Source organism: Roseiconus nitratireducens, from assembly GCF_008629675.1.
Classification (GTDB): domain Bacteria; phylum Planctomycetota; class Planctomycetia; order Pirellulales; family Pirellulaceae; genus Stieleria; species Stieleria nitratireducens.
In genome coordinates, this window is record NZ_VWOX01000003.1 from 115,344 (window position 1) to 230,686 (window position 115,343).

General features: G+C 61.1%; 87 protein-coding genes (2 of these 87 cut by a window edge). 50 read left to right on the top strand and 37 right to left on the bottom strand.

Annotated features, from left to right (window positions below; translation table 11 throughout):
* The 3 genes from FYK55_RS05850 to FYK55_RS05860 form a co-directional block, all read right to left on the bottom strand.
* Window positions 1-210: the start of an acetylxylan esterase gene (locus tag FYK55_RS05850; protein WP_161604329.1), read on the bottom strand. The gene continues 1,992 nt to the left of window position 1, outside the view; only the first 210 of its 2,202 coding nucleotides appear in the window; the start codon lies at window positions 208-210; its stop codon lies off the left edge, out of view.
* Between the two features lie 453 nt (window positions 211-663).
* Window positions 664-1,443 (bottom strand): ThuA domain-containing protein, encoded by a 780-nt coding sequence (locus FYK55_RS05855; RefSeq protein ID WP_150075461.1) that lies wholly within the window; start codon window positions 1,441-1,443, stop codon window positions 664-666.
* A 136-nt stretch (window positions 1,444-1,579) separates the two neighbouring features.
* A complete protein-coding gene (locus FYK55_RS05860; RefSeq protein WP_150075462.1) occupies window positions 1,580-2,977 on the bottom strand; it encodes a DUF4912 domain-containing protein in 1,398 nt (465 codons plus the stop codon).
* 1,031 nt (window positions 2,978-4,008) lie between these two features.
* Here FYK55_RS05860 and FYK55_RS05865 point away from each other — a divergent pair.
* From FYK55_RS05865 to FYK55_RS29605, 14 genes are all read left to right on the top strand, one after another.
* Window positions 4,009-4,350: an AtpZ/AtpI family protein gene (locus FYK55_RS05865; protein WP_150075463.1), complete on the top strand. Its 342-nt coding sequence runs from the start codon at window positions 4,009-4,011 to the stop codon at window positions 4,348-4,350.
* Window positions 4,295-4,831 (top strand): hypothetical protein, encoded by a 537-nt coding sequence (locus FYK55_RS05870; protein WP_150075464.1) that lies wholly within the window; start codon window positions 4,295-4,297, stop codon window positions 4,829-4,831. The genes FYK55_RS05865 and FYK55_RS05870 overlap by 56 nt, the downstream gene beginning before the upstream one ends.
* Window positions 4,832-4,842: 11 nt before the next feature.
* The gene (gene atpB / locus FYK55_RS05875) at window positions 4,843-5,874 is read left to right on the top strand and encodes a F0F1 ATP synthase subunit A (protein ID WP_150075465.1); all 1,032 of its coding nucleotides are present in this window, start codon (window positions 4,843-4,845) and stop codon (window positions 5,872-5,874) included.
* Between the two features lie 93 nt (window positions 5,875-5,967).
* A complete protein-coding gene (gene atpE, locus FYK55_RS05880; RefSeq protein ID WP_150075466.1) occupies window positions 5,968-6,213 on the top strand; it encodes an ATP synthase F0 subunit C in 246 nt (81 codons plus the stop codon).
* A gap of 94 nt (window positions 6,214-6,307) precedes the next feature.
* Window positions 6,308-6,967: a F0F1 ATP synthase subunit B gene (gene atpF / locus FYK55_RS05885; protein ID WP_150075467.1), complete on the top strand. Its 660-nt coding sequence runs from the start codon at window positions 6,308-6,310 to the stop codon at window positions 6,965-6,967.
* A gap of 43 nt (window positions 6,968-7,010) precedes the next feature.
* Window positions 7,011-7,637, top strand: coding sequence for an ATP synthase F1 subunit delta (gene atpH / locus FYK55_RS05890; RefSeq protein WP_150075468.1), 627 nt, complete (start codon window positions 7,011-7,013; stop codon window positions 7,635-7,637).
* 75 nt (window positions 7,638-7,712) lie between these two features.
* The gene (gene atpA, locus FYK55_RS05895) at window positions 7,713-9,236 is read left to right on the top strand and encodes a F0F1 ATP synthase subunit alpha (protein ID WP_150075469.1); all 1,524 of its coding nucleotides are present in this window, start codon (window positions 7,713-7,715) and stop codon (window positions 9,234-9,236) included.
* 135 nt (window positions 9,237-9,371) lie between these two features.
* The gene (gene atpG / locus FYK55_RS05900) at window positions 9,372-10,256 is read left to right on the top strand and encodes an ATP synthase F1 subunit gamma (protein WP_150075470.1); all 885 of its coding nucleotides are present in this window, start codon (window positions 9,372-9,374) and stop codon (window positions 10,254-10,256) included.
* A 70-nt stretch (window positions 10,257-10,326) separates the two neighbouring features.
* Entirely contained in the window at window positions 10,327-11,775 is a 1,449-nt protein-coding gene (gene atpD / locus FYK55_RS05905) for a F0F1 ATP synthase subunit beta (RefSeq protein ID WP_150075471.1), read from the top strand.
* Window positions 11,776-11,778: 3 nt separating this feature from the next.
* The gene (locus FYK55_RS05910) at window positions 11,779-12,165 is read left to right on the top strand and encodes a F0F1 ATP synthase subunit epsilon (RefSeq protein ID WP_150075472.1); all 387 of its coding nucleotides are present in this window, start codon (window positions 11,779-11,781) and stop codon (window positions 12,163-12,165) included.
* 434 nt (window positions 12,166-12,599) lie between these two features.
* Window positions 12,600-16,439, top strand: a complete 3,840-nt coding sequence (locus tag FYK55_RS05915; protein WP_150075473.1) for a dockerin type I domain-containing protein — start codon at window positions 12,600-12,602, stop codon at window positions 16,437-16,439.
* Between the two features lie 286 nt (window positions 16,440-16,725).
* On the top strand, window positions 16,726-18,045 hold the full coding sequence (locus FYK55_RS05920; protein ID WP_201743633.1) for a hypothetical protein: 1,320 nt from the start codon (window positions 16,726-16,728) through the stop codon (window positions 18,043-18,045).
* A 202-nt stretch (window positions 18,046-18,247) separates the two neighbouring features.
* Window positions 18,248-19,111 carry a hypothetical protein gene (locus tag FYK55_RS29600; protein WP_235908456.1) on the top strand — a complete coding sequence of 288 codons (864 nt, stop codon included), beginning with the start codon at window positions 18,248-18,250 and terminating at the stop codon, window positions 19,109-19,111.
* A 42-nt stretch (window positions 19,112-19,153) separates the two neighbouring features.
* Window positions 19,154-19,345 (top strand): hypothetical protein, encoded by a 192-nt coding sequence (locus FYK55_RS29605; protein ID WP_235908457.1) that lies wholly within the window; start codon window positions 19,154-19,156, stop codon window positions 19,343-19,345.
* Window positions 19,346-19,642: 297 nt separating this feature from the next.
* Here the strand turns inward: FYK55_RS29605 and ccoS are convergent, their stop codons facing one another.
* The 8 genes from ccoS to ccoN form a co-directional block, all read right to left on the bottom strand.
* The gene (gene ccoS / locus FYK55_RS05930) at window positions 19,643-19,801 is read right to left on the bottom strand and encodes a cbb3-type cytochrome oxidase assembly protein CcoS (protein ID WP_150075474.1); all 159 of its coding nucleotides are present in this window, start codon (window positions 19,799-19,801) and stop codon (window positions 19,643-19,645) included.
* Entirely contained in the window at window positions 19,798-22,356 is a 2,559-nt protein-coding gene (locus tag FYK55_RS05935) for a heavy metal translocating P-type ATPase (RefSeq protein ID WP_150075475.1), read from the bottom strand. Before FYK55_RS05935 ends, ccoS begins: the two co-directional genes overlap by 4 nt.
* Entirely contained in the window at window positions 22,356-23,138 is a 783-nt protein-coding gene (locus FYK55_RS05940; protein WP_150075476.1) for a sulfite exporter TauE/SafE family protein, read from the bottom strand. The genes FYK55_RS05935 and FYK55_RS05940 overlap by 1 nt, the downstream gene beginning before the upstream one ends.
* Window positions 23,138-23,791 (bottom strand): FixH family protein, encoded by a 654-nt coding sequence (locus FYK55_RS05945; protein WP_150075477.1) that lies wholly within the window; start codon window positions 23,789-23,791, stop codon window positions 23,138-23,140. The genes FYK55_RS05940 and FYK55_RS05945 overlap by 1 nt, the downstream gene beginning before the upstream one ends.
* A complete protein-coding gene (ccoG, locus tag FYK55_RS05950; RefSeq protein ID WP_235908458.1) occupies window positions 23,788-25,359 on the bottom strand; it encodes a cytochrome c oxidase accessory protein CcoG in 1,572 nt (523 codons plus the stop codon). Before ccoG ends, FYK55_RS05945 begins: the two co-directional genes overlap by 4 nt.
* Window positions 25,360-25,368: 9 nt before the next feature.
* The gene (locus tag FYK55_RS05955; RefSeq protein ID WP_150075478.1) at window positions 25,369-26,163 is read right to left on the bottom strand and encodes a cbb3-type cytochrome c oxidase N-terminal domain-containing protein; all 795 of its coding nucleotides are present in this window, start codon (window positions 26,161-26,163) and stop codon (window positions 25,369-25,371) included.
* A complete protein-coding gene (locus FYK55_RS05960) occupies window positions 26,156-26,335 on the bottom strand; it encodes a hypothetical protein (protein WP_150075479.1) in 180 nt (59 codons plus the stop codon). The genes FYK55_RS05955 and FYK55_RS05960 overlap by 8 nt, the downstream gene beginning before the upstream one ends.
* Before the next feature lie 66 nt (window positions 26,336-26,401).
* The gene (gene ccoN, locus FYK55_RS05965; protein ID WP_150075480.1) at window positions 26,402-28,816 is read right to left on the bottom strand and encodes a cytochrome-c oxidase, cbb3-type subunit I; all 2,415 of its coding nucleotides are present in this window, start codon (window positions 28,814-28,816) and stop codon (window positions 26,402-26,404) included.
* A gap of 575 nt (window positions 28,817-29,391) precedes the next feature.
* Here ccoN and FYK55_RS05970 point away from each other — a divergent pair.
* The 3 genes from FYK55_RS05970 to FYK55_RS05980 all read left to right on the top strand — a co-directional run bounded on the left by FYK55_RS05970 (window position 29,392) and on the right by FYK55_RS05980 (window position 35,087).
* Window positions 29,392-30,327 (top strand): hypothetical protein, encoded by a 936-nt coding sequence (locus tag FYK55_RS05970; RefSeq protein WP_235908459.1) that lies wholly within the window; start codon window positions 29,392-29,394, stop codon window positions 30,325-30,327.
* Window positions 30,328-30,474: 147 nt separating this feature from the next.
* Complete coding sequence (locus FYK55_RS05975) at window positions 30,475-33,639, top strand: DUF1553 domain-containing protein (protein ID WP_150075481.1); 3,165 nt, start codon at window positions 30,475-30,477, stop codon at window positions 33,637-33,639.
* Complete coding sequence (locus FYK55_RS05980) at window positions 33,621-35,087, top strand: DUF1501 domain-containing protein (protein WP_390621709.1); 1,467 nt, start codon at window positions 33,621-33,623, stop codon at window positions 35,085-35,087. The genes FYK55_RS05975 and FYK55_RS05980 overlap by 19 nt, the downstream gene beginning before the upstream one ends.
* A 146-nt stretch (window positions 35,088-35,233) precedes the next feature.
* On the opposite strand, the gene FYK55_RS05985 is transcribed toward FYK55_RS05980, so the two are convergent.
* The 8 genes from FYK55_RS05985 to hisE all read right to left on the bottom strand — a co-directional run bounded on the left by FYK55_RS05985 (window position 35,234) and on the right by hisE (window position 43,400).
* A complete protein-coding gene (locus FYK55_RS05985; protein WP_235908460.1) occupies window positions 35,234-35,743 on the bottom strand; it encodes a hypothetical protein in 510 nt (169 codons plus the stop codon).
* 270 nt (window positions 35,744-36,013) lie between these two features.
* The gene (locus FYK55_RS05990) at window positions 36,014-36,310 is read right to left on the bottom strand and encodes a DUF167 domain-containing protein (RefSeq protein WP_150075482.1); all 297 of its coding nucleotides are present in this window, start codon (window positions 36,308-36,310) and stop codon (window positions 36,014-36,016) included.
* A gap of 64 nt (window positions 36,311-36,374) precedes the next feature.
* Entirely contained in the window at window positions 36,375-38,732 is a 2,358-nt protein-coding gene (locus FYK55_RS05995) for a transglutaminase-like domain-containing protein (protein ID WP_150075483.1), read from the bottom strand.
* Complete coding sequence (locus tag FYK55_RS06000; RefSeq protein WP_150075484.1) at window positions 38,729-40,099, bottom strand: DUF58 domain-containing protein; 1,371 nt, start codon at window positions 40,097-40,099, stop codon at window positions 38,729-38,731. Before FYK55_RS06000 ends, FYK55_RS05995 begins: the two co-directional genes overlap by 4 nt.
* Window positions 40,096-41,172, bottom strand: coding sequence for an AAA family ATPase (locus tag FYK55_RS06005; RefSeq protein ID WP_150075485.1), 1,077 nt, complete (start codon window positions 41,170-41,172; stop codon window positions 40,096-40,098). Before FYK55_RS06005 ends, FYK55_RS06000 begins: the two co-directional genes overlap by 4 nt.
* 535 nt (window positions 41,173-41,707) lie before the next feature.
* Window positions 41,708-42,046 (bottom strand): rhodanese-like domain-containing protein, encoded by a 339-nt coding sequence (locus FYK55_RS06010; RefSeq protein ID WP_150075486.1) that lies wholly within the window; start codon window positions 42,044-42,046, stop codon window positions 41,708-41,710.
* 117 nt (window positions 42,047-42,163) lie between these two features.
* Complete coding sequence (gene hisG / locus FYK55_RS06015) at window positions 42,164-43,027, bottom strand: ATP phosphoribosyltransferase (RefSeq protein ID WP_201743634.1); 864 nt, start codon at window positions 43,025-43,027, stop codon at window positions 42,164-42,166.
* Window positions 43,028-43,052: 25 nt separating this feature from the next.
* Window positions 43,053-43,400: a phosphoribosyl-ATP diphosphatase gene (gene hisE, locus FYK55_RS06020; RefSeq protein WP_150075487.1), complete on the bottom strand. Its 348-nt coding sequence runs from the start codon at window positions 43,398-43,400 to the stop codon at window positions 43,053-43,055.
* Between the two features lie 607 nt (window positions 43,401-44,007).
* Here hisE and hisH point away from each other — a divergent pair.
* The 4 genes from hisH (at window position 44,008) to FYK55_RS06040 (ending at window position 47,486) form a co-directional block, all read left to right on the top strand.
* Window positions 44,008-44,646 carry an imidazole glycerol phosphate synthase subunit HisH gene (gene hisH, locus FYK55_RS06025; RefSeq protein ID WP_150075488.1) on the top strand — a complete coding sequence of 213 codons (639 nt, stop codon included), beginning with the start codon at window positions 44,008-44,010 and terminating at the stop codon, window positions 44,644-44,646.
* Between the two features lie 241 nt (window positions 44,647-44,887).
* Entirely contained in the window at window positions 44,888-45,367 is a 480-nt protein-coding gene (locus FYK55_RS06030; RefSeq protein WP_150075489.1) for a hypothetical protein, read from the top strand.
* Between the two features lie 311 nt (window positions 45,368-45,678).
* The gene (locus FYK55_RS06035; RefSeq protein WP_235908461.1) at window positions 45,679-46,461 is read left to right on the top strand and encodes a CAP domain-containing protein; all 783 of its coding nucleotides are present in this window, start codon (window positions 45,679-45,681) and stop codon (window positions 46,459-46,461) included.
* 53 nt (window positions 46,462-46,514) lie between these two features.
* Complete coding sequence (locus tag FYK55_RS06040) at window positions 46,515-47,486, top strand: hypothetical protein (RefSeq protein ID WP_150075490.1); 972 nt, start codon at window positions 46,515-46,517, stop codon at window positions 47,484-47,486.
* Window positions 47,487-47,566: 80 nt separating this feature from the next.
* On the opposite strand, the gene clpB is transcribed toward FYK55_RS06040, so the two are convergent.
* Entirely contained in the window at window positions 47,567-50,239 is a 2,673-nt protein-coding gene (clpB, locus tag FYK55_RS06045) for an ATP-dependent chaperone ClpB (protein WP_150075491.1), read from the bottom strand.
* 231 nt (window positions 50,240-50,470) lie between these two features.
* Window positions 50,471-52,420 carry a molecular chaperone DnaK gene (gene dnaK / locus FYK55_RS06050; RefSeq protein WP_150075492.1) on the bottom strand — a complete coding sequence of 650 codons (1,950 nt, stop codon included), beginning with the start codon at window positions 52,418-52,420 and terminating at the stop codon, window positions 50,471-50,473.
* Window positions 52,421-53,040: 620 nt separating this feature from the next.
* Between dnaK and FYK55_RS06055 the strand changes: the two genes are divergently transcribed.
* Genes FYK55_RS06055 through FYK55_RS06065 form a run of 3 tightly spaced genes read left to right on the top strand, consistent with a single transcriptional unit; the run spans window position 53,041 to window position 57,208 of the window.
* A complete protein-coding gene (locus FYK55_RS06055; RefSeq protein ID WP_150075493.1) occupies window positions 53,041-53,727 on the top strand; it encodes an RNA polymerase sigma factor in 687 nt (228 codons plus the stop codon).
* The gene (locus FYK55_RS06060) at window positions 53,724-55,349 is read left to right on the top strand and encodes a serine/threonine protein kinase (RefSeq protein ID WP_150075494.1); all 1,626 of its coding nucleotides are present in this window, start codon (window positions 53,724-53,726) and stop codon (window positions 55,347-55,349) included. The genes FYK55_RS06055 and FYK55_RS06060 overlap by 4 nt, the downstream gene beginning before the upstream one ends.
* Window positions 55,349-57,208 (top strand): hypothetical protein, encoded by a 1,860-nt coding sequence (locus FYK55_RS06065; RefSeq protein WP_161604330.1) that lies wholly within the window; start codon window positions 55,349-55,351, stop codon window positions 57,206-57,208. Before FYK55_RS06060 ends, FYK55_RS06065 begins: the two co-directional genes overlap by 1 nt.
* A 48-nt stretch (window positions 57,209-57,256) precedes the next feature.
* Here the strand turns inward: FYK55_RS06065 and FYK55_RS06070 are convergent, their stop codons facing one another.
* Window positions 57,257-58,708, bottom strand: a complete 1,452-nt coding sequence (locus tag FYK55_RS06070) for a sulfatase family protein (RefSeq protein WP_150075496.1) — start codon at window positions 58,706-58,708, stop codon at window positions 57,257-57,259.
* Between the two features lie 100 nt (window positions 58,709-58,808).
* The gene (locus FYK55_RS06075) at window positions 58,809-59,051 is read right to left on the bottom strand and encodes a SlyX family protein (RefSeq protein ID WP_150075497.1); all 243 of its coding nucleotides are present in this window, start codon (window positions 59,049-59,051) and stop codon (window positions 58,809-58,811) included.
* A gap of 531 nt (window positions 59,052-59,582) precedes the next feature.
* Here FYK55_RS06075 and FYK55_RS06080 point away from each other — a divergent pair.
* Genes FYK55_RS06080 through FYK55_RS06095 form a run of 4 tightly spaced genes read left to right on the top strand, consistent with a single transcriptional unit; the run spans window position 59,583 to window position 64,565 of the window.
* Complete coding sequence (locus tag FYK55_RS06080; RefSeq protein ID WP_150075498.1) at window positions 59,583-60,695, top strand: pyridoxal-phosphate-dependent aminotransferase family protein; 1,113 nt, start codon at window positions 59,583-59,585, stop codon at window positions 60,693-60,695.
* Between the two features lie 2 nt (window positions 60,696-60,697).
* Window positions 60,698-62,143 carry an FAD-binding oxidoreductase gene (locus FYK55_RS06085; RefSeq protein ID WP_150075499.1) on the top strand — a complete coding sequence of 482 codons (1,446 nt, stop codon included), beginning with the start codon at window positions 60,698-60,700 and terminating at the stop codon, window positions 62,141-62,143.
* Window positions 62,136-63,281: an FAD-binding protein gene (locus FYK55_RS06090; RefSeq protein WP_201743635.1), complete on the top strand. Its 1,146-nt coding sequence runs from the start codon at window positions 62,136-62,138 to the stop codon at window positions 63,279-63,281. The genes FYK55_RS06085 and FYK55_RS06090 overlap by 8 nt, the downstream gene beginning before the upstream one ends.
* A 3-nt stretch (window positions 63,282-63,284) precedes the next feature.
* Window positions 63,285-64,565 (top strand): (Fe-S)-binding protein, encoded by a 1,281-nt coding sequence (locus tag FYK55_RS06095; RefSeq protein ID WP_150075500.1) that lies wholly within the window; start codon window positions 63,285-63,287, stop codon window positions 64,563-64,565.
* A gap of 114 nt (window positions 64,566-64,679) precedes the next feature.
* On the opposite strand, the gene ppk2 is transcribed toward FYK55_RS06095, so the two are convergent.
* A complete protein-coding gene (gene ppk2 / locus FYK55_RS06100) occupies window positions 64,680-65,534 on the bottom strand; it encodes a polyphosphate kinase 2 (protein ID WP_150075501.1) in 855 nt (284 codons plus the stop codon).
* 188 nt (window positions 65,535-65,722) lie between these two features.
* On the opposite strand from ppk2, the gene FYK55_RS06105 reads away from it, so the two are divergent.
* Window positions 65,723-66,640 (top strand): beta-propeller domain-containing protein, encoded by a 918-nt coding sequence (locus FYK55_RS06105; RefSeq protein ID WP_150075502.1) that lies wholly within the window; start codon window positions 65,723-65,725, stop codon window positions 66,638-66,640.
* Between the two features lie 130 nt (window positions 66,641-66,770).
* Here the strand turns inward: FYK55_RS06105 and FYK55_RS06110 are convergent, their stop codons facing one another.
* Window positions 66,771-67,679, bottom strand: a complete 909-nt coding sequence (locus FYK55_RS06110) for a sigma-70 family RNA polymerase sigma factor (protein WP_150075503.1) — start codon at window positions 67,677-67,679, stop codon at window positions 66,771-66,773.
* A 397-nt stretch (window positions 67,680-68,076) separates the two neighbouring features.
* On the opposite strand from FYK55_RS06110, the gene FYK55_RS06115 reads away from it, so the two are divergent.
* The 6 genes from FYK55_RS06115 to FYK55_RS06140 all read left to right on the top strand — a co-directional run bounded on the left by FYK55_RS06115 (window position 68,077) and on the right by FYK55_RS06140 (window position 75,359).
* Entirely contained in the window at window positions 68,077-68,910 is an 834-nt protein-coding gene (locus FYK55_RS06115) for an amidohydrolase family protein (RefSeq protein WP_150075504.1), read from the top strand.
* A 5-nt stretch (window positions 68,911-68,915) separates the two neighbouring features.
* Window positions 68,916-69,944: a zinc-binding alcohol dehydrogenase family protein gene (locus FYK55_RS06120; RefSeq protein ID WP_150075505.1), complete on the top strand. Its 1,029-nt coding sequence runs from the start codon at window positions 68,916-68,918 to the stop codon at window positions 69,942-69,944.
* A gap of 280 nt (window positions 69,945-70,224) precedes the next feature.
* Window positions 70,225-71,637, top strand: coding sequence for a vWA domain-containing protein (locus FYK55_RS06125; protein WP_150075506.1), 1,413 nt, complete (start codon window positions 70,225-70,227; stop codon window positions 71,635-71,637).
* 6 nt (window positions 71,638-71,643) lie between these two features.
* Entirely contained in the window at window positions 71,644-73,416 is a 1,773-nt protein-coding gene (locus FYK55_RS06130; protein WP_150075507.1) for a sensor histidine kinase, read from the top strand.
* 93 nt (window positions 73,417-73,509) lie between these two features.
* Window positions 73,510-74,256: a response regulator transcription factor gene (locus FYK55_RS06135; protein ID WP_150075508.1), complete on the top strand. Its 747-nt coding sequence runs from the start codon at window positions 73,510-73,512 to the stop codon at window positions 74,254-74,256.
* 167 nt (window positions 74,257-74,423) lie between these two features.
* Window positions 74,424-75,359 (top strand): sugar phosphate isomerase/epimerase family protein, encoded by a 936-nt coding sequence (locus FYK55_RS06140; protein WP_150075509.1) that lies wholly within the window; start codon window positions 74,424-74,426, stop codon window positions 75,357-75,359.
* 68 nt (window positions 75,360-75,427) lie between these two features.
* On the opposite strand, the gene FYK55_RS06145 is transcribed toward FYK55_RS06140, so the two are convergent.
* A complete protein-coding gene (locus tag FYK55_RS06145) occupies window positions 75,428-76,372 on the bottom strand; it encodes a cytochrome c (RefSeq protein WP_235908462.1) in 945 nt (314 codons plus the stop codon).
* A gap of 294 nt (window positions 76,373-76,666) precedes the next feature.
* Here FYK55_RS06145 and FYK55_RS06150 point away from each other — a divergent pair, with 294 nt between their 5' ends.
* Both FYK55_RS06150 and FYK55_RS06155 read left to right on the top strand, forming a co-directional pair.
* Window positions 76,667-77,029 carry a hypothetical protein gene (locus FYK55_RS06150; RefSeq protein ID WP_150075511.1) on the top strand — a complete coding sequence of 121 codons (363 nt, stop codon included), beginning with the start codon at window positions 76,667-76,669 and terminating at the stop codon, window positions 77,027-77,029.
* A gap of 26 nt (window positions 77,030-77,055) precedes the next feature.
* A complete protein-coding gene (locus tag FYK55_RS06155) occupies window positions 77,056-77,454 on the top strand; it encodes a DUF4430 domain-containing protein (protein ID WP_161604331.1) in 399 nt (132 codons plus the stop codon).
* Between the two features lie 69 nt (window positions 77,455-77,523).
* On the opposite strand, the gene FYK55_RS06160 is transcribed toward FYK55_RS06155, so the two are convergent.
* On the bottom strand, window positions 77,524-78,561 hold the full coding sequence (locus FYK55_RS06160) for an aldo/keto reductase (protein ID WP_150075513.1): 1,038 nt from the start codon (window positions 78,559-78,561) through the stop codon (window positions 77,524-77,526).
* A 346-nt stretch (window positions 78,562-78,907) separates the two neighbouring features.
* Between FYK55_RS06160 and FYK55_RS06165 the strand changes: the two genes are divergently transcribed.
* A complete protein-coding gene (locus FYK55_RS06165) occupies window positions 78,908-79,696 on the top strand; it encodes a hypothetical protein (RefSeq protein WP_150075514.1) in 789 nt (262 codons plus the stop codon).
* A gap of 54 nt (window positions 79,697-79,750) precedes the next feature.
* On the opposite strand, the gene FYK55_RS06170 is transcribed toward FYK55_RS06165, so the two are convergent.
* From FYK55_RS06170 to tpx, 3 genes are all read right to left on the bottom strand, one after another.
* Window positions 79,751-81,286, bottom strand: coding sequence for an AAA family ATPase (locus FYK55_RS06170; protein ID WP_150075515.1), 1,536 nt, complete (start codon window positions 81,284-81,286; stop codon window positions 79,751-79,753).
* Between the two features lie 292 nt (window positions 81,287-81,578).
* Window positions 81,579-82,541 (bottom strand): oxygen-dependent tRNA uridine(34) hydroxylase TrhO, encoded by a 963-nt coding sequence (gene trhO / locus FYK55_RS06175; RefSeq protein WP_150075516.1) that lies wholly within the window; start codon window positions 82,539-82,541, stop codon window positions 81,579-81,581.
* Between the two features lie 33 nt (window positions 82,542-82,574).
* Window positions 82,575-83,090 carry a thiol peroxidase gene (tpx, locus tag FYK55_RS06180; protein ID WP_150075517.1) on the bottom strand — a complete coding sequence of 172 codons (516 nt, stop codon included), beginning with the start codon at window positions 83,088-83,090 and terminating at the stop codon, window positions 82,575-82,577.
* Window positions 83,091-83,394: 304 nt separating this feature from the next.
* Here tpx and FYK55_RS06185 point away from each other — a divergent pair, with 304 nt between their 5' ends.
* The 6 genes from FYK55_RS06185 to FYK55_RS06210 all read left to right on the top strand — a co-directional run bounded on the left by FYK55_RS06185 (window position 83,395) and on the right by FYK55_RS06210 (window position 95,040).
* Window positions 83,395-85,668: a multiheme c-type cytochrome gene (locus FYK55_RS06185; RefSeq protein WP_150075518.1), complete on the top strand. Its 2,274-nt coding sequence runs from the start codon at window positions 83,395-83,397 to the stop codon at window positions 85,666-85,668.
* 221 nt (window positions 85,669-85,889) lie between these two features.
* Window positions 85,890-88,010 (top strand): serine/threonine protein kinase, encoded by a 2,121-nt coding sequence (locus tag FYK55_RS06190; RefSeq protein ID WP_161604332.1) that lies wholly within the window; start codon window positions 85,890-85,892, stop codon window positions 88,008-88,010.
* A gap of 9 nt (window positions 88,011-88,019) precedes the next feature.
* Window positions 88,020-90,140, top strand: coding sequence for a hypothetical protein (locus tag FYK55_RS06195; RefSeq protein WP_150075520.1), 2,121 nt, complete (start codon window positions 88,020-88,022; stop codon window positions 90,138-90,140).
* A 15-nt stretch (window positions 90,141-90,155) separates the two neighbouring features.
* Window positions 90,156-92,036 (top strand): GTPase domain-containing protein, encoded by a 1,881-nt coding sequence (locus FYK55_RS06200; protein WP_150075521.1) that lies wholly within the window; start codon window positions 90,156-90,158, stop codon window positions 92,034-92,036.
* A 162-nt stretch (window positions 92,037-92,198) separates the two neighbouring features.
* Window positions 92,199-92,909 carry a MotA/TolQ/ExbB proton channel family protein gene (locus tag FYK55_RS06205; protein ID WP_235908463.1) on the top strand — a complete coding sequence of 237 codons (711 nt, stop codon included), beginning with the start codon at window positions 92,199-92,201 and terminating at the stop codon, window positions 92,907-92,909.
* Window positions 92,910-93,258: 349 nt separating this feature from the next.
* A complete protein-coding gene (locus FYK55_RS06210) occupies window positions 93,259-95,040 on the top strand; it encodes an ABC-F family ATP-binding cassette domain-containing protein (RefSeq protein WP_150075523.1) in 1,782 nt (593 codons plus the stop codon).
* Window positions 95,041-95,245: 205 nt separating this feature from the next.
* Here FYK55_RS06210 and FYK55_RS06215 read toward each other — a convergent pair whose 3' ends face one another.
* The 3 genes from FYK55_RS06215 to FYK55_RS06225 all read right to left on the bottom strand — a co-directional run bounded on the left by FYK55_RS06215 (window position 95,246) and on the right by FYK55_RS06225 (window position 100,437).
* On the bottom strand, window positions 95,246-97,741 hold the full coding sequence (locus FYK55_RS06215) for a DUF1592 domain-containing protein (RefSeq protein ID WP_150075524.1): 2,496 nt from the start codon (window positions 97,739-97,741) through the stop codon (window positions 95,246-95,248).
* Window positions 97,738-99,072, bottom strand: a complete 1,335-nt coding sequence (locus FYK55_RS06220) for a DUF1552 domain-containing protein (protein ID WP_150075525.1) — start codon at window positions 99,070-99,072, stop codon at window positions 97,738-97,740. The genes FYK55_RS06215 and FYK55_RS06220 overlap by 4 nt, the downstream gene beginning before the upstream one ends.
* 165 nt (window positions 99,073-99,237) lie before the next feature.
* A complete protein-coding gene (locus tag FYK55_RS06225; RefSeq protein WP_161604333.1) occupies window positions 99,238-100,437 on the bottom strand; it encodes an SGNH/GDSL hydrolase family protein in 1,200 nt (399 codons plus the stop codon).
* Window positions 100,438-100,695: 258 nt separating this feature from the next.
* On the opposite strand from FYK55_RS06225, the gene FYK55_RS06230 reads away from it, so the two are divergent.
* Window positions 100,696-100,932 (top strand): hypothetical protein, encoded by a 237-nt coding sequence (locus FYK55_RS06230; protein ID WP_150075527.1) that lies wholly within the window; start codon window positions 100,696-100,698, stop codon window positions 100,930-100,932.
* A gap of 107 nt (window positions 100,933-101,039) precedes the next feature.
* Window positions 101,040-101,885 (top strand): histidinol-phosphatase HisJ family protein, encoded by an 846-nt coding sequence (locus tag FYK55_RS06235; protein WP_150075528.1) that lies wholly within the window; start codon window positions 101,040-101,042, stop codon window positions 101,883-101,885.
* A 107-nt stretch (window positions 101,886-101,992) separates the two neighbouring features.
* On the opposite strand, the gene FYK55_RS06240 is transcribed toward FYK55_RS06235, so the two are convergent.
* Entirely contained in the window at window positions 101,993-105,031 is a 3,039-nt protein-coding gene (locus FYK55_RS06240) for a hypothetical protein (RefSeq protein ID WP_150075529.1), read from the bottom strand.
* A 420-nt stretch (window positions 105,032-105,451) separates the two neighbouring features.
* Between FYK55_RS06240 and FYK55_RS06245 the strand changes: the two genes are divergently transcribed.
* The gene (locus tag FYK55_RS06245; protein WP_150075530.1) at window positions 105,452-106,756 is read left to right on the top strand and encodes an outer membrane protein assembly factor BamB family protein; all 1,305 of its coding nucleotides are present in this window, start codon (window positions 105,452-105,454) and stop codon (window positions 106,754-106,756) included.
* Between the two features lie 70 nt (window positions 106,757-106,826).
* On the opposite strand, the gene FYK55_RS06250 is transcribed toward FYK55_RS06245, so the two are convergent.
* Entirely contained in the window at window positions 106,827-107,651 is an 825-nt protein-coding gene (locus FYK55_RS06250; protein WP_235908465.1) for a TrmH family RNA methyltransferase, read from the bottom strand.
* A gap of 169 nt (window positions 107,652-107,820) precedes the next feature.
* On the opposite strand from FYK55_RS06250, the gene FYK55_RS06255 reads away from it, so the two are divergent.
* Entirely contained in the window at window positions 107,821-108,945 is a 1,125-nt protein-coding gene (locus FYK55_RS06255; RefSeq protein ID WP_150075531.1) for an N-acetyltransferase, read from the top strand.
* A 114-nt stretch (window positions 108,946-109,059) separates the two neighbouring features.
* Window positions 109,060-110,403, top strand: a complete 1,344-nt coding sequence (locus FYK55_RS06260; RefSeq protein ID WP_150075532.1) for a beta-ketoacyl-[acyl-carrier-protein] synthase family protein — start codon at window positions 109,060-109,062, stop codon at window positions 110,401-110,403.
* Window positions 110,404-110,427: 24 nt separating this feature from the next.
* Here FYK55_RS06260 and FYK55_RS06265 read toward each other — a convergent pair whose 3' ends face one another.
* Both FYK55_RS06265 and FYK55_RS06270 read right to left on the bottom strand, forming a co-directional pair.
* Complete coding sequence (locus FYK55_RS06265) at window positions 110,428-111,636, bottom strand: 3-dehydroquinate synthase (RefSeq protein WP_150075533.1); 1,209 nt, start codon at window positions 111,634-111,636, stop codon at window positions 110,428-110,430.
* Window positions 111,637-111,685: 49 nt separating this feature from the next.
* A complete protein-coding gene (locus FYK55_RS06270) occupies window positions 111,686-112,597 on the bottom strand; it encodes an alpha/beta hydrolase (protein ID WP_150075534.1) in 912 nt (303 codons plus the stop codon).
* A gap of 410 nt (window positions 112,598-113,007) precedes the next feature.
* Here FYK55_RS06270 and FYK55_RS06275 point away from each other — a divergent pair, with 410 nt between their 5' ends.
* Window positions 113,008-115,343 carry the 5' portion of a hypothetical protein gene (locus tag FYK55_RS06275; protein ID WP_235908466.1) on the top strand. The gene runs 607 nt beyond the window's last position, so the window shows 2,336 of its 2,943 coding nt (coding positions 1-2,336); it begins with the start codon at window positions 113,008-113,010; its stop codon lies off the right edge, out of view.

Here is a 115,343-nt window from a genome sequence, read left to right on the forward strand (position 1 = left end):
TTGCTCTGCCCGACGCTGCCAGGCATCGACCGAGTCGGGAACGTGAAACGGAAAATGCCCGTTCAACGTCTTCAGCTTCGAGACGTCTTGCTGGCCGGGTGACTCCGACAAGACAAAGCTCGGCTGGGCCAGCCCGAAAACCAGCGCGAGCAAACCGCAGCTTGCCGAACGATGGACCAGTCCGGTGGATACGAAATCGCGAAGCGGCATCAACATTCGATACATGGGTGGGCGAGCACAAGGCAGGAAAGGGGAGGGCGATCTGTCCGACCGGAAAGCGTGTTGGCAGTGCCCCCTGCCAGTGTCGGTCCGACCGCGCGATTGTACCCGAATTCTGCAACAAGCCGCTGGCTGCCACCGGTTTCAACTGCCGCACTGGTTTCAAACCCAGTCTGCCGCTGCAAACGGCAAGAATTGAAGGGGCGCAAAGCCGAGCTTTGGCCGGAGATTGCAGGCTGCGGGCCACCGTGTGGCGAGGGGCGCCACAGAGGCCCTTTCGAAATCGACGTGCTCGTAGGACGACGGAACATCGTGAGACGATGGAACCTTCTCTGGGTCCACCGTCTGGCGACGGTGGCTACGATGGGCTGGTCCACCGTCTGGTGACGGTGGCTACGATGGGCTGGTCTACGGTCTGGCGACGGTGGCTACGATAGGTTGGGTCTAGCGGTCGCCGCGGGCTGCCCAGACGGTGCCTCGGACCAGCAGCTTCAAGAACTCTTGATCTTCAAACGTCTCATTGGAATGCCCGTAGGTGGTTCCAAAGACACGCGCCTTGCCAAACTGATTGGTCCAAATCACCGGGTGCGACTGACCCGTCTTTTCGCTCTTGCTGGTTGCCAACACGGTCGCGTTGGGCCAGACCTTTTCGATCACGTAAAGCTCGTCCAACTGGATCGTGTGACCGTCCGGAAACGATTCCATGATCGGATGCTGTTCGGCCACCACCTCGACCGGATACGCACTTTTGTGTTCGTGTCTTCGACTGGTGACCCCCAGCAGTTGACGCCAATCATCGATCGACGCACCGCGGTAGGTGTGCATCGCGCAGTGAATCACGACCGCCGGAAGGCCCTCCCGGTGAGGCCCGGTGATGCTGCGGATGTAATCCGCGTCGGTGGTGTTCGCGAAGCACTCGTTATGAATGCAGACATCGAACCCTTTGGCCCAGTCCGATTCGCCGTAGAAATCGATTTGCGCTTCGGTCCCGGTCCCGCCTTCGTTGACCACCGTCCAATTTGCATCGACCCCGGCCCGCTTGAACGCCAGCTGCATCGACTTGGTTTGAAAGTCATAGTCGTGGCAACAACCGCTGGTGATCAGCAAGATATTTAGCGGCTTGCTACCACTTTCGACTTCTTCCGCAACGGCATGGCCGACGGGATTCGCGGTGAGAACCAAGCACAACAGGCCGGCAAGGACAGGGAAAGTTCGAGACATCATCGGCAGAGGACTCCGACCGGATGGGGGTTGAAAAAGGAACAGCCCGGCGGATCAAACCGGACCGGGCTGGGGAGGAACGCAACGGGGCGTGTTCGTTTGGATTGTTGATCACGTTGGCATCGTGATCCTTGGTCGCTCAGAAGGAATCCTTGACGTCAACAGCTTCCATGACCTTGGTATTGCGTTCGACCGCGATGACGGTCGTGCGTTGCCGCATTCCGTCACGACTTTCCGCGGTGACCGGCAGCACTTGCCGCTTATCGGGCAGCTTCATTCGCACGGTGAACGTCCCATCGGCCTGCAACTTCACGGGACGACCGCCCAGCGAAACGGACGACCCTGAGTCTGTTTTGCCGAACACGATCAACTCCGCATCGACTTCAAAGGGCAACTTCGACTGACGCAATAGCGTCGGATCGGCAACGGTCTGGCCTTGCGAGCCGCGAGAGGGCATCGAGCGCTGCAACCGCTCCTCAAACACCTCTTTCAGATCACCGCCGTCGGTGTCGTACCCTCCGCTGAGCGAATAGATCCGTTCGTAGTCATCGGCGATGTCGTGCCAGTGCTCGTCCAGCCGCTCGCATTCCCCGGGGCTTGGCGTTTGCACGATGTTGCTGCGGCAGATCGCGTGGAATTCGTCATCGGCGGTCAGATAACCAATCGCCACCCGGAAACGCGTCGGCGGATCTTGAACGTCGATGTACCACGTGTCGACGCCACCGTGAATCGGAATGTCGCGCTGAACGGTTTCGGCAATGTTGTTGGCGACGTCTTCGACTTCCATCAGCCGCAAGACCGGGGCGGCCGTGTGCCAACGTTCAGCCAGCGAGCTTTCCGCTCGCGACACGCTGGATCGCGTGATTTCCCAATTCGCTTGCAGCCAGTAGGAATCCCGGACCATCAACACGATCCGATCCTTATGAGGCTCTCCCGAACTGGTGCGATTGCCACCGCTCTTGTTTTTCACCGCCGACCCTCCGACCAACGTCCCGGTCGAAAGATCTCGGAGCCGTTCGGCCTGTTCTTTTTGTCGCCGAAACTGTGCGCGAATGCGGGCCGTCTTGGCGGACACTTTGGGTGCCCGCATCTCCGGCAGGGGACGGTCGTTCAGCGACACGTTGCCACGAGATTTCGAGCGACCGGTTCGCCCCGACCTGGACGCTTTGGCACTGCGGGCCCCTTTCTGCGATCCGGAGGGAGATTTCGATTTGGACGACTTGTCCGTCGGCGACGACTGGAAATCGCTTCCCCGCTGACGGGAGCCCTCGCGGGATTTCCCGCTGACCGACCCACCGGGCTTGCTCTGCGACGATTTGGACTGCGACGACTTGGACTGGGAACCGGCCGACGATTTGGATTTGCTGCCCGATCCCGATGAACCGCCTGATTTCCGCCGCAGCCGACGTTGAAGCTTGGAAATGGCGTCGACCAGCTCTTCCTTCCGCATGCCATGCCAACCGGCGATCCCGTAGTTCTTCGCGAGCGTGGCGAGCTCTCGCCGGGTTTGCGACTTGAGGTCTGCAGTCTTGATCAAGGTTTTGTCTCCAGATGTTCTAGTCATGCGGCCAAGCGGAGCGATCGAAGTGGGAGAATTTCAGTGCAAACGCCGCCAGATACCGCCTGCGGCTCGAAAGCCGGCGTGATCCGACATCCCTGTCCAGGCAGCAGCTCGCACCCCAGCAGGCGCCAAAACCACCGCGGGAGGGGTCTGCGATGTCATTTAAAACAGCCCAATAACGCTTCGATACGGCGGGTGGCCGGCACGGTCTGGTCGGTTGTGGTGTCAATCACTCGCTTGGCACGCCTGAAATCGCCGAGGGAATCCCCCAGAATGGGGAAAAGGCGGGGTCACCTCGCCGCTCAGCTGCCAATAATGGAGCAATCACCACCCCTGGCATTATGCCAAATGATCTCAAAACTTCTAGAGTCGGCGTCGCGGATTCGCCAATTGAAGTCACAAAATGACGACAATCTGGTAAGCGGCAACGGTCACCGACCCACCGCGGCCCGGAAAATAGCCACAGCGGGCCGTTTGCAACCACCCCCAAGTCCTGAATCGTCACCGGATTGCCCCCGACAGCCCCAGGCTTTCCACGCCAGAAGATGACGTGCTTTTCTGAAATCCACTCTCGCCACGTGAGCGTGACAGGCGAGGCACAAGCCTTCGCGGAGGGTGCCTGAAGGAACCGGCTGGAACCCCTGGCGACGGACAGCCCTCCCCGCGCTGTCGCATACCCCTCCGCGACCCTCCCGGAGGAAGGGGGAAGCAAAACTGCACGACCTCCAAGCTGGAAGGTGCAAGTTGTTTTGGACGGTTGGCACTCGTGTCGATGCGAACGCACGGAACCGACAGGCACCGACGGCAACGCAGGGATAGCGAGCCACTCATTTTGACGCCCGCCGGTGCGGCGATCGGTCGCCCCCGGTAGCCGCCGGGCCGAAGGTGATCACACTATCGCCCGGAGCTTAACAATTCCAGTGTCGCTGGAAGCATCGTCGCCGAGGAGGAGCGTCTCGGCGTCGGGAACTTTTCTTCCGCTGGCAAGCGGTCGGACGAACAAGCACATGTCGCAAGACGATCCCTTGGCGTCCGATACGAAGTCGAGCGACGAACACGTCGATCACCGGCCTTCAACGGCGGGACGGCCCAAGTGGATTCGGCTGAGCGGAGCGGGGATGGAGCTGGCGGCGGTGACGTTGCTGTTCGGCGGCATCGGCCTGCTGCTGGACAGAAAGTTTCAGGTCCAACGCCCCGTCTGGTCCGCCGCCTTCGGATTGATCGGTTTCGTCCTGGGCTTGATCCGTTTCATCCGGCTGGCACTTTCGGTGTCGGAGTCGGAACGGATGACCGATGGAAGAAGGACCGATTCCGCGGACACGGATTCGACCGACCAACCACAAGAGTGATGAAGCATTGTCGCCCGACCGAACCCCACTCCGAATCCCGCGTCCCTGGTCATCGCGCGCCTCCACGTGGTGCCTGCTGATCCTGGCGGCCGCGTGGGCGCTGGGGATGCTGGCGATGGGCTTGGCGTTGCGGAGCGGACTTTTGCCGCTGGAACCGAGGGCAGCTGTCTGGGCCGGAACGGGCTGCGGGCTGGTCGGGTTGCTGGCCGGTCTTTCGATGGCGGCCGTTGAGTTGCGTGTCGGCCGCAAGAGCGACGCGGTGGAACCGGCAAAGTTGACGGTCGGATTTTCGATTGCCAGCGTGATTCGCCTGGTTGGCACTGTTGCATTGGTTGCATTGGGTAGTTATCAAATGCCCGCCGCGAAGCACGTTGTCGCCGGAACGATTCTCGCTTGGTATGTCTACCTGACGACGGTCGAAGTCACCGTCTGGGCGCTGCAATTGCCTCGTCTCGATCAGCGGACCATTTCCAGAAGCTAAGAAAAAAATCAATGAACCTGATTTTTGCATCCGCCGATGACCCGCTTTCGCACGTCGTGCCGCACGCGCTGCACGAGGAGCCGCTGTTCACGATCCCGGTGGGCGGAGGCGACATTCCGGCGTTGTTCATCAAGGACGGCCAGTACAGCTTCTACATCACCAATCATTTGGCGATGACCTTCTTTGCGGCGTTGGCCGTGATCTTGGTCTTCGCGTACGTGGCGATGAAGGTTCGCGTGAAGGGGGAAGGCCTGGAGGCCTATCAGACCAAAGGCCGTCTGGCGCAGCTGTTTGAGACGGTGTGCTGGTTCATCCGCGACGAGGTCGCCCGCCCGAACCTGCACGGGCTGACCGACAAGTACATCCCGTACATCTGGACGGTGTTCTTCTTCATCCTGTTCGCCAACGTGTTGGGACTGGTCCCGTTCGGTTATGCCTTTCAGCTGGCCGGATCGATATGGACCGATCACGCGGACCATTACAGCCACTGGGGCGGGACCGCCACCAGCAACTTGTCGCTGAACGTGATGCTGGCGCTGTGCAGTTTCATCGCGGTGGTGTTCATCGGGATTCGCGAAACCAGTGCCAAGGCGTTCTTCTCGCACTTCAACCCGGTCGGCTGGGACGGACCGCCGGCAATGTCCCTGGGGCTGGGCATTCCGCTTTACATCCTGGAATGGGTCGGGTTGATCATCAAGTGCGTCGTGTTGGCGATGCGACTTTTCGGCACCATGATGGCGGGCCACCTGGTGGTCGCGGCGATCGTGGGGCTGGTCTTCACGGCCGCCTCGGTTTCTCACCTGCTCGGCTACGGAGTCGAACTGGCGGTGATCGTGGGCTGCATCGCCCTGATGATGTTGGAACTGTTTATCTGCTTGCTGCAGGCATTCATTTTCACCTTCCTGACTGTTCTATTCATCTCGACCACGGCCGCCGATCACGGCGACCACGGAGATCACCACGATCCGATGAGCGACGAGTCGCAAATGGATCTGGATAAGTTGACCGACCCATCGCGTTTGGCCGGGTTGGCCAGCTCGTGACGAACCCACTGACCTTTAACCTTTCCCCCTTTTTTTCTGTGTCCGTTCTTCGATAGCGACGGGCGACGAGAGACTTCTAGGAGCGAACCGAAGATGTTTGAATTCGCAATGATGCTGGCTCAAGAAGCTGCAGAGTTTGGCAAGATGGGTGTCGGCATCGGCATCGGCCTCGTGATTTTTGGTGCCGCCCTCGGCATCGGTCGAATCGGTGGCGGTGCAGTCGATGCGATCGCTCGTCAACCTGAGGCGAGCGGAACGATCAGCACGCAAATGCTGATTTCGGCCGCACTGATCGAAGGTGTGACCGTGATCGCGTTGATCCTGATGTACCTGCTGTAGGTCCACGGCCGACAGCGCTCGGTGGGGCGTGGCCGCCAGGGGCCGCCCACCGAACTCGTTCATTCAGATCCGCTCGGTTTGCCAGGGTGATTCCATGTCGTATTTGCGTACTGTTGTAATGGCTGTCGCGGTCGTCGCTTTGTCGATGACCCCGTCGGTGGGTGTGACGGCGGCTTTCGCCGCGGAAACCACACCGGCTGCCGCCAACCACGAAGTCGGAGAGGGTGGAGAGGTTTCCGCAGCGGAGCACTCCGCGACGCCGCCGATCCTGTCCTTCGATCCCGGGGCGGCGATCGTCAACCTGGCGATTTTCTTGGGACTGCTGTTCATCCTTTCCAAGTTCGTCTGGCCGGTCATTCTGGGCGGGCTGAAGGCGCGGGAGGAAAAGATCGCCAGCGATCTGGCCGGCGCCCAGGCGGCCAACCAGGAAGCCAAGTCGATCCTGGCGGAGTACGAGCACAAGATGTCCGAGGCCAACACGCAGGCCCAGGAGATCCTGGCCGACGCCCGCCGGACCGCGGAATCCAACGCGGCCAAGATCGTCGACGAAGCCAAGGCCGACGCGCGTCGTCAAAGTGAACGAGCCCTGGCGGATATCGAAAATGCCAAGAAAGTCGCTCTGTCGGAGATCGCCGATCAGACGTCCGCCCTGGCCATGGGTGTCGCCAAGCAGGTCGTCGGACGCGAACTGCGTCCGGAAGATCACGCCGAACTGATCCGCAAAGCGTTGGAGCAAGTGCCCAGCAACAACTGATCGCCCGCGATCGGACGTTGTGATCCACTCGATTGGAAATTCCATGGAAAACCCCGACGCCCTGAAACACGAAACGGTGCTGGACACCGGAGCCGAGCAGCTGGGCAAAACCTATGCCCAGGCCTTGCTGGCTGCGTCGCAAAAGCAGGGTAAAACCGACCTGATCGTGCAGCAACTCTCCGAGTTGGTGGACGATTATTTAGCCAACAATCCCAAGCTGGCCGCCGCGTTCGCCTCGCCCCGTATCGACGTGGAAGAGAAAAACCGTGTCATCGATCGCCTGTTCGGCGAGACGTTCGATCCGATGTTGGTGACGTTCTTGAAGGTGATGGCGTCACGGGATCGGTTGGGGCAGCTCGCCGCGGTCCGACAGGGCCTGGTCGAGAAGTACGACGAAATGTCCGGACGGGTGCTGGCCAAAGTCCGCACGGCGGTCCCCTTGGACGACAACTTGCGGTCCCAGATCACCGAACGCTTGGGCGGTGTGCTGAACAAAGAAGTCCGTTTGCAGGAAGTCGTCGATGCGGACCTGATCGGCGGCATGGTGATTCGCATCGGCGACACGGTGTTCGACAGCAGTGTCGCCACGCGTCTGGAAGGGATCGCCAAGCGAGCCCGTGAAGGTTTTTCCAGCCGGCTGATGGAAAACTTTGATCAGTTGACTCAATAGTCGGCCGGCCCGCCCGCCGCGGCAGCCCGCGTTTCCCCACCCCTTACATTTGCATTCTTCAACGCACCAATCGCCATGAAATTTAGCAGCGACGAAATCGCCTCGGTCTTGCAGCAGGAGATCGAAAACTTCGACAGCAAGATCGACGTCCGCGAAGTCGGGACCGTCCTGGAAGTCGGGGACGGGATCGCTCGCGTTTACGGGCTCTCCGGCGTGATGGCCGGGGAAATGGTGGAATTCCCCAACGGCGCGATCGGGCTGGCCTTCAACCTGGAAGAAAACAGCGTCGGCGTGATCATCCTGGGCGAGTACCTGACGATCCAGGAAGGCGACGAAGTCAAAGCCCTGGGAACGCTGTTGAGCGTCCCGGCCGGTGACGCCGTGGTCGGTCGCGTGCTGGACCCATTGGGAAATCCGCTGGACGGCAAAGGCCCGGTGCAATCAGACATCACGCGTCCCGTCGAGCTGATTGCGACCGGAGTCGCCGAACGCCAGCCGGTGACCGAGCCGATGCAGACCGGGATCAAGGCCATCGACGCGATGACGCCCATCGGTCGTGGCCAGCGGGAATTGATCATCGGTGACCGGAAGACCGGCAAAACGGCCATCGCGATCGACGCCATCCTGAACCAGAAGGGCCAGGACGTGAAGTGCTTCTACGTCGCCATCGGCCAGAAGGACTCCGCGGTCGCCGGCGTCGTCGACGTGCTGGAAAAGTACGGCGCGATGGAATACACCACCGTGATCAACGCCGGAGCCAGCGCACCGGCTCCGCTGCAATACATCGCACCGTACGCCGGAACGGCGATGGCCGAACACTTCATGTTCAACGGCGGTCACGCCCTGATCGTCTACGACGATTTGAGCAAACAGGCCGTCGCGTACCGGCAGATGAGCCTGCTGATGCGTCGCCCGCCGGGACGCGAAGCATTCCCCGGCGACGTGTTCTATTGCCACAGCCGGTTGCTGGAACGGTCCTCGAAACTGTCCGACGAACTCGGCGGCGGCTCACTGACCAGCCTGCCGATCATCGAAACGCTCGAAGGGGAGGTGTCGGCCTACATCCCGACCAACGTGATTTCGATCACCGACGGCCAGATCTATGTCCAGCCCGACTTGTTCTTCGCTGGCGTTCGCCCGGCAATGAACCCGGGGATTTCGGTCTCACGCGTGGGCGGAGCGGCCCAGATCAAAGCGATGAAGAAGGTCGCCGGTGGCCTGCGTCTGGACCTGGCCGCGTTCCGGGCCCTGGAGGCTTTCGCCCAATTGGGTACCGACCTGGATCCCGCCACCCAGGCACAATTGGATCGCGGCTATCGGATGGTCGAACTGCTCAAGCAACCCCAGTACCATCCGCTGTCGGTCGCCGAACAAGTCGTGATCCTGTACGCCGGTACCAAGGGCTTCCTGGACGACGTGGAGATCAAGGCCGTCAGCCAATGGGAGAAGGACTTCCTGCAGTTCGTCAACGACAAACACTCCGGCCTGTTGGAAACCCTGACCACCGAAGGCGCCCTGACCGACGAAGTGGTCGAAAAGCTGGAAGGTGCCATCAAGGATTTCAAAGCCGGATACAAACCCGTCGCCACCGCCGTGTGACCCGATCGGAACGGAACAGCCGGCACCGACCCGCCGGCGCCGACGGGCCCGAGTCATCGGTTCGGGCCCCGGCATCCGCAACTCCCTTCCGACAATCGTCAACGCAGTTGAACAAACCCGCCCACAAAATGATTCATGGCTAACGCAAGAGCGCTCGACAAACGACGCAAGTCGATCAAGAACATCCGCAAGATCACGCGGACCATGGAACTGATCGCGACGGCGCGCTACAAGAAAGCGATGGACCGGGCGCAGGCCGCGACCGCCTACACCGAACAGATCACCAAGATCGTCGCGCGGTTGGCCGCTTCGGGAATGGACGTCAAACACCCGCTGCTGGAACAACGTGATAACGTCAAAAGTGCTCGCGTTCTGGTGTTGACCAGCAACCGCGGTTTGTGCGGCGGCTACAACGCCTCGATCCTCCGGGAAGCGGTTCCACGGATCCGTCAGCTGCGAGAAACCCTGCCCCTGGTGAAGGTCGATGTCAGCGGCAAACGCGGCATCAACGGCCTGAAGTTCCGCAAGATCGACATCGCCGAACAGCACACCCAGTTCGAAGATCAGCCCGGCTACGACGACGTCGAAAAGATCGCCGACAGCTACCTGGCCCGGTACATCACCGGCGAGATCGATCGGCTGGACGTGGTCTACACGAAGTTCATCAGCACTTCCAAACAGGTCCCCACGGTCGAAACCCTGCTGCCACTGGGCTCCCTCGGTGAAGACCAGGACTTGGACGAGCCCCGCGGGGCCAACGTCGACTTCGAGTTCCTGCCGTCGGCCGAGAGCATTCTGGAAGAGGTCGTTCCGACCAGTTTCAAGGTCCGGCTGTTCAAATGCTTCCTGGACGCCGCGGTCAGTGAACAAGTCGCACGGATGATCGCCATGAAGGGCGCGACCGAGAACGCCGGCGAAATGATCAAACAACTTTCAATGACCTACAACCGGGCCAGACAGGGCCAGATCACCGGCGAGATCATGGAGATCATCGGCGGCGTCGAAGCCCTGGAAAACTGACCACTTCTCCCACACTTGGTGACGGGCCGCTGCGGCCTCCCACACCCCACGATCGAGCGAAGAAAAAAGCATGTCCACCGCAACGGAAACACGCGTCGTCGGCAAAGTCACACAGGTCATCGGGTCGACGTTCGACGCCGAATTCCCCGAAGGCCAGATGCCGGAAATCTACAACGCCCTGGAAATCAAAAGCCAGCACAAGGGCGTCACGATCGACCTGGTCGGCGAAGTGCAGCAGCACCTCGGCGGCGGACGCGTTCGCGCCATCGCACTCGGCAGCACCGAGGGCATGATGCGTGGAATGGACGTCGTCGACACCGGTAAACCTGTTTCGGTCCCCGTCGGAAAGGAAACCCTCGGCCGAGTCTTCAACGTTCTCGGTGAGCCGATCGACAAACGCGGCCCGGTCAATGCCGAAGATCACTGGCCGATCCACCGCACCGCGCCGCCGGTCAACGAACTGTCGACCAACACCGAACTGTTCGAAACCGGGATCAAGGTCGTCGACTTGCTGACCCCGTTCGTCCGCGGTGGTAAGGCCGGACTGTTTGGCGGTGCCGGTCTGGGAAAAACCGTGATTCTGACCGAACTGATCGCTCGGATCGCCAGCAGCCACGGCGGCTACTCCGTCTTCGCCGGGGTCGGTGAACGGACGCGTGAAGGCACCGACCTGTGGCTGGAAATGCAGGAAACCGAAATCGGCACGACCGGCCGCAAAGTGATCGAGCAGACCTGCATGGTCTTTGGCCAGATGAACGAGCCGCCGGGATCGCGGCTCCGCGTCGCGCTTTCCGCCCTGACAATGGCCGAGTACTTCCGCGATACCACCGGCGCCGACACGCTGCTGTTCGTCGACAACATCTTCCGATTCTCCCAGGCCGGTTCGGAGGTCTCCGCGCTGCTGGGCCGGATGCCGTCGGCGGTGGGTTATCAGCCCACGTTGGCGACCGAAATGGGTGCCCTGCAGGAACGGATTACGTCAACCAAGAAGGGAGCGATCACCTCGGTTCAGGCCGTCTATGTTCCCGCCGACGACCCGACCGACCCCGCGCCGGCAACCGCCTTCGGGCAGCTCGATGCGTTCATCTACCTGGATCGTTCGATCTCCGAAAAAGGGATCTACCCGGCCATCGATCCGCTCGCTTCCAACTCGCGTATTCTGGACCCGCAATACGTCGGCGATCGCCATTACGCCATCGCCCGTCGCGTCCAAACCATCCTGCAACGCTACCGCGAACTGCAGGACATCATCGCGATCCTGGGTGTGGACGAATTGAGCGAGGAAGACAAGACGATCGTGCACCGCGCCCGTCGTATCGAACGGTTCCTGTCCCAACCCTTCCTCGTGGCGGAAGTCTTCATCGGCAAGCCCGGTGAAATCACCCCGCTGGAAGACACCATTCGCAGCTTCGAAGAACTCTGCGATGGCAAGTGGGATCACCTGCCCGAACAAGCCTTCATGTACGTCGGTTCGATCGAACAGGCTGAAGCGCAGGCTAAAAAGATGGAGAAGAAATAAGCCATGGCGATTCGCTGCATCGTCGTCACCCCCGAGCGGACCGAACTGGATTGCGAAGCGAACTCGGTCACCCTGCCGATGTTCGACGGCTCGCTGGGAATCCTGCCCGGTCGCGCCCCGATGATCGGACGGCTCGGCTTCGGAACCCTTCAGTTGGACACCGCCTCCGGGACGAAGCATTACTTCGTCGACGGCGGGTTTGCCCAGGTGGAGGACAATGTCGTCAGCCTGTTGACCTCACGATCGATTCCGATCGACAAGCTCGAATCGGACAGCGCCGAAACGGCGTTGGACGAAGCGCTGGCAATGCCCTCCAAAACTCCCGAGCAAATGCAGCTGAAGGACACCGCCGTCCGCCGCGCCCGCGGCATGCTGCGCTCCGCTCGATAGTCGTCGGGTCACGTTTTCGAAGCGAATCGGATGACGCAAAATTCGCCTTGATTGGCTATTCGCGCCGCTCTACCGATCTTCCGGCAAGTCAGGCAGCGCCGCGGCTGCTTCCGGACAGCTTCGGACCGGTCTTGGTCCAAGACGCCAGTTCTCAAGGCGATTCCCCGCACCGTGGCCCGTTTATCGCGGTCGGTCCCTCGTCTGTACACGCCAGGATTCAATCCGGGGGTCTGCACGACGCGGGGCTTCCTCGTCCCGTCCGTGGGGAATCCTTAGCTGGTAACCGCGTTCTATCTTTCCGATAGTGGCGGCCAATGAGTAGCAGAGCTTCAGGAACCGCCTGCCAAAGCGCTCCGATTGGTGCGGCGCGAGATTAAGATCGTGGATTGATCCAATTGGATAGCTGAACGCGTGTCGTAGACGGGGCAAGATTGATGAGGGGCAAAAAATTCGAATTTATCTCCGGCGGGAAGCATCGCGATCGGACGCATCGGCCGGCGAGTTTCGAAACGCTGGAACCACGCGTCGCACTATCCGGTCCCGATCCGGCGATCGCCGAATCGCTGCTGCTCAGTAGCGGACAGTCGGATGAACTGCACGCGCAACTGGCCTCGCAGCACTATTTCGTTCACTACGATCTGCGTTACGGCCAGGAACTCTGGGTCAGCAACGATGAAGACCAACCGGCTCGCATGGTGACCGATCTCAATCCGGGCCCAGCGGATTCGAGAATCAAATCGATTGTCGCGGCCGGCGATTTTGTCTTCTTCACCGCTTTCATGCCTGACGATTCGGGAGACGTGCAGCGACGATTGTTCCGCACCGACGGAACGCCGGAGGGGACGGTGCAGATAACCGACCGCATCGTGGCCCTGGGCGAACTAACGGTTTTCCAGGATCGCGTGCTCTTTTATTCACCCTACTCGTTTTTGCGGTCGCATCCGGGCGAGGTCTGGATCACCGATGGGACCGATGAAGGGACTCAACGTCTCTATGCGGCTGAAAGGGAAATCGCCGGGGAGGGTCCGTACTTTGCGGTGCTCGATGACCGCTTTTACTTTCGATTCGGTTCCATTCAGAAGCGCTATTACGTTTCCGATGGCTCGGTGGCCGGAACACGGCCGTTGTCATTAAGCGTGAGCTCGCGCTCGGACGGAGTGATGTCCGCGTTTCAGTTGGGCTCGGAGCACTTGCTGATCACCGAAAGAAACCAAGACGTGCGGATTGATCAGGTCAAGCCGGACGGTTCAACGGTTTCTTTGACTGAGGAATTACGCATTCAATTGGCATCCTATTCTCCGCTCGAACAAGTCGGAGCCCAACTGTTCTTTGCCGATACGGATTGGAAGTTGTGGCACAGTGATGGAACACTTGCGGGCACGCGACCACTCGACATGAGCGGTTTTCTTCCAGACCAGAATGTACGTGTCACTCACCTTTCGGCGGTCGGCTCGCGGCTGGTCTTTCAATTCAGTTTTGATTCCCATTTGGCCTCCTACGACACCGTTACTGGCGAGTTTCGCGTTTTCCCGGATTCGACACCGAGCGAAAGCCTGCACCTCGCTTCAGGAAATCACTATTACTTCGTCTCCCACGGCCGGTTGATGCGGCTGGACGTTGTCAGTGGTCAATTAAGTGAGATCGCAGCGTTCGATTCGTCCGCCACGTTGAACGATCTGATCGCGTTTCGCGGTCAGGTTCTCGTCCGCTACACGGTTTTGTCTCAGGGCGGCAAAACAGTCGTCATTCGGCTCCTCAGCGAGAAGGGTCTCGGCGATGTCTTGGCGGAAATCCCGCAAGCGGGTGACGACGTGATCCGGACATGGGTCGGCAAACCTTCCGATCCTTTGATTGTCACGCACGGCAGTTCCAATGAGGCCCGGGTCTACCGATCGGACTCGCCGGAATCGCGTCTGTCTCTCCTCGCGTCGACGAGCAACCCTTTCCATTACGCCGGCGCACCGTCTCGACGCGACAACCACACGATCTTGGATCAGACAAGATTTGTGTTTACCGGAGAGGATTCCAGGATCATCTGGATATCCGACGGAACGCAGTTGGGAACTCGGATTCTGTTCTCTCTCGATGCCATGCCGGACGGAACGATCGCGGAAGCGGGGGCAAGGATCCGTGATCTCTACGCGATCGACGGGAAACTCGTTTTTTCCGTGTATGCACTCGAATCCGCGAACGGAAATCGCAGTCGGACACTCTGGGCCGTCGACCAGGACGGAGATTCGCGATCGCTCTACCGGCCAGGTGACGGCTGGGGCTACGTCTTCGACATTCTGGGCAGCGTGAATGATCACTTGATGTTTGTCACGCAAGGGACCACGGGAGAGAAACTCCAGACGGTCTGGCGAACCTCGTCGGGGTTGAGAACGATCGAACCGGTTTTGACAGACGTCGGTGCCGCATCTCGCATCGGCGAATTTGACCGCTTTGACGAACCGCCTCGCATCACTGCCGACGAACGCTTGTTCTTTCGCGTCGATCCAGATTATCGCATCCACCCCGCCATACTACACGAGCGATTGACAGCCGATGCCGTTTTCGAGAATCAAGAACTGTGGAGTAAAGCCGAAGACGCATCACTCTATCTGACCGATGGGAGCATCGAAGGAACCCAATTGCTGCTCGAACCGTCCGATCTTTGCCTGCGTGATGCCTGCTGGTACACCCGCGTCGCGGTTGCATCGGAGTTAGCCTGGATTCGCGCCGACGAACAACTCGCCCAAATGCCAGATTCCGGCGAATTATTCCCGCTTCCCGAATCGTTGACGACATCGTTTGAGCCGCTGGGCGTGCTTTCTGGAAACTGGATTGCGACCGACGGAACGCGAGTTGTTCGTTGGGACGTCGAGACCGGCGATGTCGAACAAGTTTTCGAAGCGAGTGCTCCGAACTCCATCAGCGTCAACACCATCTTCGCTGGAGACAAGCTGTTCCTTACGACTTATCCGGCGGACAAGGTGTTTGTATTGGATGGGACAGTGGGAGGGACCCATGAACTAGAGTTTGGACCGCAATACCATCAGAAGAGCATCTACCCGGCCGGTGGCCCTGAACCGGGCGTGATCGTTCAAAGTCGCCGCACCGATGGAGGTTGGATTGATCATTTCTGGCTCGTCGAGGCGGCCACGGAAACCGTCGTCGACTTGGGCGCTTCAAATCTGCGGACATTCACATCGCTCCCACGCCCGATCGGAATGCATTCGGACATTCTCCACGGCGGAGCCGTATTTGCGAAGAAATCGGTTGACGTCTTTGTTGACTCGCCGGGCACGACGATAGCGATCGAAGCTGACGATTCGACGGTCAAGCTTGTGGCGGGCGATGAGGTTGTTCAACAATTCAGCGGCTCCGTCGCTGTCGTTCGCATTGATCCGCGCGTCGAGCAGGTGACGATTGATCTCCAGGCTTTGGCTGAAAGTACCACTCGGGACCTGGATCTCCATGTCCCCGACGGCGCCGCGATCCGGCTGGTTGGCCGGGCCGGCCAGCGCATCGTCTACACGAGTACCGATGCAGGCGTTTTGATCCAAGTTGCCGGGCTCGAATTGGAGTTCCAATTTGAATCATCAATATCACTCGCGGACGACTTGGGCGTCCTCCATCGAGATCTGCGCGCGTCACCGAGGAGTGATCGATTGAATCTCAGCACGCAAGACGGTCAGCCGACGTTCGCGTTTGACGACGGGATGCGAGCCTGGAATCTTGTGTTTGAATCTTCCAGCGATCTTGTCGCCAACGACATTCGTGTCAATCTGCTCAGCGGCAAGAACGAAGTCGTTGTTGACCCGTCCTTTGACGTGCCGGGGACGTCGAACGGGATTTTCATCGAGATTGACCAGGCGGTCGATGGCGTTGGGCAGACCTCGCTATCGATTCCGCCGACATTCAGTGTCTCAAAATGGCCGCCTGATGCCGTCGTCCGACGGAACGACAATCCGAAGGTCCAAATCCGGCTTTCGGTCGAGAATCGTCCGTTTCAGAACCCGGCGAATCGGTACGATACAAACCTAGACGGGTCAATCACGCCCGCCGACGCGCTCATGATTATCAATACGCTCGAACGGGCAACTCTGCATAAGTCCTCGTGGCCCGGGTTTCCCGACGTGTCCGGCGACGGCCAGCTGACTCCGATGGATGCCCTGATGGTGATCAATCAAATGGCCCGCGATCACGCCATTCTTTCGGTCACAAACGACTTGGAAGACAAGAGGGATGTGGTGTCATATCTGCTCCTCGATCAGCCGAAGTCGCTTCTTTAAAACGTGCCAGATTTCAATCAGGGACCGGGATCGACCAGAGACTAAACCGCGTTGCCCGGACGAGCAGCATGCATCACAGCGACCCAAACCTACATATTGACATATAGCTTTAAGTGGCGTATGCTGACCCTCGGTGAGGGTCCCCCGCCGGATTTTCGCCAATCATCGTTCGGACAGGGTGCCGCAGCGTTTGATTCCATCAACCAGACTACGTCGGCTGAAGTGCTGAATTGCTCGGCCGCCGCCCACCCGCTCTGGTGTGTCCCTCCTGATGCAGGCTCTCGGTATGAGAATCCCACGCGCAGCGCTCCCATGGACCGCTCTTCCACTGGTCTGGATGCTCCTCGGGAACTGTGCGGCCCAAACCGCAAGTTATGAACTGCCGCCGATCAATTATCTGGACGCGAAAGTTCAGGATCCCGTTGCGGTTCTGGCCGAACGGATGGCCGCCGGTGACGTTCGCCTGCAGCACGATGCGACGTTTGGGTATCTCCCGTCACTGCTGCAGGCACTGGAAGTCCCGACCAATTCGCAGACCTTGGTGTTCTCCAAGACCAGTCTGCAGCTGCACCGGATTTCGCCGTCGCGCCCCCGGGCGCTGTATTTCAATGACGACGTGTACGTGGGCTACTGTCAGCGCGGGGACGTGTTGGAGATCGCGGCGACCGATCCCGAGCAGGGGGCCATCTTTTACACGCTCTCGCAAGCCGAAGATGACGAACCTCGCTTCGTTCGCGACCGTGGAAACTGTTTGGCCTGTCACGCCAACAGTCGCACCCAAGACGTTCCGGGATACGTGATGCGGAGCGTCTTTCCCGATCGCGCGGGTCGTCCGCGGCTGGGAAGTGGGACCTTCACGACCGACATTCGAAGCGAGTTTCAAGACCGCTGGGGCGGTTGGTACGTCAGCGGCAACCATGGATCGATGCGACACATGGGAAACACGATCTTTGAAGAGGATCCCCCACGCATCGATCGTGAGGCCGGTGCGAATGCCGAGGACTTGGAACCGTTCTTTCGAACCGATCGTTATCTGGAACCGACCAGTGACATCGTGGCCCTGATGGTACTGGGACATCAAACCCAGATGCACAACGCGATCGCCGCGGCCAACTACGAAACGCGGCGGGCGATGCACCAGTCATTCGAAATGAATCGGCTGCTCGATCGCCCGGAGGGCCATCTCAGCGATCTCGCCCTCCGGAGGATCGATTCTGCTGCGGACAAAGTCGTCAAACAACTGTTGATGTGCGACGAGTTCACCCTCAGCGATCCGGTCGCGGGTTCCGGCGGGTTCGCCGAGACGTTTCAGGCCAGGGGACAACGTGATTCTCGGGGACGCTCCCTGCGAGACCTTGATCTGGAAACTCGGCTGTTCAAATACCCCTGCAGCTACCTGATCCATGCCCCGGCGTTTGACGCCTTGCCGGACGAGGTACGGAACCGGATCTTGCAGCGGCTGGTGACCATTCTGCAGGGCCAAGGCGATTCCAAAGACTTCGATCACCTGTCACCGGAAACGCGTGCGGCGATCCTGGAAATCCTGGTGGACACCAAGCCGGCAATCCGCCAGTGGGTCGCCGCCGGCAAGACTTCTTTGCGATGACGTCGGCCCCCGTGCGTGAACGTCACACCGCGGGGAATCGCCCTATCGAGTCGGGCCGAAAAAGGTACCGATTGTGAGGTTCGGACGGTCAAATTTTTCTGGCTGACCGAATTGAAGGGGGGCCGAAATCTTTTCTCGCTTCCAGGGGGTGTGCACAACCGAAGCCAAGGACAGCACTTCATTTCCTTACGCGGGGACACCCATGAACGTCTCATTCGGTCAACCATTTCGGCGTCTTGCTTTTGGCCTGCTGCTTGCTTCCTCCGTCGCGGTACCGGCGCAAGCGGGATTCGGCCTGTTCGACCACGGATGCGACACAAACTGCGATACGCCAAGCTGCGGGACGTCCCTGTGCGAGACGTCTCTGTGCGAATCGGCCGCTTGCGACATGGGATGTGACGGGGGATGTGACGCCGGTTGCGGATGCGGGGGTCAGCTCGGATGCCTCAGCAATTTGGACGCGTTGGGATGCGGGCTGATCAAACCGAGCGACCATTGCTTTGACGATTTCATCAGCCCGATGATCAACTTCGTGCATTTCGAAGACCCGCGGACGCTGACCGAGATTCGTCCGATCTTTGTCAATCACTGGGTACCGGACAACATCGGTAGCGGAATTCCCGCCGGCGGTTCCATTCAGCTTCTGGCCCTGCAATTTCGTGTGGCCCTCACCGAACGGCTCAGCTTGATCGGCGTCAAGGACGGGTACATCTTCGACAGCACCGACAATGCGCTGGACACGCTCTTGGATGATGGTTGGGCAGCGGTCACGGCGGGTCTGAAATACAACTTGCTTCGTGACACGCGATCTGGAACCCTGGCTTCCGTCGGAGCAACCTACGAGATTCCCGGAAGTGATGACGCGTTGCAGGATGTGGGAGATGGCGAGTTTCACCTGTTCATGACCGGAGGCAAGCGTCTGTACAACGGCAATGCCCACTGGTTGTCCGCGTTCGGTGTCCGGTTGCCAGTCGACGACGAGGTGCAAACCGAATCGATTCACTGGTCCAACCACTTTGACGTTCGCTTGACCGACAGCGTGTACCTGTTGACGGAAGTCGCTTAGTGGCACTGGACCGACGATGCGACGTCAGGATTGCCTCTGGGTGTGGCCGGACAAGATCTATTCAACCTGCCCGCGACCAACGTGGCCGGCAACGATTTGGTGACGCAAAACGTCGGCATGAAATGGAAGCCGACCGCGCACGCTGAATACGGTTTGGCCTATGAGTTCCCGCTGACGGAATTCAAAGACGTGATCGACGGTCGCCTCCAAGCGGAAGCCATTTTCCGATACTAACAGGATCACACGTCCCTCTCGGGCGGCGCCGTTCGCCCGAGCGTTGACGATGCCCTCTGCCACCAGCTGGCAATCGTCACAACGTTAACTTGCTTCCGACGTCCGCTTCGGTTGCCCGATCGACAGGGTCACCGTCTGAGTGCGAAAGATGGACTGCGGTTAGCGGGGCCAGAGAAAAAACTGGCATTCGAACCCTGGATTCCGCCCTGGCCGCTGCCCGAAAGCTCCACGCTCGGTGGGCAGCGGTCAGGCTGGTTTCACGCGGACGCCGCGCGTTCCGGCGGCATTGCCACCGATTCAATCGCGCCGGACGCTGTCCTCGTCATCCAACAGCATCCTCACGGCCGGCGTCTCCAAGTCATCGAACTGCCCGGACCGAATGCACCGAATGCAGGCGAACAGGGCCGTCGCGCCCATGGCAATGGCGATCGGTAATGCTATGTACAAGACGTTCATCGGGCAAGCTCCGGACGCAAGTGTTCGGGTGAGTTAGCCGCTGACGAGTCACTCTGCGTCACTTCCGGTTTGGTAAGCGACAGCAAGATCACCGACAACGAACTGATCGGCATCAGGATCGCTGCGATCAGTGGTGTGATCCACCCCGTCATCGCCAGAGTGATCGCCAGCACGTTGTAAGCAATCGAAACGGCGAAGTTACGCAGGATCACCACTCGAGTCGACCGACTGGCTTTGGCCAGCTCGATGACCTTGCTCAGCTTGGCATCCCCGATGATCACCGGTGCGGCGGCCAAACTCGCTTCCACACCACCGCGGAGGGCGATCCCCACGTCGGCCGCGGCAAGCGCTGCCGCGTCGTTCATTCCGTCGCCAACCATGACGACCGCGCCGTCGGCCCGCGCGCCTCGGATGGCATCCAACTTCTGATCCGGCAGCAACTGCCCCAAGGCCGCGGCAGACGGGATGCCGACGGCTTCGGCAACCCGGTCCACCGTGCTTTGGTGATCGCCAGAAAGCATTCCCACACGCCATCCGGCCTGCTGGAACCAGGCGACGGTGGCGGCCGCATCGCGGCGTACCCGGTCGCTAACACCCAACACCGCGCGGACGTCCTCGTCGACGACCAGGTAGACGGGGCTCGCCCCATCTTGCAGGATCCGCTGTACCGATGCCTGCCAGGCAGGATCAAGGCCGCCGCGGAGCATCCCGGCATTCCCGACGGCGACGGTTCCGACCCCGGGGACACTCGCAACCACGCCAACGCCGGCAATTTGCTGGACATCTTCCACCGCAAGCTCTGGGTGGGTCCGTCGCTGCTGCTCGGAATACGCGACCACGGCGGAGGCAATCGGATGCCGCACGTCTGATTCAATCGCTGCCGCAACCGCGACCAAGGTTTCGTCTCCATCCCAAGCGGTCACACGCATCCGTCCCTCGGTCAGCGTGCCGGTCTTGTCAAAGAAAATCGTCCCCGGACGGACCAGACGCTCCAGGCACTCGCCGCTGCGCACCAGCACCCGCTGGGACGCCAATCGACCGATGGCAACGCCAATTGCCAGTGGCGTCGCCAGGGCCAGGGCACAGGGGCAGGCAACGATCAGCAGCGCCACCACCTGGTCAATGACGCGTGAAGGATCTCGCCACCACCAGATCACTCCGGTCAGGATCGCCAATGCCAACACGGCGATCACAAAACCGCCGCCGACGCGGTTGGCCAATTGAACCACCGGTGTCCGCGACGAAGCCGCGTCGCGGACCGACCGCCGCAGTGCCGCGAATCGCGTCTGCTCCCCCACGGAGGTTGCACGCACGGTGATCGGCGCTTGCAAGTTGTCGGTTCCCGCTTCGACGCAATCGTCCACTTTGACTTCGACCGGCTGACTTTCGCCGGTCAACAACGACCGATCGATCAACGACTGACCGGCCACGACCACTCCATCGACCGAAACGCTTTCCCCGGGTGCCACCACCACCTGGTCACCGGACCGAAGTTCGCTGACGCGGATCCGCTCGGTCCGGCCTCGATCGTCCAACCGGTTGGCCGCCAGCGGTGCCATCTGGATCAGCCCGGCCACTTCATCGCCGGCGCGACGTTGCTGTCGCATCTGCAGCCAACGCCCCACCAGCAGGAAAAAGACCAATGCGGCGATTGAATCAAAATAGACTTCCCGTGATGCGTCCAGCAGCCCATACAGGCTGCCCAACAGACCCGCGGACAATCCTAGCGCCACCGGCAGATCCATGTGCGGCGTGCGCGTCTTCAGAGATGCCATCGCACCCCGAAAGAACACCCGTCCCGGAAAGATGACCGCGACGCAGCCGAGCAGAACGCCGGCAACGCGAAACACGCTGGCGTGTTCCGCGGCGATCCCCGTGAAGTCTCCGGCGTACAACGCGACGGCCAACCACATCGCGTTGGCGGCACAAAACCCCGCGATCGCGATATCAACGAGCAATCGCTGGCTTTCCTGATCGGACTCGCCATCGGCATCCACGGAGTCCATCAGTGGCGTGACCGTGTATCCCAGCCGGGCCAAAACCTGGGCAATTTGAGACAACCGGATTCGGCCGGGGTCAAAGACGATCTCGATGGTCCGGTCGTGCATCTGGACGGCAGATCGGTGCCAGCCCTCCAACCGCGTCGGCGCTTTCTCAAGCAACCAGAGACAGGCGGCACAATGAATGCCCGACACCGACAGCCGTGTCTTCAACCAGCGTTGTCCGTCGCCCGATTCGATCGGCGTGGGCGCCGACCGTCCCAGCAGGTCAGGACGGTCCAGGTCGTCAAAGCAACCCGCGCGTTCATCGATGGCAGCGGCTTCACCGTCCCGCAGCGCGTAGTAGTCCCCCAGGCCCCAGTGATGGATCAATTCGTAAGCGCCACGGCAGCCGTTGCAGCAAAACGCCAGCTGGCCATCCGCAGGTGCGGGCGCGGGCAGCCCGCAGTGATCACAAGGAACCGAACGATCCGTCCCGCGTCCAGGTCCGATCAATTCACCGGTCGTTTCGTCGCTCAACTCCTCAGAATCGCGACCGTCGATCAAAGCCGACATCACTCCCCGCTCCGACAACAGGGCAAGGGTTCATCGTGGAGCGTGGACAAATCGATCGGGTCCGCCGGAGCGGCCGCCGCTTCCGGCTTCATCTCGGCGAGGTTCGCCGAAGCTCGTCCGGTGGCGGTGTAAAGTCCCGCCACAATCAACAAGATGCTGGTCACGACCGGAACGGCAGAGCGGTACCGGGCCGCCAAGGAGTGGGCACCGTAGATCAATCCGCTGAGCGCCGGCAGCGTTCCGATCCAAAACGCGAACATCACAATCAGCGATGAGGTTACGTGGCCCGTGCCGCCGGCGACCAGGACAAACAGGTACAACCAGCCGCAAGGCAACCACGTCGTCAACAATCCGCCCAGATAGGCACGCCCGATCGGCCCACGTGACGCGATCAACGGTTTGGCCGCGTGCAACCAGCCCGCAATTCTGGATCCTTTGACGGTTGCCGCCGAGCCCCCGCCGGTTTGCCCGCTCGTCCGCCACCAACGAAACTGCTTTCCCAGCCGGAGCGTCCCGACGGCCACCAACACGATTCCCGCTGCCAGGGCGGCGAGCGATTGAAACCCCGCCATCCGCCCGGTCACGGTCAAGGAAGACCCGATCAACCCGGCGGCCAAACCCGCAGAGAGGTAGGTGGTCAGACGCCCCAGGTGATAGCCTGAAACGACGGATACCGTCCGGCGATCGCCGGTGGCCCACAGCGCGAACGGACCACACATTCCGACGCAATGCAAACTGCCCATCAGGCTGGCACCGACCACGGCCACGGCGAAGCTCCACATCAGTCGGCCCTCCCACCGGAAACGTCCGAGCTGGAGGTTCCGGCACCCGCCGATCCCAAGGCAGCAAGTTGATCGACAAGCAGCGAAGTTGATTGCACGTAGCGGGCGCCGTCGACGTCCGTGACATCCAATTCGACTTCCCACCAACCGGGGTGATCGAAACAGCCGGGAACGACCAACACGCCCGGCTCGGCGACCAGCGGACGGACCGGTCGGACCAGCACGTCGGATGCACGGGCGTGGCGATAGACTTCGACTTGGCCGTCGGCGAGCACTACGGGATTGCCCTGGGCGTTGCGCAGATCGATCCGCAGGCTTCGATCCGTTCTCGCCACCGCGCGGTTGACCGGGTCGGCCACGGGCAACATCACCGCCGCGTATTGCACGCTCCATCCCAATGCCTGGGAATCACGCTCAAGCGCCCGGGTCTGGTCCCAACGCATCGAACGGGCGTAGTAATCGGGCACGACGGCAACGGACGGGTCGCCGGTGGAAAGCACAATCGCAGCCACTCCCAGGGCGACTTGCAACCCCAGCAGGCAAACGACCAGCGACCCCCAACGCCACGCGGCGCGGCGGTTGGCGTCGGCCAGTTCACGTCGCGTGGGTGTGCGTGAAGCGATCGCATCGGACTCAGGTATCGGGTCGTTCATCGGGGTCCCAATAGTCGCGCGGTGAGGAGCCTCTCATTGCCCAGATCATCGACCACTTTCAATTCGACGGGTACCTGGCCGGCCCCGCCGATCGCAATCCGGTCCACCGCCACGGTGATCGGCACCAGATGGGATTCGGTCGGTTCCAACCGCATTTGATCCTCACGCGTCGCCGACACATTCGCCGATGCGGGACTGACGGCGACCACCTGATAGGTCCTCGCCTGGTCGGTACGGTTGGTCAATCGCAATCGGAACCGGTTGGCGATCTGTCCACTTTGCGTCTGGTAGTACGGATTGCCCTGGTTGCGAATCAAACGTGCGTCAAAAGCGTATTTGGTCGACAGCACGGCCAGAAAAGCGACCGCGACGATGGCCAACAGGGTCGGGTACAGGATGGTCCGCATGCGAAGCAGACGTTGGGGTTTTCCGTCGATCGCGTTTTGTGAACTGTAGCGGATCAATCCCCGCGGTTCGCCGACCCGATCCATCACATCGTCACACGCGTCGATGCACTGAGTGCAATTGATGCACTCCATTTGCAGCCCATCCCGAATGTCGATTCCGGTGGGGCAGACGTCGACGCAGCGGAAACAATCCACGCAGGATCCGGCCCCATCGCCCGCCACGTGTTTCCCTTTCTTTCGCGGCTCACCGCGCGGGCGGTCGTAGGCGACGATCAAGCTGTTTCGGTCCAGCATCACCGACTGGAATCGGCCGTACGGGCAAGCGATCAAGCACAGCTGTTCGCGGAAGAACAAAAAATCGAACAGCATCAGCCCGGTGGTGGCGGCCATCACCAGGAACGCGATCGGGTGCTCGATCGGCGAGTGGAACAGCCACTCGGCCAGATTGTCGGTGCCGACAAAGTAGGCCAGGAAGGTGTGGGCCAGCACCGCGCACAAGACGAAGTAAACCGCCAATCGGGCGACCGCCCTCCAACCCGTCACGCGTTGTTTCGCTTTGCCGCCTTTGCCGGCGGTGCCTTCAAACAACCGATCAATCGGCCGGAACAGGTATTCCATGTAGACCGTTTGCGGACAGGCCCATCCGCACCAGATCCGCCCGGTGACAGCGGTGGACGCCACGATCGTCACGAACACGCCCAACATCAACAACGCCAGCAACAGCGTGTCGGTGGGAAAGAACGTGTGGCCCAGAAAGATGAACTGGCGATTGAGAATGTCGATCAATATCGGCGGCTTTCCGCCGATCCGGAAGTGCGGCAGGGCGACGAAGAAGGCGATCAGGGCGTAGGCCACCCAGCGGCGACGATGCCACCACCGGCCCTGTGAAAGCCGCGGCCGCAGCCAACGACGTGAGCCATCGCTTTCGAGTGTGCTGAGCACGTGCTCCGGTGGTGCCAACAGGGGACCGGCGTCGCCGGCTTCGGCCGTTCCCCCGCCCCGTGACGCATCCGCCGGCGGCGGTGCCGACGCCGCCATCTGCAATGCCCCCCGCAGGAACCCCTCAGCGGCGGGTTTCGAACAGCAGCCACAGCCTCCGCAATCGCCACACCCGGAGTGAACCGGAAGCGAATTCAAACGCAATGCATGCCCGCTGCTCATCGCAAATGCCTACTGTGATGCTTCGGTGGTCTTGTCAGGTTCCGACGTCTCATCGGCTGCTGCCGGATCGTCGGATTCGGCGTCTGCCGATGCTTCGTCGCTGCCGGTGGTCTCCTCGCTGCCGTTGTCCGGGCCGCTGCCGGCATCCTGGTCGGAGGGCGTTTCCTCTTCCTCAGGCGGCTCGGGCCACGGGGGAATCTCTTGTCCCAGAGGCGCCATGCCGCCGGCAACATTCGTGTTCCGCAGACTGGCGACGTAACTGGAAACCAGAACGATCTCATTGGTCGACAAGCGGTTTTTCCAGGCGGGCATCGCCCCGGCACCGGCGCCGTTCTCCATCACCGTGATGAAGTCGCCGATCTTCTTGACGTTCTTGTAATAATCGTCGGTCAGGTTCGGCCCCACCTTGCCACCCCCTTCTTCGCCGTGGCAGGAGGTACAGTTCGATTTGAAAACCGTTTTTCCGAATGCCAGCCAGCTCGGCTTGCCCAGGAACTTGACCACGTTTTCGGCATCGGCGCGCACCTCACCGATCTCGGCAAATTGCAGTTCCATGTTGGCCGCCAAAGCACGGTCGTAGGAATCGGCCAACGTCCGTCCCGGAGCCCCGCCGTGATAGAACGCCAGATACGGGAACGCGAAAACGATCGTGGCGATGAATAGCCATTTCCACCATCCCGGCAACGGGTTGTCAAACTCTTCAATGCCGTCGTAGTTGTGTCCGGTCAACGGATCGTCCGGGACGTGGTCCTCGGGCAGCACGTCGTGAACGCTGGCATCATGGTCTTGTTGGTGACTACTCATCGCGCGGATCCTCCACTTGATCGGACAACGGAATCGATGCGAAACGATCGGTCGCCGACCTGGACAGCCGCAGCGTTGCGTAGCACATCAGGCCGAACGCCAGGCAGAACAAAGCGAGTGCGACCTCGGCGAAATCGCTGTAGTCGATCGCTCGAATGACGTCTTGGAGCATGGGAAATCTTCTGAAGGGGCAAGGATGGTCGGTCAGGGCAACGGTTCGGCGGGACCCGCCGAACCGTCACGGGTTGGCAACCAGTCGGGTGCGGACGGAATCGGAACGAATCGCGGACTGCGCGACATCTTCGGACTCCTCGTCGGAGGGCTGCTCGGCAGGTTCCGTTGCCTCCTCCACCGCTTCGGCGGCCGGTGCTTCGGGCGTCGCAAAAAGGTCCGTTCCCAATCGCTGCAGGTACGCGATCAAGGCCACCGCCTGCGTGTCAAAGGTCATCATCTCGCCCTGCAGGACGGGTCCGCCTTGGCTGACGATCTCCGCGGCAATCGCTTCGGCTTGAGCCTTCGCCATCTCCGGTGCCTGTTCCAATTCCTGATCGTACGGGGCGCCCAGCTGTGCCGCGGCATATACACGTTCGGGAATTTTGTCAAAGTCAATGGTTGTGTGCAGCAAGTGTTCGTAAGACGGCATCACCGACTGCTCGTTGATGGCTTGCGGGTTTTCCAAGTGCAGCCAATGCCAGTAACTGCTGTTCTTGGCTCCTTCGCGGGCCAAATCGGGACCGATCCGCCGGCTTCCCCATTGGAACGGGTGATCGTAAATGAACTCCCCGGCCTTGCTGTATTCGCCGTAACGCTTGGTTTCGGCAACCATCGGGCGAATCATTTGGGAGTGGCAGTTGTAGCAACCCTCGGCCACGTAAATGTCGCGTCCGGCCAACTCCAGCGGCGTGTAGGGACGGACCGTCGCAATCGTCGGAATGTTCCCGCGGATCAAGAACGTCGGAATGATCTCGAACAGGCTGGCGATGACGACCGCAATGGTGGTCAAAACCGTGAATCGAACCGGCAACCGTTCCCAGCGGCGGTGCCAACCCATCTTGGCCCAGCGGTCCAGCGATTGCGCCAAATTCAACACCGGGGCGCCGGCCAGTTGCGAATCCGGGTGCGGGTCCTTTCCGGCGTAGTTTTTGGCCAGACGCGGGGCTTGATGCACCGGAGTCTCGTACTGACTCGGACGGGACATCCACGTCATCAGGTAATTGATGCACATCAGCACGATGCCGCTGACGTACAGCACGCCACCGAGCACCCGCAGCCACCACATCCACTGAACCGCCTGGATCGTTTCGACAAAGTCGGGGTACATCAGCTGGCCGGTCGAATCCATCGCCCGCCACATCAACCCTTGGGTCAGCCCGGCAACGTAGATCGGCACGATGTAAAGCAGAATCCCGATGGTCGCCAGCCAAAAGTGCTGCGACGCCGCCCCCGTGCTCCACAGCTTTGTCTGGAACAGCCGGGGCGCCAGCCAGTACAACATCCCGAACGTCATCATGCCGTTCCATCCGAGCGCCCCCGAGTGCACGTGGGCGATCGTCCAGTCGGTGTAGTGGCTGAGCCCGTTGACGCTTTTGATACTCAACATCGGGCCTTCAAACGTCGACATGCCGTAGAAGGTGATGCCGACCACGAAGAACTTCAGCACCGGATCCGACGACACTTTCTGCCAGGCGCCTCGCAAGGTGAACAGGCCGTTGATCATGCCGCCCCAAGACGGCATCCAAAGCATCAAGCTGAACAGCATGCCCAGCGTCGTCGCCCATTCCGGCAGCGCCGTGTAATGCAAGTGGTGCGGCCCAGCCCAGATGTAAATGAAGACCAGCGACCAGAAGTGAATGATCGACAGCTTGTAACTGAACACCGGCCGATTGGCCGCCTTGGGCAGGAAGTAATACATCAGCCCCAAAAACGGAGTCGTCAGGAAAAACGCCACCGCGTTGTGGCCATACCACCACTGCATGAACGCATCCTGAACCCCGGCATAGATGGGGTAGCTCTTCCACAGCCCCAACGGGACCACCAAGTTGTTGAACACGTGCAGAACCGTCACCGTGACGATGGTGGCAATGTAAAACCACAACGCGACATACATGTGACGTTCACGGCGACGGATCAACGTCATGAAAAAGTTGACGCCGAAAAATCCCAGCCAGACCACGGCGATCGCCAAGTCGATCGGCCATTCCAGTTCCGCATATTCCTTGCTCTGCGTGATCCCCAACGGCAGCGTGATGGCCGCCGCAACGATGATCGCCTGCCATCCCCAAAAGTGCAGCCGGCTGAGCACATCGCTCCACATCCGGGCTTTGCACAACCGTTGGGTGCTGTAGTAGATCGCCGCAAAGATCGCATTGCCGGCAAACGCAAAGATGGCCGCGTTGGTGTGCAACGGCCGCAAGCGACCGAAACTGATCCATTCCAGCCCGTGCGCAGCTGTCGGCAACACCAACAGTAGCGCCACGATCAGGCCCGCCAGTGTGGCCACCAGCCCCCAAACAATGGTTGCGACCGCGAATTTGCGACTGATATCGTCATCATAGGAGAAGGTCTCCAGGACATCACTGCCGGATTCCCATTGGTTCTTACCCGCAGGCGAATCGTCATGTGACGCGCCCAAGTCTCTTTCAGCGGTTGCCACCTATTGGTCCCTCGATGGTGTAGATGGGGTTTCAGATCTGGCGTGGCGGACGCAATTCCGCCGAGCGATCGACAATGCCGGCCCAATTCTAAGCGCAATCATCCGAGACGCTCAACGCGTCATTCGAACCGTAACGGGCCGACAGAACAACGGTTGTGCCAATCAGTTCGCTCCCGGTGTGACAACTTGTCCCGTCGCCGCCACGGCGACCGTTGTCCCCGGTGGCAGCGTCCGTCGCTCCAGCAATCTCCCCTCAGCCGCCCACCGCGCCGGACGCCGACGCCACGCACCAACGTGCCATTCAGCACAGCGCGACGCATTGGCCCGCGGGTGTCCCGTGCCACGACGCACAGACGACGCCAGCCTGCATCGCCAGCCGAGACGGCGAAGCCAGAACCGGGCACGCGGTCCGCCCCGGCCGACTCCGTTTTCGGCCTGGACCTGCAGCGAGCCCCAAGCCGGACGGCTCAGCGCGGACTCCGCCCGGACGGCTCAGCGAAGGCACCGCCCTGACGGTTCCAGGTCTGGTAATCTTTCACCCCACGCCTCCGCGACCCGAAGCAGCGGTTTTCCACATGCCCAATGAGCTCCATCTTCGCGACGACGCGATTGTTCACACGGTCGCACGGCTCCGGCACCGAATCTCCGACCGTTTTCCCGACAGCGGACTGGCTCATCTGTGCCAACAACTGCTGGAAGTGTCGCAGCGGTCGGCGGTACGTGCCCAGGGAATCGGCCAGTCCGTCTGGTGGATCCGGATTTGTGGCTACGTGCTCTCGGCGTTGGTGATCGCGCTAGTGGCCGGGACGGCTTACTTCGCAGCCCATTCGTTTCGATTCAAGCGCGAGGAAATCGGTTGGACCGACCTGATCGGGACGTTCGACGCCGCCACCAGCGGCCTGATCGTGTTGGGTGCGACGATTTATTTCCTGATCAGCCTGGAAATCCGCATCAAACGCCGACGTGCCCTGTCGGCCGTTCACGAATTGCGTTCGATCGCCCACGTGGTCGACATGCACCAACTGACCAAGGATCCCGAACGCATCCTGCGGCGTTACAAACAAACCAGCCATTCGCCCGCCGCCGCCATGTCGGCCTTCGAGCTGAACCGTTATCTGGACTACTGCTCGGAGATGCTGTCGCTGATCGGAAAGATTGCGGCGCTGTACATCCAGCGGTTCGATGACCCGATCGCCGTCGCCGCCGTCAGCGAAGTCGAACAATTGACGACGGGGCTGTCGCGCAAAATCTGGCAAAAGATCATGCTGCTCAATCAGCTCAGCGGACAAATCGCCGATCCGATCCGGCAATCATCCGCCCCGCAATCACCCGCCCCCTCGCTTCCCGACTCCGCGGTCCCCGATGATTCCACGCGGCTGCCCGAGACCCCCGTCTTCGCCGGCGAACACCCGGCCGGCGACGGAAGCATCCCAGCCGACGGCTCAAGAGTTCCGGCCGGCGGCGATGAAAACGGGCCGACCGATGTCGAGACGCGCGCCGACGCCTCCTGAACGCGGGTGAGGTGGACAGTCAGCAGAGCTTCACCGGTGGGTGCGGAAACCACGCCCGTCCGGGGGCCCGAACGGCGGCAAGGTTCGCTCGGCTCCCAAGACGCTCTATAATGCGTTGCCCCGCCTTCCCTCCCGCCGCGCAACGTCATGCCCTTCTTCTCGCGTCTGATCGCCTGTGTTTTCATCGGTCTGCCGATCGCCGCCCCGGCGGAAGATCGCGTGGTCACCTTCAATCGCGATATCCGCCCGCTGCTCTCCGAGAACTGCTATCACTGCCACGGTCCCGATGAATCGGCTCGGCAGGCCGGGCTGCGTCTGGACACCGAAGACGGTGCGAAGGAATGGGCCATCGTGCCGGGAGATGCCCAGGCAAGTGAATTGGTCACGCGGGTGATGTCCGATGATCCGGACCAGGTGATGCCACCGCCTGACAGCGAGCGGTCGCTATCGGCCGAACAGCAGAAATTGATTGAACGCTGGGTCAGCCAAGGGGCCAGCTACCAACAACACTGGTCCTTTCAACGTCTGCAGCCGGTTGCCGTTCCCCAAGTGGACTCCGATTGGGCCGCCAATCCGATCGACCGCTTTGTGCTGGCCGGGTTGCGGGACAGCCCACTTTCCCCGGCGCCCCCGGCGCCTCGCGAAACCTTGATCCGCCGGATCAGTTTCGACCTGACTGGATTGCCTCCCACGCTGGATCAGATCGACCGATACCTGGCGGACCCATCCCCGTCGGCAACCGAAAACTTGATCGATCGCATGCTGGCAGACCCGCGATTTGGCGAACGCATGGCCGCAGCATGGCTGGATGTGGCGCGGTACAGCGACACCTACGGATACCAAGTCGATCGCGACCGTTTCGTTTGGCCCTGGCGGGATTGGGTCATCGCCGCGTTCAATCGCAATCTGGGCTACGACCAATTCCTGACCGAACAGTTGGCCGGAGACCTGCTGCCAGGGGCGGAACACGACCAGATCTTGGCGACCACGTTCAACCGCCTTCACCCCCAGAAGGTCGAAGGCGGAAGCGTGCCCGAGGAGTTTCGCGTGGAATACGTCGCCGATCGAACACAAACGGTCGGGACCGCCTTCCTGGGTCTGACGATGGAGTGCTGTCGATGTCACAGCCACAAGTACGACCCGATCACGCAGCAGGAGTATTACCAGCTGTCGGCGTTCTTCGCCAACATCGACGAAGCCGGGTTGTATTCGTTCTTCACTTCGTCGGTCCCGACCCCGACGCTGCCTCTGCCCACCGAAGCCGAACAACAGCGACTGGAGCAGTTGCATCACGACGTCGATCACCTGGCGGCTGAGTTTCAATCGGCGTTGGCCTCGGACGCCAACGTTTCGCCGGACCAACTGCAAGCCTTCCGGCGACGCGTGCTTTCCCAAACACGTTCCGATTCGTCGCCAGATGACTCCTCCGCCGCGGCGGAGGATCACCGTGACCCGCCGGAACCGGGCGTCGATGAAGCAGCCTTCGCCAAGCCGATCGAATCACTGGATTTTGAAACTGCTCCGAAACCGCCCAATTCCAGCGTCGCCGGCGTTCTGGGCAACGCGGTCAAGCTGACCGGTGACGACCCGGTGAATCTAAGCCAGGGAAACTTTCGCCGCGAGCAGCCGTTTTCGGTCTCGCTGTGGATGAAGACTCCCGACGAAAAATCACGGGCGGTCGTATTCCACCGTTCGCGGGCTTGGACCGACGCGGGGAGCCGAGGCTACCAGTTGCTGATCGAAGACGGGCGATTGAGTTGGTCGCTGATCCATTTCTGGCCGGGCAACGCGCTTCGCATCCGCACCACGAACACCATCCCGGTTGAGCAGTGGATTCACGTCACCGTCACCCATGACGGCTCCAGCACGGCCGGCGGGCTGGGTATTTGTGTCGATGGGCAAAAAGCCGACGTCGAGGTGGTCCGTGATCAATTGACCAAGAACATCACCGGCGGCGGAGGCGATCACCTGACGATCGGCGAGCGATTTCGCGACCGAGGGTTCACCGGAGGCCAGGTCGATCAGTTCCACGTGTTTGATGTTCAATTGACGCCGCTTGAGATTCAGCGTCTGGCTGCCAAAGAAACCATCCCGGATTGGTTGCGGTCGCCGGTCGAATCCTGGACGGCCGATCAACGCCGGACCGTCGCCGAACACCTTGCGATGCGGAACGGAAAACAGAGCCGCCGGATCCGGGAACAGTTGATCGCGGCGCGGGGCAAATACTACCGCGTTCAAGACGCCGTCAAAGAAATCATGGTGATGCGTGAACTGCCGTCCCCGCGCACCACGTACCGGCTGAACCGTGGGGCCTACGACGACCGCGGCGAACCGGTTCCGCCGGGGACGCCCAAGGCGTTGGGGCCGTTTGACGCGTCGCGGCGTCGTGATCGTTTGGGCCTGGCTCGATGGATGTTGCAGGAAGACCACCCTTTGACCAGCCGCGTTGCGGCCAATCGCCTTTGGCAACTTTGCTTCGGTGTCGGGTTGGTCCGCACACCGGAGGATTTTGGCAGCCAGGGTGAACCGCCGACGCACCCCGAATTGCTCGACTGGCTTGCCAATGATCTGGTCCAACACGACTGGGACGTGAAACGCGCAATCAAACAGATCCTACTGTCCTCCACTTACCAGCAGTCCAGCCGAAATCCCGACGAGAAGGCGGTGCGGCTGGATCCCGAGAACCGTTTGCTGGCGCGACACACGGCCTACCGTTTGTCCGCGGAGATGCTTCGCGACCAGGCGCTGGGCCTGTCCGGCTTGTTGGTCGATGAAATCGGCGGACCGCCCGTCAAACCCTACGAAGTCGAAGCATCGTTCAAGCCCAGTCAACGAGACCAGGGCGCGGGGCTGTATCGACGCAGTCTGTACACCTACTGGAAGCGAACCGGTCCTGCACCGGCCATGATGACACTGGACGCCTCCAAACGCGACGTCTGCCGTGTCCGTCGCGAACGGACTTCGTCGCCGTTGCAAGCGTTCGTGTTGCTAAACGGACCGCAGTATGTCGAAGCATCGCGATCACTGGCGTTGCGTTTGACCCGACGCCATGCCGGCCAAACCGACGCGCTGCTGTGCGACGCGTTCCGCGTTCTGACGGGGCGTCAGCCGAAAGAAAACGAGTCCGCGGTACTGCGCGAGCTGTATCGCGACCAGCTTGATTACTTTTCATCCGACCCCGACCGCGTGGACCAATTTTTGAACGTCGGAGAAGACCGCGTCCCCGATGCCGATCGGACCCCATCGCTGGCCGCATCGGCCGTCGTGATCGGAACGTTGATGAACTTTGACGAATGCGTCATCAAGCGATGACCCCCAGCCCTCGAGAGAATCATCCGATGCAGATTCCGAATCGACGCGAGTTTTTTGGCCGCTCAGGACTCGGGCTTGGAAGTTTGGCGCTGACGCAGTTGATCGCCCGCGATGCCGATGCGGCGTCCGGGCAAGCCATCGGCGGCGTCCCCGGATTCCACCACCGGCCGCGCGCCAAGCGAGTGATCTATCTGTTCCAGTCGGGTGCTCCCAGCCAATTGGATCTGCTGGATCACAAACCGTTGTTGAATGAGAAGCACGGATCGGAGCTCCCGTCTTCGGTCCGCGGCGGCCAACGATTGACGGGGATGAGCGGCAATCAATCCAGTTTGCCGCTTGCCGGTTCGCCGTTCAAGTTCACGCGCCGCGGACGAAGCGGTATCGAGATCAGCGAACTGCTGCCTCATCTGGGCAGCGTCGCCGATGAACTTTGCGTGGTGCGATCGATGTATACCGAAGCGATCAATCACGGCCCCGGCGTGACGTTCGTTCAAACGGGAAGCATGTTTCCCGGTCGCCCCAGCATCGGCGCTTGGCTGGACTACGGTCTGGGCAGTGAAAACGACGACTTGCCATCTTTCGTGGTGATGGTGACGAAGAACAAAGGCGGGCAACCGCTGGTGTCGCGACTCTGGGGCAGCGGATTCTTGCCCAGCCAACACCAAGGCGTCCGTTTCCGCAGCGGCGACGATCCGGTGCTGTACTTGAACAATCCAAGCGGGGTCGATGCCGCCAGCCGGCGGCGAGCAATGGATGCGCTGTCGCAATTGCATCAAATCAAACTGCAGGAGACCGACGACCCGCTGGTGCACAGCCGCATCGATCAGTACGAACTGGCGTTTCGCATGCAGGCCAGCATCCCGGATGCGACCGACCTGAGCGATGAGCCCGAGCACGTGTTGCGAATGTATGGCGATGATGCCAGGAACCCGGGAACCTTCGCTGCGAACTGCTTGCAGGCCCGACGGTTGGCCGAACGCGGGGTGCGATTCATCCAACTCTACCACCAGGGATGGGATCACCACGGTGGATTGCCGGGGGCGTTGCCCAAACAGTGCCGCGAAACCGACCAGGCCAGCGCGGCCCTGATCCAGGACCTGAAACAACGTGGCATGCTGGAGGACACGCTGGTGATCTGGGGCGGAGAATTCGGACGCACCAACTACTGCCAAGGGAAACTGACCGCCACGAGTTTCGGCCGGGACCACCATCCGCGGTGCTTCAGCTTGTGGATGGCCGGAGGCGGAATGAAACCCGGGATCACGTTCGGACAGACGGACGAATTTGGATACAACATCGTTGAAAATCCGGTGCACATCCACGACCTCCAGGCGACCCTGTTGCACCTGCTAGGCATCGACCACGAACGTCTGACGTTTAAGTACCAGGGGCGCCAATTCCGGCTGACCGATGTCCACGGCCACGTGCGGCGGGAATTGATCGCGTAAGGAGTCCGGTGACGAATCTTGATGCGGCAGGAAAAGGCAACCACCGGCCAATAAGCGCTCCGAAGCTTGTTGTCCTCGCAACAAAAAAGGTTGACCCCGACGCGGGGCCAACCTTCAAGTGATTCAGAGCGTCGTCGCTGGATCGATCAGTCTTCGTCTTGTTCCTGATCGTCGGCATCCAGCAGCTCGGTGTCGGCCAGTGCGTCCTCCTGGTCCTCCAAATCATCCAATCCCAGAGCGTCGCGTTGATCTTCGGTCAGCCGGACGTACCCCAAGTCGCGGACAACCTCCAGGACTTCACTGCAAGTTGGAAACATCCGGCCGCTCTTGCGTTTGTAATCGTCCATGGCCCGCATGAACTCGATCTCCGGGTCCGAATAGTCTCGCTCGCAGGTGGTCGGATCGATGTGACGTCGACGCTGCTTTTTACGACGCGGGTTCTTCATCACACCGACGTCCAGCTCGTCCGGGTTGGCGCGACGATCGCCACGCAGGCCGCTACGGCGATCGATGGTCAGAATCCTTTCTTCGGATGAGTCAACCGACGCGGCATCGTTGCCTTCGACCATTTTGGGGTCGGTCTGATCATTGGCGACTTTCGACGACGGTTTGCGACTTTTGGCGGTCTCGGTCGAATCGACTTTCGAAGAAGGCATGCGCTAAATTCCTTGGAAGACAGATGAACCATTGGGCCCCGTGCAGTTGCGTTCGTTTCCTCCCACGGCGAGCGGACTGGCGGCTCGCAATCGCTGGGAAACTTGGCAATGGTTCTCGTAAAAGGACACTTGAACGCCGGGCCAAAAAAACCTAGCACGCCTTTTGCGGGAAGCTGCGCGATCAGCCAAGAAAATCCGCCTTGGTAACCCCTGCGGGCTGGGCAAACCGGCCGTCTGTTCGGGTTGTGACGGTTGCGGGGATTCCGGATGTCAATGGCCGAGCCGTTTGTGAAGTTCGGCCGTGGAGATTCCCAGGACGTGGACCGTCTTTAGCCGCGAAGACAGTCCCGAAGTCAGGCGAACATCGCTCTTGCTGGTACCCAACGATTTGGCCAACACCTTGATGAGTTCCGCGTTGGCTTTGCCCTTCTCGGGAGCGGCCCGCAACGCCACCTTCAGAGCTCCGCCGTGCACGTCACCGATCGCGGTCCGCTGCGACTGCGGAGAAACGCGGACACGGAATCGCACCCCGCCGTCGGCCGTTGCGGTCACGACCAGTTCACTCATCCGCATTCCGCCCCGGCGTCGGTTGAGCGTCTGGACAAGCACCTGCTGCGGTCGCGGACATTTCTCAAACACCCTCGAGCGGTTCCGGCATCAGCCCGCGGTAGCGTGCGGCGGCGAAGGAACGATACCAGGCGGCCGCCGATCGCAGAAATGCCGAAGCGTCGTCGCTGCCGACCGAGGCGCCGTCTTCGACGCGGCGGGCAAACTGGTGCAGCGTTTCATTGGGCGAACGGATCAATGCGTGACGACGCAATTTGCGATCCACCGTCTGCAACATCTGGCGGCTGCGGAATTCCAAGGGGTCACCGCCGGCCCGAAGCTTTTGCCGGTGTCGGATCCACAACAACACGATCACGGCGCACAACAGCGGCAATTGGGCAACGCGAAACAACACGGTCAGTGACTCCGTCGGCCGAATGGCAAGCATCCATCCCAGCATCCGACTGATGAATCCCGTGTCCTCATCCGTTTCATCCAATCCGGTCGTCGCGGCACTGTCGTTCAGCCGATTGTCGTTCTCGTCGTTCAACGTTCGGTACACCCGACCGACCGTCGCCTCCACCGGAAACCACTGTTCACTGATTTCATCGTACGCTTCGACCCACGCGTGTGCGTCGCGGTTGCGAGCGATCCAGTACTCATCGTCGTCGCTGACTTCGCGCAAAACGTACCCGGTGACGTAACGCGTTGGGATGCCGACCGAACGCAACATGACGGCAGCGGCGCTGGCAAAGTACTCGCAGTGCGCTGGATGCTGAATTCTCAGAAAGTGCAGCAACGGATCGACGTTCCGAGGCACCACGTGACTTTGCAGCGAATACGAAAAGTTCGATTGGAAGTAGGTTTCGATCGCCGCGGCCTTGGCCCGTGCCGTCAGCCGACCGTCACACACCTGCTCGGTCAGCGGTTGCACTTCCTCCCGGATTTCGTCGGGCAGCTCCAACAAGATTTCTTTCCGCAATCTGGAGAGTTGCTCTCGAGGCGGACTGGCGCCGATCCCCAGCACGTAGGGACTGGCGAAGTCGACCCCGCCATCGACGATGTCGTGATGGGTGATGGTGACACCGTAGGTGGACGCTTCGATCCAGTCGGTCGTCAGCGCGGAAAACACGATCTGTCCTTTCGTTGGGACGTTGTGGACTTCGATCGTTCCCACCAGCGGCGCCGAGTTCTCCGAATGCACCTCAAAATGTTCCAACGGCCGCTTGCTGACGCCCTGGAGCTTGACCGTGCCGGGAACCAGGTCGGGTGGCTCCCGCGGTTCGATCGAGGACGTGTCGACCAGTCTGGGATAGAACGACGGCTTTCTGGCTCCCCACCGACCTCGGCGATAGACATCGAACACGGTTCCGCGCAGATAGCCCGGCTCCGTCTCCGCGTACGCCCGCACGGCGATCTCGGCCGGATCGCCGATCATGTGGCGACGTACCGATCCCAACGTGCTTCCACGGACATAGCGCGAACCGCCAATGATCCCGTGGGAGGAAACGGATTCGAGTGTTTGCGTCAGCCGATCAAAAAAGTCCAACTGCAAACCGGGCACGACCCGGCTGGCGAGATGTCCCGCGGCACTGGTGGCCGTCAACAGGATCGACAACGCGAGAATGGAAAACAGCAATCCGCTGCGACCGCTGTCATCGGAATACGTCGCGGTCGATTTCGGCAACGGACGATTCGTCATCCCCGGCCGAGCCAACGGTAATTCGGCCTGCATTCGGTCCCGACGGCGCTGAAGCATCCGCTTGGAACTCTCGATCTGCCAGCGGCTGAGGATATAGCGTGAACCAAAGGTGAAGGCGATGACCAGCGCCAACGCGGCGACCAACTGCCCTTGAATGCTGTGGCTGACGCCACCGGCCGTCACCGTCGCAAGCACCAGGATCACCCCGGAAAACAACATCGCCGGATGCCCTTTTCGCGGATACAAACACCACAGCAATAGCGACACCAGAAATGCGGCGTGCGCGACTGAATCGACCACCATCGCGACCGGGTTCAGATTGCCGGACATGTGATGTCCGACCCGCCAGGCAATCCCGATGAAGGCAGCCAGGGCGGCGGCCGGAAGCAGAAACGCGCGAGGCAATCGGCGGGCGAACCGCCGCACGTTGGGCACGCCACCGGACCGGAACGACTCAGCGTCCTCCTTCGAATCCGCTCGGTCGGCCGCGTCATCGTTCACAGAACCGCGATGATCTCGACTTTTGGCCGACCACTGGTGGTGGATAAAAACACACAACCCACAAACCACCGCCAACGCCAGCGTGGTGGACACCGTGTTGAACGTCGACCCCAGGAAGGCAGCTTGGATCAGCAGCAACAGCGGCAACAGGTAGACCTGCCAGGGCGCCGAATCGGGCAAGGTGTCGCCATGGGACGACACCGTGATATCGTGAGCGGTCAGGTTGCCGTACTCGTTCATGCCGACTCCACCGTCTGCGTGGGGACGTTCCGCCGAATCGGTAGGTACGTCGCATTGGCCGGCAGCGACCGCGCCAATTCCTCCCGCTGGGGATCGTCCAAAGGCACCAATGACAGGATCAGCACCGGCGTCGAACGGCTGTTGCCGATGATTTCGATCAGCCGCTCCTGGGCCACGTCCGACGAAACCGGCTTGGCCGAAGCCAAACGGACCAGCATCGGTTCGTACCCCTCGTTGTGGACGACCCCGCCGGTCGCTGCCGAATCGGCGATCGAGTCACTGGTCAGCAGCATCCGCAATTGCACCCTGCGTTTGGAAATGTCAACCACGGCGGTGGCAGCGATCGACATTAAGCGCTCGAATTCCCACTCTTGCTCTGTTTGGCTAGCCGCCCCGCCACGCAACCAGCCACCACCGCCCTGGTCGGCGTCAATCTCGGGGACGGAGGTGTCAACCACCAGCGTCACCGCCTGGATCGATGGCGACTGATACTCCCGCACGATCGGTCTTCCCAAACGCGCCCAGGAGGCAAAGTCCCAGCGACGCACCGGCATCCCGACTTCGTACTCTCGATTGCCGACGTACTCCACCGGAGCGCCGGCGACCAACTGCTGCGCCCAGTCGCCGATCGCGGCCAGCATCAGCCGAGCGGTCGGATCGTCGTCGGCGCCCAACGGTGCGGGCGTGATCGCAATGGTGGTATCCGACGGAATCGGTCGACGGTAGTGAAACAAGAAGAACGGAAAAGTCGACGCCACTTGAAATGCCGGCAGCGTGCGGACGCCCCGTTTTTGAAAACACATCGCGCCGTGCCACTGAACCTGGTCGCCGGGGCGGACGATGGGAATCGACAGCGGGGAGGACGCGTCCCAGTCGTCCTCGGTCCACCGCGGGTAAATGTCGCGGACGCCTTCGCGGTGCCAGCCGACCCGGAGCTCGAGCGCCGGGACGCGTCGCAAATTCTCCAAGCGTGCCGTGACGCCGAACGGTTCCCCGGCCACCGCGGAACGCGGCAAGGAGAGACTGAGTTTCATGCGGGGCTGCATCAATCGGTTCAACCCCCAACCGCCAAGCAGTAGCGCGGCACAGCCGCCCATCATCCCGCTCCAGGGAAATCCCCAAATCACGTTCAGCGTCATGAACGAGGTCAGCAGAATGACGACCGATGCCACCGTCATGCTACGACGCATCGACAGGTAGCCGCGAATCGGTGCCGCCAGAATCCGCAGCGTCCAACGCCCCAATTGACGCACCGGCCAAGTCATTCGCCCCCACCAGGTGGCCGGGGGCCGCGGCGACTTCGACGACGCTTCGGGGACGGAGGTGACGTCGTCGAACGCCATCCGGCTGGCCAGATCAAGGCTCACACCACCACCTCGGTTTGCCGCACCAGGTCATGAATGATCGTGGCCGCCTCTCCCCAGCTGCTGGACATGGACCGAGTCGACACGCGGTGCGCCAGAACCGGTATCGCCACTTCCTGGACGTCGTCCGGTAACACGTAGTCGCGTTTGGCCAAGACGGCTCGGGCCTGAGCGGCGCGAAGCAACATCTTGGATCCCCGGGGACTGCAGCCGATTCGCAGACGACTGTCCTGACGCGTGGCGGCAACCAATGCGACCAGGTAGCGGATCACCTTGCGATCGACGGTGACCTCACGGACAAGACTTTGCAACATGGCCAACTCGTCCCGGTGCATCAGCGGTGTCAACGTCGCCGACGGATCACGGGCGGCCTGATCCATCAACAAATCAATCTCGCTTTCGGCGTCCGGGTAATCCATCGACAGGCGGAACAGGAACCGGTCCAACTGCGACTCCGGCAAAGGATAGGTCCCCTCAAAACCGCTCGGGTTCTGCGTCGCTATCACAATGAACGGTTTCTGCAGCGCGTAGCGTTTGGTGTCGATCGTCACCTGTGATTCGGCCATCGCCTCCAACAACGCACTTTGCGTCCTTGGCGACGCTCGGTTGATTTCGTCGGCGATCAGCAGGTTGCAGAAAATCGGCCCACGCCGAAATTGAAACTCTCCGGTCGCGGGTTGGAAAATCGCACTGCCCAGGATGTCCGACGGCAGCAGGTCGGGCGTGCACTGGATGCGTTGAAAATCCAGATCGATCAGCGCGGCAATTGATTTTGCCAGCGTCGTTTTCCCGACCCCCGGAACGTCCTCCAACAGCACCGACCCTTCGGCCAGGATGGACGTCAGCACGGCGTCGATGACGTCGGGTTTGCCCCGAATCACCCCCTGCAGGGCCTCACGGACATTCTCGATTTTGTCCAGCAGGACGGACGAATTCTGCGTCGGATGCCCGTCTCCTGCGGGCAGGCTGCCCGAGCCATTTTCGGGCGGCGTGCCGGAGGCCTGAGAATCGTCGGAGTCGGAAAGGGAAACCTGGCTCGCGCCGGAAGGTCGGCCATCGTCTTCGCGGGTGTGCATGCGGTACTTTCGGCGGTCGCCGCGGGATTCCTGGAGTCGAAAAGCAACAAACGGGTGGCGGAAAACGCGCCGGTGAAGGGTACCGCCCGATCAAGATCGCCGAAACGGCGTCCCCCCGAGGCGGATTCCCTCGGTGCCAATGTACCAAATCTGCATCCCGTGAGAGATTCCACCAGGTTGTCGCAGGGATGGACTTCGGCGCACGCCTTGAGACTCTCGCTGGCGTTCGACCCTCCCTGCAAAGCAGGCTGAAACTCAATGGCACCAGCTCGAGTCGCGAAGCGACGGCAGCCCCCTGCCGTCGGCGCAAGCCGACGGATACCGACTCCGCATCCCACCAGCCGCGAAGCGGCGACAGCAACGCCGCCTCAGCGAAAAAAGCGACAATCTTCCCCCCGATCGTTCGCCCCTCCTTGGAAAGCAGGGTTAAAAGAACGGCAGGACCTTCTCGCGGGGAGGCACAACTGAAAAACGCAAGCCGCATTCCTCGCTCAGGAGAACGCAGCAACCGCAAAGGAACGCGGTCTCACCAAGCTCAATATCGTGGGACCGTTGGATCGATTTCCTGGCTCCACACGTCAATCCCGCCGTCCATGTTCTGCGTTTTCTCGAAGCCGTGAGCGCGAAGCGCCTGCGTGACCTGCAGACTCCGTCCGCCGTGGTGGCAGTGCACGACGATCCGGTCATCCCGATAGGATTGCAACTCGTCGATCCGGTCCCTCAGTTCTCCCATCGGAATCAGGACGCTTCCATCGATCCGAGCCGTCGCGTATTCATCGGGCTGGCGAACATCAAGCAACAAGAAACGTTCACCGGAATCCTGCAGTGATTTCACCGTTTGCACATCGATTTCGATCGGAAAGGTGTCGTTCATCGGGTCAAGTCACTCAGGGGTGATAACAAACATCGCCCGCGAGGCTTCGGCGGTCGCGGGCCGACCACCGGTCAGGTCGATTCGAGCTGACCGCGGGCCGAATGATTCTGCGGCAATTCAAAGTCGGCAGTTGGAAATGGTCGTTTGGAAGATCGCCGAAGCGCCTAGCCGCTCCAGTTTTTCCATCACATCGATCACTTCGGCACTCCGCACCATCACGCGGACGCTCCGCCAATCTTGATCTTCCAGGGTGCCGATCGTCGGTGAGTCGAATCCGGGAGTGATCGATTCCGCCTCGGCCAACTTGGTCGCAGGGATGTTGTATTCCAGCAGGGAATAGTCGCGGGCGATGACCACGCCCTCCAAACGCCGCACCACTCGGTCAGCCATTTCGGGATCGCGGCACCGTTTGTTCTGGATCAGAACCGTCTCGTAGGAACCGATCTCTTCCAGGATCCGCAGCCGGTTGGCCGCCAACGTGCTGCCCGTCTCCACCAGATCGACGATCGCATCGGCGACGCCCAACTGGATCATGACTTCGACGCTTCCCGACAGCGAAACCAGATGCGCCAGCGCGTTGTGCTGCCCCAAGTAGGCCTTGGTGATGTTGGGAAAGCTGGTTGCGATTCGCTGTCCGTCCAGCTCATTGGCACTCTTGATGTCGCTGTCCTCCGGGATGCAAATCGCCAATCGGCAGCGTCCCACGCCCAGCCGCATCCGCGTCGTGACTTCGGCGTTGGCTTCCTCCGCCAGATCACTGCCGGTAAAGCCCATGTCGATTGCCCCTTCGGCAACCAGCGTCGGAATGTCGTCGGTCCGCAAAAAGACCAGGTCGATCGGCATGCCTTTGACTTTGGCAAACAGGCCGCGATTCTGGCGGCGAAAATTCAGTCCCGCCTGCAGCAGCAATTCGCCAGAAACCTCGCTCAAACGTCCCTTGCTGGGAAGACCGATTCGCAGATTGTCACTCAAGATGCCCATCGATGCAGGACTCAGGTTGAATTGGTTATTGGGATTCAGGAAGGTTGCGGCTCGCTTTCTCCACCAGCCCGGACGTCCCTTCCCGGCGAGCCAACTCGTCCGCGACTTCGTTGATGTCCACGCCGCGATACGCCAACAACACCAGCGTGTGATAAATCAAGTCTCCGGCCTCGTAGATGAAATGCTCACGTCCGGCGTCACCGGGTTCGTCGGCCGCCTCAATCAGCTCGCGAGCTTCCTCCAAGATTTTCCGGCCGATCTTTTCCGTGCCACCGTCCATCAGCTTGGTCGTGTAGGAGCCGGCCGGTCTTGTTTCGGCACGTTCGGCCAACGTTTGCATCAAGCGCCGAATCGGTTGCAGCGGTTCAGACATCGGTTTCGTCGGTTGGTGAACGCCAAAGACGTCCGGTTGCGGGAGGGGTGGCAATGACGCGGCACCGGTCACGTTCCGGCCGGCCCAGCGCTTTCGAACCCACGCGGGGACTCCGCCGCGTCGCGGCACAGCGTCGCCGACGGTGGCAGGATCGTAAATCAGGTGAGGGAAATTGCCAACATGCGGCCCAATCGGGTCGTCGTTCACCACCGGCGAGGCGGCCCCCGCGAATGGCGCCCAACGCCCGACGCCCGACAACCGGTGAACGGTGACCAGTGACTGCTGACCAACAACCCGAGGCCATCGTCGCGCGGCCGGTTCGCGGCACCGCCGGCTCGCTGGACAGATGCCCCCCCGCCACGTAGGCTTCCCAATTCCTCGTTTGAAAACGAATTGACGGAGGAGAAGTCGTCAAAAACTTCGGTTTTCGCTGCTTCCGACTCAGTCCGCCGTAAGCGCGGCAGCTTCCCGGCCGTTTTCAATCCGATGCCGCGCCCCAGCGAACTTTGATGCTTGCCAGCGGTCCTTGATTTGGCGACCGTAAACCGGTCGCGTTCAGTTTCTGCATGACGTTTCCTTCGATCCCTGCCCCCGCTTCCGCGCATCCATGATCACCATCGTCGACTACCAAATGGGGAACCTCCGCAGCGTTCAAAAAGCGATCGAACATGTGGGGGGTGAAGCAAAAATCAGCTCCGATCCTCACGAAATCGCCACGGCGAGCCAATTGGTGCTGCCCGGTGTGGGAGCCTTCGGCGATGCCATGGCGGAGATCAACCGTCGCGACCTGGCCCAACCGATTCGCGACTTCGTCGACACCGGCCGGCCGTTCCTGGGGATCTGCTTGGGGCTGCAGTTGCTGTTCGAGCAGGGTTTTGAGCATGGCACCCACCGGGGCCTGGGAATTCTGCCCGGCGAGGTGGTCCGATTCGACCTGCCGGAATCGTTCAAGGTTCCGCACATGGGATGGAACACCGTCCACAAAACCGCTCCCTCGGCGATTCTGGATCAGATCGCCGATGACACGCACTTTTACTTCGTGCACTCCTATTACGTGCGCCCGGCCGATCCTTCGCTGACGTCGCTGACGTGCAATTACGGCCACGATTTCTGTGCGATGGTCACCCGGGATCAGCTGTTCGCGACGCAATTCCACCCCGAAAAAAGCCAAGCCAACGGGTTGAACCTGCTGCGAGCTTTCAACAACCTGGCCTCCGCGACCGAATCGCAATCCCATTCCAGCTGACCCAGTCCAGCTCAGAGGTTTCGCTTGATCGGGCCCAGTGAACTTGATCGGTCCCAGTGAAGTGATGTCCTGAACGGAAACCCGCTGCAGGATGATCAATGCGAGGGCTTCCTCCGTCGGGCGGCGGCAGCGACGGGGTGACAAACGCTCTCCGGCAGAGCTAGCATCTGTGCGGAGAGCGTCTTCAACGCCGATCCGCTTCCCTAGGTTGTGTCGTCCCCTCCTCGCCCTATTCGTCGCCGTGCCCGAAGCAAATTCACCCGCCCCTTTGCTGCTGACGCATCCACGCGAGGGCGACACGGTGTCGTTCGTCTGGCACGGCGACCGATTCGTTCACACGGTCCGTTTGGGCAGCTTCTCGGTCGCGAGCGAGTCGGCAGACTCCGATCCAACCTGGCCCACGTCGCCGCCGATCCAACAACTGTCGATCGAAACGCTCGGGGGACACCCGGTGGCGCTGGGGGTGGGTGGCGCGGGGCAAAGCCATTGGAGTCTGAGCGTCGAACCGACGACCGACGGCTTTCTGTTCGACTGCGCCTGTCGCGTCAAACAGCAGCCGGGTTGGCTGGGCAGCAGCTACCCGACGCAACCTGGACTGTCGATTCTGGCACATGACGGATCGGTCATCCGGCAAGACGAAGCCGGTGTCCGAATCGAACCCTCGCCGGTGCTCTCCGATGCCGGCACCTATCGTTGGAAGTACGAAATCCGACCGAGCTGATCTACCGAGGCCCCGCGTTTTACCCAAACCACCCGTCCTAGCATTTTTTTTCGGCGGGGCACCGCGGACGTAAGCCATTGCCGGTCACAGACTACTGGCGTGCCAATCCGAACGGCCGGCAAATTCTTTTTATCTCGCCTATCTTCCCCCTAGTCGAAGTCGACGCCATCGAGATGCTTTGCGGCCGATCGCTTTCGCCGCTGGCGTTGGGATCCCCTGGACCGGCCTGGTTTCGCGGTCGCGATCACGTCTGATCGCGCTGGGGTGTAGGGAGCAGCCGGTCGCCGATTTTCCCTGTATGGAGATACAAAGTGCGTTTGCTTGTGAAATTCGCGTTTGCGTGGTTGGCCGTCTGCACCGTTTCGTTGATGGCCTCGGACGTGGCAGCCCAATCGACACGCGTCGTCACGCCATCCCCGTCCACATTCCAAACCCAATCCAACGCGGCGATCGTCTCGTCGCCTTCCCGAATTGCTCAGCCGACCGTCAACGGCTCTCCCGTGGTCAGTTCCCCGCAGCCCCAGTCACTGCAGACTCAGGGCACGCCGATCCAGTTGAACCCCGGTGAGAAGTTGATCTCATCCTCCGGAACTCCGGTCGTCTCCTCCGGCACGATCGTCCAGGCAGCCCCGACCGCCAGCCCGCAGGGCGTGACCCGTTCCGGCACGGTCTGCCCGCAGTGCGGGCGCATCCACGGCTCCGCCGGCGCCCCCACGGCCAGCAGTTCGGTCGCCCAAACGTCTTTCCAGACGACGGCCCCAAGCTCGACCAGCTCCGGCGTTCGCGGCGGTCTCCGCAACGTGCTCTCGGTGTTGAACAGCCAACGGGCTCGACAGGGGCTCCGCAGCCTGCGATATGACCCTACATTGCAAGCGGTCGCCGAACGCCGGGCGCAGAAAATGGCCAGCATGGGCCTGAAGAGCCATCCGCCGGGGTCATTCTCTCCCGGTCGGTATGAGGGCGTCGGCTGGTCCAGCTCATTTTCGCCCAATGGAGTGCACGCGTGCTACACGAGCAATCCGAGCATGACGGTCGCGGGAGCGGCGGCGGTGACCGGACGCGACGGCGTCTACTTCGCGGTCGTGTATCGCTAGGTCACGCTGCTTCACCACCGGCCCGGCGGGTCCACCTGCCGGCTGGTGCTGCCGTGAAAGGTTTCTCCCGGCCAACCCTCGCTGGGTTGGCCCAGTTTGCCGTGGTGGTTTGGGCAACCACTGCAGCGGCGGCCCTGGGCCAAGACGCCGTCAGTCAAAGTGGCGCGGCGTCTCCGTCGCTGACTCCGCTCGTAAATCAGGCCTTGCCAGGGGAGCAGTCCTTGCCGACAGCGCCGGCGATGCCCGGAGTCGCTGTCCCCACGCCTGACCAGGCACGGCAGAACGTGCAGCAGTTGCTGGACTTTGTGGCCCAGCGGCTGCCGCATCAGTACGACGGCGACAAGGATTGGGGAGACACCAAAAAGATTTGGGCGGGCGTTCGGATCCGACGCGACGGACTGAAGCTGTCCACCCATCGCCGTTGGCGTGAAGTTCGCCACGGCCTCCAGACACGCTATCAGATCCGTTTTCCGGGTCCGGCCGACTCCCCGGCTCCGCTGGCCTTCGATGTCCGCTCCGTCACGCCGGTGTTGCAATTGGCCCCCGAAATCGAGTCGCCGGCATCACCGTCGTCCTCCGCACCGAACCCGCCTTCCGGACCGATCACATCCGCGACGGGTTTGACGGGCTGGCTGATCGAATGCGAAGCGAAGACCCCGCTGGAATTCACCGCGCGGATCGAACGTTGGAATCTGGGAATCCAATGGTACAGCATCGAAGTCACCGGTGAGTTGACCGTCAGACTCCGCTTGCGAGCCAACCTCAGTTCCCACCTGGACTATTCGGAGATTCCTCCGGCGATCGTGCTCGATCCCGTCGTCGAACATGCATCGCTGCACCTGGACCGCTTCCGGGTCGACAGGGTCAGCAAGGTCGGCGGCGAAGTCGCCGAGCAATGGGGCGAAATCGCCGAGACGGTCACCAAGGAGATCTTCCTGGAAGATTTCAACCGCAAGCTGCCGGCTAAATTGAACCGAACAATCGACAAGCACCGTGACGACCTGCGTTGGTCATTCGGGCTGTGACGCAGCCGAGCCGTGTTGCTCAGCTGCGTCTTGTGCCTCGCGCTCACGCATTCCAGGATGCGAGTCGACTCCGCTCCGGATCAGGTGGACACCGCCACCGGGGCGGTGCTGAACACGAAATCCTGGCCGTCATAGTCCACGATCACGGTGGCTCCCTCCTCATACTCGCTTCGCAACAGCGCCGTCGCCAGCGGGTTCTGCACTTCGCGTTGAATGACCCGTTTCAGCGGACGTGCCCCATAGGTCGGATCGTAGCCCAACTGCGAGATGTGATCGATCGCCGCATCGGTGACTTCCAACTTCAGGCCGTTGTCCTCCAGTCGCCGCGCCAATTCCTCCAGTTGCAGCGAAACGATGCTCCGAATTTGATCCTGGTCCAGGGGACGGAAGATCACGGTGTCATCGATCCGGTTGAGGAACTCGGGAAGGAATCGGGCGCGGAGCGCTTCGTGAACGGCTTCCCGCATGTCTTCTTCGCTTCCACCTTCGGCGGCAATCTTTTGAATGACCTGGCTGCCGGCGTTGCTCGTCATCACGATCACCGTGTTGGTGAAATCAACCGTGCGACCGTGTCCGTCGGTTAGACGGCCATCATCGAGCACCTGCAGCAGGATGTTGAACACATCCGGGTGGGCCTTTTCCATTTCATCCAACAGGATCACCGCGTAGGGCCGCCGACGAACCGCCTCGGTCAGCTTGCCGCCTTCTTCGTAACCGACGTATCCGGGAGGCGCGCCGATCAACCGCGACACACTGTGGCGTTCCATGAATTCCGACATGTCGATCCGCACCATCGCGTTCTGGTCGTCAAACATGATTTCGGCAAGCGCCTTACAGAGTTCGGTTTTCCCGACACCGGTGGGTCCCAAAAATAGGAACGATCCGATCGGACGATTGGGGTCCGACAGCCCGCTTCGGCTCCGGCGGACGGCATCGCTGACCGCTTGCACCGCTTCGTCTTGACCGATCACGCGAGAATGCAAGCGTTCTTCCATCACCAGCAACTTGGCGCGTTCGGTTTCCATCATTCGGCTGACGGGAACGCCGGTCCAGGATGAAACGACCTCCGCAATCTCCTCGGAAGTGACTTCACGGCGCAGCAATCGCCGTCCTTCGGCTTCCTTCCTTTCACCGCTTTCGGCCGCTTCGGATTCGTGCTTCTCCAACTCTTCCAGTTTTTGTGCCAGCTTGGTCTGCCGTGACTGCACCTCCAACATCTCTCGATAGAGCTCTTCGGGGTTTTCGCCGCGCAGCTGTTTCTGCTTGGCTTCGGCATCCAGTTTCGCAAACTGGTGTTCCAAAGACTCGGCTTCCTGGCGAATGGATTGAACACCTTCCAGCCCGATCTTTTCGCTTTCCCATTGCACCCGCAAATCGGCCAACTCTTTGCCCAGCGAATCCATTTCCTCCTGGATTTCTTCACGCCGCGCCGTGATCGATCGATCGGTATCGTCCTCATCCTGCAGTTGTCGCTGGGCGAGCTCCAATTGACGCAGGCGGCGTTGAATGCGATCGATCGGCTCCGGCACGCTTTCCTTTTCCATCGCCAGTCGGCTGGTCGCTTCGTCAACCAAGTCGATGGCCTTGTCGGGCAGGAAACGATCGGTGATGTAGCGGTTGGATAACTGCGCCGCGGCAACCAGGGCGCTGTCGGTGATCCGAACGCCGTGGTGCGATTCGTAGCGCGACTTCAGCCCGCGCAGGATCGCGATCGTATCCTCCACACTTGGTTCACCGACAAAGACCGGCTGGAAACGTCGCTCCAACGCGGCATCCTTTTCGATGTGCTGCCGGTATTCGTCCAGGGTGGTGGCACCCACACAGCGGAGAGCCCCGCGGGCCAGTTCCGGCTTGAGCAGGTTGGCCGCGTCGGGTGAACCTTCGGCCTTTCCGGCGCCCACGACCAGGTGCAATTCATCGATGAACAGGATGACCTGGCCGTCAGAATCCTTGACTTCGCGGAGCACGGACTTGAGCCGTTCTTCGAAGTCCCCACGGAACTTGGCACCAGCGACCAAAGCCCCCATGTCCAGCGCGATCACCCGCTTGTTCTTCAAGCTGTTGGGCACATCGGCTTCGAAAATCCGCAGGGCCAGGCCTTCGGCAATCGCCGTCTTGCCCACCCCCGGCTGTCCGATCAGAACGGGGTTGTTCTTCGTCCGCCGCGAGAGAACCTGGATCACACGTCGGATTTCGTTGTCGCGTCCGATCACCGGGTCCAGTTTTCCGTTGGCGGCCAGTTCGGTCAGGTCGACCCCGTACTTTTCCAAGGCCTGGTACGTGTCTTCGGCGTTCTGGTCGGTCACGCGAGCACTGCCCCGCACGGCGCTGGCGGCCTTCAGCACGTCATCGGCATCGATCCCGCACAGCGAGAGCAGGCTTTGCGCTTTGGTCTTCGCTTTGGCGATGCCCAACAGCAAATGTTCGGTGCTGACGAACTCGTCGCGCAAGGATTCGGCCGAGGCGGCGGCTTCGTTGAGCGCCGATTGCAATTCCGAAGCGATTCCGGGCTGCCGTCCGCCGGTCACCTTGGGCAGCTTCTCTAATTCGCTGTCGGTCAACTGGTGCAGTTGATCGGTATCGGCATTCATCTTGGACAACAACGCACCGGTGATGCCGTCGGATTCATCCAGCATCGCGGCGAGCAGATGCAGTGACGTGATCTCCGGATTTCCGGCGGAGCTCGCGCGGCCCTGCGCCTCGGCGATCAGTCCCTGGGCTTTGGTCGTCAATTTATCGAATCGAAATGTCATCACTGCATCTCCCCGTGAATCGTCCCGTCCGCGGTTCGGCGAAGAACCGGCCGGTGGTTGTGCGGGACGTTGAACTCTTGTTTCCGCAAATCATTTGGTTGGGCACATACCGCCCCCGGCCCCCGAATGGACAGGGGCTGACGGCACAAAAAAAGACGGGCGACAGGGCACCCGTCTGTCGATCGCCGCGGGCGGGCCGCGGCGTGATCGTCGATTGACCCTGCGGGCGAATCAGTTTTTCACTTCAAAGTCCGCGTCGACGGCGTCATCGTCGTCGGAGTCACCGGCGGGCGATGCCGCGCCGGCGGCCGAACCGCTTGCCGATCCGGGGCTCTCAGCACCGGCGGCGGACGTTTTCTCGTAAAGGACCTTGCTGAAGGCCTTGGCGACGGCGTCCAGTTCGTCGGTCGCCGCTTTGATCGCGGCAACGTCGTCGGCTCCCATCGCGGTCTTGACCTTTTCAATGGCCTTGCTGAGCGGCTCCTTGTCGTCGTCGGACAACTTGTCGGCATGCTCGGCCATGTCCTTTTCAAGCTGGTGAATTTGCTGATTCGCCTTGTTGCGGGCTTCGGCCAATTCGAACTGTTTCCGGTCCTCTTCGGCATTCATCTCCGCATCGCGACGCATCTTTTCGATTTCGTCTTCGCTCAGGGCGCCGGCTTCGTTGATTTCCACCGACGCTTCTTTGCCCGTCTTGAGTTCCTTCGCGGACACGCTCAGGATCCCGTTCTGGTCGATGTCGAACTTGACTTCGATTTGAGGCACACCACGCGGTTGCGGCGGAATCCCCTCCAGATTGAACTCGGCAAGCAAGCGGTTGGCGGTCGCCATCTTGCGTTCCCCTTGGAAGACGCGAACCGTGACCGCGGATTGGTTGTCGGCGGCGGTACTGAACACGTTTTTCTTCTCGACCGGGACGGTCGTGTTCCGCTCGACCAAGGGCGTCATCACACCGCCTTCGGTTTCGATGCCCAGGGTCAGCGGGGTCACGTCCAGCAGCAACACGTCGGTTCGGTCACCGGCCAAAACGCTACCTTGGATCGCAGCACCGATCGCAACCACCTCGTCGGGGTTGACGCCCTGGTGCGGCTCCTTTCCAAAGATCTTCTTGACCAGCTCGCGGACCTTCGGGACACGCGTGCTACCACCGACGAGAACGATTTCGTCGATATCACTGGGTTCGAACCCGGCGTCCTTCAAGGCCTGCATCACCGACGGCTTGCACTTTTCGACCAGGTCATCGATCAGCTCTTCGAACTTGCTGCGCGTGACCTTCATCGTCAGGTGCTTCGGACCGCTTTGATCCATCGTGATGAACGGCAGGTTGATGTCCGTCTCGGGAAGACTGGACAATTCCTTCTTGGCCTTCTCGCAGGCTTCCTGCAACCGTTGCAACGCCATCGGGTCGTTCCGCAGGTCGATGCCGTTGTCTTTCTTGAATTCGTCGGCAACGTAGTTGATCAGGGCTTCGTCAAAGTCATCGCCCCCGAGGTGCGTGTTCCCCGAGGTGCTGATCACCTGAAAGACTCGGCTTTCCTGATCCTCATCACCACTGTCGGCCACTTCCAGCACCGAAACGTCGAACGTTCCGCCACCGAGGTCGAACACGATGATCTTTTCGTCTTTGGTCTTGTCCAAACCGTAAGCCAGGGCGGCCGCGGTCGGTTCGTTGATGATCCGGGCGACTTCCAACCCGGCGATCTGGCCGGCATCCTTGGTCGCTTGTCGCTGGGCGTCGTTGAAGTACGCCGGCACGGTGATGACCGCCTTGTTGACTTTGTGCCCCAAGTAGGATTCCGCGGACTCCTTCAACTTGCGAAGGACCTTTGCCGAGATTTCCTGGGGCGTGTGTTCGGCGTCACCCACGACAATTTTCACGTACTCGTTCGGTCCGCCGGCGACACCGTAGGGAACCATCTTCTCTTCGGATTCCACTTCGTTGTGACGGCGTCCCATGAAGCGTTTGACCGAATACACGGTCCGTTTGGGATTGGTCACCGCTTGGCGACGCGCCGGCTCGCCAACGATCGTCTCGTTCTTATCGGTGAACGCCACGACACTGGGGGTCAGCCGGTTTCCCTCCGCATTCGGAATCACCTTCGGTTCGCTACCTTCCATGATGGCGACCACGCTGTTGGTGGTACCGAGGTCGATTCCGATGATCTTTTCGCCTTGAGCCATAGCAATGCGTCTCCGTTGATTTCGTAACTGGTCGGATGAGGTCGCCTTCGGCTCGATCCGCGATCCGGCCTGACGACGTGTGAGTTGATAAAGTGGATTCGGGTTGAACGACGTCTCGGGTGTCGCGTGACGGTTCCGATTTCGGAAGCCAACTGCGATCACGACAACGTCGCTGGTGTCGGACCGAGCGTCGGACCTGAGCGAAAACTCTGCCTGTCGCTCGCGTGTCCGCCGCCTGTCGTTTTCGCCCACTCGGACGACGTTTGGGGTTTTTCGCAAAGGCCGTGCCAGAGCCGAAATCGCCGCGAGATTTTTCTCGCTGCCACGACAAATCCGTCGCAAACCGTTGAGATGAAGGCCTTTTCAGAAACCACGCAGGCGAAAATCTCCTTTTTGGCAGTCCGCCCGTTTCGCGGTTTTGACGCGGGAAATGGCCGATGCCAAATTGACAGTTGCCAGGTTCCGTCGACCGCCGCCGGCTCGCGGAAAGAATCTTGGAAGATTGATTGTCAGAAATGGAGTTCGGCTGGGTCTTCTCCACAGCAAGCCGGTGACGTTGCCAGGACGTCTCGGTGACTCATCGGATCCTCCAAAACGCACCACCTCCTCCCGCGTCTGCCATGAACCGCTGGCCTGAAACACAGACGACGCTGCTGCAACGCATGTCCGATCCTCGCGACGACGCGGCCTGGCTGCGATTCGACGAGCTTTATCGGCCGGTGATCTACCGCTACGCCCGTGCACGCGGGCTGCAACACAGTGATGCCGAATCGTTGGTAGCGGAGGTCATGTCGCGCGTGTTTCGGGCCGCCCGGCGCTGGGCCGCCGCGTCCTCAGGCCCCAACGACGGCCACCGCACCAGAACCAGGGCCGATGCAAACCGTCCGGACGAACGCCCCCAACACTTTCGTGCCTGGTTGTACCGCGTCGCCGAAAACTCGCTGCTGAATCTGGTCACCCGCCAACTGGCCCGCCGCGGAACCGGAGGTACGAGCCACCAACTTTCCATGGCCGGCCGGCCGATGCCCGACGAACTGTCGCGAGAGATCTGGCAAACCCAACATCAACAACAACTGTTCATGCGCGCCGCCCGCGCCGTCCAGTCTCAGGTCGACTCGGAACACTGGGAAGTGTTCTGGAGAACTCACGTCGACGGAGACTCGATCCCTCAAACGGCGGAACGCTTTGCGCGCTCGACCGGATCGGTTTACGCGATCCGCAGCCGCATCCTCAAGCGATTGCGTGATCAGGTCAACCGAATGAAGCGGCTGGACGACGCTTCAACCCCTGACGGAGAAACGGCATGAGTGAATCCGTTCAGCCGGAACGCCGCTGCCCGTCGGCGGCACAGTGGGAACATTGGTTCCATGCCGACGGTCAAAGCCATGACGACGAGAACGTGCTGCTGGACCACTTGGAATCCTGCGTGAATTGTCAACGTCAGGTCGATCAATGGTCTGCGGACGATCCGTTTCACGCGCAGTCGCGTGAGATCCTTCGCAACACAGGGTTGTCCAGCCTGGACTGGGGCCAGCACGCCGTCGACGGCGACGAGAACCTGGGATTGGCGGCAGCGCCCCATGAAGGCCTGATCTTACTGGTGCAATCCCTGTTGGCCCCCAGTGAAACCGAGCGATCACTCGGACGGCTGGGACGGTTCGAAGTGATGGGAATCGTCGGCAGCGGAGGCATGGGCATCGTGCTCAAGGCCCGCAGCATCGATGTCGATCGTGTCGTGGCCATCAAGATCCCCCAGCCCCATTTCTGGCAATCCTCCGATGCTCTGTTGACACTTGAACGCGAAGCGCGGTCGGCGGCCGCCGTGGTGCATCCCAACGTGATCGCGATCTACCACATCGACCGCTACCGCGATCTCCCGTACCTGGTGATGCCTTACCTGCCCGGCGATTCGCTGCAGCGCCGGATCCACGACGGCGGGGCGCTGGGACCGTCCGAAAGTCTTCGCATCCTCCGACAGATCGCAGCCGCCTTGGCCGCAGCCCATCGCTGCGGCGTCGTTCACCGTGACGTCAAACCCGCCAACGTCTTGTTGGGCGCAGGGACGGACCGCGTCGTGCTGACCGACTTCGGATTGGCCAAGGTCCAATCCGACGCCACCTGCACCGCGACGGGGACCTTTGCCGGGACGCCGATCTACCTCTCGCCCGAACAGGCCCGTGGTGTCGGCGCCGGACCGGCCGGCGACGTGTACAGCCTGGGAACCGTGTTGTGGACGATGCTTTGTGGCCGTCCGCCGTTGGCCGGCCTGAACACCCACGCCATCGTCCGTCGCATCGCCGATTCCGATCTTCCGAATCTTCGTGACGAAGTCGAAGGGCTGCCCGACTGGCTGTACCGCTTGATCGATCTGCTGCACGCCCCGGTTCCGGCCGATCGCCCGTCGGCTTCCCAGATCGTCCAATGGGTCCAGATCTGTGAACAACACCTCAGTGACGGCCGCTCGGTTCGGCTGCCGCCGGCATTGGAATCTCCGCCCACCGGACGCCGCCGAAGATGGGCGATTGCCGGAGCTTTGATTGCGGTGGTGTCGATGGTTTCGCTGTCCGTTTGGATGCCACCACGATCGCAGCCGCCCCCGGCCGAGATGCATCCGGAGAAACCCGCGGCGGAGCCCGCTCAGCGCAAACTCAACCCAACCGCCGACACACCGGACACCGCGGAATCGGCTTCGCAAACGACCGAATCAGAAATCGTGCTGCAGTCGCCGCAACCAACGTTGCCGAAGGCCGAAACGCCGGCAGCCGAATCGCCGGCAAACAAGGAAGACCAGTCTCGTCCACCTCTCAGCTTGGAGGCAATCGAATGGTTGGACCAAACAAAAAATGACCTGCAAACCATGCAACGTGAAACACTGCCTCGCTGGGATGCAGCGATTGATTCCTTGGAAACGGAAACCGGCAGCGATTGATGTCCCTCGAAACCATCTCCGCTGCCATCCAAACCCTCGCCGACTCTTCTTCTCACGACTTCGACTCCGACCCAATGACGGCACCTCCCATGAACACGACGCGCGTCTCAATCACCTGCTGCCTGCTCTGGCTGTGCGGAGTCGTCCAACTTCCGATGGCAATCGCCGACCAGGAAGTTCTGTTCCTCAAACCGGATGGGTCGCCAGCCGGTGATGTCAAGGTTTATCAAACCCCCGTCCATCACCCGGGAGGCATGGGTGAAATGGGAATGGAAGACATGATGATGATGGACATGGAGGGCGGCTCTGGCATGGGAGCCGCCGGAATGGAAATGGGCGGAATGTCGGGGATGGGAGGGATGGGATCGATGATGATGGGAATGGGAGGCTACGACTCGGCCTCGATCGCGGGTCGCGTGCTCTTCAAGGGAGAACCCGTCGGTGATTTCAAGGCGTTGCCTTCACACAGCGGCGGCAAAGTGACATTCTCGTCGCCTCAAATCGCTGAACCACAACGAGGCCCTCACCGCTACAACGGAGATGTCCTGGCGGTCAGCGATTCCGGATTGAGCTTTTTGCCGGCGGGAACTCCGCTCAAGCCGACCGTCAAGCTTCGGCGGGGAGGCCAGATCCGCGCCGCTACGCCGTCAGGCATCGATCCCGCCCGCTACCAACTGTTGATCTGCTGGCAGGACGGGTTCGCGTGGCCAACCGATCCGATGGTCACGGAATTCCCGAACGTCAAAATCGCGGGGAACGTCGATCTGTCCAACTGGCGGTTTCAACCACGCTTTCAGGTCTACCAGACCTCACCGTTCGATCGCCCGATTGAACTTCCTCCCGGAGAGTCTCGGATCACGATCGTCCCCAAACCGTTGCCGGGCGAAGATGCCAAACCACTCAAAGGACGCGAGTTGTTTGACCTCCTGACCGCGGGCGGCCCCAGTCAGATCGTGCTGGTTCGGGGCAACGAGAAGCAACCGATCGACGTTACATTTCCGCCCCTGCAAACGATCCAAATCGACCTGGAACAAGACCGCCGCGACCCGCTTCCCGACTGGGGAGATCAATCGAGTCGGGTCTACCGCCTGGGCAATCCGGATACCAAGCTGAATGTGAAACCACAGACCGATCCGTTTGGAAATGTTCCATCAGTCTCGATCAGTTCAACCTCCGAGTTGACTCTGTACTTGAACCAACTTCGCCAGTGGCGTTCTTCCTACTTCACCGGCCGCACACCGTCGGTCGTCAATGAAGATTCCGTTCAATTCGACGCCATTGCTCCGGGGACCTACTACCTGAACGAAGAAACGCCGTCGGAAACGGTGACCCTGCCGGTCGATTCTCCTTCCTATCAAAATGGCATTGTCCGATTTCAAATTGGAACTCGCCAACTTGGCGTCGAGCTGCCTCTTTTCCGAGTCGAACAGCCCCCCGAAGCCGAAGCGTCGACCGAGCATCGTCAAACCACCGAACATCTATCTAACAGCCCCAATCAGCCGAGCGCCGCGGACGATGCCACGACCCTGAAAACCGTGCGGCAACTCCTGGACGAAGTCGAGACCGCGATGCGACGGATGTCGCAGCACCGTCAGCGGTTGTTGCGATTGCAAGAAACGTTGACGAAGCGTTCCGGCAACCAGTCACCGAACCCACGTCCCGCCAAGAGCCCACCTGCGACCGCTGATCCGTTCGGCGGCGCCCCTCCATCGGACTCAGACGACCCTTTCAGCCCAGGTCCCGGCGCCGATCCCTTCGGGCAGGGTTCGGACAATCCGTTCGGCCCGACAACCGGTGATCCGTTCGGCGCTTCAGAAGATCCGTTCGGCGGGGCATCGGGGGATCCGTTCGGCGGATAGCAATTTCTGACCCGCGATCCAAGCGTCCAAAACCGATCATCGGCCGAATCAAGGCTGCTTGTCGATGACGATGTTCTTGATGTCGTTGGGCTGGTCCGGGCCCGGCGTGCTGCGACCGCGTTGGACCTGCCGTTCCAACTCCTGGTGAAGCTGCTGGACCTTGTCGGGAAAACGCTCGGCCAGGTTCTGTTGTTCCCCCAGATCCTCGTCCAGATTGATCAGCTGCACCATCGGCTTGCCCTGCTTGCGATACTCCGCCCAACTCTTCTTGCTCGGCCGCTTCCCCGTCCATCCGCCCGAGGCGGGGCACAAGGACAACTTCCACTCGCCGTCGCGGATGGCAAAGTAGCCGGAAACACTGTGATGGACGACGTGTTTTCGGCCATCGGTCTGCTGCCCGGTCAGCGACGGCAGGAAACTCACGCTGTCCTCGGCGGCGTCGTCTGGCAAATCGACGGCCAGGATGTCGGCGACCGTGCGGATCACATCCGTCAAACAGATCAAATCGTCACAACGTGTTCCCGGAGCAACGACACCGGGCCAGGAAACCAGAAACGGCACACGATGACCTCCGTCCCAAATGTCTGCTTTGGAGCCGCGTAAGGGCCCGCTGGGATAGTGCCCCATTTGCTGCAACTGATTGATCTTCGACGTCGGCCCGGAGGTGCCGTTGTCGCTGCTGCAGATGATCAGCGTGTTATCAAGCTGTCCGGCATCCCGCAGCGCGGCGACAACCTGACCAAAGCTTTCATCGGTCTGCATGACAAAGTCGGCGTGGGCGTTCAAGCCACTCTTCCCTTGCCATTGCGACGTCGGCACCACCGGTGAATGGGGCGAACTCCAGGGAACGTACAGAAAGAATGGCTGCTGAGAATCCTTCCGGGATTGAATGTACTCAACGGCCTGTTCGGTCAGACGCGGCAACATTTCGATGGGCTCGATTTGTTCGGTCACCTGGTCGTTGTCGATCCAGGTTCGAATCTGTCGCGCGTGATGAAAGCCGTGGAACTCGTCAAAGCCGCCTCGATCTAAGGGGCCATGCGTCACGCGACCCCCGACGTCCACCGCTTTGGCGATGTGCTCGCCATCAAACAACATTCCCAAGTGCCATTTGCCGATCACCGCGGTGTCGTACCCCTGTTCACTCAACAGCTTGGCCAAGGTCAACCGGTCCTCGGCGATCAGCGATTCGCCTCCGGTCAGCACACCCGACTGCAATCGTGTCCGCCAGGCGTAGCGACCGGTCATCAGTCCGTACCGGGTCGGCGTGCAGACGGAAGAACCACTGTGCGCATCGGTGAAAACCATGCCGCTTTCGGCAATCGCATCCAAGTTGGGCGTGGGGATCTTGCCCCGCGTCGGATTCAGGCATTGCAATTCGCCAAAACCCATGTCGTCGGCCAGCATGATCACGACGTTGGGGCGTTCGGACGCCCCCGCGGGATGCCCCAAGAGGGCGAGAGCGGCAACGGCGGCGACAAGAAAGAACGAACGATTCATGGCATGTGGTTTCAGATCGAGGAAGGCTGCGGGTTACCCGACAGTTACCCGACGCGGGCCGCCAACGCGGCAAGCTCCGTCGTGGGTCGGCTGACCGAAATCAGTAGTGTGGCGGCTTCTCTTCCAGGGGGTCCCCCGGCGCCTGGTCATCATTCTTCAGTGATTCGACCACCCGCTCCCACTGCTGAACCTGCTTTCGCAATCGGTCCAGTCGGCCGGCTTGATCGGTGACCACATCATTGAGCACTTCGTATTGGCGCTGCAGGTGGGCAAGTTGAACCTGCAGATCGACGATTTTCTCGGAGTCGGTTTTCATGTGGTTACTATAACGGGACGCGGACATGGCCGCACTTTCCGTCGGCTCAAGCCGACGGCAGACGTCTGTCGTCGCGTCGCGATTTGGAAAGCCCTGTTCCGCCGGCCAGCATCCGTTTTCGATTCGCGACGTGGAAAGCCGCGGCCACGTGAAGCGGACCTCTCTTGGCCAACAATGGTCAATTCACCCTCCCGCAAGGAGGTCGTGCAGCTTTCCTTCACCCTCCCTCCGGGAGGGTCGCGGAGGAGCTTGCGACGACGCGGGGAGGGGACGGCCGGCGTCATTGTTTTTCAGTGGGTTCTATAAGACACCCTCCCCGGAGCCTCGTTCCTCGTCTCCGACCCTCCCGCAAGCGGGAGGGTGAACGTTGCTGATGAGTGTTAGCAGGCGTGTAGATACGATTGCTTAGCCACGGAGTGGCGACAGAACTTGGCATGGAAAAGCAGATTTGCAGATGCCAGGCCTACCTGTCGAGGGTCGGTCGAAGGGGAGCGGCCGATCGCATAGAATCGGTGGCGTTGTTCTCTTTCCTCGCTCCCTCCTTCGACGATCGCCGCCATGGTTGCCGCCCTCTTGCCTCGGGAACGCCTGCTGATGGGCCCAGGTCCCAGCACCGTCCCCAACCGAATCCTTCGCGCCCTCGCGGCACCGACGCTCGGCCACCTGGATCCGCAATACATCGGATACATGGACGAGACTTGTGAATTGATGCGGCAGGTCTTCCAGACAACAAACCAACTCACGTTCCCGGTCTCGGGGACCGGCATGGCGGGGATGGAGACGATCCTGGTCAACCTGATCGAGCCCGGCGACGAAGTGATCGTGATGATCAACGGCGTCTTCGGCGGACGCATGAAGGACAACATGGAACGCTGTGGCGCGACGGTTCACGCCGTGGAAATCCCATGGGGCCAATCGTTCACGCTGGACCAGATTCGTCAAGCGGTTGCCGATCATCCCCAGGCGGTGATGCTGGGGATTGTCCACGCGGAAACCTCGACCGGCGCGTTTCAAGACCTGTCCGGCATCGGCGAATTGCTGCACCAGCAGGGGATGCTGTTTGCCGTCGACGCGGTCACGTCCATGGGCGGACACGACCTGCAGGTCGATGCTTGGGGAATCGATGCAATCTATTCCGGCACACAGAAGTGCCTTTCGTGTCCCCCAGGTCTTTCGCCGGTCTCGTTCTCGCCGCTGGCGCTGGAAAAGATCGAATCCCGCACCACGAAATCGCGCAGCTGGTACCTGGACGTTTCGATGTTGAAGAACTACTACACCGGCGGCGGCGGACGGGCCTACCATCACACCGCGCCGATCAACATGGTGTATGCGTTGCGCGAGGCCTTGGCGATCGTCGTCGAAGAAGGCTTGCAGCCGCGGTTTGAGCGTCACCGCGAAATGCACCAACTGCTACGCAGCGGACTGGAAGAATTAGGGTTGGAGTACATCCCGGATCATTCCCTTCATACCCTGAACTGCGTCGCCGTACCGGATGGCGTCGATGAAGCGGCGATTCGCAAGCGATTGCTCAACGAATTTGACATCGAGATCGGTGGCGGATTGGGAGTGTTCGCCGGCAAAGCCTGGCGGATCGGCCTGATGGGCGAATCGGCGTCGGAAAAAAATGTGCTGACCATGCTGGCGGCATTGAAAAAATGTCTGGGTGATTGAACATGACATCGGTCGACCTGGAAGGCCTGGCGCGACGACTGCCCGCTGGACGTGTCCACGAGGACCCGGCCTGGCAAGCGGTGTTCGAATCGGACGGTTTAACAGCTTTTCGTCAACACCCCCGCGGCGTGGTCATCCCGCAATCGCAACAAGAGGTCATCGACATCGTTCGCTGGTGCCATGAAGTGGGGATGCCCTTTGTGGCCCGTGGAAGCGGGACCAGTTTATCCGGCGGGTCGCTGCCGGTCGCCGATGGGATCGTGATCTCATTGAACCGCATGCGTCGGATTCTGCAAATGGATCCGGACAACCGCACCGCGGTGGTGGAACCCGGCGTGGTGAACCTGGAGGTTTCGCGTCAGGCGGCTGCCCACGGTTTGTATTTTGCCCCGGATCCCTCCAGCCAAAAGATCTGCACGATCGGCGGCAATATCGCTTTCAATTCCGGTGGAGCCCATTGCCTGAAGTATGGCATGACGTCCAACCACGTGCTGGGCATGAAAGTCGTCACGGCATCCGGCGAACTGGTCACGCTGGGTGGGCCGTCGGTGGAATCGGTTGGCCCCGATTACACGGGGTTGTTTGTTGGCAGCGAAGGACTGTTCGGGATCGCCCTGGAAATCACCCTTCGGTTGCTGCCCAAGCCAGAATGCTTCCACACGGTCTTGGTCGGCTACCGATCTCTTCGAGCCGCCGGCGAAGCGGTTTCGGCCGTGATCGATTCCGGGTTGCTGCCGGGAGCAATGGAGATCATGGAGGCGTTGGCGATCCAAGCCGCCGAAGCCGCCGTGGACTGCGGCTATCCGGAGGGCGCCGCTGCCGTTTTGATCGTGGAACTGGAAGGCCCTGCGGAACGGATCGAGTCGGAGCGTCGGCAGTTGGAAGCCGTGATCGAGCAAACCGACGCCTTCGCTTCGGTGGTCGCGGCGGACGAAGTGCAACGGGCCGCCATTTGGGCGGGACGCAAGAGTGCCTTTTCCGCCGTGGGCAAACTCAGTCCGGATTTTCTGGTGCAGGACGGCGTGGTTCCTCGAAAGCGATTGGGCGAAGCGTTGGAAAGGATCGAAGCGTTCGGAAAGGAATCGGGGCTGAGGGTGGCCAACGTCTTTCATGCCGGCGATGGCAACTTGCATCCTTTGATTCTGTTTGACGATTCGAAACCGGGCGAGTTGGAACGGGCCGAAGCGTTGGCCGGCCGGATCTTGCGGCTGTGCATCGAAATGGGTGGTTCGATCACCGGTGAACACGGTGTCGGCATGGAGAAGCGGGCCTACCTTCCCGAAATGTATGACGAGCCGACGATGGGATTGATGCATCGCTTGCGGGCGGCGTTCGACCCCAAGCAGATTTCCAATCCGGGCAAGATGTTCCCCGGTGCCGAGGCGCCCGCCCTGCAATCGCACGGATTGCATCCGCTTGAAAAAGCCGGGGTGATCTTTCGTGAGTGACCCACCCGCTTCCGCCCCAACGCTGATCCACGCGGCTTCGGTCGAAGATTTCCGCCAGGCCCTGCGCGAACACGAATCGGTGTTGACGATCGGCAATCGCACCAAGTGGCCGCTCTCACAAGCATCGCCGGCGACGTGCTTTGTCAGCACACGTGATCTGAGCGGGATCGTTCAATATGAACCATCGGAGTTCACGTTTACCGCGCGGGCCGGAACAACCGTGGCGGAAATCAGCGACGCCTTGGCCGCCAAGGATCAGTACCTTCCCTTCGACCCGCCGCTGTCGCGGGCCGGCGCGACCCTCGGCGGCACCCTGGCAGCCGGACTCAGCGGCCCCGGACGTCACCGCTACGGCGGCGTGCGAGACTTCGTGCTTGGCGTCGAATTCTTGACCGGTGACGGGCAACTGATTCATGGCGGCGGCAAGGTCGTCAAGAACGCCGCGGGATTCGATCTGCCGAAGTTCCTGGTGGGTAGCTGCGGCCGATTGGCGGCGATCACCGAACTGACCTTCAAAGTCTTTCCCCGCCCCGTCGCCTGGCAAACGTTTCAGATCGATTGCCCCGATCATGTTGCCGCCGCAGAGACGATTGCCCTGGTGGCCCGACAGCGCTGGGAACTGGACGCGATTGACTACCGCGCCAACCAAAAGTCAGTGTGGCTTCGACTCGGCGGCGAAGAAGACGTCCTGCAACGCATCGGTGACGACATCCTTCGCTCGATTCCCAACCAGGAGGTCCAACGCATCGATCGGATGCAGGCTGCCGAACAATGGCAGACGCTCGGCGAGCTACGCTTTGCCGCCGCCGAGCTGGATTGCGTGGCCAAGATTCCGCTGACGCTCGAAAGCATGAAACGACTGGCGACCTGGTGCGACGAACGCCCCTGGATGACGCAATTGCACACCAGCGGGGCCGGTTCGGTTGGCTGGCTCGCGTTCGGATCGCAGCAGGCTTCCGAGATTGATGACGCCCTGCGAGCGATGGAACTGGTCGGCCTGGTGGTCATCGGGCCCGAAGGACAGCCCGGGGGAAGAACGGTGCCGTGCCGGCTGGGGCAATGGACCACCAGCAAAGTTGAAGCTGCATTGAAACACGCCATGGATCCCGTGGGCCGTTTTCCGGGGATGGGAGAATAGCGGATGCGACACGAGATCAAAGCACAGGCGTACGGCCCGATGGGCGAACCGATGGCAAAGGCCGTCAGCACCTGCGTTCATTGCGGATTCTGTCTTTCGGCCTGCCCGACCTACCAGGAATTGGGCACCGAAACCGATTCGCCGCGTGGGCGAATCATCTTGATGAAGGAGGTTCTTGAAGGAAAGCTTCCTCTGGAAACCGCCGCACCGCATCTGGATGCATGCCTGGGATGCCTGGCCTGCGTCCCGGCGTGCCCCTCCGAAGTGCAGTACGGCGATTTGATCAGCCCCTTTCGCGCGTTGCACCAGGGCCAACAGAAACGCACCATTGGCAGTCGCATCAAACGCATGCTGGCTCAGCGCACGCTGCCATTCCCTAAACGCTTCCGCTTGGCCGCGCGCACGGGCCGACTTGCCAAGCCGCTGCGGAGCCTGTTGCCGGCTCCGCTCCGCGTGATGTTGGAACTGCTGCCGGATTCGTTGCCCGCGGCGCAGCCTTTGAAATCGCATTACCCCGCAATCGGGCAGACACGCGGGCGGGTGGCGATGCTGCGTGGATGCGCCCAATCGGTGCTGGATCCGGACATCAACGTGGCGACGATCGAGGTGCTCAATCGAAATGGGATCGAGGTTTTGGTCCCGCCGGAGCAGGTGTGCTGCGGCGCACTTTCCTGGCACGTCGGCAACCTTCGCCAGGCACAAGATTTCGCCCGGAGAAACCTGGACGCGTTCCCCGCCGATGTGGACGCGATCGTGACCAACGCGGCGGGCTGCGGAAGCGGCATGCACGAGTACCCGATGATTTTGAAGGGCACTCCCTCGGAACCGACGGCCGTCGATTTCGCTGGTCGTGTGTGTGACGTGTCGGTGTACTTGGCGAAGCTGGACCGCCTGGAGCCCATTCCCGCCTGTCGCCCGGGACTGGCCATCGCCTACCACGACGCCTGTCACTTGTCCAACGCGCAGGGGGTCCGCACGGAGCCCCGCCAATTGCTTTCATGCATCCCTGGAATCCAATTGCGCGAGATCGCCGACGGCCATTTGTGCTGCGGATCGGCAGGGACCTACAACATCGACCAGCCGGAAATCGCTGCCTCGTTGGGGCAACAAAAGGCAGCTGGCGTGATCGACACGCAGGCTCAAATCGTGGCGATGGGGAACATCGGTTGCCTGACACAGATCGCCAAACACCTCCAACTGGCCGGCTCCGCCATCGAGGTCCGTCACACCATGCAGATCCTGCGTGACGCCTACGCCGGACGGCTCGGTCACGAATTGGGTTGAACGGCTTCGTATCGTGGAAGCACCACGCAGCCGTATCCGTAGCCACGCTCACCAGAGCGCAGTGATTCTCGCGGCACCACCGTCGGGCCAAGCGGCGATGCGGTGATGTCTGCTTCAGTAATGCTCCGGCACAAACCGCCTGGTCGCCAGCGTCGCGACGTCATCGTAAGCGTGCGTCAGATCGCGATCAGGAATCTCAACCTTCTCATGAGGCACCTCCTCGTACGGGATGCGACTTAACAGATGTCGAATGCAATTCAGTCGAGCCCGACGCTTATCGTCCGATCGCACGATGTACCACGGCGCGGTGTCGGTATCGGAGGCCACGAACATCGCGTCGCGGGCTTTTGAGTATTCGTACCAGCGGCGCACGGATTCCAGATCGGTCGGACTGAGTTTCCACTGCCGCAAAGGGTCTTCGATCCTCGCGCGAAATCGTCGTTCTTGCTCTTCGGCGCCCACCGACAACCAGTATTTGAGCAGCAGAATGCCGTCATCGATCAGCGCCGCTTCGAAGCGATCGCAATTGCGCAAGAACTTTTCGTGCTCGCGATCGGTGCAGAAACCGAGCACCTTCTCGACGCCCGCACGGTTGTACCAACTGCGGTCGAAAAGGATAATTTCGCCCGCGGCCGGCAAATGTTGGACATAACGCTGCACGTACAACTGCGACCTCTCGCGATCGCTGGGAGCCGGGAGCGCGACGACACGAAAGACACGTGGACTGACGCGTTCGGTGATCCTCTTGATCACGCCACCCTTGCCAGCCGCGTCACGCCCTTCGAAAACCACGACGATCCTGGCGCCGGTGTGCTTCACCCATTCCTGCAGCCGGACCAATTCGACCTGCAGCAATTCGAGCTGCTTGGCGTATTCCTTGCTGCCAAGCTTGGCCGGCTCTTCCGCGTCACCCCTCGCTTTCGAAGCTTGATGCTTTTTGCGTTTCTTCTTGTCCGCTTTTTTTGACATGCTGCAACCTCTTGATTCACGGGTCGTCTTCATTCTCACTCCCGATGAAACGCGGTCAAGAGAATTGTCGCGGCCGCAGAGTCAGGTTCCGGCTGCCCGTCCCGCCAAGGGAGACACTGATGTCGCATTCGCCCTAGGCTATACTTGGCTCCATTCCCCATCCGATCCTCTCAACCCACGTGCTACGCATGCGTTCTTCGCTTTTTCTCTGCCTTGCCCTCCTGTCCGCTTCCGTCGCTCAAGCCGGCCACGCGTTGGTTGCCAACGAAGGACGCACGGTGTACTGGTTTGATAACGCCGGCAAGGTCACGGCATCGGTGGAACTGACGGCCATGCCCCACGACATGCACGTGCTGGACAACGGCAATCTGTTGACCCACCAGGGGACGGAAATCGTTGAAATCGACAAGCAGACTCAAAAGCCGGTTTGGTCCTTCGACACCAAGCAACTGGCGACCGAAGATCGCGTGGAATTGCATTCGGTCGTCCCGCTTGGCAAGGACCGATTGCTGGTGGCATTAAGCGGCGAGGGAAAACTGTTTGAGATCGACCGCGACGGCGACGTACAACGCACGATCACCTTGAAGCGGGACAACCCCCACCCGCACCGTGACACACGCTTGGTGCGGCCGGTCGTCAACGGGGACAAGCTCACGTACCTGGTCGCCCAGGAAGGCGACGGCTATGTCCGCGAGTACGATCGCCAGGGTCACATCGTGTGGGAGTACGACGTTCCGATGTTCGGCAAGGAAGCCAAGGGGGGGCATGGGCCCAAGGCGTTCGGCGATGCCGTCTTCAGCGCCCTGCGACTACCGAACGGAAACACTTTGATCGGCACTGGCAACGGACACAGCATTCTGGAGGTGACGCCAGAGAAAGAAATCGTCTGGAAGGTCGATCAGAATGATCTGAAGGGGGTGACGTTGGCCTGGGTGACCACGCTGCAGGTGTTGGACAACGGCAACATCGTGCTGGGCAATTGCCACGCCGGCCCGGGACAACCGCAGATTGTCGAGATCGATCGCGACAAGAACGTCGTCTGGTCGCTGACGGATTCGGAACACCTGGGAAACAACGTTTCCAATTCGGTGGTGCTGGCTGACTAGTCGGACGGTGTTGAGGTCCACTGGACAGCACTTGAAGACCGTTGTCAGGCACAGCCTGACCTACCGGAAGAAGAAGACCGTTGTCCGGGGCAGCCTGACCTACCGGAAGAACACCGGATGCAGTGCTTTCTCAACCCCGGTAGCGTTCTCGCGGATCGGTCAGGCCGTCGGCCATGCGTCGCAGCGCCTCGGTTTCGATCTGCCGGACGCGTTCTCGGGTCAGCCCAAGTTCGGCACCGATCTCTTTGAGCGTCTTCGGCTCGCCGCCGTCGAGCCCGAATCGCAGTTTCAACACGGTCGCTTCGCGCTCTTCCAGATCGTCCAACAAATCCATCGCATGGCGGAGGATGTCGTGGTCGAGCATCATTTCGTCGGGCGCTTTCAAACGCTCGTCCATCACCATCTCGCCCAGTGACCAACCGGATTCGGACTGATCGCTTTGCGGCGTGCTGTTGCTGATCCGGATGGCTTTGCGAATGATCGGCAGCTTCTTCTTCGGCAGCCCCAGGACCCGAGCGACCTCCTCATTGGTCGGCGTCCGTCCCAATTCCTCGCTCAGCCGGGCCGTTGCCCGACGCCATTTGCTGAGCAACTCGACCATGTAGGCCGGAATTCGGATGGTCTTGGCACTGTTGATCAAGGCCCGTTTGATCGACTGCTTGATCCAGTAGCTGGCGTAGGTGCTGAACCGCGTGCCCACCGTTGGGTCAAACCCCTCGACGGCGCGCAGCAGCCCCAGATTGCCTTCTTCGATCAAATCCTGCAGGCTGAGTCCCTTGCCCGTGTAGCCGCGCGAGATGTTGACGACCAGCCGAAGGTTGGCCCGCACCATTCGGTCGCGGGCTTGGACATCGCCCTGTTCGATCCGAGCGGCGAGTTCCAACTCTTCCTGGGCGGTCAGCAAGGCCGTCTCGTTGATTTCCCGCAGGTAGGTCTCCAATGGCGACTGTGCCGCATCGGTCCGTCGGGTCGCCGATCGGGGTTTGCGTGTCACGTCGACAAGATCCGGGTCGACGGAGGAGGGTGCGAATTCAGACATGAAAGTTCATTCAGATTGATCGGTGCGACGTCACTAGTCCACGTTCGCGGGAGACCGATCCTCCAGCGGCGCTGTTGGAAGATCGGGGGAGGCTCGCGAACGGCTAGCAGAAGAGATCGAGCGAGTTGCCTCGTGATGAGAATCGACCTTCCCGGCGACGAAATGCACCTTCGCCTTTATTGTCCCGCGTGTGTCAGCCGTACCGGTTCTTCGGCTGATTCGGAATGCCCCAGCGGTGCGGGTCAATTCGCTGCGTTGCCGCCGGGGTCAATGTCCCGGGGCGAAGGACACGAAGCGGAAAAATCGGTACCACTCTTCAAGCCCGATCGGTGTCCGGCGGAGCATTTGTTACAGTGTCGCCTCGCCTTTCCCCGCCTTTTCTCCCTGAACGGTCGTCATGCTGATCGATTCGCATCATCACCTGTGGAAATACTCCGCGGACCAATACGGCTGGATCAACGACGACATGCAGCGTCTGAAACAGGACTACTGGGCCGACCAGCTGCGCGAACTCGCCGTCGCAAACGGAGTGGACGGGTTCGTGACCGTCCAAGCCCGACAGAGCCTGGTGGAGACCGACACGTTGCTGGCACTGGCCGAATCGCTTCCGCTGATTCGCGGCGTCGTCGGCTGGCTGGACCTCCGCCGCGAAGACATCGGTGACCAGTTGGACCGCTACGCCGACCGACCGCGTTTGAAAGGCGTGCGACATGTGGTGCAGGATGAACCTCAGGACGATTTCATTCTGGGCACCGAATTCAATCGCGGCGTGGCGCAGTTGGCAGGTCGCGGATTGGTCTACGACATCCTCGTCTTCCCGAGACAACTGGAATCGGCGATCCAGTTTGCGGGCAACCATCCAGAGATCCCCATGGTGCTGGACCACCTGGCCAAACCGGCGGTGGGATCGACAGCGCCCGATGCGGATTGGTGCGACAGGATTCGGAAGCTTGCCGCGCACTCCCATGTCGCTTGCAAATTCTCTGGCTTGGCCACCGAAGTTACCATCGATCGCTGGGACGTCGCCACCATCCGACCGTATTGGGATGTCGTCCTGGACGCGTTTTCGCCCTCGCGATTGATGTTCGGCAGCGACTGGCCGGTGTGCCTGCTGAAAACGGAGTATTCGCGTTGGTTGGAAGCGGTCAGGGAACTGGCCGGGGAACTTTCCCCTGACGAACAGAGTGAGCTGTTCAGCGGAACGGCTCAACGCATCTATCACCTGGAGTAGACCGCATGCGCGCAATTCAAATCAGCGAGATTAAAACACTCAAGCCCATCGAAATCGAATCTCCGGCGGCGCCGGGACCCGGCCAGGCACTGGTCCGCACCCATCGGATGGGCGTGTGCGGTACCGACGTGAGTTGTTACCTGGGCAAGTTTCCGTTCTTCGACTTCCCGCGCATCCCGGGTCATGAATTGGGCGTCGAAGTGCTGTCCGTCGGTGACGGCGTCACCAGCGTCGCCCCCGGCGATCGCTGCAGCGTCGAACCGTACATGAATTGCGGTCATTGCTATCCCTGCCGCCGCGGCGCGACCAACTGCTGCCAGAACTTGAAGGTCATCGGAGTCATGATGGACGGGGGGCTGTGCGAATCGTTCCTGGTTCGCGCCGACAAGCTGCACCGATCGACCAAGCTGTCTTTTGACCAGCTGGCATTGGTCGAAACCTTGGCGATCGGATGCCACGCCAATGACCGCGCCGCGCCGCGACCGGCGGACCACGCCCTGATCATCGGCATGGGGCCGATCGGCTTGGCGACGCTGGAATTCGCCAAGTTCACCGGGGCTCGGATCAGCGTGATGGACATGAATCCGGAACGTCTGGATTTCGTGCGTCGGAACTACGGGATCGAAAATACCATCCAGTTCTCAGGAGACGGGAGCGAGAAAGACGCGATGCGCGAAATCACGGGCGGTGATTTCTATCAAACGATCGTCGACGCAACGGGAAATCGCCATTCGATGGGCGGGGCGATCGGCTACCTCGCCAGCACCGGCACGCTGGTCTACGTTGGAATCACCACCGACGCGATCAGCTTCGCCCATCCCACGATGCACAAACCGGAGGCGTCGATCTTGGCTTCACGCAACGCCCTCCCCGGTGACTTCACCCGGATCATCCAGTTGATCGAGATGGGGATGATCAACACCGATCCCTGGATCACGCACCGCAGCGACCTGGACAGCGTCGTGAATGACTTCGAATCGTACACCAAGCCCGAAACCGGCGTGATCAAAGCGGTGATTTCCGTCTGCCCGTGATCGCATTCGCGGCGGGTGCGACCCACCGTTCGGTCGCTGACAATCCTTTTACATTGTTTTGAATCGAATCCGACCAATCCTCTGGCAAATCTTCGTTAACTGGAAAGGGTCAGGAACGTTCCGGCGGAGTGCCGTCGATCGGGTCCCTGCCCCGGGGAGCCGGAACGGCGACGCGACCGCAGCGTCGCTCGGCGCCGTGCGATCTCACCGAGTGATCCCCAAGGGGTGATCGCCGGTCGAGACGCCTCCCCGACGTCTCATCTTTAACGAGGGAAGAATCATGAAAAGTTGGAATTCCATTCGGCCGGCGCGGCTGCTGGCCGTCTGCGTGGCGGGCTTCGCCGTTTGCGCCGCATCCCCGCCATCGGCCTCGGCACAGCAAGTCTCGCTGGACGTGGGGGTTTGCAACCCGGTGATGCTGGCCGGCGAAAAGCAAACGAACTACCTTCGGATTGCGCTGACCGGTTCGGATCTGCCGCAATCGGAATCTCGGCCGCCGATCAACGCGGCAATCGTCATCGACCAAAGCGGATCGATGAGCGGCCAGAAGATCGTCCAGGCTCGTGAAGCGGCGATCACCGCCGTTCGACGACTGCGCGACGACGACATCGTGGCGGTGATTTTGTACGCCGATTCCGCGCACGTGTTGGTGCCGGCGACTCGCGCCACCGACCGCGAAGCGATTGTGGAAAAGATTCGCTCGGTCAATGCGGGCGGAAGCACCGCGTTGTTCGCCGGTGTCAGCAAAGGGGCGGCCGAAGTCCGTAAATTCCTGGACAGCGATTCGGTCAACCGCGTCATCTTGCTGTCCGACGGCCAAGCCAATGTCGGGCCGCAGAGTCCGCGTGAGTTGGAACGCTTGGGGGCGTCGCTGGTCAAAGAGGGCATCAGCGTCAGCACACTGGGGCTGGGATTGGGGTACAACGAAGACTTGATGAGCCGGCTGGCAGCGGCCGGTAGCGGAAATCACATGTTTGTCGAACAGGCGGACGATTTGGTTGCCGTGTTCCAACGTGAGTTCAATGACCTGATGAGTGTCGTCGCTAACGATTTCGAAATCCACGCCCGGATCGGTGAAGGCATCCGTCCGGTCCGCGTGCTGAACACCAAAGCCGACATCAGCGGTCAGGACATCTACATCCCGTTGGCGCAGCTCTACGCACGGCAGGAACGCTATTTTGTCATCGAGGTGGAGGTTGACGCCGGGCACGTCGGTGACTCGCGAACGATGGCCAACGTTTCGGTAAAGTATCGCAACCTGATCAGCGAAACACGCGACAAGTTGACCAGTCGGGTCGAGATCCGATTTACCGATGACCAGGAATCGGTAGCGAAACATCGCGACGCGGAAACCTATGCGTACTGCGCCCTTCAAATTGCCAACGAGAAGAACGTCCGTGCGACGGCATTGCGTGATGCCGGCCGGATCGAAGAAGCCGAACAGCTGCTGATGAAAAATTCAGACGAGCTCCGGCAGATCGAAATGGATTACGGTGTCCAACTCGGAAAAGTGATCAAGGACGAACTGAAGCGGAACATCAACTTGAATTCTGCCCAGTCGTCGATCATTGCGGATCCGAAGAAATGGAGTGCCGGCCGCAAGGCGATGCGTTACGAGCAGAGCAACAACGCCTCGCAGCAAAACCAGCGTGTCGCTCCCCCCAGCAAGAGTCCGCCGTCGGGCGGAAACTAAGACGCCATGCCAAGACGACTGCTGCTCGCACTCCTCCTGCTGGTCGCTGCACCCCTGGTGCTGCTCGGCTGGTTGAGTGCGAGGTCGGTCGAAGACAGTCGCCAACGTGCGACCGAACGTCTGGCAGCTTTGCTCTCCACACGGTTGATCGACGCCGACCGCGAGGTCGGCGAACTGTTTGATCGCTACGCGGATCAACTGCAGGCGGAATTGGCTGAAACGTCGAACATCTATGCAGCATTAAAACGATTGCGTCGCGAAAACCCGATCGTCCGCCAAGGGATTTATGTCGATTCCGATGGCGTCCAGATCTTCCCGACCGCCGCCGACATGAACGGGAGCGATGAAGCCGAAGTGGCCGCCGGTCTTCCCGGACTGATCGATGCACGCCCATTGCCCTCTCGGCTTCCCGACGCCTCCGATGCGCGAGGATCCGACGTCTCCCGCCGCCCGTCTCTCCCTGGAATGATTCGGCCGGTCGTCTTCGAGGTGGCAGCCGCCAAAGCGGCCGGGTCAGCCGGCAAAGCGGCCACCAAGTCCGCCGGCAGGTCGCAAACGCCCCCGCCCACGCTTGTTGCCTGGCAGCAGTGGTACCTGGGGGACGGAGCACAAATCGTTTTTTGGAAGCAGCTTCCCGATCGGTCGACCGTGGGTATTCTGCTCGATCGCAGCCGCTGGATGGCGGACATCATCTCCCTGTTGCCGGATCAGCCGCCGGCAGCAACCCAGCCTCCCAGCCAACGCTCGCGTCCGGCGTCGGCAAACGCCGATGCGACGCCCCTATTCCAGGTTTCTCTGGTCGACGAATCCAAGCGCCTGATTTATCGCTGGGGATCGACCGATGAACCGAACCGACCGCCACTGGCAACCCGAAATGTGACCAGGCCTTTGACCAGCTGGCAGTTCCGCCTGCACACCGACGGCGACCTGTTGCCGGATCTGAATCCTTGGCCGATGTACCTGTCTCTGGGCGGCATCGGTTTGGTGCTGCTTTCGATCGGAGCCTACGTGCTAACGTCCGTCCAGCGGCAGATGCGATTGGCGCAAAGTCGTGTCAGCTTTGCCGGCCAGGTGTCTCACGAACTGCGCACGCCGCTGACCAACATTCGACTGTTCACGGAGCTCGCGGAATCCGACTTGGCCAATTTGCAGGAGGGACCGGCCAAGTCTTCGCTGGTCAAACGGCTGCAGGTGATCGATCACGAAAGCAAACGCTTGCAACGCCTGGTCACCGGAGTCTTGGAGATGATTCGGCCGACCGGAAAGCAATCCGGTGTACGAACGCGACCGACAGACGTCTGCGAATTGATCAGCGGAATCATTGAACAGTTTCGGCCAAGCTTTGCCTCGGCGGAAATCAGTCTCGAATCCCGTTGCGAGTGCGATCACCCGATCGCCATCGATCCGGATGTGGTGGAGATGGTGTTGGTCAACCTGCTCAGCAATGTTGAGAAATATGTCCCGCAGGGCGGCGGCTGTTGGCTCCAGACGGAAACGGTGGCCGACCAAGCGACCGGGCGGCCACAGCTGCGTGTCCTGGTCGACGATGACGGACCCGGGATTGGCGCCACCGACCGACACCGTGTCTTCGCAGCATTTCAACGCTTGGACGACTCGATCAGTGCCCCCAGCGGTACCGGCATCGGACTGACAATCGCACGTCGCGCCGCACGACGTCATGGAGGCGAATTGGCGTTACTTTCCAAAAGCAAACACGGCGGCGCGACGTTCGAACTGATCTTGCCGATCCAAACCGCGTCCAACCCGGCCCCCAAATGACTCAGGTCCCCGTCGTTCGCGGCGGTCACGCGAATCCTTATGGGCCGCCTCTCATCCACGAATCTCTCGGCAAGCCTGCCAACGAGGCACACGATGACGTTGACAATCCTGGTCGCAGAAGACGATCCCCACACGCGAATGGCGCTGGCCGAAGTGATCGGCGCCGAAGGCTTTCAAGTCATCGAGGCCAGCGACGGACAGCAGGCCAAGAATCTGTTCGACAACGAACCGCCCGATATGGCGTGTCTGGACATCATGATGCCGGGGATCAGCGGCTATGACCTGTGTCGGCATTTCCGGAAGCAATCTCCGACCATGCCCATTCTGTTCATCACCGCCAAAGCCGAAGAGATCGATAAGGTGGTGGGGCTAGAACTGGGAGGCGACGACTACATTGTCAAACCCTTTGGAACCAAGGAAGTGGTCGCAAGGATCCGCGCGGTCGCCCGTCGCTGCTTCCCCCCCAAACCGGAATCGGGGTCCGTCCCCTTTTCCGACGCGCCGTTTGAGATGGGAGATCTGGAGGTGTTCCCGCGAGAGATGCGGCTGCGACGCGACGGCGAGACGGTCGCACTTTCAAGACGCGAGTTGCTGATTCTGCAGACGTTGGCATCGCGTGCGGGCGAGGTCGTCAGCCGCGCCGAACTCTTCCGCTCGGCTTGGGAGGAAGACCATTTTCCCAACAGCCGCACCATCGACCAGACGATCAGCCAGCTGCGGAAGCGGATCGAGCAAGACCCCAAGAACCCATCCATCATTCAGACCGTTTACGGCGTCGGCTATCGATTTGACCCCCAGACGCCCGCCACGGGGAACACGGAAGCGGGCAACTTGGAGTAGATTAGCTGGATGGCGTGACGATCCGATCGCGTGGATAATCGGACACGGCGACAGTCTGACGACGGTCGCGACATCCGCGTGGGACGTCACGCCGTCTCATTTGTGGTTTCGCCCGGCGTTTGTCGGGCCACGCCCCCCCATCCTGCCCTCCTGATTCCAATTGACTTATGACGAATCGACGCCAATTCCTTCAGTATTCAGCCGCCGCCGCGGCAACTTCCCTGACCGCATCTTCGCTCCTTGCCCAAGAACGTCCCGGCGGCCAGGACGCACCCTTCAAGATTTCGCTTGCCGAATGGTCGCTCCACCGCTCCCTGCGCGACGCCTCCAAGGGAATCAGCAACCTGGACTTCCCACGGCTCGCCAAGGAAGAGTTTGGCATCGATGCGGTGGAATACGTCAACCAGTTCTTCAAGGACAAGGCTCAAGACGAAGCCTACCTGACTGACTTGAAGGGCCGCTGCGACGACCTGGGCGTCAAAAGCTTGCTGATCATGTGCGACGGGGAAGGCAACCTGGGAGATCCCGATAACAACGCCCGCACACGCGCCGTCGAGAATCACTACAAGTGGGTCGATGCGGCCAAGTTCCTGGGGTGCCATTCGATCCGCGTCAACGCGGCCAGTCGGGGAAGCTACGAAGAGCAAATGAAGCTTGCGTCCGACGGATTGCGTCGGTTGAGCGAATATGCCAAGCCGAAGGGATTGAACGTGCTGGTAGAAAACCACGGAGGGCTCAGCAGCAACGGCGCCTGGCTGGCTGCCACGATTGAGAAGACGCAAATGGACAATTGCGGCACCCTCCCCGACTTCGGGAACTTCTACGTCACCCGAGGCAAGACGCCGGAAATGTACGATCGCTACAAAGGCGTCGAAGAATTAATGCCCTACGCCAAAGCGGTCAGCGCCAAGTCACATGACTTTGATGCGGACGGCAATGAAATTCATACGGACTACGAAAAAATGATGCGAATCGTGCTGGACCACGGTTACCACGGCTACGTGGGCATCGAATACGAAGGCTCCAAAGATTCCGAGTACGACGGAATCAAAAAGACCAAGACGCTGCTGGAACGAGTTGCGGCAAAGCTTGCCAAAGCTTGATCCGAGCATCGTTTCTCATTGCGCCCGAACATGAGGGCATTGAGATCCATATCACTTCAAACGCTTGTCTAGCGATACTGTTCGTGGCAAGCGTCACAGGACTGAGTGACCTCACCAACCGCGGCACGCACCGCATCGTAGTCTTTCAGCTCCAGTCCTCGAGTCACGCCCGAGGCCGCTTTTGTCATCGCCTCACTAAACGCCACGTAGTCCTGGTCGTCCGACTCATCCATTCCGTCCTGGACCAGGATCTTCCCCAGCACTGCCAGCAACTCCGCGGGACGCCGCACGTCGCCGGGCTCGGCTTCCACATCTTCCGCGCTGGCGGTCGATTGTCTCAGTGATTCACGCAATTGGTCCGCGTATTCCATCAGGGGTCCGCGGTCGGCGATCGATGCCCAATCATTGGTCCCGTCGGCCTTGCGGTCGCGAAGCCCGGTTCCGGAAACCAGGTCCTGCAAATCATTGCGTCTTGCCTGAGCTTCATTGAAAACCTGCGTCGTTCCGGCGTTGCAGTTGAACGCGGTTCGCGCCAGCAAATCTCGGGCGGCCGCCGCATCCTCCTTCCAGCGGACATCGCCCCCGTACTCGCTGATGATGGCGAACATGCTGGAGAGCACCATCAAATCAAGCCGAGCGTCCTGGTACCCGCCACTCTTGAACGGTCCCGGCTGGGTGACGACGGTGTCGTAATGAAGTTTCACGCGTTTGACTTCGTCTTCCAGCGAAGTCGCGGTGATCAATTTGTCCCAGGTTCCCCCAGCTGACTGCTCCGGCGAATCGGAATCACCCGAAGCTGCCGCCACCGCGGCGGGCTGCTGCTTGGCCCGTAACTTGGCCAGCGATGGCCGCTCTCCCCGCAACGCATCGCCGACGGAATCAAAAAAGATTCCCTCCGTGTCGCTGGAAGAAAATTCCGGCGCGGCGGCACGTTTTTCATCTCCCCAAGCAGAAAAACTGAGCAGGGCGGCCAACAGCATGGCCAGCATTGGGAGAGGTGTTTTGGGGAACATCTGGGAACCAAGGTGGCCGGAAGGGAAGAATCCTTTCCGACATTCTAACATCCCAAAGTTGACGGCAACGGCCAGCCGACCAAAACGGGAAAGACGCGAAAGATGGGGGCAAAAAATCTTCGGAACCTGACGGTCCCGCGGACCGTCTTGTTTGCTAAGGATCGTTCCTGATGGCCCCCAGCGACGCGTGAGCGGGAATGGGGGCGCGCCCGAACTTGGTCCGAAACCCGCCTGGACTTTCGGGGCTTAATCATGAACTGGACGGATTCTTTTTTCAACGAAGGACGGTGTTAGATGAACGAGAACAGAGACGAACAGATGACATGCCAATGTCCAAATGGTCATAAGTTGCGGGGCAATGTCGAATTGATCGGCAAAACGATCCGTTGCCCCCGCTGCAGCGAGACGTTCGTGTTCGGCTATCAGGTGCGACCGTCGGTCACAGACACCGCGGTGATGCGAATTCTGGGCGACGGCCCTGGCGCCATGGGTCCCGCGCAAGAGGAAACGCCGCAGCCCAGACTGCGGCCATGCAAACGCTGCGGTGTCTCGATCTCCGCCACGGTCAGCGTCTGTAAACACTGCAACTGCTACGTGGGCATGCTGCCGGACTACTTGGCCCAGATGCATCCCCCGTCCAACGCCGCGGCCTCCTGATGCGACACGGCACGTTGAACAATCACATGCGCAAATCGATCGTTCTTGCTCTCACCTTGGCATCGTGCCTGATCGGCTCCGCAGGTTGTGAATCGCCTCCGCCGACTCCACCAGCCGACGCGGCGACGGGCATCGTCGCGGTCGAAATCCTGCAAGAAGATGCACCGCCCCGGCGGTTGGAAATCCCCGACGTTGCCGATGGCACGACGCTCGCAGCGGTGATGCAATCGATCAGCGAGGTGCCGATTGAAATCTCAGGCAGCGGGTCGACGGCATTCGTCCAATCGATCGGCGATCGGACAACCGAAGGCACCAAAGGTTGGACGTTCAAGATCGACGGCCAGTTCGTCAATCGGGGAGTCGGCCAAACGACCCTGCATCCGCCCACGACGGTGCAGTGGTCCTACGGCGAATTCGAGATGTGAGCGCCACGCAAATTGGCATGAACCGATGAAGCCGAAACGGCGGCCGAGCGGAACGGTGGCCGGCGGCGATCAAAGCCGTCGCAGTCCGTCCTCGGTCATCGGGGTCGGAATCTCAAAGTCCACCTGGTCGATTTGCGACAGCGTTTCCTCGGAAAGGATCAAATCGCGGGCCTCGAGCGACTCCTGAAGCTGCGCCACGCTGGTCGCCCCGATGATCGTGGAAGCGACAAAGTCGTGCTGGCGACTCCAAGCAACCGACAGCGCGGTCACCGTTGTCCCGATCTCATTGGCGATCTCCGTCAAGCGGCGCGTGGTTTCCAACGTCCGATCGTTGACGAATCGTTTGGCCATCCGCTGCTGACGCTCGCCGCCTTCGGTCAGATAGGCGGTGAACCGCGCCCCGGGCGGCGGACTGTCCTGGTACTTGCCGGTCAACACGCCGCCTCCAAGTGGCGAATACGGCAACAGCGAGATGCCTTCGCGGCGGCACACCTGCGCCAGTTCACTCTCACACCGACGGTTGATCAGACTGAAATTGTTCTGCACCGTCTCGTACCGATCGACCGGAAAGGTATCCGCCGTCCAACATGCTTTCATCATGCCCCACGACGTTTCATTGCTGGCTCCGATCGCACGCACTTTTCCCTGCTCGCGCAACTCGGTCAGCACCCCCAGAACCTCCTCGTAGGGCATCCCGTGATCGGGCCAGTGCGTCTGGTACAAATCGATGTAGTCGGTCCCCAATCGCTTCAACGAGCCTTCACAGGCCTGAATGATTTGTCGTCGATCCAGTGCGGTCTTTCCGTGACGCACCGGCGGCTGGAACCATCCGTGGCCGGGACCGGTGACCTTGCTGGCGACGATCACGGATTCACGCGGTTTCTGCTTCAACCAACGACCAAAAAACTCCTCGGTCTTTCCGACCAGATCGGCCGATGGAGGGACCGGATAGATTTCCGCCGTGTCGAAAAAATCGATTCCGGCATCGAAGGCGACGTCACAGATCTGGTGGCTGAGCGATTCGTCGCATTGCCCCCCGAACGTCATGGTGCCCATGCAGATATCACTGACCACGATGCCGCTTCGTCCAAGTCGTCGTTGTTCCATCGTTGATGTCGTTCGCTAAATGAGGAAGCATTCCACCCGCTCGGGCCGGCGGAAAAACTCGCATTGTGGGGGAACCCGCAAAGTCGTCTACCCCCTTCCTCCCGGCACAGCCCTATCAGGAAGACGCCCGTCGTTTCTTCCCTGCGCTGCCAAGCAAGCCATCGTCGACTCGCTTCCACGATGCGAATCCGAGGGAACTTTCTGGCGGTCGCCCAGACCGTAGCGAACCGCATCCCGTGACGGTGGAGTATCCTGATGGGACGCGTGACCTGATCGATGAGATCCCTCCGTCGGCAGCGGTCCAGCTTGCGTTCGACTTCTTTGCTCACACATGTTCCCCTCCCCGATGATCCGCATCTCTCATTTGCTGTTGCTTTGCGCCCTGATCCTGTCCGGCCGACTCCTCCACGCCCAAAGCAGTGGCGAGGAGATTCCCGACGTCGGCTGGGGAAAAATCGAGATCCAGGGAAAGGAGGTGCTGCTGGTCATCGATTCGATGCCCGAGAGCGGGTTTGTGTCGCTGCCGCGGCTGAACAATCGGATGAAATCGTTGACTTGGCGGGGAATGCCGGACGGCCCGGATTTGAAATTGCAGCCGGAACCAACGCAGTGGCGGATCGAGGTTCCCAAGTCCATCGATCTGCCCACCACGATTCGCTTGGAAACCTTTCAACCGGTCCGCGTGGCGACAAAGCCGGTGGTCGCGCGGCCGAACCATGACGGAGAGATTGTCTTGCCGGCCCACGATGCGGTGACCCACGGTGAAAAACTTCGCTTCGAACCTCAGCCACACAAGAACACGATCGGCTACTGGACCGACGTCAACGATTGGGCCGAATGGCATTTCCGAGTCGACCAGGCGGGCCGCTTCGAATGCCGGATTGCACAGGGATGTGGCAAAGGCAACGGCGGAAGCGAAGTCGACGTGATCTGTGTGTCCGAGGACGGATCACAGCGTCAACTACTGCCCCTGGTCGTCGAAGACACCGGGCACTTCCAAAACTTTGTGGTCCGGATGATCGGGCTATTCGATCTTCAACCGGGGCGATACCGGATCGAGGTGCGCCCACGATCCAAAGCGAAAGCCGCGGTCTGCGACATTCGCCAGATCAAACTGGTCCCGGTCCAGATCTGAGTCCACCGACCTTGACGCCCCCGCCTTTGTCCGGGCCCCGGCGCATGCAAACCGTCAATCGTCAGTCTCCGACGTCTCAAACTCTGAGTACGAGAAAGGACTGAACCACGGAGGCCGGGAGGGATGAGCTTCGTTGGCCCGTCCGACGGCTTCCGCGTACTTCCCTTTGCTTTCACGAACCGCAGCGGCCGCCTTGAGGTACTGCTCGGTAACCGAGATCTGATCTTCCCCGTTAACTCTCGCGTAGGCGTACAGCGCCTTGCCGTCCTGAATCGTCCGCTTCAGGTCGGCACCTGTGAAACCGTCGGTTTCCTCGACAAGAGCAGGGACGTCCGCCTCTCGCAACGGAGCAGGCGCGGCCGAGAGGTGCTCTTTGATGATGGCTGTCCTTGCCGAAGGGTCTGGCAGATGCATTTCGAGCCAAAGCTCGATTCGGCCCGAGCGCACCAAAGCCGGTGGCAGGTTTCCCACGTCCATCGCCGTCATCATCACGCACACCTCACCCACACTTTCGCTTTCAAGTCCATCAAGCATGGTCAAAAGGTAACGATACAGGCCATGCTCTTTTCCGCTCTCGAAGATGACGTCACTGTCGTCGATGAAGATGACGGAGGGGGCATTGTTCTTCGCGGCTTCGAAGACCTGATGGATTCTTCCGTAAAACTGTTCGGTGCCGGAAATGAACGTCCCATCGACGAGAAAGAACTTGCCCTTCAGCCGATGTGCCAAGGCGCGGCCGATCGTGGTCTTGCCCGTGCCGGGTGGTCCGACAAGCAAGACACCGCGTTTGGGCTTCAACCCCAACTCATTGGCCAATTCATCGTTTTCGAGCGGCACGGCAATGTGAGCTTCAAGGCTGGCGATCACGTCATCAACTCCCTTGAGCTCGCTTAAATCGACGTTGGCGACCTCGCCCAACGACACATTGCTTGCCAGTTGCTGACTCCGCAGGTAACCAATGAACGAATCGGTCTCGATCTCTCTGGTCTTCTTCAACCACTCGCAAGCGAGTTTCAGCTGATGAGCGTTTAACTTTGGCGCGAAGCGATGCACCTTCTGAAAATTGACGTCGCTTGCCGGTTGCCCACAGAACTGATTGCAAAGATGTTGATAATCCTCAGGTTGAAAACCGTCGATGCTGTAGGCGTAGCAGCGTTCCCGTAGGGGGCGAGGCAGGTTCCCATTGCTACCCAGTACCAGCTTCTTATTGGATTCGATCACGTAGGTTGCAATCGCATTCATTGGCGAATCCAGGAAGCCAGAACGCGGATAAAAATGACCGCAATCACCCACGGGTGCCGTGGCCAGATGCAGATCGTCAACGATCACCCATTCGTGCTGCTTGAGTGCGTCCAGGAGCAGTGCGTACAACGCGTCCTCCAACGCAAGCGGATGCCGCCCCTGAGCCAGTTCGACGAAATCGCGGATGCTGACAAGCTTTCCGCCAAGTTTTTCATGCAGGCACTTGAGGACGGTGGTCCGCCCACGGCCGGACGCTCCCCAGCAGTGGAAGATGTTTCCGAGATCAGCGGCATGCACGAACCAGTCGTATGCCGATTTTTGAGCCGGGCTGAGCATTTCTGGTTTCATCGACGCACCTCGGCAAACGGACAGAAACGAAAACGAATCGACGTGCGGATCATCCTCGCATTCCTTGGAATTTCTTCGAGAACTCTCAAGCCGCTTGAAGAAGTCTGACCCGACGCGATCCGACGCCCCGCAGAAACGACACCCTCCAAAGTATCAGGTTCACATCGGCGTCGCCTATCACACCGTGAAAGTTGCGTCGACTCCGGGTTGCTTTTGCGGAAGCAAAAGGCGACATGGCAGAAAGTCCGTCCGCGGCGTGAGTGCGCTGCGAGATACGCAGCAAGCTGTCGCTTCAATCAGATTCGTCACGAGGACGCATCGGTCGATCGCGTCCTTGTTTTTCCCACATCGCCTGGCGCTGCGCGAATCGTTCTCGCTGCTCCTGACTGATCTGATCCTTGCATTTGGGACAGTGGACACCCGGTTCGTAGTCCGGGTGCCGCTGGTCTTGTTCGGAGACCGGCCATCCACAGGCGTAGCACATCACGTGCCCGCCTTCGGTCAATCCGTGTCCGACCGAAACGCGTTGGTCGAACACAAAACAGTCACCGTTCCACATCGACTGCGACTCGGGAATGGTTTCCAGATACTTCAGGATCCCGCCCCGCAGGTGATACACCTCCTGGAAACCCTGTTGCTTTAACAGGGCGGTCGATTTCTCACAGCGGATCCCGCCGGTGCAGAACATGGCGACTTTTTTATGTCGCTCCGGATCTAAATGCTGCTGGACGTATTCGGGAAACTGACGGAAAGATTCTGTTCCCGGGTTGGTCGCCCCTTCAAAGGTCCCGATGGAGATCTCGTAATCGTTGCGGGTGTCGATCAGCAATACATCGGGATCGGAGATCAAGTCGTTCCACTGCTCCGGATCAACGTACGTCCCGGCCGATTGATTCGGATCGATCCCGTCGACGCCCATCGTGACAATCTCACGCTTCAGCCGCACCCGCATCCGCCGAAACGGTTGCTTCGCACAACGCGACTCCTTGACATCCAACTCCGCGAACTCGGGGATCGAACGAAGCTCCGCCAGGACGGTGTCGATTCCTTCCCGGCTGCCGGCAATCGTTCCGTTGATGCCCTCGGCGGCCAACAGCAAGCTGCCCCGAACCGCGGACTCTGCCAGCAGTTGTTCCAGCCGCGGCCGCAACGACTCGTGATCGGGCAGACGCACGAATCGGTACAGGGCCGCAACCACGATCGGAGAATCGGCCACGACGGAATCAGAATCGGTCGTTCGGCGGTTTTCGTGCATGATCGCCGGTTGTGCAGCGGGGCGGGGGACGATTCAGACCAACATCCGAAGCGCCGCCATCGCGGTGGCGTAGTCGGGTTCTTCAGTGACTTCGGACACGATTTCCTTGTGGACGACTTCACCGTCAGCGTTCAGAACGAAGACCGCACGGGTGAGCAATTTCAGCTCCTCGATCGTCAACCCCCACGCGTCACCGAACTGGTGAGTCTGGTAGTCGCTCGCGGTCCGCATTTTGATGTCTTCGGCCCCGCAAAAACGTGCTTGGGCGAAGGGCAGGTCTCGGCTGATGGTGACCGCGTTGATTTTATCACCCAGGGCGGCCAGTTGTTCGTTGAACGTTTTGGTCTGGACGGCGCAGGTGGGGGTGTCCAAGCTGGGAACGACGCTGATGATGGTCGGTTTTCCCTTCAAATCCTCCAGCGTCAACGCCTGAATGCCGCCTTCGGCATAATGGACCGTGAAATTCGGAGCCGGTTTTCCGACTTCCAGGGCCTCGCCGGCCAATGTCATCGGATTGCCCTTGAAAGTGATTACGCCAGTCTGAGTCATGTTTTTTACCGTCGAAAGTGAGGCGTCGGTCGGATCATCGGAGGCTCAGTCGCCCCGGTGCGGCAAAGCGCGGCTGCGGACAGCGGTTCCCGGAAGCGTCCTGACCTGCCAGATTATGCGGACCGAGCCCGCACTCATGAAAGGGGCCTTGCCATCGCCCCGACCGTCGTGGTTGCGTCATCCCCGGATCTTTTCTCTAACGCGACTGTGTTTTCCGATGCGTACACCTTTGGCCCCCTGTGACCTGTTTCCGAGGGAATGCTGCCGACTAAGGGCCGGCTTTCCGGCTGGCACAGCTGTATGGATGGCGATCGCGTTGGGCGGGTTGCTGGCTTCGGCGGCCCCAGTGCGGGCTGCGGGTGACACCAAGTACGCGCACAGCGATTCGGATTCTCGCTACCTGCACCACATCCACCTGTACGACACCAACAATCGCCGGATCACCGCGGATTCGACCACGCCGTATTCCAGTGTGAACACCTGCGGTCGCTGCCACGATTACGACACGATCGCCCACGGCTGGCACTTCAACGCCTTCCTGCCCGAGTCGGATGACGGACGCCAGGGTGAACCATGGGTGTGGACCGACGCCCGGACCGGAACCCAATTGCCGCTGTCCTACCGGGATTGGCCCCAGACCTACGATCCGCGGAAGATCGGCATCGACCAATGGATGCTGACCAGAAAATTTGGTGGACGTTTGCCCGGCGGCGGCGTCGGAGTGGCCCCGGAGGAAGCCGAGGCACCGTCCCAGCCGCAGGGTGACGAACCGTCCGACGATGCCGAGAATGAGGACTCGTCCGAGACGCCGGTCTCTCGATGGCCACTGACGGGATCGTTGGAGATCGATTGTCTGGTTTGCCACAGCGTGTCGGGCAAGTACGACTTCAATGCCCGCCGCGAACAAATTGCGGCAGAGAACTTTTCTTGGGCAGCAACCGCCGCGCTGCGGATCGGCACGGTCGACGGGGAAGTGTCTCGAATCAAAGACGGCGCCGACCCGGACGATGAAGCGACCCAGGAGAAGTTACCAAAGGTGGCGTACGACCAATCGGTGTTCGCATCCGATGGCACCGTGTTCGTCGACCTGGTCCGACAGCCCCAGAACAATGCCTGTTACCAGTGTCACAGCAACCGGACGGTCAACGAACAGGGGATCGAATCGCGATGGACCCACGACGAAGATGTGCACCTGCGGGCGGGCATGCAATGTGTCGACTGCCATCGCAACGGGATTGATCACCACATCGTCCGCGGCTTCCCCGGCGAGAAGCGTCCTGACGGTCAATCAATGGTGACCCTGTCCTGCGCCGGATGCCATCTGGGTTCCGAGTTTGTCGAGCAGCTGTCCACGGAAGTGAATCTGGCAGCGAACGGCAAATCCGCTGCGGCCGACGCCGAGCCGGCCGACACAAAGCGGGCCGACCCCGAGCTGGCCGACCCCGAGCTGGCCGACCCCGAGCTGGCCGACACAGAGCTGGCCGACACAGAGCTGGCCGACACAGAGCTGGCCGACACAGAGCAGGCCGACGCAGGGCAGAACGAACAAGTGGAAAAAGAACGGGGAACCGCACCGACCCGGGAAGTGACCGAGATCCGCTCACTGGCCGGACGTCTGGGATCACCACGTCCAGCCCACGCCGGGCTTCCGCCGGTGCACTTCGAGAAACTGTCCTGCACCGCCTGCCACGCCGGACCACTGCCGCGCGATCAGGCCCTGGGCATCATGACCTCGCTGGCTCATTCCCTGGGAGAAAAGGAACATCGCAGCGGCCAGGAACTGCCGCGGATCCTCGGTCCGGTGTACGCGAAGCAGCCTGACGGACGAATCTATCCGCACCGTGTGATGTGGCCGGCCTTTTGGGCCGTCATCCAGGATGACACGCTGCGACCGCTGGATCCGGAATCGGTCTACGACATCACGCGTCGATCCTTGCGGGTACGCAATGACTTCCAGACCGAGATCGTGATGCCCGAACTGCGCAGCAGCGAACTGAAGGAGCTGATCGGGGAAGACCGCTACCGGGTCGACCCGCAGGAATGGACGGACGAGGAAACGCAAAAAGTGCAGGCGGCGCGACAAGCCGCGGGACAAGAATTGTTCCAAGAGAAAGTTGCGGCGGCGTTGGCGGCCATTCAAGAAGAATTGGGCGTCGAACGCGCCGCCTATGTTTCCAGCGGAACCGTCTACGCCACGTCAGCGGATGGTGAGGGGATCCAAAAGCTGGAAGTCCAGGACCCGCAGGCAACGGGGATGATCCGCTGGCCGATAGCGCACCGCGTGCGCCCGGCCGGTTGGTCGCTGGGGATCACCGGATGCACCGAATGCCACAGCGACTCCGCAACGCTGTTCACCAGCACGGTGGCTGCCACCGGCCCGGGACCGGAGGACGGACCACCGACAGCCATGGCGGTCCTGCAGGGGATCGACGCGGATCAACGCTTGGCGTGGAACCAGCTGTTCAGCGGTCGAGCGACATTCAAATACGCGATCGCGGCTTCCTTGGTTGTTCTGGCCGCGGTGCTGTTATTGGGAATCGGATTGCTGATGGGACGCCGCCGATCGGCGGGCGACTAATGCGACCGCCATCTGGGACACCCGACGGCAGCGAACGTCCCTAGTTAAAGTGGGCGTCCCTGGTGAAGTCGGCCGCAGCGGAGTTCACCTATACTGGGGCGATGCCATCTCGTCATCAACCAGCCGATCCAACAAGGCGTGCGACCGCGGTGCATTGGGCCCCACAGCGGGACCCACACCGGCACCCGCCGTCGGAGCGAAAGTCGGCGACGTCGACGTTGATGGAAGCGTTCCGGCAATCTCCCGTGGGCCCGTTGTCGCCGCCGGTGGCCACGTTGGTGGCGATCGTCCTGGTCGGCGTCACGTTGTTCGCCGGTTGGCGCGTGCGAAAGAGTGTCCGATCGCAAGTTCGGGAGTCGCTGCAAACGGTGCTGGCCGCAAACGTCACGGCGTTGCGGTTGTGGTTGGAACAGCAACGCGATTGGGTGTCCCATCTGGCTGCCGATCCGGCGATCCGCCGGGCCGCGTTGGCGCGGTTGGATGGTGACGCAGCGTCCGAACCGGACGCGGAGTCGATCATTTCCGCTGAACAACTCCGACGACTGCGTGACGCAGGTTACCTGGACTGGATCCTGGCGGATCGTCTGGGCATTGTGGTCGCCGCCAGTGACGATTCTCTCCTGGGACAACACTTGCCTCTGCAGGAGCATCGCGCCTCGCAGCTTGCCGCCGGTCGGGCAACCGTTTCATTGCCCTTCGAATGGCAAACGGAATCTTCCGCCGGCGGATCGCCGCAGTCCACTGCCGTCATGTGCGCGATGGCGCCGCTGGGAGACAGCCTGGAACACCAAGGACTGTTGGCGCTGACGATCGATCCGGGCGGTGAGTTCACCGACATCTTGTCTGTCGCTCGCCTGGGTGAAAGCGGTGAGACGTACGCCTTTGACCGCCAGGCCACTCTGCTTTCGCGCAGCCGGTTCGAATCTCAATTGCGTACGTTAGGGCTGCTGGGCGATCAGCAGTCCAGTCCGTTGAATCTGCAGATCCGAGACCCACGCACCGCCCACCACCGACGCAGCGTGGCTCCGGATTCGTCGGCGGAGGAATCCCCGCTGACCGAGATGGCGGAGATGGCGACCCGCGGCGGCGAGGGCGAGAACCTGGCCGGATACGACGACTACCGGGGCGTTCCGGTGGTGGGGGCCTGGCGATGGCTGGCCGATTACGGATTTGGGGTCGTCACCGAACAGGACGTCGAAGAAGCGTACCGCCCCCTGCGAATTCTGCGCAACTATTTCTTTGCGCTGCTGGGTCTGGTGGCCACCACGGCCGGCAGCCTGTTGGCTTTCGCTTGGGTGATGCGTCCCAAACGCCGCGCGGATCGTTTGGCACCCTTGAACCGTCGACTCGGCCAATACCGGCTGGACCGCGTGATCGGTCGCGGCGGGATGGGAACGGTGTACCTGGGCTTTCACGAATTGCTTGACCGACCGGTGGCAATCAAGGTCCTGGAGAATACCGATGCGACCGACGAAGCATTGCTGCGGTTCCAGCGCGAAGTGCAACTGACCGCTCGGCTGCAACACCCCAACACGATCGAGATCTACGACTTCGGCAGAACCGACGAAGGCACGTTCTTTTACGTGATGGAATTGGTCGATGGCATTTCATTGGACCTGTTGATTGAGCACTACGGTCGTCAACCTGCCGAACGCGTCATTTATCTGCTGCTGCAAATCTGCGGATCGATTGCCGAAGCCCATCAAGCCGGATTGATCCATCGCGACATCAAACCGGCCAACGTCGTGGTGACCTCGCGTTCGGGAATCCACGATCTGGTGAAGGTGCTTGATTTCGGCCTTGCCAAACAAGTCGGCCGGGACACGCAGCAGCTGACGCGTGCGGACACCTTGACGGGCACACCGCATTACATGGCGCCGGAATCGATCCGTGATGCATCCAGCGTCGGCGTACTCAGCGACATCTATTCCATCGGTGCGGTCGGTTACAGCCTGCTTTGCGGGGTTCCTCCGTTTGAAGCGGATACCCCGGCCGACGTGTGCGCGCTGAAGCTTTATCAAGAACCCCCGCGTCCCGACCGCAGGATCCACGCGCCGATTGCCGATGACATCCAGGAAGTCCTGATGGAATGCTTGCACCGCACCCCCGGCGAACGTCCGGCGACGGTCACTGAACTGGCCTCGCGGCTATTGGCCTGTTCGAACAGCCCCCGATGGACGCAGCGTGACGCCGGCCTGTGGTGGACGCAGGTTTTTGACGGGCCTTCTGTCTTGGCATCAGACGTGCGAGACTTGCACCCCGGGGGCGACGCCGATGGCCAACGCCCCGTCACCGGACAACGCCCACCGGTTGCGTCGCCGGCCGATCCAACCGTGAACTGAACACACCCTATGTTTGGTCAAAAACGACGAAAGAAGGCTGAACCGATCGATTGGCCTCGATTGCAGGCCCTGCTTGAAGACGACGATCGACGTGCCGCAATCGCCCGGCTGTACCCCGACCCGCGACACGAAAGCTTTCTGACGGGGCTGCGGCGCGTCGACGCCGAAGCGGCCGGCGACGTGGTTTCGCTCGGGCGGCAGGTCTTTCACGGGGCGCGGTTGGCGGAGTACCCAACGCTGGCAGTCGCCGGGATGCTCAACAGCGGCAAGACCAGCCTGGTTGCTGCCCTGTTGAGCCCGGCCGGACGGAAGCGGACGCTCCGCGGCGTTGCCAACCGTCACGGCACGCACCGATTCGTGTTGTGGCTGCCGTCGAAGTGGCGGGACGACGAATCGCTGTGGCGACTGTTGCTGGAAGACTTTGGTGATGCCGTGGGCCACGCCCCGGAATTGCTGGCCGAAGATCCCGAACAGGCACATCAACAATACAACAATCGCACCGGCGGGGCCGATGCCCTGGGCGTCCCGCTGGTGGCCACCGACGAGGCATTGGACGCCCTGGGAGTCGGATTACTGGATTGCCCCGACATCGTCTCCGACGAAATGTTCGGCGTCGGATCACCGGAACGTCGACGCGAGCTGCTGGGAAAAGCATCCACCTTCTGCTCGGCATTCTTGATCGTCTCCACGCCCGGCATGGCCCGCGACCGATCCTTGGGCGACATCTTGAAGACCACGTCGGACTTGATGCCGGGGATCCCACGCTTGCTGGCGATTAACAAGATCCGCCCCGGGCAAACTCCCGAAGAGGTGTTGGAATCCTTCCAGCCCCAAGCGGACAAATTCGGTGTCGAGCGGGTGTACGGGGCGTACGACTTTGAGATCCCCGGCAGCGAACCCTTCATTCCCAAAACTGTCCACGACGGTGACGAATCCGTGCAGGTGGAGAATCCCGCCGAAGACCCGTTGCCGATTTTCTTTTCGTTGTCGCCACAACCCGACGAGAACCCGCCGGCGGCAATCTCGCACGATCGATTGTTGACGCATTTGCCGAAAGAGCTGGAGCGTCCCGAAGCATCCGACCGTTTTCTTCATGGTCGACAAACGGCACTCCGGCGAAGCGTCTGGGATCGTGGCATGCGATTGATCACCGAAGACGCCGAACGCTCGCTGGCCCAGACATTGAGGGCGCGTCAGACACTGTTCGAAACGACGATCAGCCTGTTCACCCGGCAGGACGCGGCGGGGAACATTGCCGAAGTCCGCATGCATCAATCCGAACGAATCGTCAATCAGCTGGCGGCGGCCTTTTGCGATGCGGCACCCTGGTATGCCCGTTGGGGTGTGCGCATCAACACGTTCATCCAGGGACGCGCCAAAGCCGCGACGGCGATGATCAAGCAATACGCGCCGACCGCGATGGCGGAAAGCTATGCCGAATCGATCAAGGAGAAGTTCAAGTCCAACAAGGTCGGCCATCTGGTCGATCCGCGCGAACTGGACGGAGCGTTACGCCGATTCGGCGCGCCGCTGACGCTGCCCCACTGGTTCGGCGACCAGAACAACCCGCTGGACCCATCGGCCTGGCAACAGACGATGGAAACCATCCTGCGAACCTTCGACCAGAACGATCGGGTTCAGTTTGATGGTCAACAGTTGCGGGCGGTCGCACAAGACATGTGGCGACAGATCCCCCGCCACAAGAAACTGGCCTTCGGGCTGACCCCGTTGGCCGCCATGCTGGCCACCTTCGGCAGCATCCTGATGTTGCCCTTCGACTTTGGAACCTCCATCCTGGCCAACGCATCGATCGTCGAATTGCTGGCTGCCGCCGGATTGACGGCTTTCTCGGCTTACTGGGCCGGGGGGAAAAACGCCCAAACGCTCAGCACCCAGGCGGCCGTCGAACAGATGTCGATGTTCTACGTGTTGATGTGTCAGCACATCGGTGTGGATCCCGGCGAGCCGTTGCCAACGATACAGATCAAACAATCCAAACACCGCTTTCCAACGCCCAACCTTCCGACACCGCCAGCGGCGGCTTTGCCCGTGGACCGCAGCCTGTCGGTGTATCGTGTCCGAGACGCGTTCGAAAAAGAACTCGCCGCAATTCTGCCACGCGACCGTTGAATCAATCTTTCCCCGATGCGTCGCGTCCCTTCCCAAGGTAATCCCGTGGATGCCCCTTCCCACAACGACCTGGACGACCAGCCGGCCGACGAATTCCTGCGCCAAGTCCGCCGGACCGCGCGGTCGGTTTTGGGCGATAGCGAAATCGGACGGCAAGTGCAGGAACTTTGCGACGAACACGCCCAGGCTCGCCAACTGATCTCCCAGGACCGCTCCGCCGGCTCTCTGGTCCTGGCGATCGTCGGCGCGACCGGTCAGGGAAAATCCTGGCTGGTCCGACAGATCGTCCGTCGATCCGCCGCGGCCGATTCGATCCGCAGCGGGACGCGTGCTGACCAGGCAACGGAGCAACTGGTTTGGGTCGGACCGCGGCCCCCAGCGGACCTGGACCCGCGGTTCGAGCAGTTTGTCCGCGTGGCCGCCGAGGACATGGAGCCGCTGGGTGTTCCGTACGTGCTGGTCGATGCCCCGGGTTCGACCGACGATCGTCGGGGAATCGCCGAAGTGGCTCAGCGCGCCCTGTCGCTCGCATCGGCCCTGGTACTGGTCGTCCGCCGCGACCAGATTCGCGCCTACACCCCCGGAGCGTTGGCGTCGGCCAGCGAAGGTTCGATCGTGATCCCGGTCATCAACACGGTCGGACGCGAGGACGATGCACTGCAGGGCGATGTCGACGTCTTTCTCTCCAACCTGCGTTCGGCGGCACCGGGCAGCATCGTCGCCCGGCCAGTCCAGATCGACGACTTCGAAGCCACCGGGCGCGACGCCCAGGAGGTCGGCAGCGAGGCGGTGCAGGAAGTCTTCCGCCGGCTGAAATTGGAACTCGAAAACAACCCCGACAGTGATCGCCGCAAGAGCACACGCCTGAAGGCGCTTGATGGTCGATTCCGAGCCGCCCTGTGCGCCTTGCTGGCCGATCAACTGCCGGGGCTGACCCGCGCGGTCAACCGATTGAACGACGCCGCGACGCGGCTGCCGGGCGAAGTGGCCCAGACGCTGATCGGACCCGAGGGGCCCCTGCAAGCTGCGGTGCGCAGCCGCCTGCGGTTGCGGCTGCTGACCGAAACCGGCGCCATTTGGTTTCCCTACCGTTCGCTGTTGGGGCTGTTGAATCTGACTCACGGAGCCTGGGACCGGGTGGTGCTGTCCCTCTCGGGTTCGCTTCCTTCGCTGGTCAGTGCGATCTGGACTTCCACGCGATCGCTGACGTCGGACCGATCCGCCAACGACGAAATGCGTGACGGACTCCGCAAGCGGGCCGCCGCCGCGGTCACCGATCGGCTTGGACCGCTGGCCGCACAGTTCCGCGACGAACTGATGCTGTTGCGCAGCGGCACCGCGAACATTCCCGGCGATGACCGAAGTGACCTGTCCACCGCCGCGATGCGTCGCGATCAAGACGCCTACCACGTGGCCTCCCTCGGCGGCCTCGATGCGCTGCAGGAACGTTCACAAAACATCCTGCAGACCACCATCGACCGCAACGCCGTCGGTCCCGGCGCGGCCACCGTGATGGCGTTGCTCGGAACCGCCATCTTTTGGATTCTGATGGCCGGCCCCTTCGTGGCGATCTACAGCGAGTACCTGGTGGCCAGTTACGAAGCCTTGGCCGGCGGCCGCATGACCATGGAGCATTTTCCCAAACCCGAATTTGCGACGGTGCTGACCAGTCTGCTGCTGTCGGTGTTTCCCACCGCGGTGTTTGCGATGATCGCCTTGTCGGTCGCCCAATCAAGGCGGCGCGTGCGGGCGGCCGAACAAGCCATTCGCGAGCAACACGAACAGGCAATCGACGACTTGCAACGTGACCGCGTGTTGCGTCTGCAGTGGGACGACCCGCTGTTGAGCGACGCAGAGTTCCTGGTTTCCGCCGGTGCGGGCGGTCACCCGGAGTGACGCTTCCTCCGGCCACTCCTCCGGGCCACGTTAGGGCGACCACTGTTGGATTGGCCGATCGGATACGCTACGCTTTGCCCTCGCGCCATCCGCCGGCTTGATGACGCAATCCGACGCCCCGGTCGAGCCCACCTGACCCGACAAATGAGTTGGTCGATAACGATGCCTGTTCTGGTAGCCCAAGCCGACAACGAATTGGCCGGCGAATCGGCGGGGCTGTTCGAGATCTTGCTCAGCGGCGGCGTGACCGGCGCCATCATCCTGGTGGTGTTGCTCTCGCTGAGCTTCGTTGCGGCTTATTTAGTGTTCGACCAGATCATGACACTGCGTCGGAAAGAAGTGCTGCCCGAAGGCTTGAGCGAAACGGTTCGGCAAGCCCTGTTGACCGCCCGGCTGCCGGAAGCCGATGCGGCCTGTCGTCGTGAGCCGAGCGTTTTGAGCGTCGTGCTGTTATCCGGGCTGGCCGAAATCGAATCGGGTTGGCACGCCGTGGAGAAAGCCGTCGAAGACTCACTGGCCGAACAATCCGCACGGATGATGCGTCGGATCGAGTACCTGTCGGTGATCGGAAACATCGCCCCGATGGTCGGTCTGCTGGGGACCGTCACCGGGATGATTTTTGCGTTCCAGCAGGTTGCCGCGACCCGCGGGGCCGCCGGGGCCGGAGATCTGGCCGAAGGCATTTACCAGGCGTTGGTGACCACCGTGGGCGGACTGGTGGTGGCGATCCCCTCGCTGGCCGCCTACGCGGTTTGTCGCAATCGCGTCGACACCCTGATCGCGGATGTTGCCTTTCAAGCCCAGCACTCGCTGCACCCCGTCAAGCGTCGACCGGCGAAATCCGTTCGCCCCCCGAAACCGGCCCGCGGCTGAACGGGCTCGCAGCGAAACCGGCCCGAACCGGTGCGTCGTCCGTTCGATTCGCTGCCGTCCGAATTCGCCTGGCTGGACAGTGCCACTTTCAATCAAAAACACCGTGATTTGCAGTGCAATGAGCGGCAAGACGCTAGCCGCCGGTTGAGGTGAGAAAACCCGCGGCAAGCGCCACGCGGCTCACCCGAAAGCGTAGGTGTCCCCGTCGCGATCGCTGCGGAGGTGACGCGCCGATCGGCCAGGAATCCCGTCACCACGGACGGCCGGATCATCGACGATTCCGCGGCCGCTTGGTAAGGTTTGCCCGAACCATTGTCCCACTTTATTTCGCACCCCCACCCCTGCCGATATGGCCGTTTTGATCCAAGTCCGAAATGCGCACAAGCGTTTCGGTGACCAGGTGTTGCTGGACGGAGCCGACGTTTCCCTGGTCGACGATGTCAAGGTCGGCTTCATCGGACGAAACGGTGCCGGGAAGAGCACGCTGATCCGCATTCTGCTGGGCGACGAAGAGCTGGAGCAGGGCGAGATCATCCATCACCCCTCGCTGCGGATCGGTTACCTTCGCCAACACGACCCGTTTCAGGAAGGCGAATCCGCCATGGATTTCCTGATGCGGGACAGCGGCCAACCGGACTGGAAATGTGGCCAGGTTGCCGGCCAATTTGAGCTCAAGGGTGACTACCTGAACGGTCCGGTCAAATCGCTTTCCGGTGGCTGGCAAACACGCGTCAAGCTGGCGGCCCTGCTGCTGAACGATCCGAACCTGTTGATGTTGGACGAACCGACCAACTTCCTGGACCTTCGCACGCAGATCCTGCTGGAACACTTCCTGCGGAACTTCAACAAGGCCGCCCTGATCGTCAGCCACGACCGCGAATTCCTCAAAGCGACCTGTTCGCAAACGCTGGAACTCTCCCGCGGACAGCTGACCATGTATCCGGGAAAGATCGATGCCTTCCTGGAGTTTCGCGAAGAGCGGCGTGAACACGATCGGCGCGTCAACGCCACCGTGATCGCAAAGCAAAAGCAGCTGCAACGCTTCATCGAGAAAAACCGCGCCAACGCTTCGACCGCCAGCCAGGCCCGCAGCAAGGCAAAGCAACTGGCGCGGCTGCAAACCAGCGAGGTGGAAGTCGACGAGCCCACCGTCCACATCCGAGCCCCGCGCGTCAACCCGCGGCAAGGCACCGTGATGCGCTGCGACAACCTGGCGATCGGGTATCCGAACCACGTGGTCGCCGACCAGATCGGCTTGGAAATCGAACACGGCCAACGGGCCGCAATCGTGGGGGACAACGGTCAGGGAAAGACGACGTTGCTGCGAACCCTGGTCGGATCACTGGAACCGCTTGACGGAAACATCAAGTGGGGGCATGGGACCGAGCTGGGCACCTACGCGCAACACGTTTACACCAGCCTGGATGACCGGCAAACCGTGCTGGAACATTTGGAATACCAATCCAACGCCGACACCACCCGCCAGGACTGCCTGGCGATGGCCGGGGCATTGCTGTTCCGTGACTCCCATATCAACAAAAAAATCAAAGTGCTCTCCGGAGGCGAGCGTGCCCGTTTGTGCATGGCCGGCTTGCTGCTCGGCGACGCCAACGTGCTCGTGTTGGACGAACCGGGAAACCACCTGGATGTCGAAACCGTCGAGGCCCTCGCCGATGCCCTGGTCGATTACCAAGGTACCGTGATCTTCACGTCGCACGACCGTCACTTCATGCGTCGCGTGGCCACCAACGTGATCGAAGTCCGCGACGGCTCGGTCAAGAATTACTTTGGCGACTACGATTCCTATCTGCAAAGCGTCGAAAGTGAAATCGACGAGGGGGAGCGAGAACGGGACCGCATCGCAGGAAATGCCCCCAAGCCAACAAGCGAGAAAGCTTCCGGCAGCGAGAACTACCGCGCCAACCAGCAACAGTCACGCAAAGTCGAAAAAGAGATCAAGAACCTGGAAAAAAAGATTGCCAAGCTGGACGACGAAAAGAAGGCGGTCAATGACAAATTGCTAACCGAGACCGATCCCGACGAAGCGGTTCGGCTGCACGAGGAATTGACCCGGATCGGCGAAGAGCTGGAAACGGCCGAGCACCGTTGGTTGGAACTCAGCGAGTTTTAGCTCTTCCGAGACTGTCGCATTCTCTGCGGCAGAATGGCAGTCGTGAAGCGCCGACAGCCTCCTGCCGTCGGCGTGAGCCGACGGACACCGCCACCCAATTCCACCAGCCGCGAAGCGGCGAGGCAATCCTTGGATAGGAAGGCCCGGGCGGTGGGTGCAACCACACGCACCAGCTTCGGAAAGGCAAAAAGACTCCGGTTTCGAATCACCGCCGCTGAAAAAGATCGCTGAGCACGATCTGTTCGATGATCGATCGAACCGGATAACCCTGATCGGCCAGTGGCTCCAACAGCGCGTCAATTTCTCCACGATCGGCGGTCTCGATGCGGCGTCCCAACGCGTAAGCGGTCATCGATTCGGCAAACGAACGCGCAAAGAAGGACTGCCGCTGGACGAGCAACTCTTTCAACCCAACGACGTCCTGGAAGGATTGCCCGCTGGGAAGTTTGCCTGACGTGTCGATTTCCGCCCGGTTGTCGTAGCGTTGTCGCACCGCTCCGATCGGGTCGAAACACTCCAGCGCGAAACCGAGCGGATCGATCTTGCGATGGCACTCATTGCAGGCGGACGTGCTGCGATGTTTCTGTAACAGGTCGCGGATGGACTTGGCACCACGCACGTCCGGATCGATTGCCGGGACATCATCGGGCGGCGGAGGAGGAGGCGTCCCCAAAACGTTCTCCAGCATCCACACGCCACGGATGACCGGGGACGTCTCAATGCCATTGGCCGAGACGGTCAAGACGCTGGCTTGGCCCAGCAGACCGCCACGTCGGTTGTCGGTGAAAGTGACTTTGCGAAACTCGTTAGCGTCTTCGACGGGCACCTGATCGGTGACGTCGTACAGTTTGGCAAGGTCGCGATTGATGAACGAGTAATCGCCCGTCAACCACTCCGTCACCGGCCGGTCGTCGTCGATCAAATGCCGCAGAAACAATTGCGTTTCGCGCTTCATGTCGGGTTGCAGGTTCAGCGCGTAATACCGCCAGAAGGAGTTACGATCCGGCGGCATTCCGCCGAGTGCCCGTAAATTCAACCAGGCATCAGTGAACCCGGAAATCATCGCTTGCGATGCATCGCTGGCCAACAGCCGGCGCGTCTGCGCCACCAGAGCATCGCGATCCAAATCGCCTTGATCCGCCAGGCGACGTAATGCCGCGTCGGGCATCGAACCGGTCAAAAAGTACGACAAACGTGAGGCGAGGGCGTGCTGGGAAATCTGATCGGAATCCGTTTCGCAGCCGGGATCCAAATACAGAAACGATGGCGAGCAGAGCATGACCTTCAACGTGTCCTTGAATGCCGAAAAGGCGTCTTCGGTGGCATCCAGTCGTGCCTGATAGACCGCCATCAAACGGTCGACTTCGCCGGACGTGGCCGGTCGCCGGTACGCGCGGTCGGCAAACCGCTGAACCAGTTCACGCACGCGATCTGGATCGAACTGGCCATCGGGTAGCACCGTCCTGATCCGATCGGACGGCCACTGCTGGACGATCGGTCCGCGGACGTGGACCTCGTGAATCCGAATCTGCGGCACCTTGCCGTACCGCAACATTGCCTTTCGACACAGGAAGATGCCTTTGACATCTTGCACGCGTTCGGGCAACGTGTCGCTGTACAGCCGAAACAGTTTGTTGTGCAAACTGCGGACTCCCTCCAGCCCGTTTTCAAAGGTGAAACGGGGCATGAACCCGCGATCCAGCGGAACCTGAAACGTGTACCACTGCGGTTCGCCGTCTTCGATGACCTGCTCGGCGAGCAACGGCTGCAATGGCTGAATATTGTGCAGGCTTCCCGCTTCAGGGTCGCCGGGGCGGATTCCCATGCGAAAGTTTTCCGACAGATCGATCCGCAGGTGCTTTTCGTCGTAAGGGGTATCACGATGAAGGGCTTGGGCCAGCACGCGAATCTGATAGGTCCCATCGGCGGGGACGCCGTCGTGAAACGCTTCCAACGGACCATACGCCCCTTCGGGCTTGTCGGCCAAGGGACTGTCGTACAAACACAGGTACCGAAAATCAAAGGCGTCCTTGTGCGCCGGATCCAGTTCGGGTTGCTGTCGGAAATCTCCGGTGAAATGCCACTGTTGCTCAGTGGGGCGTTCACGCTGGCGAAACACCTTTTCGACAATCTGATCCGCCGCGTCGAGGTACTGTTCCAGCAAGTACCCGGACGTGACCAAGGCGTCGCCGATGTTGTCCAGATTCTCGACGGTTTGATCCTGGGGGAAGTGATCGGTCGGATCAAACATCGACAGATCCATTGCGAACAGATCCGCGACCGTGGCCAGGTACTCCCGTCGGGTCATTCGACGCAGGACGGTTTGGCCACCGGTGCTTTGTTGTTTCTGGCGTGCGTCACGCAGGGCGGTGGTGAGAGCGTCGATGACCTCGCCACGTTGCTGCGTCGACGGTTGCTCGGCGTCCTCAGGCGGCATCGCGCCCAGCGTCAACTGGTCGATGATTTCCTGCAGCGAGATCAAGGTGTCCGCATCGGTTGACGACAGATCCAGCGACTGGAAATCTCGATCCCCGCTGGGATCGTCCGCGTGATGACAGTCCAGGCAAAACGTCCGGACGAATTTTTCCGGGTCCGCGGCGTGCTTTTCCGGGTCCGCTGCGTGGCAATCGAAACCCCAAGGCGTCAAACACACCAGCAGCGCGGCCGCGGTGCGATACAGCCAATTCGCCGCCTTCATCATGCCCACTCCAAACCGCGCAGCGTTCCCGTGCTGGTAGAAAACCGGTCGACCTCGATGCCAAAACGATGCAGCATCGACAGGTACAGGTTGGTCAGGGGAGGACGCTGGGGAGCCTTGCGATCAAACGACATCGTCCCGCGATGGCGAAATCCGCCGCCGGCCAGAACAATCGGAAGGTTGGTGTTGGTGTGCGAGTTGGCGTTGCCCATTCCGCTTCCGAACAACACGGCGGTCTGGTCCAACAGGTTCGATTCGCCGCTTTCAAAATCCCGCAGTCGCGTCAGAAACTTTGAAAACTGTTCGACCTGATACGATTCAATTTTGATCAACGCTTCGATCGCGTCGGGCCGCTGACCGTGGTGCGACAGCGCGTGGTAACCGCTGCGAAATCCGAAATCCCGAGCTTCAAAGTCCCCGCCCAATTCCAAGGTCGCGATGCGAGTGCTATCGGTCTGCAACGCCAACGCGATCAGTTCGTAGAGGACGGGCAGGTCCTCGACCATGTTGGTGTTCTTGGGCGGCTCGAAAGGGGCGGCCGGTTTCTCGATGTCGATCCATTGCTTGCTCAAATCGATTCGCTGTTCGACGTCGCGGATAGAAGTCAAATATTCGTCCAACTTGCGCTGGTCGCGTCGGTTGAGCCGTTTGGCCAATGATTTGGCGTCACCGTTGACAGCATCCAAAATCGATTCTTTCAAGCGGAACCGATCAGCGGCCTGACGCTTGTCCGCATCGGCCACACCCACGAACAGTTTTTCAAAAAGTTGACGTGGCCCGCTGATTGGCGGAACACGCGTTCCCGCGCGAGTCCAGGACATTTGACACCCGCCGTGGATCCCGGATTCGCTTCCGATCACCAAAGAGGGGAATCGCGTCTGGCCGCCGATCGACTCGGCAGCGAATTGATCCAAGGTGATGTTCCCGTCCGGCATCGACTTGGCATCGCCACTACGAACCCCCGACAGAAACGCATGAATCGAAAAGTGCCCGCCTTTCAAGTCATGATCCAATCCCTCGATGACCGTCAAATCCCGGCGGTGCGGCTGAAGCGATTGCAGGGTGGTTGAGAGGGCTGGCTGTGCATCGGCTTGCTGATCTGCATCGCCGGTTTGATTCTCGGCTTGCTTCGGCCAGAACGCATCCGGGTAAAACCCCAGCATGTTGCCCACGCACACCATCCGTCGCGGCGCCTCGTTTTGGACGTTCTCCGATGCAGAAGCCGATCGTGATCCACGCAGCGATTCAAACGCCGGCAATGAAATCGAAACACCGGCGGCTCGCAACAGTGAACGGCGACCCAGACGCGGGCCGGAGGAATCGTGACGCTTCATCACTGACCTGAGAGAGAGGGTGGGATGTGGCAGGCGGGACCCCCAGTTTAGCTGATTTCCGCCGCATTTTGATCAGCAAAAGACGTCCCGGATGCGGGGTTTTGGTTGCTTTTTCCGCTTCGACCGCCTGATCGCCCGTCAGGTCGCAAATCATATGCCGGCCGTTCAGGACGCAACGAACTGGACCACTCGCACTGCGGTGCCACGGCTGCGCGGATCGTGTTGCGAACCGACGCGCACGCGAACCTGATGCTCGCCCCGTTCCAAACCGGCCCCCAACACGACGGTCCGCGGGTAGTGCAAACCGAGACTGAAACGATGGTACAGGTCAAGCGTCTGCCAGGGGCCGTCATCGATCGAATACTGCACCTGTCCCGCGTCGGGACCGGCCAACACGTACAACCCGACGGCGGAACCGGAAAAGTCAATGCGAAGTTCCGCACCGGGTTGGTCGGAATACGTCAGCGGTTGATTCTCAAACCGCGAACGCAGCGACCCTGCGACCGACTTCCAGGCGGGCACTTCGTGCTGCCAACCCGGCCCCAGATCAATTTGGTCCGGGGACAAGAATCGCCCGTGATCGAAATTGGCAACGTCCAACGGCTCCGGCAGTGGGTCGGCGGCATTGGACGGATCCGCCGTGTCGGTCGGAGTGGCGATGTCCTTGGACCAGGCGCGATCCAGCAACTGGTCAACCAGATCGGCCGCTAGACGATTGCCGGCGGCGCCGGGATGGACCCCGCCGTAATCTTTCCAGGTCATGGTCCCGGCCTGAATTCGACTCGCCAGTGCTTCGGCGACGTTGCAGGTTGAAATGCCATAGTGCTTCGCGACGCTCTCGTGGGCACGAATGCTGATCGGCACGCCCCCGGCCTGCACGGTTTCCAGCATCGATTCGTTGACGAAATGAATCATCACCAAATCCATCGTCGGCTCCACCGACTTGGCGGCACGCACGATCCCTTCCATCCCGCGCACGGCGTCTTGATACGAATGGCCCGCGTCCTGGTCATCGTTGACGGCGAATTCGACGAACAACAGATCGGGCTTGGCGGACAAGACATCGTGGTGCAATCGGAATGCACCGGTGTGCGAACAGGTCGATGCGATTCCCGCGTTGACGAACTGGAATTCAACTTCCGGGAATCGTTGCCGCAAGGACGCCATCACCAGCGGCCGATACCCTTGCATCTCCGTGATCGATCCGCCCAAAAATGCCACCGTTCCTCGGCCCGTCTCGGTCCACCGCTGGCGGCAGTGCGTCAACTCGCCGCGCATCCGAATCGCTTGCTCGGCACCGAGCAAACGACCGTCATCCGGCCCCGCAGCGTTTTCTTGTGCGTTCCCCTCCTGGGCTACGCTCAACCGGACCGCTCCCAACCAAAGGGGAAGAAGGGCCGACAAAAACAACGCGAAAACGAATCTTGGACTTGCGGGCATCTTGGACCACGGCATGGGGCGACAAGGGAGTCGGGGAAGCACGCTGCTGGGCGACGCGGAACGCCGGCGACGCGAAATCAGTGTGGGGACGGATTGTTCTTATCGTAATTTCTGGGACTATAGATTGACACGTGCCGCACGTGCTGGCAAACGAAGTCCCTCCCAATCAGTGAGACCGATCTGATGGATTCTCCACTTATCGTCATTGATGACAAACACGTACCGCTGTACCGCATCGTGTGGGTCGCGGATTTGCCCCATTTCTGCGGCGAAGATGACTGCACTCGTGAAGGCGAATACGAAATCCGGTTGGACGTCGATGATTCCCTGTGGACCAGCCAACAGGGTCGCGATGACGTGATCGAAGCCTTGCGGAAATGGTGCGGCGACCCGCAAGCCGACGGCGACGATCTGTATTGACTCGAGACGGAGCCCGATCGACGAAACCGCCGGCGCCGCCTCATCGCCTGGACTCTTCCCCCGACCGCCTGAACAGAACCACCTGACCACGCCCCCCTGTCGTTGCAATGCCCGAAGAACGAATCCTGTTCGAATCCCATTCTCACACGCCGCTTTGCAAACACGCAGAAGGGCAGCCCACCGAATACGCGGCGGTCGCCGAGGCTCGAGGGCTGCGCGGATTGCACGTCACGTGTCACAACCCGATGCCGAACGGTTTTTCCTCGGGTGTTCGCATGGCCGAATCGGAATTCGACCAGTACGTGGACCTGGTCGCTCAAACCACGGCCGATTGGCGGGGACGTGTTGACGTGCGTCTGGGACTGGAAGCGGACTATTTCGAAGGCCTGGAATCCTACGTGGAGAAACAGCTCGCCAGCGCGGAATTCCATTTCGTGCTCGGATCGGTGCATCCACAAATCGGCGAGTTCCGCGACCGTTACTGGTCACAGGATCTTCGCGAAGTCCAAGCGACCTACTTTCGTTTATTGGCCCAATCGGCGGAGACCGGGCTGTTTGACTCCCTGGCGCACCCGGACCTGATCAAGAATGTCACCCGCGAAGCGTGGGACGAACTGGAGGTGATGGATTTGGTCCGCCCGGCTTTGGACCGGATCGCCAAAACCGGCGTGGCGATGGAGTTGAACACCAGCGGCGTGAACAAGTTGATCCGCCAGATGAATCCGTTTCCGGCCATGCTGGTTGAAATGCAACAACGCAACATCCCGGTCACCCTGGGCGCCGACGCCCACGTGCCCGAGCGGGTGGCCGACGGCTACGAAACTGCCTTGCGACTATTGCGCGACTGCGGCTACCGCAACGTCAGTTTCTTTACGGATCGGAAACGGCACGAGGTGGAGATTGATCGTACCCTCGGCAGCTTGGTTCTGCCGGATCCGGCCGAAAGCCGCTGAAGTTGGCAAATGCGGTTCAGCGCCGTTGTCTGAGACAAGCAGGCTGTCGTCCCTTCGGGACTGCCAACGCCTGTCGTCTCGATCGCATCACACTCGGGCGAGTGTGGCTACGGTTGCCCCGCAGCGTCCACCTCGTTTTCGCCAGCGTCCAATTTCGCCTGGTACTTCTGGATCTGCTGATGCAAGTGCCATTCGTCCGGTTCGTCCAACAGACACGCGGACTCGATCGCCAAGGCCTGCCCAGGCTCGCCAAGCAGAAACAGCACTTCGGCCAGCGTGTCGCGGTAGACGACGCTGTCGGGTTCCAAAAACACCGCGCGCTCGGAAAGCCGCAACGCTTCCTCCAATCGGCGTTCATTCATCGCCGCGGTCCACGCCAGATTGTTCAGCGACGTGGCGTCGGTCCCGAAACGATCGGTGTGCTCGATCCCACGATCCATCAGCCGATCGAATGCCTGATCGGCGATCTCCTTCATCCCGGCTTTGCGGAGTTTTGGAAGCAGGCTTTCGGCAAAATCAATGTTGACCGGATCAAAGTTCTCGATGGCGGCAATCGCCCGCTTCACTTCGGCCGCATCCCGTCGATCGATCGCGCGGGTCAGTTCGCCCTTGAGCAGGCTCAGGGGCAGCGAAATGTAGGCGGTGTCGGGATAGCGGTCAGGCTTCAAGATCCGCAAGACGGCGACACCGGTCCGGCGTGCCGCCTGCTCGGGGCTGATACCGACCGTGCCTGACACCTCCAGATTCGACTCTGCCAGTCGATCGATCACGCTCCCCAACGCGGTCGCCGCAAAAAAGAATCCCGCCTCGTCTTCGTTGTCGAAAGCCAACAAGACCGTCAAGTCGCGCAGGGCCTCGGCGGCCAGTTCGTCCTGCTCCCCTTCGCTCAGGTATTCCGCCAGGTCTTTGCGAAACGTCAGCGAAGGTGACGCGAACATGAACCGAATGCGTCGCTTCCAACGCTCAGCGGCCTCATGGTCGCCGGCACGTCGGGCCAGCATCCACTTGATCGCGATCGTCTTGGCGTACGCCAGCCCGTGATCGACGGTGATCCGCGTCTGCGTTTGACCGAAAACGGACGCCGCTTCCATCGCCTGGTCACACAACATGGATGCCGAAGCATCGTCACCGCGCCGCATTTCCGTTTCGACCAGCCGGAGCTGGGCGTCCAAGTCGCCATCGCGCGCCAGGATCTGCAAGCCCCGCCGGGCCAGATCGAATTGTCCTTGCTGGCTGAAGACGTCAATCATGTCCAGGTCCAAAAGGACCGTTTCGGTTTGAACGATTCGGCCGCCGGCACGTGAGACACGGGGATGACTGGCAAGCAGATCGAACAGATGCTCAAAGTCGTCCGGGTCTCGCAGCGACTCGCTTGGTTCGCCACGCAGCAATTGGCAAACGATTCGGAAACGGTCGCGAAACGATTCCTTCGGCAACACAATGCGAATCCGATCGAGCAACGTGGTGACCGTGTCGAATTGAGAATTCAATCCCCAGGCGACAATGCTGCGCGTCCGCGCACCGACGGAGGTTTCCTCCGGCGCGACCGCCAGTTCGATCAGCCAGTCCAATTGGTTGGCAGACACCAATTCGGCCAGCGTCTTGTCCCGCAGCGTGACCGAATTCGACTCGACGATGATCTCGCGGGGCGTCAGCTGCTGGTAAATCCGTCGGGCGTTGTCCAAGTCACCGACTTGAATCAGGATCCGTGCCAACGCATACAACCGTTCGATTTCCGGCGCCAGTTGTCCCAGGCTCAACGCCGTCTGGGCGTCGAAGGCTTGTTCGATCCATCGATCAAGATCCGTGTCGACCTGATCCAGCGGATAACCGGCAAGCTCCACCGCCCGGTCGTAGCGCGATGCCGCCGCCGCAACCTTGGCCGCAGTTGCACGATCGGTCCGCGCCAAAATCTCGATCGCCAGATCGACTTCTCCGTGGACGGCCAGCGATCGCCACCGCAACCGTGTCGTGTCCTCCGACTCGGAAGGATGCGATTCCATCAAGCACTCGATCGCCCGTTTGCGGAGGCTTTGATCGTCCAAGCGATGCGCGGCGGCAAGCGACCAGGCGCACCAATCGATTCGTCGGTCGATGGCTTCAGCATCGCTCTGGGATTCCAATCGGTCGGATTCGGCGGCGGATTGTTCGGCGATCAGATCCCAACGTCCAAACAGCGACCGCGCGGTCCGCAACCACTTGGGGTCGGAAAGCTTCGCGGCCGTCTGCAGCGCTTCGGATTCGTCGCCCCGCAAGGACGCCAGAATCGCCAGCGTCGCCTGTTTCTCATCCTGGCTCCACGACGACGACGCCGACGGCAATCGGTTTTCGGCATCAACCGGGATTTCCAACATTCGCATCAAGTCGATGCGGGCGATGGCCAAGTGATGATCGACTGCAACAGCATCGAGCAAACGCAACAGGTCCGGCTCGGTCCCTTCGGCCAGGGCCTGGTTGACGTACATCGGAAACCGTTCGGTCAGGAATTGGGCCACCCGGGATTTGATCTGATCAAATTCGATCGTCCCCGCCGACTCTTCCACCGCAACGAGAACGGCGTCGAACATTCCTTGCTCCAGGACGGCGGCCAAGGCCGATGGCTCGTCTGCCGTCTGGCCACTGCCGACAGGCATTTGACCGGTTCCCGGTAGAGCACCGCTGCGCCACTGCCGCAGGATCCACTCGGCCCGTTCGGCAACTTCCGGATCGGAGTTGCGCGCGGCGTCCTGGACCGCTTCTCGGGAACGCGTCCGCTTGCGCCACATTTCCAACGTGGCACGTTGGCGTTCGGCGTAGCTTCCCCCAGCCAGGCTGCTGGGCCGCAACACGTCGTCGGCGGGCGGACCCGCCGATGGAGCCTTTTCTGCGACGGTGTCGTTGCCGCCAAGTCCCTGTCCCAACGCTGCGTCGTCAACCAACCCCGACGTCGCAGTTTTCGCTGAATCGGACGAGGCCTCTTCTTGGGCCGACGCCCGGGGCGTCGGGCCCAGTTGCACCACCACGGCGACCGCCGCCAAAGCGACCGGCAGCCGCACCCAACGGCTTCGATCGATGTTGCGGAGAGACAATCGTTGGAAAAACCAGCGCGTGAAACCTGACATCACGCGGGGTGGGATCCGGCGCGAAAGGAGTTGCAAACGGGTCATGCAGGCATCCGTGATGGAACATGGAATCGAACGAACCGATCGGCCGTGCGGCCAACTCGGCTCCCCGAAAAGGTCGCAGGGCAGTGACGCGAACGGTGCGGGCGGGTCCAAACCGGGACGTGCCGCACCTGGGCGTGCTGGGTGTTGCGGGCTGGCTGGACCGTCGGCAAAGGGCAGCGAGGGTGGGTCGGACGGATTGTCGGTGGGTCGCGACAGCGGGCAGCAACCGGCACGCGGCCAGGATCACCCTTCGGACCTGCCGCTGACGCCCGCCTTTCGATCGTCGGTCGCGCCCGAGTATGATTCCGCAGCGGCCAGCTGTCCTGAACAGTTGTCCCGAACCGTTGTCTTGCAGCCCGCCGTCCATCATAACAGATGGCAACCTCGGCCCACCTCATTGTCCTCCCCCGGGAATCCATCATGGTTCTATACCGATCCGCGATCGCACCCCTCGCTCTCTTGGCCGTCGCGACTTGCTGTGCCGCATTGTCGGCTGCCGACACGTCGCCGCCTTGGCCGCAGTGGCGCGGCGGCAACCAGAACGGAGTCGCACCCGGTGAGGATTATCCGGTCCAATGGTCTGAATCCACGGGCATTCTGTGGAAAACGGAGCTTACCGGCAGCGGCGGCAGCACGCCGGTCGTCGCCGGCGATCGCGCCTATTTGACCGCCGGAGTGGAAGGCAAAAACACATTGATGGCGGTGGACTTGTCCAGCGGCGACCCGCTCTGGCAGGTCTCGCTGGGCGAAGACCGCGGAAACAAGCATCGCAAGGGCAGCGGCAGCAACCCGTCCGCCGTGACCGATGGACAACACGTCTTTGCCTATTTTCGCAGCGGCGATCTGGCCTGCGTGGACCTGGAAGGCAAGGTCCAATGGCAAGTGAACCTGCAAGACCAATTCGGTGAAGACACCTTGTGGTGGGACCTGGGCACCTCCCCAATGTTGATCGACGACCTGGTCGTGGTCGCGGTGATGCAATCCGGCCCGAGTTACCTGGTCGCCTTTGATCGGACCTCTGGTGAACAAGCGTGGAAAACCGACCGGATGTTGAACGCGCCCGAAGAGGCGGCCCAAAGTTATGCCACGCCGCTGGCCCTGCCGGATTTGGGAGCGATCGCCGTGATGGGCGCAGATCACTTGACCATCCATTCCTCGGCCGACGGTCGTGAACTGGGACGCGTCGGCGGGTTCAATCCCGACGCCGAACGCTATTTCCGCTCGATCGCTTCCCCGGTCGCCAGCGGCGACCTGATCGTGTGCCCTTATTCTCGTGGCGACACCGTCACGACCTGCCGCATCAGTGACGTGATCGCCGGCAAAGGACGTGAGAGTGTGGTCTGGTTTCGTGATGATCTTGGCAGCGACGTTCCGACACCGGCAGTTCACGATGGCCGTCTGTATGTCATCAGCGACACCAAACGCACCAAAGGCACGATTACCGCAGCCGACTTGGAAACCGGCAAGACCGTCTGGACGGTCGAATTGCCGAAATCTCGCATCGGCTACAGCAGTTCGCCTCTGGTCGCGGGCGATCACCTGTACGTCACCGGCGAAGACGCCACGACCTACGTGATCGGTCCTTTGTCGGCCGAACAACCGAAACTGGTCCAAAGCAATCCGGTGGCCGACAACGAGCCGTTCACCGTCGCCAGCCTGGTCCCGATCGACGGCACCTTGCTGCTGCGTTCGCGCCACGACTTGTATCGCATCGGAAAGAAATAACCGATCGCGGCGGCGCCGACCAACGATTTACCGACCTGAGATTCTGGTCCTCAATCGGCAGGGTTTCGGATCAATGTCGCCGCTGCCGCGCCGCCTCATAAAGCAAGACGGCCGCTGAGACGGAGACGTTCAAACTGTCCACCTGTCCGGCCATCGGAATGTGGACTCCCTGGACGTCGCCTTGGGGACCGTCCCAGCGGTCCCCCAAGCCCAGCGCCTCGCTGCCGACGATGATCGCCGCGGCACCGCTCAGGTCGGTGGCCCACAGCGGGCGGGACGACTCCACGCGTGCCGCAAACATCGGAATGCCCTGCGCCCGCAGCCAACGCCTCGCGTCGGTTTCGTCGGCGACGGCCGAGGCGACGGTGAAGACCGCGCCCAAACTGCTGCGGATGGCGTTGGGATTGTATCGGTCACTTTCCGCGGGCGTCAGGATCACCGCATCGACGCCCGCCGCATCGGCGCAGCGAAACGCCGCCCCCACGTTGCCGGGCTTTTCGACCTGATCAAGCACCAGGATCAGCGGCGTGGAGGGAAGCGTCAGCGAGGACAGATCTCCGCCGGGAGCCTGGAACTCCGCCACCACGCCGCGAGCAGATTGCCCGTAAGCGATCTTTTGCATGACCGCGGCGGACACCGTTTGCAGAGCCGCCCCGGCATGACGGTGCACCCAATCACGATCCGCGGCGGATTCCTGCGGACCCGGTGTTGGCCGCGTTTCCTCCGAGAGCACGTAGACACCTGTCGGCTCCAATCCGGATTCCATCGCGCGGCGTGTTTCGCGATAGCCGTCGACCAACATTTTTCCGGCCCGCCGACGGGCGCGATTGTCGCGCATCCTTACCAGATGTTTCACCGTCGGGTTTTGCAGGCTGGTCAGTTCGGGGCGCGGCACGGCAGGGCATATCGAACGACGGAAACGTCACGACGGAACCGGGTGGTCGCCGCCGGGTGGGCTCGGTAGGCCGATCAGGATACCATCACGGCCCTGATTTGACTGCCGCGCTGGAACTCCCCACGCCAGTGACGGCCCGTGCTCGCGAACCATCTGGATGATTCGATCGATGAACGCCGAACAGTGCCTTCCCGTCAGCGGCTGGTCGGACCGACGCGCCTTTCTGAACCTGGAGAAGCGGCTGTACGCCGACGACCCCAATTGGGTCACGCCATTGTGGAGCGAACGAAAGGCGTTGTGCGGGTTCACGTCGCATCCGTTCTACAACGACGCCGAAAGCCAGGCCTTTCTGGTTCGCCGACACGGGCAAGTCGTCGGACGCGTGCTGGCGATCGTCAACCATGCGCACAACCGACACCACAACGAGAAGCGAGGTTTTTTCGGCTTCTTCGAATCCATCGACGATGTCGATGTCGCCCGCTGTCTGATGGATCGCGCGGGGGATTGGCTGCGAGAAAAGGGCATGACCGATGTCCGCGGCCCGGTTCACCCGAGTCTGAACTACGAAGTGGGATTGTTGATCGACGGGTTCGACACACCGCCCACCTTTTTGATTCCTTACAACCACGCCTATTACGCCCAGTTGATCGAAGCGTGTGGGTTCAAGAAATCCCAGGACCTGTTCTGCTACGAAGCGGGCATCGAAGACCTGGACGACCTGGACCCGAAACTTCAATTCGTCATCGAGGAGGCGACCAAACGTTTCAAGGTCAAAACGCGGCCGATCGATCGGTCCCATTTTGAAGAAGACGTCCAGGTGTTTCTGTCGATTTACAACCAATCGTTGCAGCGGACCTGGGGGTACGTCCCGATGAGCAACGAAGAATTGGTGCACCAGGCCAAGCAATTGAAATGGCTGATCGTTCCAGAACTGACCAGCATCGCCGAAATCGACGGCAAGCCGGTCGGCGCCGGATTTGGCCTCCTGGATTACAACCAGATCCTGAAGAACATGAACGGTCACCTGCTGCCGCTGGGATGGTGGAAACTGCTCAACGGAAAACGCAAGATCGACCGTCTGCGTCTGGTCAGCACCAACGTGCTGCCCGAGTATCAAAAGTGGGGTTTGGGGTTGGTGACCCTGTCGCGGGTGCTGCCCGACGCGATCGATTTCGGGATTCAGGTCGGTGAATTCTCCTGGGTGCTGGAAAGCAACTCGCTGTCGCGCGGCACGATCGAGCGGGGCGGTGCCAAGAAAGTCAAGACGCAACGAATCTACGATCGGCCCCTGTAAAACCTGGCCAACGAGCGGCTTTGGCGGCGGTACGCCTAGCCATTCGACCGACCACGAATCATACTCGCGACATTCGCCCTGTTGCTTGCCACCCAGAATTGACCGCTGACTGATATGCCACGCGAAGACGATGTCGTAATCACTGGAGTGGGCATCGTCAGCTCGATCGGAATCGGACCGGAGGCCTATTTCCAGGGATTGCTCGAAGGCCGCAGCGGCGTTCGATCGCTGGGCGATCGCACCGACGGCGACGCGTCTCCGGCCGAGGGCGAACCGATCGACGGCTTGTGGATTGGGGCGCCGGTGGTCGACTTTGAACCGAAACAGTACGTGCGTCCCCGCAAGGCGTTGAAGGTCATGTGCCGGGAAATCCAGATGGGTTTCGCGTCGGCCCACTTGGCGATCGAGCACGCGGGGCTGTCCGATTCGATTCCCGCATCGGACGACGGCGGCTTGCGCCCGGAACGACTGGGAACGGTCTACGGCGGCGAAATCTACTTCAGCCCGCCGCATGAATTGACCGAGACGATCAAGCAGTGCATGGACGACAACGGCAACGTCGTCACCGGCCGGCTGGGCGACGCCGCTCGCCGGGAAATCATGCCCTTGTGGATGCTGAAGTACCTGCCGAACATGCCGGCTTGCCAAGTGGGAATCTCGATCAACGCGCGCGGCCCGAACAACTCCCTGGTGCTGGGCGATGTCTCCGGCCCGGCCGCGCTTTTGGAAGCTGAATCGTACCTGCAGCGAGGGCTCGCCGACGCCGTGCTGGTCGGGGCGACCGGCACGCGGATCAGCGCCACCCGACTGAATTATCGGCACGACGCACCCATCCCACACCTGAGTGACGGCAAGATCGAAGACGCCTCTCGGCCACATGATCCCCAATCCAGTGGCGTGGTCGGGGGAGAAGGTGCGGTTTCGGTCGTTGCCGAAACCTTGTCGAACGCGGAGCAACGCGGCGCCACGGTGCTTGCCAAAGTCCTGGCGACCGCCTCTCGGTTCGTCCCCACCGATGCGATGCGGACCGGCCAACGATCCGCCGAAATCGACCCCACTCCCGATCGCCGCGCCACCCGAGCGATTCAAGCCGCCATCGAATCGGTCCTGCAACGATCGAACGTTGCCCCCGAATCAATCGGGCTGGTGGTCAGCCACGCCGTCGGCGACCGGCAAGTCGACTCCGGCGAAGCCCAGGCGGTCCAGGCCGCCGGCATCGACTGTCCCGTCGTCGCCGTCGCCGCATCGCTGGGGCACCTCGGCGCCGCCTCCGGGATGGCGGAGATCGCAACCGGGGTGCTGGCCCTGGCCCATCAAACCGTACCGCCGACGCGCTTTCAACAAGTCAGCGAAGGCGTGCGACTCTGCCAGCAGCCCCAGCCGCTGGAATCTCCCTACGTGCTTTGCCTTTCGCACACCACCGAGGGCAGTGCCATGGCGGTGTTGCTGGGTCGATAAGACAACCGGCAGCCGGATCGATTCCTAACGCGCCACCTGCAGCCGGCTGCTTTCGGTCTCCAGCATTTTGATCGCTTCGCCCATCGTCTGGATGTCGATCTCGTGGACGTTCACGCTGGCGCCAACGCCTTTGAGCATCGTGATCGTCAGCCGACCGCCAAGGTGCTGGCGGAACTCTTCCAGGCCGCCCAGCAGCCGATCCAGCGGCGAGAGTGCGTCGTGCCACAAAGGCAGCCCCAGCGTATGCAAGCACTGACAGACACGCTGCGCATCGGACAGGGGGAAGCCGAGTTTCAAATGCGAATAGAACGTGTCGATCGCAACACCGATGCCGACCGCTTCCCCATGGCGAAGTTGGTAGTCCGTCAGCGGTTCCAACTTGTGGGCCGACCAGTGACCAAAATCCAACGGACGCGCTTCCAACATTTCAAACGGGTCGCCACCTTCGGTGATGTGTCGCAGATGCAATTGGCAACTGGTCGCGATCGCTGCTTGGGCGGCCGTCATGTCACGTTGCCGAATCGCATCGGCGTGTTCGCACAGCCAGTCAAATTCCTGCCGGCTCTTCAGCAAAGAAACTTTCACCGCCTCGCTGAACCCGCTGCAGAAATCTCGATCCGGCAAGGATTCCAACAACGCGACGTCGTTGATCACGGCCCAGGGAACGGCAAACGTACCGACCCAGTTTTTCTTTCCGAAATAATTGATTGCGTTTTTCACACCGACACCGCTGTCGGCTTGCGCCAGCGTCGTGGTGGGCAAGCGGACCAGACGGATTCCCCGGTGTGCAATCGCGGCGGAGTAGCCCACGGCGTCCAGCATGGCGCCCCCGCCGACGGCCACAATGTAGCTGCGGCGATCCAGATCGTGCCGGTTGATCTGCGTCAGGACTTCCTGCACACAAGTCGCATCATTCTTGACGGCTTCGCCGCCCTCGACCAGCAACGCCTCGCGAACCAACTGCACCGAATCCGTTTCCGCCAGATGACGCTGCAACGCGGCAACATGCTGGCTGGATTCGGCCACGGGACGTTCTGCGACCAACAGCACCTTGGCAGTTCCGGTCGCGCTGGCATCCAGCAGGTCGACCAACACGTCGAAGTCCCGACCGGAGACTTCCGCCGTCGTGCGTAATCGATGAACGAAGGGCACCGAGAAGGCGAGATCGAGGTGCTGCGAATCGTTCGCGTCGTCGTGCGGCTTTTCGGAAGAGGGTTTCAACGGTCGAAGCATGTCTATCAAAGTTGGCGGGGGTCAGAGAAGTCGTCGTTTCCCTCAGTCATCAAGGCGTGTGGTCTTGCCATCCTCGCCACAGCCAACGTAGCGAATCGGGAAAGATGGCGCCGCCGTGATTGCCATCGTGCCCACCGGTCCCAAAGACCAGTTTGTAATCGTAATCGTGAAACGCCAGCGCCCGCGCCATCTGTCGGTTGGCCAACGGCCAATTTCCAAAACGATTGTCCAAGTCGTTCTCGCCGTCCTGCAAAAACACGCGAATCGGTTTGGGTTCTGACTTACGAATCATGGGGGGGTAGTTATGACCGCCCCGCAGGTCGACAAAACTTCCGATGTGGCTGAGCACCTTTCGGAACTGGTCGGGACGATGCCAGGCGACCGAGAACGCGCAGATTCCACCGGAACTGCTTCCGCAAACCGCTCGCAATTCCGGGTTGTCCGTGATGCGGTACTTCTTCTCGACCTCCGGCAGAATTTCCGTCAGCAGGAATTCGGCGTAGTCGCCATTGACCGAATCGTATTCGACACTCCGGTTGCTCGGTCGCGGGCTCCAGCCACGTTTCTCTGCCAGCTCCCCCCGGTGACCGGGATCGATCATCACCGCGATGGTCACCGGCATGTCCCCCTGAGCGATCAGGTTGTCGAAGACGACTGGGACTCGAAAGTCGCCCCCGGGGCCTTCGTAGGCATGCCCGTCCTGAAACACCATCAGCGCCGCCGGCGTCTCGCCGTCATACTGGGCCGGCACATACACGCTGTAGCGGCGGCGCGTTCCCGGGTAAACCTTGCTGTCAAGCCACTCGTGCTGCGTGACGCTCCCCCGCGGGACCGATTCGTTCACCTGGGAGTCTGGACCGTGCTGGTAACCCTTCGAGGGAGCTTCGGCAACGGCGGCATGCTGGCCGATCGGACAAACCAGCGACAGCAGGGCTGCCGCGAAGAGACGGCGGATGGGCATCAAGGCAAACTCAGTCGGGCGGTGGGGGAGTCGAGGGGCGGGATCTCCATCATAGCATCCTCTGGAAATCGTTCGAGTTCCGAGAACGGGTCGGAGCCGACGTCGGCCCCATTTTCACTCGGAAAAATGGCGTTCGGTGCCGCCATCGGACGGCGGCCCCCCGGTCGGGTCGCGATCCGCCACATCCCGTCGCGGCCCAAACTCATCGCGGCCCAGCTCACCACCGCCGCGTGAAACGTCCGTTGTGAAACACGCGAGTTGAAAGCCGCGCGGGGTCAGCGGTCAGCTCAGGCAGCGGAACAAAAACCGGGCCGGTGTTCCAAGCGGACTTTTCTCTGACGCCCGCGATTTGCTATGCACGCAGTCCTACTGAAGGACCAGTCGGTTTTTTCACCAACGGATTGCGACCCATGAAAGCGTTTGGCGTAAGACTCGCCGCCGGATCTGCGACGATTCTCCTCGGGGCCATCATGGCAGCCCAGGCTCAGAAAGATCAACAAGTTCAAACCGACGCGTCGTGGACGACGGAGCAGATTCCGCCTGGAAAGTCGCCGATGCCGATCGGGCTTTCCGATGAGCTCTCACCCGCGCAACCTTGGGAAGCCGAATCGCTGCAATCCGTGGAAGACGACGGGTCGCAGGAGTCGTCCACCGACTCCGGAATCCAGTTGGTGCAGCACACCGAACCGGTTGCTCCGGCCCCCGAACACGACGATCTTGCCGACCAGGACGCAGCCGCCGGCCCCACGCTGACACTGCCCGGCCAGGAAGCGACGGCGGCGGACGCTCCCCCCCAGTCCACGATGGTCATGCGCTTTCCGAATTTTGACGACGCACCCCCGTTGGACGAAACGGAATCCGCCCCCGCGAGCGACCAGCCCAGCATGGCTCTGCCGCAAACCCCCGACGCGGATCCCGCAGCCGCCGCATCGGCGCCCTCGTTTGCCTCCGCTCCGATGATGGACCACCCGGCGGAAGGTCCCGCTGGACAATCGGACGAACCGGCTCCCAACAACGGACTGCGAAGCGGTCCGGCCTCCGGGTTGCGAGCTCCCGCCGCCCAGTCGGCTTCCGATCCCGCCAATCTACCGCCAGCCGCCGCGCCAACCTTCGACGCTTCCGAATCCTTTGCCGATTCACCGGCCGCGGTCCAATCCGCGGGTGACGCGCCAGCCGGGACCGCCGCTTGGGATTTTTCCGCGGACGTTTCTGCCGATGTCGCCGCGGGTGATCTCGCGACGCCCGAATCTTCCGCACCGATCAACGGCAAGCCGGCTGCCATGTTGAATGCCGTGCTGCCCGGCGAGGGCGAAGACGCCGCCGCGCAGCTGAGCGACGCGCCGCGCTCGACCATGCGGATCAACCGCGATGCCGCGGCGCAGATTCAATTCGGCACCCCGGTCCAAATGGACGATACCGGCGCCATGGGCGGCGAACCATCGGCCACCCTTTCACCCCAAACCAGTGGTCCAACCAGTGGTCTGGGGTTTGCCAGCACGCCGCAAATTCAAAACAGCCCTGGAGCCGCAGCACTGCCGCCGAGTGCGACGCCGGCGGGAGATTTCAATACGGGTCCCGACGCGTTCGGGAACAACGGAACGGTCGGAAACACAGCACCCGCCGACGCGACGTTCAATCAGCCCGCGGCCGGATACGACGCCAGCCACACGGCCCAACCCGCCGGCGGCTTTGCGATTCCCGGTTCCGACGCCGGCTTCGCTGCCTCAAATGACGGCAGCGGCCAAGCACCACCGCTTCCGGCTCCGCGGTTTGATGCCCCGCCGATGCAGCAAACGCACAACTCGCAAGGAACCGACCCGATGTCGGCCCCGAACGCCATGCCCGGCCAATACGGGGCGCCCGGCCAGTACGGCGCGCCGCAGGGAGGTGAATCGCCCTATCGAAGTGTCGGCTACAAAGGCCGCAGCACTCAGCAGCCGCCGCTTGCCGAAGGGCCCACCCTGGCCTCGCCGGGCGATCGTCGACTGGACGGTCCCCAATCACCGTCCGTCGTGATCCACAAGCGGGCTCCGACGGAGGTGAAAGTCGGCAAACCGGCAACCTTCGTCATCACGGTCAAAAACGTCGGCGGTTCGCCCGCGATGGACGTCCGAGTGCAAGATCGTGTGCCCGCCGGGATGACACTGGTGGACGCCACACCGCGACCGGATCCCAAGTACCAACCGGAACTGTTCTGGAACCTCGGTGATTTGCAACCGCAGGAAGAACGCACCATCACGCTGCAGCTGAAACCGGAACAGGAAGGTGAACTCGGTAGCGTTGCCCGCGTCACCTTCGAAGCCGCCGCATCGGTCCGGACCGTCAGCACCAAGCCCGAACTGAAAATCATGCAACGGGCGCCCGAAAAGGTGTTGATCGGTCAACAATTGGAGATCGAATTGGAAGTCAGCAACCCCGGTACCGGCGAAGCAACCGGCGTGATCCTGCAGGAAGACGTTCCGGCTGGTCTGGAGCATCCCCAGGGACGTCAGCTGGACAATCTGATCGGAAATCTGCGTCCCGGCGAAATCCGTCGACAAATGCTTCGCATGCGGGCGGTCCAGCCCGGCGTGGTGCAAAACACCATCCGAGTGAAAGGGGACGACGGATTGGAAAAAACCCACACAGTGGACGTCGAAGTCGTCGCGCCGGAATTGAAAGTCGCGTTGAATGGACCATCACGCCGGTACCTGGAACGTCAGGCCACCTTCCAACTGGAAGTGGCGAACGTCGGAACCGCCGATGC

Bases quoted from the DNA above. Each gene is read 5' to 3' on its own strand.
- FYK55_RS05855 (WP_150075461.1), bottom strand. From the start codon at position 1,443: ATGATGTCTCGAACTTTCCCTGTCCTTGCCGGCCTGTTGTGCTTGGTT.
- FYK55_RS05865 (WP_150075463.1), top strand. From the start codon at position 4,009: ATGTCGCAAGACGATCCCTTGGCGTCCGATACGAAGTCGAGCGACGAA.
- FYK55_RS05870 (WP_150075464.1), top strand. From the start codon at position 4,295: ATGGAAGAAGGACCGATTCCGCGGACACGGATTCGACCGACCAACCAC.
- atpB (WP_150075465.1), top strand. From the start codon at position 4,843: ATGAACCTGATTTTTGCATCCGCCGATGACCCGCTTTCGCACGTCGTG.
- atpE (WP_150075466.1), top strand. From the start codon at position 5,968: ATGTTTGAATTCGCAATGATGCTGGCTCAAGAAGCTGCAGAGTTTGGC.
- atpF (WP_150075467.1), top strand. From the start codon at position 6,308: ATGTCGTATTTGCGTACTGTTGTAATGGCTGTCGCGGTCGTCGCTTTG.
- atpH (WP_150075468.1), top strand. From the start codon at position 7,011: ATGGAAAACCCCGACGCCCTGAAACACGAAACGGTGCTGGACACCGGA.
- atpA (WP_150075469.1), top strand. From the start codon at position 7,713: ATGAAATTTAGCAGCGACGAAATCGCCTCGGTCTTGCAGCAGGAGATC.
- atpG (WP_150075470.1), top strand. From the start codon at position 9,372: ATGGCTAACGCAAGAGCGCTCGACAAACGACGCAAGTCGATCAAGAAC.
- atpD (WP_150075471.1), top strand. From the start codon at position 10,327: ATGTCCACCGCAACGGAAACACGCGTCGTCGGCAAAGTCACACAGGTC.
- FYK55_RS05910 (WP_150075472.1), top strand. From the start codon at position 11,779: ATGGCGATTCGCTGCATCGTCGTCACCCCCGAGCGGACCGAACTGGAT.
- FYK55_RS05915 (WP_150075473.1), top strand. From the start codon at position 12,600: ATGAGGGGCAAAAAATTCGAATTTATCTCCGGCGGGAAGCATCGCGAT.
- FYK55_RS05920 (WP_201743633.1), top strand. From the start codon at position 16,726: ATGAGAATCCCACGCGCAGCGCTCCCATGGACCGCTCTTCCACTGGTC.
- FYK55_RS29600 (WP_235908456.1), top strand. From the start codon at position 18,248: ATGAACGTCTCATTCGGTCAACCATTTCGGCGTCTTGCTTTTGGCCTG.
- ccoS (WP_150075474.1), bottom strand. From the start codon at position 19,801: ATGAACGTCTTGTACATAGCATTACCGATCGCCATTGCCATGGGCGCG.
- FYK55_RS05935 (WP_150075475.1), bottom strand. From the start codon at position 22,356: ATGTCGGCTTTGATCGACGGTCGCGATTCTGAGGAGTTGAGCGACGAA.
- FYK55_RS05940 (WP_150075476.1), bottom strand. From the start codon at position 23,138: ATGTGGAGCTTCGCCGTGGCCGTGGTCGGTGCCAGCCTGATGGGCAGT.
- FYK55_RS05945 (WP_150075477.1), bottom strand. From the start codon at position 23,791: ATGAACGACCCGATACCTGAGTCCGATGCGATCGCTTCACGCACACCC.
- ccoG (WP_235908458.1), bottom strand. From the start codon at position 25,359: ATGAGCAGCGGGCATGCATTGCGTTTGAATTCGCTTCCGGTTCACTCC.
- FYK55_RS05955 (WP_150075478.1), bottom strand. From the start codon at position 26,163: ATGAGTAGTCACCAACAAGACCATGATGCCAGCGTTCACGACGTGCTG.
- FYK55_RS05960 (WP_150075479.1), bottom strand. From the start codon at position 26,335: ATGCTCCAAGACGTCATTCGAGCGATCGACTACAGCGATTTCGCCGAG.
- FYK55_RS05970 (WP_235908459.1), top strand. From the start codon at position 29,392: ATGCCCAATGAGCTCCATCTTCGCGACGACGCGATTGTTCACACGGTC.
- FYK55_RS05975 (WP_150075481.1), top strand. From the start codon at position 30,475: ATGCCCTTCTTCTCGCGTCTGATCGCCTGTGTTTTCATCGGTCTGCCG.
- FYK55_RS05980 (WP_390621709.1), top strand. From the start codon at position 33,621: ATGCGTCATCAAGCGATGACCCCCAGCCCTCGAGAGAATCATCCGATG.
- FYK55_RS05985 (WP_235908460.1), bottom strand. From the start codon at position 35,743: ATGCCTTCTTCGAAAGTCGATTCGACCGAGACCGCCAAAAGTCGCAAA.
- FYK55_RS05990 (WP_150075482.1), bottom strand. From the start codon at position 36,310: ATGAGTGAACTGGTCGTGACCGCAACGGCCGACGGCGGGGTGCGATTC.
- FYK55_RS05995 (WP_150075483.1), bottom strand. From the start codon at position 38,732: ATGAACGAGTACGGCAACCTGACCGCTCACGATATCACGGTGTCGTCC.
- FYK55_RS06005 (WP_150075485.1), bottom strand. From the start codon at position 41,172: ATGCACACCCGCGAAGACGATGGCCGACCTTCCGGCGCGAGCCAGGTT.
- FYK55_RS06010 (WP_150075486.1), bottom strand. From the start codon at position 42,046: ATGAACGACACCTTTCCGATCGAAATCGATGTGCAAACGGTGAAATCA.
- hisG (WP_201743634.1), bottom strand. From the start codon at position 43,027: ATGGGCATCTTGAGTGACAATCTGCGAATCGGTCTTCCCAGCAAGGGA.
- hisE (WP_150075487.1), bottom strand. From the start codon at position 43,400: ATGTCTGAACCGCTGCAACCGATTCGGCGCTTGATGCAAACGTTGGCC.
- hisH (WP_150075488.1), top strand. From the start codon at position 44,008: ATGATCACCATCGTCGACTACCAAATGGGGAACCTCCGCAGCGTTCAA.
- clpB (WP_150075491.1), bottom strand. From the start codon at position 50,239: ATGACATTTCGATTCGATAAATTGACGACCAAAGCCCAGGGACTGATC.
- dnaK (WP_150075492.1), bottom strand. From the start codon at position 52,420: ATGGCTCAAGGCGAAAAGATCATCGGAATCGACCTCGGTACCACCAAC.
- FYK55_RS06055 (WP_150075493.1), top strand. From the start codon at position 53,041: ATGAACCGCTGGCCTGAAACACAGACGACGCTGCTGCAACGCATGTCC.
- FYK55_RS06060 (WP_150075494.1), top strand. From the start codon at position 53,724: ATGAGTGAATCCGTTCAGCCGGAACGCCGCTGCCCGTCGGCGGCACAG.
- FYK55_RS06065 (WP_161604330.1), top strand. From the start codon at position 55,349: ATGTCCCTCGAAACCATCTCCGCTGCCATCCAAACCCTCGCCGACTCT.
- FYK55_RS06070 (WP_150075496.1), bottom strand. From the start codon at position 58,708: ATGAATCGTTCGTTCTTTCTTGTCGCCGCCGTTGCCGCTCTCGCCCTC.
- FYK55_RS06075 (WP_150075497.1), bottom strand. From the start codon at position 59,051: ATGTCCGCGTCCCGTTATAGTAACCACATGAAAACCGACTCCGAGAAA.
- FYK55_RS06080 (WP_150075498.1), top strand. From the start codon at position 59,583: ATGGTTGCCGCCCTCTTGCCTCGGGAACGCCTGCTGATGGGCCCAGGT.
- FYK55_RS06085 (WP_150075499.1), top strand. From the start codon at position 60,698: ATGACATCGGTCGACCTGGAAGGCCTGGCGCGACGACTGCCCGCTGGA.
- FYK55_RS06095 (WP_150075500.1), top strand. From the start codon at position 63,285: ATGCGACACGAGATCAAAGCACAGGCGTACGGCCCGATGGGCGAACCG.
- ppk2 (WP_150075501.1), bottom strand. From the start codon at position 65,534: ATGTCAAAAAAAGCGGACAAGAAGAAACGCAAAAAGCATCAAGCTTCG.
- FYK55_RS06105 (WP_150075502.1), top strand. From the start codon at position 65,723: ATGCGTTCTTCGCTTTTTCTCTGCCTTGCCCTCCTGTCCGCTTCCGTC.
- FYK55_RS06110 (WP_150075503.1), bottom strand. From the start codon at position 67,679: ATGTCTGAATTCGCACCCTCCTCCGTCGACCCGGATCTTGTCGACGTG.
- FYK55_RS06115 (WP_150075504.1), top strand. From the start codon at position 68,077: ATGCTGATCGATTCGCATCATCACCTGTGGAAATACTCCGCGGACCAA.
- FYK55_RS06120 (WP_150075505.1), top strand. From the start codon at position 68,916: ATGCGCGCAATTCAAATCAGCGAGATTAAAACACTCAAGCCCATCGAA.
- FYK55_RS06125 (WP_150075506.1), top strand. From the start codon at position 70,225: ATGAAAAGTTGGAATTCCATTCGGCCGGCGCGGCTGCTGGCCGTCTGC.
- FYK55_RS06130 (WP_150075507.1), top strand. From the start codon at position 71,644: ATGCCAAGACGACTGCTGCTCGCACTCCTCCTGCTGGTCGCTGCACCC.
- FYK55_RS06135 (WP_150075508.1), top strand. From the start codon at position 73,510: ATGACGTTGACAATCCTGGTCGCAGAAGACGATCCCCACACGCGAATG.
- FYK55_RS06140 (WP_150075509.1), top strand. From the start codon at position 74,424: ATGACGAATCGACGCCAATTCCTTCAGTATTCAGCCGCCGCCGCGGCA.
- FYK55_RS06145 (WP_235908462.1), bottom strand. From the start codon at position 76,372: ATGTTCCCCAAAACACCTCTCCCAATGCTGGCCATGCTGTTGGCCGCC.
- FYK55_RS06150 (WP_150075511.1), top strand. From the start codon at position 76,667: ATGAACGAGAACAGAGACGAACAGATGACATGCCAATGTCCAAATGGT.
- FYK55_RS06155 (WP_161604331.1), top strand. From the start codon at position 77,056: ATGCGCAAATCGATCGTTCTTGCTCTCACCTTGGCATCGTGCCTGATC.
- FYK55_RS06160 (WP_150075513.1), bottom strand. From the start codon at position 78,561: ATGGAACAACGACGACTTGGACGAAGCGGCATCGTGGTCAGTGATATC.
- FYK55_RS06165 (WP_150075514.1), top strand. From the start codon at position 78,908: ATGATCCGCATCTCTCATTTGCTGTTGCTTTGCGCCCTGATCCTGTCC.
- FYK55_RS06170 (WP_150075515.1), bottom strand. From the start codon at position 81,286: ATGAAACCAGAAATGCTCAGCCCGGCTCAAAAATCGGCATACGACTGG.
- trhO (WP_150075516.1), bottom strand. From the start codon at position 82,541: ATGCACGAAAACCGCCGAACGACCGATTCTGATTCCGTCGTGGCCGAT.
- tpx (WP_150075517.1), bottom strand. From the start codon at position 83,090: ATGACTCAGACTGGCGTAATCACTTTCAAGGGCAATCCGATGACATTG.
- FYK55_RS06185 (WP_150075518.1), top strand. From the start codon at position 83,395: ATGGCGATCGCGTTGGGCGGGTTGCTGGCTTCGGCGGCCCCAGTGCGG.
- FYK55_RS06190 (WP_161604332.1), top strand. From the start codon at position 85,890: ATGGAAGCGTTCCGGCAATCTCCCGTGGGCCCGTTGTCGCCGCCGGTG.
- FYK55_RS06195 (WP_150075520.1), top strand. From the start codon at position 88,020: ATGTTTGGTCAAAAACGACGAAAGAAGGCTGAACCGATCGATTGGCCT.
- FYK55_RS06200 (WP_150075521.1), top strand. From the start codon at position 90,156: ATGCGTCGCGTCCCTTCCCAAGGTAATCCCGTGGATGCCCCTTCCCAC.
- FYK55_RS06205 (WP_235908463.1), top strand. From the start codon at position 92,199: ATGCCTGTTCTGGTAGCCCAAGCCGACAACGAATTGGCCGGCGAATCG.
- FYK55_RS06210 (WP_150075523.1), top strand. From the start codon at position 93,259: ATGGCCGTTTTGATCCAAGTCCGAAATGCGCACAAGCGTTTCGGTGAC.
- FYK55_RS06215 (WP_150075524.1), bottom strand. From the start codon at position 97,741: ATGATGAAGGCGGCGAATTGGCTGTATCGCACCGCGGCCGCGCTGCTG.
- FYK55_RS06220 (WP_150075525.1), bottom strand. From the start codon at position 99,072: ATGAAGCGTCACGATTCCTCCGGCCCGCGTCTGGGTCGCCGTTCACTG.
- FYK55_RS06230 (WP_150075527.1), top strand. From the start codon at position 100,696: ATGGATTCTCCACTTATCGTCATTGATGACAAACACGTACCGCTGTAC.
- FYK55_RS06235 (WP_150075528.1), top strand. From the start codon at position 101,040: ATGCCCGAAGAACGAATCCTGTTCGAATCCCATTCTCACACGCCGCTT.
- FYK55_RS06240 (WP_150075529.1), bottom strand. From the start codon at position 105,031: ATGACCCGTTTGCAACTCCTTTCGCGCCGGATCCCACCCCGCGTGATG.
- FYK55_RS06245 (WP_150075530.1), top strand. From the start codon at position 105,452: ATGGTTCTATACCGATCCGCGATCGCACCCCTCGCTCTCTTGGCCGTC.
- FYK55_RS06255 (WP_150075531.1), top strand. From the start codon at position 107,821: ATGAACGCCGAACAGTGCCTTCCCGTCAGCGGCTGGTCGGACCGACGC.
- FYK55_RS06260 (WP_150075532.1), top strand. From the start codon at position 109,060: ATGCCACGCGAAGACGATGTCGTAATCACTGGAGTGGGCATCGTCAGC.
- FYK55_RS06265 (WP_150075533.1), bottom strand. From the start codon at position 111,636: ATGCTTCGACCGTTGAAACCCTCTTCCGAAAAGCCGCACGACGACGCG.
- FYK55_RS06270 (WP_150075534.1), bottom strand. From the start codon at position 112,597: ATGCCCATCCGCCGTCTCTTCGCGGCAGCCCTGCTGTCGCTGGTTTGT.